Annotated in this window: 67 protein-coding genes; 52 read left to right on the forward strand and 15 right to left on the reverse strand. The window is 44.9% G+C overall.

The features are described 5' to 3' along the window. Positions 1 to 217: 217 nt before the first annotated feature. The 7 genes from BM021_RS04065 (at position 218) to BM021_RS04095 (ending at position 8,752) form a co-directional block, all read left to right on the forward strand. Entirely contained in the window at positions 218 to 982 is a 765-nt protein-coding gene (locus BM021_RS04065) for a DUF3450 domain-containing protein (RefSeq protein WP_090719150.1), read from the forward strand. Beyond that, entirely contained in the window at positions 979 to 2,469 is a 1,491-nt protein-coding gene (locus BM021_RS04070) for a MotA/TolQ/ExbB proton channel family protein (RefSeq protein WP_090719152.1), read from the forward strand. The genes BM021_RS04065 and BM021_RS04070 overlap by 4 nt, the downstream gene beginning before the upstream one ends. 1 nt (position 2,470) lies before the next feature. Beyond that, the gene (locus BM021_RS04075) at positions 2,471 to 3,094 is read left to right on the forward strand and encodes a MotA/TolQ/ExbB proton channel family protein (protein ID WP_090719154.1); all 624 of its coding nucleotides are present in this window, start codon (positions 2,471 to 2,473) and stop codon (positions 3,092 to 3,094) included. Next, on the forward strand, positions 3,091 to 3,498 hold the full coding sequence (locus BM021_RS04080; protein WP_256207761.1) for an ExbD/TolR family protein: 408 nt from the start codon (positions 3,091 to 3,093) through the stop codon (positions 3,496 to 3,498). The genes BM021_RS04075 and BM021_RS04080 overlap by 4 nt, the downstream gene beginning before the upstream one ends. A gap of 15 nt (positions 3,499 to 3,513) precedes the next feature. After that, on the forward strand, positions 3,514 to 4,143 hold the full coding sequence (locus BM021_RS04085; protein WP_256207762.1) for an energy transducer TonB: 630 nt from the start codon (positions 3,514 to 3,516) through the stop codon (positions 4,141 to 4,143). A gap of 29 nt (positions 4,144 to 4,172) precedes the next feature. Further along, complete coding sequence (locus BM021_RS04090; protein WP_090719157.1) at positions 4,173 to 5,342, forward strand: tetratricopeptide repeat protein; 1,170 nt, start codon at positions 4,173 to 4,175, stop codon at positions 5,340 to 5,342. Between the two features lie 176 nt (positions 5,343 to 5,518). Continuing rightward, positions 5,519 to 8,752: a TonB-dependent receptor gene (locus BM021_RS04095; protein ID WP_090719159.1), complete on the forward strand. Its 3,234-nt coding sequence runs from the start codon at positions 5,519 to 5,521 to the stop codon at positions 8,750 to 8,752. Positions 8,753 to 8,822: 70 nt separating this feature from the next. On the opposite strand, the gene BM021_RS04100 is transcribed toward BM021_RS04095, so the two are convergent. Continuing rightward, a complete protein-coding gene (locus tag BM021_RS04100; RefSeq protein WP_090719160.1) occupies positions 8,823 to 9,395 on the reverse strand; it encodes an acyloxyacyl hydrolase in 573 nt (190 codons plus the stop codon). Between the two features lie 329 nt (positions 9,396 to 9,724). Between BM021_RS04100 and BM021_RS04105 the strand changes: the two genes are divergently transcribed. Continuing rightward, complete coding sequence (locus tag BM021_RS04105) at positions 9,725 to 11,323, forward strand: hypothetical protein (RefSeq protein WP_090719162.1); 1,599 nt, start codon at positions 9,725 to 9,727, stop codon at positions 11,321 to 11,323. A gap of 217 nt (positions 11,324 to 11,540) precedes the next feature. Here the strand turns inward: BM021_RS04105 and BM021_RS04110 are convergent, their stop codons facing one another. Both BM021_RS04110 and BM021_RS04115 read right to left on the reverse strand, forming a co-directional pair. Further along, complete coding sequence (locus BM021_RS04110) at positions 11,541 to 13,088, reverse strand: galactose oxidase early set domain-containing protein (protein ID WP_090719163.1); 1,548 nt, start codon at positions 13,086 to 13,088, stop codon at positions 11,541 to 11,543. Between the two features lie 183 nt (positions 13,089 to 13,271). Further along, entirely contained in the window at positions 13,272 to 14,804 is a 1,533-nt protein-coding gene (locus BM021_RS04115; protein WP_090719164.1) for a galactose oxidase early set domain-containing protein, read from the reverse strand. Positions 14,805 to 15,202: 398 nt separating this feature from the next. Between BM021_RS04115 and BM021_RS04120 the strand changes: the two genes are divergently transcribed. The 3 genes from BM021_RS04120 to BM021_RS04130 all read left to right on the forward strand — a co-directional run bounded on the left by BM021_RS04120 (position 15,203) and on the right by BM021_RS04130 (position 19,478). Continuing rightward, on the forward strand, positions 15,203 to 16,519 hold the full coding sequence (locus BM021_RS04120; RefSeq protein WP_090719166.1) for an alkaline phosphatase PhoX: 1,317 nt from the start codon (positions 15,203 to 15,205) through the stop codon (positions 16,517 to 16,519). 41 nt (positions 16,520 to 16,560) lie between these two features. Then, the gene (locus tag BM021_RS04125) at positions 16,561 to 16,827 is read left to right on the forward strand and encodes a hypothetical protein (RefSeq protein WP_090719168.1); all 267 of its coding nucleotides are present in this window, start codon (positions 16,561 to 16,563) and stop codon (positions 16,825 to 16,827) included. A gap of 773 nt (positions 16,828 to 17,600) precedes the next feature. Beyond that, a complete protein-coding gene (locus tag BM021_RS04130) occupies positions 17,601 to 19,478 on the forward strand; it encodes a pyruvate kinase (RefSeq protein WP_090719170.1) in 1,878 nt (625 codons plus the stop codon). A gap of 178 nt (positions 19,479 to 19,656) precedes the next feature. Here BM021_RS04130 and BM021_RS04135 read toward each other — a convergent pair whose 3' ends face one another. After that, positions 19,657 to 20,172 carry a hypothetical protein gene (locus tag BM021_RS04135; RefSeq protein ID WP_090719173.1) on the reverse strand — a complete coding sequence of 172 codons (516 nt, stop codon included), beginning with the start codon at positions 20,170 to 20,172 and terminating at the stop codon, positions 19,657 to 19,659. A 555-nt stretch (positions 20,173 to 20,727) separates the two neighbouring features. Here BM021_RS04135 and BM021_RS04140 point away from each other — a divergent pair. Together BM021_RS04140 and BM021_RS04145 are read left to right on the forward strand one after the other, a co-directional pair. Then, positions 20,728 to 25,398, forward strand: coding sequence for a DUF4347 domain-containing protein (locus BM021_RS04140; RefSeq protein WP_090719175.1), 4,671 nt, complete (start codon positions 20,728 to 20,730; stop codon positions 25,396 to 25,398). 10 nt (positions 25,399 to 25,408) lie between these two features. Further along, positions 25,409 to 26,146 (forward strand): phosphoadenylyl-sulfate reductase, encoded by a 738-nt coding sequence (locus BM021_RS04145; protein WP_256207763.1) that lies wholly within the window; start codon positions 25,409 to 25,411, stop codon positions 26,144 to 26,146. On the opposite strand, the gene pip is transcribed toward BM021_RS04145, so the two are convergent. Then, positions 26,143 to 27,102, reverse strand: a complete 960-nt coding sequence (gene pip, locus BM021_RS04150) for a prolyl aminopeptidase (RefSeq protein ID WP_090719179.1) — start codon at positions 27,100 to 27,102, stop codon at positions 26,143 to 26,145. The two genes, BM021_RS04145 and pip, sit on opposite strands and share 4 nt — an antisense overlap. 151 nt (positions 27,103 to 27,253) lie before the next feature. Between pip and BM021_RS04155 the strand changes: the two genes are divergently transcribed. From BM021_RS04155 to BM021_RS04190, 7 genes are all read left to right on the forward strand, one after another. Beyond that, on the forward strand, positions 27,254 to 27,511 hold the full coding sequence (locus tag BM021_RS04155; RefSeq protein ID WP_090719181.1) for a hypothetical protein: 258 nt from the start codon (positions 27,254 to 27,256) through the stop codon (positions 27,509 to 27,511). Then, entirely contained in the window at positions 27,504 to 28,664 is a 1,161-nt protein-coding gene (locus BM021_RS04160; RefSeq protein ID WP_090719183.1) for a patatin-like phospholipase family protein, read from the forward strand. Before BM021_RS04155 ends, BM021_RS04160 begins: the two co-directional genes overlap by 8 nt. Positions 28,665 to 28,730: 66 nt before the next feature. Next, the gene (locus BM021_RS04165; protein ID WP_090719185.1) at positions 28,731 to 29,453 is read left to right on the forward strand and encodes a TerC family protein; all 723 of its coding nucleotides are present in this window, start codon (positions 28,731 to 28,733) and stop codon (positions 29,451 to 29,453) included. A 43-nt stretch (positions 29,454 to 29,496) separates the two neighbouring features. Continuing rightward, entirely contained in the window at positions 29,497 to 29,922 is a 426-nt protein-coding gene (locus BM021_RS04170) for a universal stress protein (RefSeq protein ID WP_090719187.1), read from the forward strand. Between the two features lie 94 nt (positions 29,923 to 30,016). Beyond that, positions 30,017 to 32,404, forward strand: coding sequence for a GspE/PulE family protein (locus tag BM021_RS04175; RefSeq protein ID WP_090719189.1), 2,388 nt, complete (start codon positions 30,017 to 30,019; stop codon positions 32,402 to 32,404). Positions 32,405 to 32,482: 78 nt separating this feature from the next. Further along, positions 32,483 to 32,713 carry an addiction module protein gene (locus tag BM021_RS04180; protein WP_090719191.1) on the forward strand — a complete coding sequence of 77 codons (231 nt, stop codon included), beginning with the start codon at positions 32,483 to 32,485 and terminating at the stop codon, positions 32,711 to 32,713. 484 nt (positions 32,714 to 33,197) lie between these two features. Continuing rightward, entirely contained in the window at positions 33,198 to 33,728 is a 531-nt protein-coding gene (locus tag BM021_RS04190; protein ID WP_090719193.1) for an REP-associated tyrosine transposase, read from the forward strand. Positions 33,729 to 34,036: 308 nt separating this feature from the next. Here the strand turns inward: BM021_RS04190 and BM021_RS04195 are convergent, their stop codons facing one another. Next, positions 34,037 to 34,483 carry a pilin gene (locus tag BM021_RS04195; RefSeq protein ID WP_090719195.1) on the reverse strand — a complete coding sequence of 149 codons (447 nt, stop codon included), beginning with the start codon at positions 34,481 to 34,483 and terminating at the stop codon, positions 34,037 to 34,039. 203 nt (positions 34,484 to 34,686) lie between these two features. Next, positions 34,687 to 37,473, reverse strand: coding sequence for a bifunctional [glutamate--ammonia ligase]-adenylyl-L-tyrosine phosphorylase/[glutamate--ammonia-ligase] adenylyltransferase (gene glnE / locus BM021_RS04200; protein ID WP_090719196.1), 2,787 nt, complete (start codon positions 37,471 to 37,473; stop codon positions 34,687 to 34,689). Positions 37,474 to 37,686: 213 nt separating this feature from the next. On the opposite strand from glnE, the gene BM021_RS04205 reads away from it, so the two are divergent. The 9 genes from BM021_RS04205 to BM021_RS04245 all read left to right on the forward strand — a co-directional run bounded on the left by BM021_RS04205 (position 37,687) and on the right by BM021_RS04245 (position 47,604). Further along, a complete protein-coding gene (locus BM021_RS04205) occupies positions 37,687 to 38,550 on the forward strand; it encodes a carbon-nitrogen hydrolase family protein (RefSeq protein WP_090719198.1) in 864 nt (287 codons plus the stop codon). A gap of 227 nt (positions 38,551 to 38,777) precedes the next feature. Continuing rightward, positions 38,778 to 40,250 (forward strand): metalloprotease TldD, encoded by a 1,473-nt coding sequence (gene tldD, locus BM021_RS04210; RefSeq protein WP_090719200.1) that lies wholly within the window; start codon positions 38,778 to 38,780, stop codon positions 40,248 to 40,250. Positions 40,251 to 40,322: 72 nt separating this feature from the next. After that, positions 40,323 to 42,026 (forward strand): acetolactate synthase 3 catalytic subunit, encoded by a 1,704-nt coding sequence (locus BM021_RS04215; RefSeq protein ID WP_090719202.1) that lies wholly within the window; start codon positions 40,323 to 40,325, stop codon positions 42,024 to 42,026. Between the two features lie 6 nt (positions 42,027 to 42,032). Next, positions 42,033 to 42,524, forward strand: a complete 492-nt coding sequence (gene ilvN / locus BM021_RS04220) for an acetolactate synthase small subunit (RefSeq protein ID WP_090719204.1) — start codon at positions 42,033 to 42,035, stop codon at positions 42,522 to 42,524. A 133-nt stretch (positions 42,525 to 42,657) separates the two neighbouring features. Continuing rightward, positions 42,658 to 43,674 carry a ketol-acid reductoisomerase gene (gene ilvC, locus BM021_RS04225; protein ID WP_090719206.1) on the forward strand — a complete coding sequence of 339 codons (1,017 nt, stop codon included), beginning with the start codon at positions 42,658 to 42,660 and terminating at the stop codon, positions 43,672 to 43,674. A gap of 65 nt (positions 43,675 to 43,739) precedes the next feature. Further along, entirely contained in the window at positions 43,740 to 44,384 is a 645-nt protein-coding gene (locus BM021_RS04230; RefSeq protein WP_090719207.1) for a phosphatidylserine decarboxylase, read from the forward strand. A gap of 147 nt (positions 44,385 to 44,531) precedes the next feature. Next, positions 44,532 to 45,305, forward strand: coding sequence for a CDP-diacylglycerol--serine O-phosphatidyltransferase (gene pssA, locus BM021_RS04235; RefSeq protein WP_090719208.1), 774 nt, complete (start codon positions 44,532 to 44,534; stop codon positions 45,303 to 45,305). 236 nt (positions 45,306 to 45,541) lie between these two features. Further along, positions 45,542 to 47,074, forward strand: a complete 1,533-nt coding sequence (locus BM021_RS04240) for a 2-isopropylmalate synthase (protein ID WP_090719210.1) — start codon at positions 45,542 to 45,544, stop codon at positions 47,072 to 47,074. A 47-nt stretch (positions 47,075 to 47,121) separates the two neighbouring features. Then, positions 47,122 to 47,604: a TlpA family protein disulfide reductase gene (locus BM021_RS04245; RefSeq protein WP_090719213.1), complete on the forward strand. Its 483-nt coding sequence runs from the start codon at positions 47,122 to 47,124 to the stop codon at positions 47,602 to 47,604. Between the two features lie 25 nt (positions 47,605 to 47,629). Here BM021_RS04245 and BM021_RS04250 read toward each other — a convergent pair whose 3' ends face one another. After that, complete coding sequence (locus tag BM021_RS04250; RefSeq protein ID WP_090719215.1) at positions 47,630 to 48,232, reverse strand: lytic transglycosylase domain-containing protein; 603 nt, start codon at positions 48,230 to 48,232, stop codon at positions 47,630 to 47,632. Then, on the reverse strand, positions 48,220 to 49,929 hold the full coding sequence (locus BM021_RS04255; protein WP_090719217.1) for a proline--tRNA ligase: 1,710 nt from the start codon (positions 49,927 to 49,929) through the stop codon (positions 48,220 to 48,222). The genes BM021_RS04250 and BM021_RS04255 overlap by 13 nt, the downstream gene beginning before the upstream one ends. Positions 49,930 to 50,125: 196 nt before the next feature. On the opposite strand from BM021_RS04255, the gene BM021_RS04260 reads away from it, so the two are divergent. From BM021_RS04260 to BM021_RS04305, 10 genes are all read left to right on the forward strand, one after another. Next, positions 50,126 to 50,692 carry an RNA pyrophosphohydrolase gene (locus BM021_RS04260; protein WP_090719219.1) on the forward strand — a complete coding sequence of 189 codons (567 nt, stop codon included), beginning with the start codon at positions 50,126 to 50,128 and terminating at the stop codon, positions 50,690 to 50,692. Positions 50,693 to 50,831: 139 nt separating this feature from the next. Beyond that, positions 50,832 to 51,824: a cytochrome-c peroxidase gene (locus BM021_RS04265; RefSeq protein ID WP_090719221.1), complete on the forward strand. Its 993-nt coding sequence runs from the start codon at positions 50,832 to 50,834 to the stop codon at positions 51,822 to 51,824. Positions 51,825 to 52,060: 236 nt separating this feature from the next. Further along, on the forward strand, positions 52,061 to 52,306 hold the full coding sequence (gene hfq, locus BM021_RS04270) for an RNA chaperone Hfq (protein ID WP_090719223.1): 246 nt from the start codon (positions 52,061 to 52,063) through the stop codon (positions 52,304 to 52,306). A gap of 22 nt (positions 52,307 to 52,328) precedes the next feature. Continuing rightward, positions 52,329 to 53,501, forward strand: coding sequence for a GTPase HflX (gene hflX / locus BM021_RS04275; protein WP_090719225.1), 1,173 nt, complete (start codon positions 52,329 to 52,331; stop codon positions 53,499 to 53,501). Between the two features lie 22 nt (positions 53,502 to 53,523). Further along, the gene (hflK, locus tag BM021_RS04280; RefSeq protein WP_090719227.1) at positions 53,524 to 54,702 is read left to right on the forward strand and encodes an FtsH protease activity modulator HflK; all 1,179 of its coding nucleotides are present in this window, start codon (positions 53,524 to 53,526) and stop codon (positions 54,700 to 54,702) included. After that, positions 54,703 to 55,587, forward strand: coding sequence for a protease modulator HflC (gene hflC / locus BM021_RS04285; protein ID WP_090719229.1), 885 nt, complete (start codon positions 54,703 to 54,705; stop codon positions 55,585 to 55,587). Positions 55,588 to 55,847: 260 nt separating this feature from the next. After that, positions 55,848 to 56,033, forward strand: coding sequence for a DUF2065 domain-containing protein (locus tag BM021_RS04290; RefSeq protein WP_090719231.1), 186 nt, complete (start codon positions 55,848 to 55,850; stop codon positions 56,031 to 56,033). Between the two features lie 43 nt (positions 56,034 to 56,076). Then, positions 56,077 to 57,228: an ATP phosphoribosyltransferase regulatory subunit gene (locus tag BM021_RS04295; RefSeq protein WP_090719233.1), complete on the forward strand. Its 1,152-nt coding sequence runs from the start codon at positions 56,077 to 56,079 to the stop codon at positions 57,226 to 57,228. Positions 57,229 to 57,263: 35 nt separating this feature from the next. Further along, positions 57,264 to 58,559, forward strand: a complete 1,296-nt coding sequence (locus BM021_RS04300; RefSeq protein ID WP_090719235.1) for an adenylosuccinate synthase — start codon at positions 57,264 to 57,266, stop codon at positions 58,557 to 58,559. Between the two features lie 43 nt (positions 58,560 to 58,602). Then, a complete protein-coding gene (locus BM021_RS04305) occupies positions 58,603 to 59,034 on the forward strand; it encodes a GNAT family N-acetyltransferase (RefSeq protein WP_090719237.1) in 432 nt (143 codons plus the stop codon). 10 nt (positions 59,035 to 59,044) lie between these two features. On the opposite strand, the gene BM021_RS15160 is transcribed toward BM021_RS04305, so the two are convergent. Continuing rightward, positions 59,045 to 59,269 (reverse strand): hypothetical protein, encoded by a 225-nt coding sequence (locus BM021_RS15160; protein ID WP_143074289.1) that lies wholly within the window; start codon positions 59,267 to 59,269, stop codon positions 59,045 to 59,047. Between the two features lie 511 nt (positions 59,270 to 59,780). Between BM021_RS15160 and BM021_RS04315 the strand changes: the two genes are divergently transcribed. The 11 genes from BM021_RS04315 to odhB all read left to right on the forward strand — a co-directional run bounded on the left by BM021_RS04315 (position 59,781) and on the right by odhB (position 74,088). Further along, a complete protein-coding gene (locus BM021_RS04315; RefSeq protein ID WP_090719241.1) occupies positions 59,781 to 60,149 on the forward strand; it encodes a hypothetical protein in 369 nt (122 codons plus the stop codon). A gap of 197 nt (positions 60,150 to 60,346) precedes the next feature. After that, the gene (locus BM021_RS04320) at positions 60,347 to 60,568 is read left to right on the forward strand and encodes a DUF7220 family protein (protein ID WP_090719243.1); all 222 of its coding nucleotides are present in this window, start codon (positions 60,347 to 60,349) and stop codon (positions 60,566 to 60,568) included. A gap of 249 nt (positions 60,569 to 60,817) precedes the next feature. After that, positions 60,818 to 63,256 carry a Lon protease family protein gene (locus BM021_RS04325; protein ID WP_090719245.1) on the forward strand — a complete coding sequence of 813 codons (2,439 nt, stop codon included), beginning with the start codon at positions 60,818 to 60,820 and terminating at the stop codon, positions 63,254 to 63,256. Between the two features lie 153 nt (positions 63,257 to 63,409). Continuing rightward, positions 63,410 to 64,636, forward strand: coding sequence for a pyridoxal phosphate-dependent aminotransferase (locus tag BM021_RS04330; protein ID WP_090719247.1), 1,227 nt, complete (start codon positions 63,410 to 63,412; stop codon positions 64,634 to 64,636). An 87-nt stretch (positions 64,637 to 64,723) separates the two neighbouring features. Continuing rightward, positions 64,724 to 66,034, forward strand: coding sequence for a homoserine dehydrogenase (locus tag BM021_RS04335; protein WP_090719249.1), 1,311 nt, complete (start codon positions 64,724 to 64,726; stop codon positions 66,032 to 66,034). A gap of 74 nt (positions 66,035 to 66,108) precedes the next feature. Next, positions 66,109 to 67,527, forward strand: coding sequence for a threonine synthase (gene thrC, locus BM021_RS04340; protein WP_090719251.1), 1,419 nt, complete (start codon positions 66,109 to 66,111; stop codon positions 67,525 to 67,527). Between the two features lie 135 nt (positions 67,528 to 67,662). After that, positions 67,663 to 68,358, forward strand: coding sequence for a succinate dehydrogenase iron-sulfur subunit (locus BM021_RS04345; protein ID WP_090719253.1), 696 nt, complete (start codon positions 67,663 to 67,665; stop codon positions 68,356 to 68,358). Then, the gene (locus BM021_RS04350) at positions 68,355 to 68,588 is read left to right on the forward strand and encodes an FAD assembly factor SdhE (RefSeq protein ID WP_090719254.1); all 234 of its coding nucleotides are present in this window, start codon (positions 68,355 to 68,357) and stop codon (positions 68,586 to 68,588) included. Before BM021_RS04345 ends, BM021_RS04350 begins: the two co-directional genes overlap by 4 nt. 82 nt (positions 68,589 to 68,670) lie before the next feature. Then, on the forward strand, positions 68,671 to 69,972 hold the full coding sequence (gene gltA / locus BM021_RS04355; protein WP_090719256.1) for a citrate synthase: 1,302 nt from the start codon (positions 68,671 to 68,673) through the stop codon (positions 69,970 to 69,972). Between the two features lie 21 nt (positions 69,973 to 69,993). Further along, complete coding sequence (locus tag BM021_RS04360; protein ID WP_090719258.1) at positions 69,994 to 72,831, forward strand: 2-oxoglutarate dehydrogenase E1 component; 2,838 nt, start codon at positions 69,994 to 69,996, stop codon at positions 72,829 to 72,831. A 15-nt stretch (positions 72,832 to 72,846) separates the two neighbouring features. Continuing rightward, on the forward strand, positions 72,847 to 74,088 hold the full coding sequence (gene odhB / locus BM021_RS04365; RefSeq protein ID WP_177186295.1) for a 2-oxoglutarate dehydrogenase complex dihydrolipoyllysine-residue succinyltransferase: 1,242 nt from the start codon (positions 72,847 to 72,849) through the stop codon (positions 74,086 to 74,088). A gap of 35 nt (positions 74,089 to 74,123) precedes the next feature. Here odhB and BM021_RS04370 read toward each other — a convergent pair whose 3' ends face one another. The 3 genes from BM021_RS04370 to dnaE form a co-directional block, all read right to left on the reverse strand. Continuing rightward, the gene (locus BM021_RS04370; protein WP_143074290.1) at positions 74,124 to 75,194 is read right to left on the reverse strand and encodes a hypothetical protein; all 1,071 of its coding nucleotides are present in this window, start codon (positions 75,192 to 75,194) and stop codon (positions 74,124 to 74,126) included. 272 nt (positions 75,195 to 75,466) lie between these two features. Further along, the gene (locus BM021_RS04375) at positions 75,467 to 75,766 is read right to left on the reverse strand and encodes a winged helix-turn-helix domain-containing protein (protein WP_218147810.1); all 300 of its coding nucleotides are present in this window, start codon (positions 75,764 to 75,766) and stop codon (positions 75,467 to 75,469) included. Next, positions 75,763 to 79,251 (reverse strand): DNA polymerase III subunit alpha, encoded by a 3,489-nt coding sequence (gene dnaE / locus BM021_RS04380; RefSeq protein WP_090719263.1) that lies wholly within the window; start codon positions 79,249 to 79,251, stop codon positions 75,763 to 75,765. Before dnaE ends, BM021_RS04375 begins: the two co-directional genes overlap by 4 nt. Before the next feature lie 60 nt (positions 79,252 to 79,311). Between dnaE and yegQ the strand changes: the two genes are divergently transcribed. Further along, on the forward strand, positions 79,312 to 80,673 hold the full coding sequence (gene yegQ / locus BM021_RS04385; protein ID WP_090719265.1) for a prephenate-dependent tRNA uridine(34) hydroxylase TrhP: 1,362 nt from the start codon (positions 79,312 to 79,314) through the stop codon (positions 80,671 to 80,673). Positions 80,674 to 80,676: 3 nt separating this feature from the next. Here yegQ and BM021_RS04390 read toward each other — a convergent pair whose 3' ends face one another. Both BM021_RS04390 and BM021_RS04395 read right to left on the reverse strand, forming a co-directional pair. Beyond that, positions 80,677 to 81,690, reverse strand: coding sequence for a YheT family hydrolase (locus BM021_RS04390; protein ID WP_090719267.1), 1,014 nt, complete (start codon positions 81,688 to 81,690; stop codon positions 80,677 to 80,679). A 290-nt stretch (positions 81,691 to 81,980) separates the two neighbouring features. Continuing rightward, positions 81,981 to 83,630: a peroxidase family protein gene (locus BM021_RS04395; RefSeq protein WP_090719269.1), complete on the reverse strand. Its 1,650-nt coding sequence runs from the start codon at positions 83,628 to 83,630 to the stop codon at positions 81,981 to 81,983. A 96-nt stretch (positions 83,631 to 83,726) separates the two neighbouring features. Between BM021_RS04395 and BM021_RS04400 the strand changes: the two genes are divergently transcribed. Next, complete coding sequence (locus BM021_RS04400) at positions 83,727 to 84,407, forward strand: hypothetical protein (RefSeq protein WP_090719271.1); 681 nt, start codon at positions 83,727 to 83,729, stop codon at positions 84,405 to 84,407. The last annotated feature ends 159 nt before the right edge of the window (positions 84,408 to 84,566 follow it).

The following is an 84,566-nucleotide window of genomic DNA, read 5'->3' on the forward strand; positions in this document are numbered from 1 at the left end:
AACAATAAATTCTGAATAGAAACTCGATTTATCCCCCTTGAAAAATGAATCTCTGGCAAATTCGCTCTTATTTTTGATGCTCGTGCAATATCCAGGCTAGGTTAGCGCGTCACATGACGGTTCTGATCAATCAGCAATCCTTTATTAAATGACATCGAACTGTCATGAAAGTGAAATATTCAGCTTGTAGTATGCACGCATTGCTGATGAGGGATTTATGCAACAAGTGTTTAAAAAAATAATTTCATTAATTGGGTCGGTGTGGCTGCTTTCTGCTTCTATGGCGATGGGAAGCAGCATAGAGAATCTGGCGAAATCGCTGGCCAGGATCCGGGGTGAAGTCGAGACGTTACAGACCCAACTGGATACTGAAAAAGAAAAGCACGGGAGCCGAATGTCTGCGCTTACTTCGCAATTGGCGGATTTGAGTGTCGAAGAAAGAAGGCAGAAGCTGAGTATCGAGAAGCTGCAGCATTCCATAGAGAAACTGGGAGTGGCTGCAAAGCAGGCGGAGCAATCCGGCGAAAGCTTGAAACCTGTTTTGTTAACAGCCTTGGGTGAGTATAAGCGCCATATTCAAAACGGATTTCCATTCAAAATGGAGGACCGCATCAAAGCAATCAATGACCTGGAGAATAATATTTCCAATCAACAGATTGATCCCAATAAAGCGGTTAATCAAGCCTGGTCATTGATCGAGGATGAGATTCGCTTGAGCAAGGAAAATGGGGTTTACCAGCAAACAATTCCGCTGAATGGCGAAAAGGTGCTGGTGGATATCGCCAAGTTGGGTACGGTATTCCTGTTTTTCCAAACTCGGGACAATCAAAGCGGAATGGCTAAGCGAACAGCGGACGGCGGCTGGAGATACGAGACCATCGATAACACGGCTGACATGGAGCGAATCAGGAACTTATTTGATTCATTGAAGAAACAGATCCGTCAGGGTTATTTTGAATTACCGAATCCGTTGAGAAAATGAAGAAAATTTTATTGATCATCGTTCTACTGGCGATAACCGGTTCAGCCTACGCCAAAGAAAATAAAACTACTGCTACACCAGAGGATGTGCCAGCCTTAGCGTCGGAAGCAAAGCCCGAAGCTGCTGCCCCTAAAAAGCAGAACTCAGCCAAACAGGAAGCGGTTAATCTGGAAACTGCCTACAAACGTGAATTTGCCTTCCTGGAAGCACAGAAGCGGGAATTGACCGAACGGTTGAAAAATTATCAAGCCACTGCAAATCGCGAGGAGCAGGCACTTAACAGCAAGATCAACGCGCTTGAGCGCAGTTCTGTGGAACGCTCAGCCAAAATTGATCAGTTGACTGCGCAGTTGACAGAATCTGAGCGCAAAGAGGCTGCTGTCACCGAGCGCAGTGATGCTTTGGAAACCACTTATCTGCAAGCGGATGCAACCTTGAAGAATCATGGCATTGAAATGCCTTCTGCCATGAAAGAGGAAAAAGGCAACGATCCGGTTAAAGTTGACTTTTTGTTTAAGCAAGCCTTGTCGTTACTTCAGAACCTTGGGGCAATCCAGACAAAACCGGGCAATTTTTTCCTGGAAGATGGTAAACAAACACAAGGAAATATCATTCATTTAGGCAATATCGCGGCTTTTGGCGCGAGCACTGAAGGCGGTGGCAGCCTGGTACCCGCGGGGGGCGGTGATTTCAAGGTATGGAAAGGGGTCGGTTTCGATACCGCTGCAGCTTTGAGCAAAAGCCAGCAGCCTGACTTGTTGCAGTTGTATTTATTTGAATCACGGACCAGCGCTATTGAAGAAACACCGGAAAAGACCATTACCGGCATTATCGACTCGGGCGGCCCGATTGGTTGGGTCATCGTGATATTGGGTGGTGTTGCAGCGTTTCTTATCCTGATCCGGGCTTATTTGCTGCGCTCAAACAGCGCTGACACGCAACAGCTGACCGATCAGATTATCCAGCAATTGGCCTCCGGTGATCTGGAAGTGGCTAAAAAAAGCTGTGAAGATAATTCATCCGCCATTGGACGGGTTTTGCACTATACCTTGCGGCATTTGAAAGATGACCGGGATCACATGGAAGGCATTGTGTACGAGGCAATCCTCCAAGAATCCGGCCCACTGGACCGGTTTGGGCCAGCTATTCTGGTAATTGCCTCGATAGCGCCATTACTGGGTTTGCTGGGAACGGTAACCGGGATGATCGAAACTTTCGACATGATTACCGAGTTTGGCACCGGCGATCCGAAATTGCTTTCTGAAGGCATTGCCATCGCACTGGTGACCACAGAGTTAGGCTTGATTGTAGCCATTCCGGCGTTATTGCTGGGTTCTTTATTATCTTCCTGGGCAAGGAACATTAAGCGCGATATGGAGCATTCAGCACTCAGAATCATTAATGTTTTTTTAGGTGGCGGGCTTGATCTGGAGGAAGTGAATGTGCCTGCTGTCGACGCAAACAATTTGGCGTTGAGTAACGCGTGATATGAATCTTTCCGAGCAGATTCTGTTAATCAAGGAATTGTTTGCTGCCGGTGGGATTGTCATGCCGCCGCTGGTGCTGTGCATCTTGTTGCTGTGGTATGGGCTGGGCTATCGATTCTGGGTCATGAAAGAGCCCAAATTGATGGGCGTGCGCGACATGCTGAAATATTATCAGGCGCATGGTGACAAACCAGCCAGAAATATCGTGGCACGGGCGGTCAAGCAAGGGCTGGAGCTAAAAAGAAGAGGTGTCAAAAACTTGCGGCGCCATCTGGATGCGGCTTTTTATGATTATGAAAGGGAGATCGGAAAATTCTCTGTTCTGGTGCGCGTGGTGATTCTGATTTCTCCTTTGCTGGGATTATTGGGTACCGTGATGGGCATGATTGAAACATTCGATTCTTTGGCAACCATGACATTGTTTTCGCAATCCGGCGGCATTGCCGGCGGTATCTCGCAAGCCTTGTTTACCACTCAGATGGGCCTGACTGTTGCGATTCCAGGTTTATTGGCGCATAGCATCCTGAACCGGAAACAGAATCAGATTGTGCAAGATCTTGCTCAGGTTAAAGACCTGCTGTGTCATCAAACCGATTCCCATTATTTAACGAAAAGTAATTCATGATGAGAAATAACGAGCCTGCTGAAGCTGAAGCTACCATCGATATGGCGCCATTGATCGATATCGTTTTCATCTTGCTGATTTTCTTCATGGTAACGACGACCTTCGTGAAAGACATGAAACTGGAACTGGAGCGACCGAAGGCCAGCAGCTCAATCGCAGCGTCGAGTAAGGCGATCCGGTTGTTCATTGACCGCAACGGCGATACCTACATGGACGGTGAGCCGGTGCGTTTGTGGCTGATACAAAGCAAGTTACGTGATTTGTTAAGTACTTCCTCCAGCAAGGTGGTGCTGGTGGTGACCGATGAAGGTGTTCCGGCGGGAAGACTGGTTGAGGTAGTTGATCAGGCGCGTTTGGCAGGCGCCGAGAGTGTGGGTGTAGCAACTAAAAAAGAAGCGGGGTAAAACAAAATGGAAACGATGAAATGGAAACAACACATGGCAGGGGTGGTGTCGATGCTGTTCGGATTGATACTGGTTTTTGGTCTGATCGTATTGATGAATCACTATATGGGCAAGATCGAGCGGACACCTCCCCAGGAAGTGACAGAAATCAGCATGACCAAAGAGATCAAGCAGGAGCCCAAGAAAGAAATCAAGAAAGTAGAACCCAAAAAGCAAGTGGCCCGGCCGCAAGCACCAGCACCTTTCAAAGGGCTGGATACTGCGCTGTCCGGTATCGATCTGGGGTTGCTGGGACTGGATGATGGTCAGGGAAGGGATTTGGATGACAGCTTGCTGGGTAAAACGGGTAACGCTGTCATGACAGCCGATCTGGTCGATGTACCGCCAAAACCGGTTACCAGAGGAACCTTTAAATATCCGCCTACAGCCAAAAAGAATGGCATAAAGGGGTATGTCGTCTTGTCCGTGCTGGTAGAAAAGGATGGCTCTGTCAATCAAGTGCAAGTGCTGGAATCGAGTCCCTCAGGAATGTTTGATTCGGCTGCCTTGCAAGGGATCCGCGCATGGCATTTCGAGCCGGCCAAATATAAGGGTGATACGGTCCGGGTATGGGCTAAACAAAAGATCCGCTTTGACCTGTCCTGATTTTCCATGCTGACGCTGGAATGCAAAAAATGACAAACCCGATTGATAGGCTGATTCAGTGCAGCATTGCTGCGATCGTGCTTGGCTTTTACAGCCATCATTTGCCGGCAGCCGAGAACAAAGCACAGCCAACAGACTTTATCGAACTGGCGGCGGTGATGCTCAAAGATGGTCACCACGACCGCGCGTTATTGGCATTGCAGAGTGTTGATCTGGAAAACAAGAAAACCGACCTGGCCAGATTTTATACCCTGCAGGGCTTGGCTTACATGGGCCTGAACGACCTGGAAGCGGCCAAAGGCAGTCTGCAGCAAGCGGTCAAAAATGGACAGAAAGATCCGGCGATTTTTATCTATCTGGCACAAACCTATTTCGGGCTTAAAGATTACAAGCAGACAATTGATGCGATTGGCAAGGCAGGCAGCCTGGTCAATAAAGATGCGGCATTGATCAGTTTAAAAGCCGAATCTTATTGGCATCTGAAACAAACCGAAGCAGCGATTAATGCTTTGAATGATGGACAGAGAGCTTTTCCGGCGGATCTTCGTTTTCTGAAGAGAAAAGTTTTTTATTTCGTCGAATTGGGGCTCTATCAGGAAGCCGTCAGGCTGGGCAGGGAATATCTGCAGCGATCAAAAGCCAGCGCCGCCGATTATGTGGCATTTGGCAATGCGCTGCGGCTCAGCAAGGAATATCAGGAAGCATTAAATATTCTGGAAATCGCGCGTCTGCAATTTCCGCAGGATGAAATGGTTGCGAAGCTGCTCGCGCATACCTATCTGGATCAGGGAAAACTCAATTCGGCGGCGTTTATTCTGGAGCAGGCGGCGTTGCTGAATCCAAGCTTGCAAGCCGAAGCCGCGGAAATCTACCGGCGCGCGGGGCGGCTGCATAAGGCATTGACGCTGAACGAGAGCATCAGTGATCAAAAAATAAAACTTAAGCAACGCTTATCCATCTTGCTGGCGTTAAAGCAGTTTGAACGCGCCGCCAATATGGAATCCGGTTTGTACCGTAACGGGTTGCTGGAAGATCAGGACGTGCGCTATGCGTTGGCCTATGCCTTATTCTCAAACCGTCGCTTTGCCGAAGCGAATAAGCATCTGGATCATTTAAAGAATGCCGAGCTTTTTAGAAAAGGCACCGAGCTTCGCCGCCTGATGGAAGTTTGTAAAGCCGAGCCATGGCAATGTACCTGACGCGATCATTACGGTCGATGATGAATTCTGAGCGGAAAACAGTACCCGTTGTATTTTTGTCTGCATTGTTGTTGATGCCGCCTTAACGCCTACTCAAGATATTTCCTTAATTTAACAACTGAAACTTATCTTCACCAACCAATCGGATTGTACGTGGAGAGGTACTGATACGCCGAATGAACACTGAATCTCACCAATTTTTCTGGTCATATGTCATTGCTGCACTGGTTCTTGTGGTTGCCATTGCAGTAAGTCCTGCTGCCCGGGGAGAGACTGAAAAAGCCGAGTTTTCCGTTCATCTGTTTCAGAATGGATTGCCCATTGCGGATGCTGAACTGCTGATCAGTAGTGAAACCTATGACAAGTCCACTGCAAAATTGATTTTTGAAGCGACGCCATCGACGTATAGCTGGCAACCTGACGAGGATTCTCCACTGAAGACGAATGCGAACGGTGCTGTGGCCGGAAAATTACCCCCCGGGTTTTATCACATGACGATTAAAACCAGAGATCAAACTTTTGAGTTTGATTTACCGTTACGTCCGGCAGAAAATGCACAGATTCTGGTAACTTTTTATTCAAGTAAAAAGAAGCCCCTGTTGAATATTGAAAGCTCGGTGACTGGTACGGTGGCGGGATCTGATGTCGCTACTGAAGTAATGCGTGATCAGGGAGAAGGAACTGTCACTGTACAAGTAGTATCCAGAGAAACCGGCAAACCGATCAAGGATGTGCAGGTTTTTCTCAGTGGCACAAAACAAAAATTGCGAACAGACGAGCAGGGGCGGGTAATGACGACTGTGCCAGCAGGCAGTTACAGTGTTTCACTGTTGCACAGCGCCTATAGCAGTCAAACGCAAGATGAAGTGAAAATTGAAAACGAAAAAAATACTGACTTAAGTTTCAAATTAACACCTGCAGGTGTTGAATTGGCAGAGTATGTGGTTCTGGAACCTCATCTGGCGGGTACGCTTGCATCGGTCATGGAAGAACAGAGAACCTCAACAGCCGTGGCGACTGTTTTAGGTGCTGAACAATTCAGCCGGGCAGGGGATGGTGACGCGGCCAGCGCACTGCGAAGGGCTTCCGGGTTAACATTGGTGGGCGGTCAATTCGTTTTTATTCGTGGCTTGGGCGAACGGTTTTCTTCAACGTTAGTTAACGGCGCTGCAGTGCCCAGTCCGGATGCGACACGCCGTGTTGTGCCACTGGATCTTTTTCCGACCACTATTCTTGAGAGCGTGATGGTGCAAAAAAGTTATTCACCCGATCGTCCCGCTGAATTTGCGGGTGGTACGATAGAAATGCGCACGCGCGGGATTCCGGATGACTTTTTCTTTAACCTGAATTTGCAAGCCGGCATCAATGACAGAACGACTTTTCAGGATGGATTGAATTATAAGGGCGGTGGCATTGATTTTACGAGTTATGACGATGGTTCGCGTGCGCTGCCTGATTCGCTCGCGGATGCCACCCGAGATGGCAGACCCATACAGCCGTCATCTGTTTTTAATCCGAATGGATTCTCTCTCGCCCAGATTGAGAAGTTTGGCGAAGATTTATCGAAGGTATGGGATTTGACAAGGCAAAAAAAGGGACCGGATACTGGAATCCAGGCTTCGATGGGAGATAGCTTTACATTCGGTGATTTCAGGGTAGGTTATATTGGAGCGGTTGGCTGGAAGCAGGAATTTCGGCAACTGAATGAAATTAATCGAGAATTTATTCCCAGAAATACGGGAGATGATAGCTTAAGGGCGATTCGGGATTTTGACGTGCAGCGATCGCTGCGGGAAATACAGTTGACCGGCTATGTGGGAGCGGAAGTTCACTATAAGGATACTCACAAGCTGTCTGTCAAGAACACATTCCTGCGCCAGGCATTTGATGAAGCCCGGTTTGACGAAGGTTTTACCGATGCTGAAACAGCACCCATCCGCAGGTCAAAACTCAAGTTTTTCTCCAATCAGCTGCTCATGCAACAAGTGAGCGGTGAACACCGTTTTGACTGGCTGAAAGATCTTTCGATTAATTGGTTGTTTACCAATGCCACGGCCAACCGGGACGAACCGAATACACGGGATTACCGTTATGATTTTATTGCAGCGCCGGGAGTAAACGCTTTTACTTTTTCTCGCAGAGCGGACAGCAATCAATTGATGTTCTCGGATCTGGTTGATAAAGACCAAAGCTGGCGTGTAGATGGAAGACTACCGTTACAATTAACCCCTGCTCACAAACTGACACTCAGCAGCGGTTTTATCACCCAAGACAAAACCAGGGATTCCGCTATCCAGCGCTTCAGTTATTTTCCGCTTGGTAGTGATGCGAAGAATCAGGCGGTTTTACAGCAATCATCCCTGGAGAGCATTCTGTCTCCTGTTTATATTGGTCCGAATGGGTTCCAACTGCGCGATGTCACTCGTCCTACTGATCGATATAACGCCTCACAGAATCTTCTTTCCTATTATGGGAAAGTCGATTTGCTATCCTATGACAGGATTAATCTAACCGGGGGATTACGCTGGGAAGATAATGATCAACGGGTTGAAACTTTCAGAAATGTCGGTAATGTGGCTACTCCGTTTACAGCCAGACTTAACAAGGTAGATATGCTGCCATCTGCGACAGCGACCTTATTTCTAACCGATAAGCAGCAATTGCGCGCAAGCTTTAGTCAAACACTTTCCCGACCCGATTTCAGGGAACTGTCAGCAGCGCCCTTCACCGATATCAATACCAATCAGGAAACCATCGGTAATCCTGACCTGAAACAAACCAGCATCACCAACTGGGATGCGCGATGGGAATATTATTTGTCTCCCAGCGAAAATATTTTCGCTGGCTTCTTTTGGAAAGATCTTACCAAACCGATCGAACTGGTGGCTACGCCCAATGCCACTGTGAATACTTATCAGAATACCGATAAAGCCAACATTTACGGCTTTGAATTTGAAGTATTGAAGCGGCTGGATTTTATCAATCCGCTGTTGCAAAATTTTTATGTGGGGGGTAATTACACCTGGTCGACATCCAATGTGCAGTTAACTCCCCAGAATCTTACCGCGCAGACCACCAATAACAGGCCATTGCAAGGGCATTCCGAGCATATTGTCAATTTCCAGCTAGGTTATGACAATCCAGCCTGGAAAACACAAGCTACCTTGCTGTATAACATTGCCAGCAAACGTATTATGGCGGCGGGGGTGCTGGGAGCACCGGATAAATATGAGCAGCCTTTGCATCAATTGGATTTTGTCCTGAACCAGAATTTATATAAGGGACTATCGATGCAGGCCTCTGCGCAAAATCTGCTGGATGATGATCTGTTGATTACGCAAGGTGATGAAATCGCTCGCCAATTCCGGCGCGGTCGCGCTTTTAATCTGAGTGTGCGTTTGGCGTATTGATAGAGAATACTCGCAAAGTAATTGCACATTATCGCGGTGGTATTATTTTGATAAGCGATAAATTTTCGAACTAAAACCGGTAACCAAAACGTCCACCCAATGTATCCATCCCCTCATTCGCATCGGCGAAGTAAGCGTTGGAGACGTGATCAAAGTATGCCGATAATGAGCTTTTGGCGTTCAGGCGGTATCCGATTTCAATAGGAATATGAAACAGAACCCGTGATCCAAGTGCTTTGCGGTCATGCTGATGAAGATGCAGCCTGCCATCGTGAATGGTCCCGCCCAAGCCGATACCCATGAACAAGCCACTTATGTGCTCGTACTGCCAGCGAATACCGGTGTAGAGCTTGGAGGTGTCACCGACGGTATTTACCGATCCGCCGAAAGCGGGGCGAATGATTCCACCAAGAAATTGCATATGGGGTGAGAAGATGGCTTCCAGATTGAAATCGACACCGTTCTCGCGGCGGAAACCACTCCACAAGCCACCGGTATCATGATGAAGTACGCCGAACTTGACCTCATGCAGCCAGGCAGCCATCCTTCGCTCATCTGCATGGACAGCAGAAGAGATGATACAGCTTAAGCTAAAGAGCAATACTGCAATAATTGATGTGCGTGCTGTAAAATTTAATCCCATTCAGTGTAATGCTGCTTTGTCAGGATTAGCCCCAAGATATTATTACATTATATTGTATTGAATAGCATTTTCTTAATTAAGTTCAGCCATCAGGTCATTAGAGTGAAACTTGTTTAAGTAAATGCACCTGCTGGCTTTATTGCTAACAAATACGGCTTTAGCTGATAAACAACCATTAGCCGATCGATCTAAACATTTCTCCCGGGGAAATATACCCAATTGCTGCAGATTTCATCTCATTATGTATTTACATGTGAGTGTAATATTCCTGTCATGCTGACCTGTTAGATTTGCTTACCCTAAAATAAATACTTGGAGGTGGGTGAATCATGTTTAAGGTAAGAACTATAAAAGAGAAATTGATAACTGCATCAGCAGTGCTATTGAGCAGCGTCGCAGTGAATGGGTATGCAGCAACTGCAACCTTCGATCCGGCGACAGGCATTGCAGATCTTCCTGTCGTTGAAGTTTTGAACGGTGGATCATCTGCATTTTATAGCGCCAGATTGCAACTCACAGGAAATGAATTGCAACTGATCGCTGCCGATCCTGTTTCGGCAGTCAGCGGGCAACGGAATGTCTATGATTCTGCTACTAGTGCGGTGCATGTGCCATCGATCGTGGTGGGGGGCGATGATTTTTACGTAAAACTTAAGCTAGTGCCCGGATCTGATCCTTTGCGTTTTACAGTGGAGCAGCTTGCCAATAATGCGTTTCAAGGTTGTCCTAACTTTGCAACACCAGGCGCTGCTCCAGGTTCTTGCGTTTTGAGCGGTGAAATTAAAACCGATATTACGCTGACAAAAAATATCAACTGGATTTTATCCGGTGGTGTCTTTATCGGTGGCGACAAGGTCGACAACGCTACCATCACGATTAATCCTGGCACCAAAATTTTTGGTCAACAAGGGCCAGATTTTCTGTGGATAAGACGCGGTTCAAAAATCATGGCGGAAGGAACGCCGGATAATCCGATCGTTATGTCCGGTTCGCTGCAACAAGGCCCTGGTGAATGGGGTGGCTTGGTGATTTCCGGCAGTGCCCCTGTGAATGGATGTAATGTCGATGTACCTGTTTGTGAAATTCCGAATGAAGCCATTACTTCTGAATTTTTTGGCGGTGATAACCCGACGGACAACAGCGGGTTGCTCAAATATGTGCAAATACTTTTTGCCGGTTTTGCTGTGCGCCCGGATGAGGAGTTGAATGGATTAACGCTAAATGGCGTTGGTTCGGGAACGATCATCGATTTTGTGCAAGTTCACGCAGGACTGGATGATGGCGTTGAAATGTTTGGCGGTACCGCGCAAATGAAACACCTGGTACTGACTAACAATGGTGACGATAGTCTGGACTGGGCAAACGGTTGGAAAGGACGTGCACAGTTTGTTTTGGTTAAACAACCTGCTGATTTTGGTGATCGGGGTATTGAAGCGGACAATAATGAAAAAAATAATGATGTCCTTCCGCGCGCTCAACCCATTTTATCCAATATGACTTTAATAGGCCGTGGCGACACGACACAAGGTGTGTTGTTGCGTCGTGGAACCGGTGCGAACATCTGGAATTCAGTGGTCACAGGGTTTCCTGTCTGTTTGATGATCGATGGCCCATCAACTTTCGCAAATGCCGGTTTCCCAGGAAGTTTAACCGGCGGCTTGACGATAGAAAATTCTTTTGTTCATTGCGCCAGCAACTTCGCTGATGGTGAGGGTGCTACCTTTACGACATCCGACTGGTTCTTATCTCAGTCCGGCAACAGAGCTGAAGATCCTTTGCTAAGTGGATATTTGCCTGTAACCGGATCACCCTTGACCCTAGGTGGTGGCGCTGTCAACGATTCCTTCTTTGATCCCGTGGATTATGCTGGGGCATTCAAAGATGCGAATGATGACTGGACACAGGAATGGACTTATAACTTCAATTAAACTGTTAGAGCTTCTTTGCAATTTGCTGTAAAGAAGCTCTGATTGGCTTAATGGATTCGATTATTCATTAAATCAAAACAATCGCTGGATTGCCTTTATCGGATCCAGCGATTTTCTTTTGAAGCTACCTGTATGACCCGATGCCGAGCATACATATATAAGTCGTTTGTGCACTTCTACTTGGCTACAACTGTTTTTCACAATAACGAACAGCTTCTTAGCCGATTTGTATGATCTTAGCTACGGAAGGTACTCCCTCCGCATTCCAAACAAAGAGCAGATAGAAGCCTGGAGGAGCTACTTTGGCTGTTCTTGGAGATTTCACGGTTACAATCTTGCCTGTTTGCGAAATAGGTAGATTGAAGAAACGTGTTTCGTGATCAAATGTATGTGTAGCTGCACCGACACGCACCAGCGTGACTCTGGTAATGCTTTCGTCTGATTCGATTGAAAAGCTCTGATTCCAGCCGATCACTGTTGTTGGGGCATCAATGATTTCTGGACGAAATGCAAGTTGGCCGCTTTCATCAGTTTTGAATAAATAAGGTGGATAGTAAATTTCACCATTCAATTGCTTCAATGGCCCTGGTGCACCTCCCCCGCCAGTAAACACCGTTCCATCTGGAAGCAAGAGTGAGGTTGAGTGATATAGTCGTGCTGTAGTTGCACTGGCTGCTACTGTCCAACGATTAGTTTTAGGATTCCAAAGCTCGGATTCTAATACCCTGCCATCAAGTGTGTTACCCGTCGATGAACCACCGTTGACCCAGACCTGGCCATCAGCAAGTACTGTGGCACTTCCGTGTTGATGATCCTTTGCCAGAAGACCGGCCGAGGATAAGACTGGCTCACCGGTTCCATTAATATTGACGATAACTGCCGACCGATCCCTGCGAATAGAGAGAATGCGGCCAGGGGCATACATTACACTTGGTAGAATAGTCCGGCTACTCGAAGTTTTTGTCGCGTACTTGGTGAGCGTGCCAGTACCTCTTGTATCAAGCTTGAACATTGCGCCATTATGGGCAAGAATAAATAGATTACCTTGTGGATTCACCCAGGCTCTTGGATAGTACCATGAAGCTCCACCAAGCTCTCCGTAAGCGATACTGCTGGTTGCTGAACTTAGCACACGCCAGCTGCCATTGATTGACCGTACCTCCGGTGTAGAGGAGTAGGTATCCTCGGTAACCCCTTCAAGAAATTTGTCGTCACGACCTCCCAGCACGGCATGTTCGCCATTTGGCAGTGTTACTGCAGTGGCATACCAGCGCTTGAAAGCCATGCTTTTTGTCTGGCGTATGAGCGTGTCTGTCGTCGGATCAAAGATATTGACATCATTGTTTGCATAATTGCGTTTGTTATTTACCACAGCATCCCCACCCACGATAAGCGCATGGCCTGTGTTTGGAATTAACGCCTGACCTGCACAGAAAGTGTCTGTGTTGGTGGTATTGGGAAGTACTTTAAATGCCTCGGCACCGGTACCTGCCGGGGGATTCCAAATGACATAATGCAATTTGGCGCCCTGATTGCCATCTGTGTCCGTTCCATAAGCAAAAACTCGTCCGTCGGGCATAAGCATCATGGAGAGCGGTATGATTGGCCAATCGTGCAAAGGACCGAATTTCCCTTTCAAATGTGCTTCTGATGCGGCGGCCAATGCAAGGTTACTAACCGCATGAATAGATAAAAATAAAACTAAAACGGATATGAAATATTTCAAGCACCAAGTTCTTGGTGCGGAAAGAAAAAGCTTGAACATGATATATGCTCCTATATTGAAGAGAAAACATCGCTTCTTTATTGTCTGAAAGTCAGCAAAAAGTCGTTTTTATCAAGCATCGTGAAGAACTCGTCTAAAAAATACTCTTTACAGCTTGGTTGGCATAAAATCTGAGTAAAAAATTGATTTCCAAAGAATTACTTTCTAAGTAATGCGCCCATTTTAGCCGATTTGTATGGTCTTAGCTACAGAAGGTACTCCCTCCGCATTCCAAACAAAGAGCAGATAAAAGCCTGGAGGAGCAATATTGGCTGTTGCGGGAGATTTCACAGTTACAATCTTACCCGTTTGCGGAATAGGCAGATTAAAAAAACGTGTCTCATTGTTAAAAGAATGTGTAGCTGCACCGACACGCACCAGCGTGACTCTGACAATATTTTCGTCTGATTCGATTGCAAGGTTTTGGTTCCACCCGATCACTGCTGGGGCATCAACAATTTCTGGACGAAATGCAAATTGGCCGCTTCCATCTTTTTTAAACAAGTAAGGTGGATAGTAGATTTCACCATTCAGCTGTTTTCGGCCTGGCGAACCTCCTCCTCCTGTGAGTACGGTTCCATCTGGAAGCAGAATGGCAGACGAATGATACAGTCGCGCCGTAGTTGCACTGGCTGTTGTTGTCCATTTGCCCGTATTGGAGTCCCAAAGCTCGGATTCCAGCACTGCACCTGTCAAATTATTGCCAGTTGATGAGCCGCCATTGACCCAGACCCGGCCATCGGCAAGTAATGTCGCATTACCGTGCTGGCGATCCTTTGCCAGAAGACCAGCCGAGGATACAACGGGTTCACCGGTACCGTTAATATTAACGACGACTGCTACACGATCCCTGCGGATGGAGAGAATGCGGCCGGGAGCAAACATGATACTCGGCATAGTATAACGACCTTTCGCAGCCCTGGTCGTATACCTGGTGAGCGTGCCGGTACCTGTGGTATCGAGCTTGTACATTGAACCATTATGGCCAAGAATAAATAGCTTACCCTGCCGATTCACCCAGGCACGGGGATACAACCATGAGTATCCAAGCTCTCCATAGGCAATACCACTGATTGCCGACGTCAATGTACGCCAGCTACCATTGATTGACCGTACCTCCGGTGTAGGCGAATAGGTATCATCAGTAACCCCATCAAGAAATTTGTTGTCACGACCTCCCAGCACGGCATGTTCGCCATTTGGCAGTGTTACCGCAGTGGCATACCAGCGTTTGAAAGCCATGCTTGGCGTCTGGCGTATGAGCGTATCTGTTGTTGGATCAAAAATGTTGACGTTTTTATTGGCATAATTGCGCTCCGTATTCACCACCGCATCTCCGCCCACAATAAGCGCGTGACCTGTTTCGGGAATCAGTGCCTGGCCTGCGCAGAAGATGTCTGTGTTGGTGGTATTGGGAAGCACTTTAAATGCATCGGCACCGGTACCTGCTGGAGGATTCCAAATGACATAATGCAATTTAGCGCCCTGGTCGCCATCTGTGTCCGTTCCATAAGCAAATACCCGTCCGTCGGGCATAAGCATCATGGCGAGCGGTATGATTGGCCAATCGTGCAGAGGACCGAATTTTCCTTTCAAATGTGCCTCTGATACTGCCAGGGCGGGAGTGATAAGCCCGTTAGATAAAAATAAAACTAAAACGGGTATGAGATATTTCAAACACCAAGTTCTTGGTGCGAAAAGAGAAAGCTTGAACATGATACATGCTCCTGATGGGGAATAGGAAACATCATTTTTTCATCCGAAAGCAGTGAAAGTTGATTTCTTATCGAGCAACAGTAAGTGAAGAATAAGTAGAGAAAATACAATTTAATTGCTACAAAAATCTGTAGGACAAACCTTAATTTTTCATAAGGAAAAGCTTAATTTTTGAGTATTGTTTCTATTTTATTGGTGAGACAGAGCTTTTGGTTTGCAATCTCGATTCTCGAGATGAATCTGGCAGTGCCATAAAGCTTTCATAAAAAATTCATTCTATCGACATCAGCCTTTAACGCTTGGACTATAGAGTTGCAGCGACGAATACCACATCGTGTGTATCGTCGTATCGTCTTTAAGTTATTGAGTGTATTTTCTAATTTTAATGGAGAGAATTCATGAAAAAATCGATTCTGGCAGTACCCATTTGCGCTGCCTTAACGACAATTGTTTACGCTGATGCGATAGTTGTTAGTGGCCCCATGAAGTTTAAGCCAATTGCCGCTTCGGCTTATGAGCAAACCACGACAGATCCGCTCATCCTGAATAGCGAGCCCTGGGTGATTCCAAAAGGTTTTACGCAGTACCTTATCTCTGATGAGAATAACTTGGATATTTATCCTGATGCGAACGACTTGAATGACATGAATACGGTCAATGAAACCGGAAAGCATGCAGGAAGATATCTCTACCGCACGCACGAAGTACGTCCAGGTACAGGTTCTTATTTAGGCGGTGCAGTTTCGGTAGTAGATCTACAAACTGGCAAGGCAGAAATTCTGGTGCAACGTGCCGATTGGGAAGCTTTGGACGGTCTGGTGTGGACACCTTGGCAGACTCTTCTTTTTGCTGAGGAAACAATTACCGCTCAATTGCCTGATCCTGATGCACCGAATGCGCAGAGTGGCATGGTGTACGAATTGAAATTTGAAAAAGATAATCCAACGGCTGTAGAGGAAATTAAGGTGCGACCGATGCTTGGATCTTTGTCTCATGAAGGTATTGAGACTGATGAAGAAGGCAATGTGTATGTCATCGATGAAGACAGAAAAGGTTCTATTTATAAATTTGTTCCCAATGCGTACGGTGATTTGAGCAGTGGTCAGCTACATGCTTTGCGGGTGAAAAATGGCAAAAAGACAGGTGAAGCCGAATGGGTGGCGCTGGATATGAATCAGGTTCAGATTAGTGCCAGAATTGCTGCTCAGACGGTCAATGCGACACCTTTCTGTCGTCCAGAGGATTTGGAGCGTATTGGGGATACGCTGTACGCAGCCCTAACCTGCGAAGATGCTACCGATCCAACCAATACTAACGGTCCTGGGGCAATATTGGCAGTCAGCCTGAAGTCAGTGCCTAAAGTAAATTATTTTGTACAACCTGGGATGAATGTACCTTTTGAAGTTAAACCTACTGACACCACCGCTGGAGTGACCGGCTTCAGGAATCCAGATAATCTGGCAAAAGGGCATGATGGCAAATTGTGGATTGTTGAGGACAACGATAACAGCGATATCTGGGTTGCACTGCCTGACGAAGATGGCGATGGCTACAGTGATGGCGTGTATCTGTTTGCTTCGCTGAAAGACAAGTCAGCGGAAGGCACAGGTATTTATTTCGGCAAGGATCCATCCACTTTGTTCGTAAATATTCAGCATTCTGGAACGGGTAATGACAAAACCATGGCGATTACCAGAGTCATTAAGCCTAAATAATAATTTCAACCTATAAAGTTTACATTCGAAGGAGGAAAGTTATGAAAAACGATCATATCTTTATCATTGCATCAGTATGTTTTTGTCTGGTTTTATTAAGCGCAATCTACTATGGTGTTGCATTTTATGAAGTCATCATCGATTGGGACAGTATTTCAGGCATTATTCTCGGAGCTTATTTTTATTTTGTCTATCTCATTATCGGTATCTTCTACGGTAGGCCAACAAATCGAATGCGATATTTTCAAGAGAGAAAATCACAGCAGAGAAAACAAAGAATATATACCCGTGATGCTTACGAATATTAATCAGCAAGCCATTGTTGTAACGCAATATTGGTATATTAATTAAAACCATACTTAATATTCATGGAATTTTTCGAGATTCCAGTTGTCTGCATAATTATCTACTTTCCCTTTGTTTATGTAGATTAACCGCTTAACCCAAGCATTTCTGCGATAAGAAATGTCACAACGATCCAAGAGGTCGGGGGCGTGTTGAATTGGGTTTTTATTTTTTATATCTCCTAACTGTACCTCCCAGCTTGCTAATGACTGCAATTACTGGGAGGGTTCTTTCTCTTTTAAGGTGATTACTTGTCATCATCTTGTCATATCATCAAATTAAGATTTGCCTGATCAAGTTTCATCTGTCAACAGATGAATTTTAGATGAAGCTGCATAACCGTTCTGCATTGTTTGCAACTGCTACGCATTGTTTTTAACTCTGTATTTTTTGCCGCCAATATCACAAGCACTGGTGCAATCTTTCCTTGCGGATTCGTACCCAATGGATTGATACGTATAAAAGCAATGGATTGATACGTATAAAAGCAGTGGGTGTCTGTTTGAACAATCCATTGGCTCAGGAAGTAGTATTCAGTAAACAGCCGAGACGGCTGATTTCAATGCATTCATAAGCTTTTTTCAGGAGAAGAACTGAACAAATATAATGAAATATTAAACACATGAGTGTTATACCTGCCATTCAGCTAATTATGTAAGGCTAGTTATCAGTTATGCAATCTGAATGTTTACCATTAAGATAAAACTATTCCAAGTAGCTGAGAGTCATTAGATCCATGATCAAACAGCCATCAGATTCACGCAATTCCAAGGAGTCGCATCCGTATGCCCGTTTGTTGTATGAGTTGGAGGAGTTGAAGAATGAATTAAAAGAACTTGAGCAGTTGTTTGCACCAACGCTGCAACAGGTCAATCCACTCCACCTGGCTGATGCTATTAACCTGGTTCATTATCTTGGTTTAAGGCGCCGAGATATGCGATCGTTACAAAAAAGATTAGCGGTGATAGGGCTCTCATCGCTAGGTCGCATGGAATCGCATGTCTTCGCTCACCTTAATGCAATCACTGATCTTTTGCGCTGCGTGCTAGGCGAGAGTGCAATCAACCAAATCATTCTGCCAACCCCAGAGACAACGGGTGTAACACAGCTAGAATGTAATACCGATAATTTGTTTGGCAAGCCTCCTTCTCATCGCCGAGTCCGCATCATGGTGACGCTACCCAGCCAAGCGGCAGATGATTATTCATTGGTCAAGGATATGCTCATCCATGGTATGGATTGTGCTCGTATCAATTGTGCATATGACACGCCTGAAATATGGCTGCGCATGATTAAGCAAATTAATCGTGCACGCCGTGAAACAGGGAGGCATTGCCGTATTCTGATGGATTTAGGTGGTCCCAAGTTACGCACTGGAAAAATAGCTCAAGGGCCTGCTGTACTCAAATGGAAACCACGGCGGAATATATACGGCAAAGTAATGGCTCCAGCACGGATATGGTTATATCCCGAGGCTGATGTTTCTTCCATTCCGGTTGCCGCAGATGCCAGTTTACCTGTACAGGGAGATTGGCTTGCAAAAGTGAAACCGCGCGATGTTATAGAATTAATCGATGCGAGAGGATCTATCCGTACCCTGTTAATCATTGACCGAGCCGGGACAGGCTGTTGGGCTGAATCAAACCAAACTACTTATCTTACGCCTGGCATGGAACTCAAGCTTTCGCGCGTATCGGCATCTGGGCATATGCGCCGAACAGCTTACACGGGTATGGTAGGGACGTTATCACTATTACCTGAATTAATTCGTCTTCACACTGGAGACAATCTGACTATCACGCGCGAACCCTTGCCAGGTATGGCGGCGCAATTTGATGCCACGGGGCATTTATTACATCCAGCCAGTATTGCCTGTACCCTGCCGGAAGTATTTCAGACTGTCCGGCCAGGTGAACGTATCCTGATCGATGATGGCAAAATCGGCGGAATAATCCGCAGTGTTGACAATGACAAAATGGTGGTCGAAATTACACAAGCTCGCGAAGGTGGAGAAAAACTGCTGGCGAATAAAGGTATCAATCTGCCGGACAGTCGACTTAAGTTGAGCGGATTGACGATACTGGATATCGAACATCTGGAATTTATCGTGCAACATGCCGATATGGTTGGACTCTCATTCGTTAGAAATCCTGAGGACATTAAGCTATTGCAAGAGCATTTGAAACGGCTGAAAGCAGAAGAGCTTGGCATCATACTGAAAATCGAAACACGTGCTGCATTCGAGAATTTACCGGAACTGCTATTTACCTTGCTGCGATCAGCCAATGGCGGCATCATGATTGCACGCGGTGATCTTGCAGTGGAGTGTGGTTACGAAAGATTGGCGGAACTGCAGGAAGAAATTCTCTGGTTAGCCGAAGGAGCACATCTACCTGTTATATGGGCAACTCAAGTGCTGGAAGGACTATCCAAGAGCGGTAAACCCAGCCGCGCTGAAATATCCGACGCGGCAATGGGTGTACGTGCTGAATGCGTCATGCTAAACAAGGGCCCCCACATTATCAAAGCCATCCAATCATTGGATGATATTCTGCAGCGCATGCAATCTCACCAGCAGAAAAAGAGCTCTTTATTGCGACGTCTTCATTGGTAATCGGCAGTGGCTTCTAGGAAGCTTTTCACGCCAGAGTGATGAGTTACATTTGAGGGTGTGTTTACTAGAACAATGCTGTGTTACGCGGATGGCTAGCGCAAATAAAATGGATTACCCCGGTTTGCCTGGAGTAATCCAAGAATGTACAACTAAATAATCAGGTAATTATAGTAAGCATCTATTTGTGTGAAAGTCTGACTGTTCCAGCGCTATCGAGATAAGCACCGAGGCGTTTGGCCAAGTAAACTTCCTTAGCACCTGTTGTCGAGCTGGTTTTGCTTTCCAGGCCGATACCACAGTCATAGATTTGAGCAGCCAAGATAGAGACGCGCGTGTTGTGATTTTCATTGATGATTTTAGCATCGAATTTATCGTAGGTATTAGCTGTGCCCTTAGCAGTATCCACAACTACGGTGCCATCGGGCAATGTGACGACTATCCGACCATTTGCAATGGTAGTAGCAGTTGCTTTGGCTTCGTTAAGCAATACATGATAAGTCGATTGATCCTTAACTGCGCTAAGTTTATTTTTGAAGCTGGTTACCTTAGCGGGAGTAAGGACAGCGTTCAGCATATCATAAGGTGGTGCGGTAAGTTTAGTTTGAACTTGTGGTGCGCATGCTGCCATTGCATTGAAACTAATAATAAATAATACAAAAAGGACGGGCAGTAATGATATTTTTCTCATTTTCATACGTGGTCTCCAGTTTATTTTGAGTATTGAGTATTATGAAACGCATCCAACCACGCTAAGTGGTCAAATGTATCAGTAAGCATAAATCGCATCGATATGACGTTCGGCTTATGCTGCTGAAATGCTGACAGCCACTGATGACATGCTGATGTCAGTGTTGTTTCAGTACCATTAAGGTTTCAAGAATGAGTGGAAAAGTGATATGAAGTCTTTGCATTTCTCTTGCAGGTTTTACCTGAGCCTCATAAATAAAATTCATGAGTTACGAATTCCGTAGTACAAATATCTTGTATTTTGCCCAGTAATAATAGTATGCATGTACTAGAAAAAAGGAGAAACATACTGTTTTTTTAGAGGAATCATAAGTATAAAATACATAAAAGAATGGAATTTAAAATTGCGCTTCGTTCTTGAACCCATATGGTTTTATGGAGCGTATTTTGAAGTTCCGCACTTTACTGATTGGCTTAGTTTATGCGAAGGGGCTAAGACTTTGTCTGATCGCATCAATACAATAACAATTAAAGCTGCATTTCTCTTTTAAAGGGGGTACTCATGTTGTCTCGCATCATATTTATTGATTCAAACGTAGCCGATTATCAAAATTTGATTCCACAGCTGCCTGACTCAGAGGTTGTTGTGCTGAATGCAGATCAAGATGGCGTCATGCAGATTCTTTCCGTGTTGCAGGGCAGGGTGGAACTGGATGCGATAGATATTATTTCGCATGGTACGCCAGGGGTATTGATGCTGGGACGGGGTGAATTAAATAGCACCAATCTGACGGATTATGCTGAGCTATTAGCTCGGATCGGCACGCACCTGAAACCCGATGGTGATATTTTGCTGTATGGTTGTGAAGTGGCGCAAGGAAAAGCAGGGCAAGCATTTATCGAACAACTGGGGCAGCTTACCGGAGCAAGTGTTGCAGCATCGATCAATCTGACTGGTGCGGCTCATCTGGGCGGGGACTGGGTATTGGCAGCACAGGCAGGATTCGTCAAGTCACCTGCATTGCAGCTATCCTATCACGGTATTCTCGCAATTTTTACCGGCACAACAGGTAATGATGTGCTGACTGGAAGCATGGGTAGTGACACATTCACCGGTGATTTAGGCGATGACACGCTGATAGGAAACACGGGCAATGATATTGCAATTTTCTCGGGTAATCAGGCTGATTATGAGTTTTCGCTCAATTCGGCGGGTCAGGTCACTGTGCGAGACAAAAATGCCGCCAATGGCGACGAAGGCACAGATATTCTTACCAGTATTGAAATTGCCCGATTTGCGGATGGCGATATTGGCGTTTCTCAGAAAAGCGACGAATTCAGGGTCAATACTTTCATAACTGGTGAACAATTTGATTCATCGATTACTGCCCTGGTCAATGGCGGTTTCGTGGTGAGCTGGGCATCTTATGCTCAGGATGGCAGCAGCTATGGTATTTATGCGCAGCGTTATAATGCGAATGGCGTGGCGCAGGGTAGCGAATTCCAGGTCAATACGCATATAACCAATTCTCAACAAAATCCTGCAATCACCGCCTTAAGCAATGGCGGTTTTGTGGTGAGCTGGATGTCGAATGGCCAGGATGGCAGTGGCTATGGCATTTATGCGCAGCGCTATGATGCGAATGGCGTAGCCCAGGGCAGTGAATTCCAGGTCAATACCTATACAACCAATTCTCAACAAAATCCTGCAATCACCGCCTTAAACAATGGCGGTTTCGTGGTGAGCTGGCATTCTAATAGTCAGGATGGCAGTGGCCTGGGTATTTATGCTCAGCGCTATGATGCCAATGGCATAACCCAAGGCAGTGAGTTCAGAGTCAATACGCATACAGCCAACTCACAACAAAACCCTACGATCACTGCCTTAAGCAACGGCGGTTTCGTGGTGAGCTGGGAGTCAAGTGGTCAGGATGGCAGCAGCCTGGGCATTTATGCGCAGCGCTATGATACGAATGGAGTAGCCCAGGGCAGTGAATTCCAGGTCAATACGCATACAGCCAATACGCAAGGTGATCCTGCGATTGCTGCATTGGCGAATGGCGGTTTTGTGGTGAGCTGGGAGTCAAGTGGTCAGGATGGCAGCAGCCTGGGCATTTATGCGCAGCGTTATGATGCAAATGGGGTAGCCCAGGGCAGTGAATTCCAGATCAATACCCATACAGCCAATACGCAAAGTGATCCTGCGATTGCTGCATTGATGAATGGTGGTTTCGTGGTGAGTTGGGCATCGAATGGTCAGGATGGCAGTGGTTATGGCATTTATGCGCAGCGCTATGATGCCAATGGGGTAGCCCAAGGTAATGAATTTCGGGTCAATACACAGACCACCGATGTCCAGGGTAATTCTTCAGTCACTGCTCTGGTTAATGGTGGATTTGTGGTGACCTGGGAGTCTTTGAATCAGGATGGTAGTGGCAAGGGTATTTATGCCCAGCACTATGATGACGAAGGAAGAACGGCTGGAAATCTTGTGCTAACGGGAAGTGCTGGTGACGATCACTTGAACATTGCAGCGGCAGCGATGACTCAGCAAGCCAATCTGCTAGGGATGGCAGGTAATGATTACCTGCAAGGTGGGTCTGGCAACGATATTCTGGATGGCGGTGCTGACGATGACTTGCTTTCTGGAGGTTCCGGCAACGATACGTTAATAGGCGGTGACGGTGATGATGTCGCAGTGTATGAGGGTAATCGATCTGATTACATACTCTCGCTCGACTCAATCGGTCAGATTACAGTGCATGATACCAATCCATCTAACGGAGATGAAGGTATAGATACACTTTCTGATTCAATAATATTGCGTTTTGCTGATGGCGATTTCACAGCAAATATTTTGTCCAGAGGTAATGAACTGAGGGTCAATACTTATACTTCCAATGACCAAGTTAATTCTTCGATTACTGCGCTGAGCAATGGTGGTTTCGTGGTGACCTGGGAATCTTCGAGGCAAGATGGCAGTGGCAAAGGTATTTATGCGCAGCGCTATGGTGCGAATGGTGTGGCCCAGGGCAGTGAATTCCAGATCAATACGCATACAACCTTTGATCAAATTAATTCTTCAATCACTGCCCTGAACAATGGTAGTTTCGTGGTGAGCTGGGCCTCTCTTCAGGATGGCGAAGGCTTAGGTATTTATGCGCAGCGCTATGATGCCAATGGGGTAGCCCAGGGCAATGAATTTCGGGTCAATACATATACTGATTTCGATCAAACTCATCCTTCAATTTCTGCTCTGAGCAATGGCGATTTTGTGGTGAGCTGGGCATCGAGTGGTCAGGATGGTAGCGGCTGGGGTATTTATGCGCAGCGCTATGATGAAAATGGTGTAGCGCAGGGTAATGAATTCAGAGTTAACACTTTTACGGATCTCACTCAAAGTGATCCATCCATGACTGCACTAGCTAATGGCGGTTTCGTGGTGAGTTGGGAATCTTCGGGTCAGGATGGCAGTGGCAAAGGTATTTATGCGCAGCGTTATGATGCAAATGGAGTAGCTCAAGGCAGTGAATTCCAGATCAACACGCATACGGCGGATGATCAAGCTAATTCTTCAATTACCGCACTGACTAATGGCGGTTTCGTGGTGAGTTGGGAATCTTCAGGTCAGGATGGCAGTGGCAAAGGTATTTATGCGCAGCGTTATGATGCGAATGGCGTAGCTCAGGGCAGTGAATTCCAGACCAACACGCATACGGCGGATGATCAAGCTAATTCTTCAATTACCGCACTGACTAATGGCGGTTTCGTGGTGAGTTGGGAATCTTCAGGTCAGGATGGCAGTGGCAAAGGTATTTATGCGCAGCGTTATGATGCGAATGGCGTAGCCCAGGGTAATGAATTCAGAGTTAATACCTTTACGGCCAATGCCCAAAGTGATCCCTCGATCACCGCGTTGTCCAATGGCGGTTTCATGGTGACATGGTCATCTTTAACCCAGGATGGCAGCGGCTGGGGTATTTTTGCGCAACGCTATGATGCAAATGGAGTGGCCGTTGAAACGATTGTTGAATTAACATCAGTATCTGGTGGAGTCAATCATGCTCCGGCTCTGATAGCTCCTTTGATTGATCAAGCGGTACAATATGATACGCTTGGCTGGAATTACGATATCAGTACCTCGTTTAGTGATACTGATCTTTCCGATTCCCTGAGCTTTAGTGCCTTGCTCGCTAACGGCGATCCTTTGCCAGCCTGGCTACAGATTGACGAAATCACTGGCTTGATGAGTGGTGCGCCTGGCTTTGTTGATCGTGGCACTTATGCCTTAGACATAACTGCTACTGATTCGCACGGATTAAGTGTCAGTGCACCTTTAACGATCGCTGTGACGGTGTTTAACGCGGGCGAACTGTTGGTCAGTACGGATGGCAACGATACGTTAGCCGGTACACAATCCAATGATACAGCCAGCTATGCGTATGCTACTGCTCCAATTACAGTTTCCCTGGCTACTAGCAATCAGCAAAACACGGGAGGTGCTGGATTAGATACGCTGACCAATATCGACAATCTGATAGGTAGCAATCATAACGATAATTTGAAAGGCAACGCACAGAATAATGTGCTTGATGGGGGGGCTGGTAATGACAAGCTTGCTGGAGGTGCTGGAGCAGATACGCTGGCTGGCGGATCCGGTAATGATGTTTTTACTGTTAACAGTGTGGGTGATGTCGTCATAGAGTTCCTCAATGAGGGGATAGATAAAATCAATAGCAATGTAACTTACACCTTGCCAGAGCATGTGGAAAATCTGACATTGACAGGATCGCTGGCGATTAACGGCACGGGCAATGATCTGGCCAACAGGATTAACGGGAATGCAGCGGATAATCAACTGAATGGAGGGGTCGGCAACGATACTCTCAATGGTGGTGCTGGCACCAATACGCTAACGGGTGGAGCAGGGAAAGATAACTTCCGATTTACTACCACCGGTCACACCGATATGATTACCGATTTCAATGTAATTGATGATACGATTCAGCTTGAAAATGCCGTATTTACGTCATTAACAACGACTGGTAAATTAGCGGCAGATCAATTTCGGGTAAATACTCAAGCGTTGGATGCGAATGATTTCATCATCTATAACGATGCGACAGGTGCGTTGTGGTACGATGCGGACGGGAATGGTGCTGGTGCGGCGGCACAGATTGCAACGATGGGAACTGGTTTAAATATGACTAATGCAGATATTGTGGTGATCTAGATGATTTTCGATGAGTACATGTTTAAAGGTGAGCAGCCCGATGTCTGAATCAGCAGCAAGTCAAAGTGTCAGTAACAGTGCGGGCTTAAGCGTGCAGGCCATCCGTGAATTGAATGACCGCTATCGCCCGCTTGATTTTGAAGCACGATTGCGCAGGCTTTATACCGATTTCCAGCCTGAAAAAATCATGGTGACGTCTTCCTTTGCGGCGACCTCTGCTTATTTTCTGCATATCATCTCTCGCATTCGCCCGGAACAGGTCATTTTTTTCATTAATACGGGATTTCATTTTCCGGAAACTCTGTTATACCGTGATTATTTGATTGGCCTCTTTCATCTGAAAGTCGAAGATTTGAAAGCGGATGATTATCAGCATCAATATAGCGAAAAAGAAAAGCTGTACGAAACCGACCCGGATTTTTGCTGTACCATTAACAAAATCAATCCGCTGGAAGCGATCAGATGCAATTACGATATTTGGGTATCGAGTCTGATGAGCTGGCAGACAGACCACCGTGCAGGGCTGGATATTTTTGAAGAGCGCCGCGGAATTATCAAGTTTAACCCCATGATTGACGTGTCGCGCGAAGAACGTGATGCGTATATTCTCGAGCATAAGCTACCCTTTCACCCGCTAGTGGCTGATGGTTATTCTTCTATCGGTTGCAAGCACTGTACTGTAAAAGGCGAAGGCCGCAGCGGTCGCTGGGTGGGGAAACCCAAAACCGAGTGCGGCTTGCATCTTTAATTGTTGCGTATTTTGAAATGATCGGTGGCTCTGATCAGTGCCGCCTGTATGCCGGGCTCCCATACGGAGTGGCCGGCATCGTCAATGATGATGTATTCAGCCTGCGGCCATGCGCGATGCAGGTCGTCAGCACTGATGATTGGGCAGACGGCATCGTAGCGGCCCTGCACAATAGTGGTGGGGATGTTGTGCAGTTTATGCACGTTATCCAGTAATGAATTTTCCGGCAAGAAGATATTGTGACTGAAGTAATGGGCTTCCATGCGTGCAAGCCCCAGTGCGACACTGTCACTGGCAAAGTAACTGACTGTTGTCGGATTGGGTAATAATGTGGAGCAAGAGCCTTCATAAGTGCTCCAGGTGCGTGCGGCTGGCATGTGAATGGCCGGATCTGGATTCATTAAGCGCTGGTAATAAGCAGAAAGAATGTCATTGCGTTCTGCTGCGGAAAGTGGTGCAACAAATTCACGCCAGGCCTCCGGGAAGAAATTTCGTAAGCCATACAGAAACCAATCAATTTCTTCTTTACGGCAAAGAAAAATCCCACGCAGAATAAAACCACGACAGCGTTCAGGATGAGCCTCACCATACGCAAGAGCCAGTGTGCTGCCCCATGAGCCGCCAAATACGAGCCATTGATCGATGTTCAAGTGTCGCCGCAGTAGCTCCAGGTCATTAATTAAATGCGGCGTTGTATTGTCGCGTATCTCGCCGAGTGGCGTTGAACGTCCAGCACCTCTTTGATCATAGATGACAATACGATAATATGCTGGATCAAAAAAACGCCTATGTGCTGGTGTTGCGCCAGCTCCGGGTCCGCCATGAAGGAATACGACAGGTATGCCTGACGGATTACCTGATTCTTCCCAGTACATCGTATGTAATTTGTCAAGGGATAATGTTCCTTGGCGATAGGGCTCGATTTCTGGGTATACAGTAGGTAAATGAGTGCTCATGATATTAGTCGATAATTGAACGATTGATTTTAGAAATGATAGAAAAAGTGGCAAACTGTACAGAGTTCAAAAATTAAATGAATTATAGTTCTGATATAGTGATATTGCTTGACAGCTTGCTTACTGTTTCAATGTGATAAGGAATCAGCGTATGCCTAATACGACAATGGGAGAACAAGAGATTTCTATGTTAAGGGAAGAAATGGAAATATTAATGGATGAACGTCAATGCCTGCTGGATGCGACAGGTGCTGCTGCAGTTTTTATCGCTAGCCTGGACAGTGCTTTATTACCGGATTCGGCCTGTCAAGCAGCGAAGATTTTATCAGACTCTCTAAATAATTTACCTGAAGAAACTTTACGGGATGCGCTGGAGAAAGTGAGAGCAGAGCATATCGTTCGTGTATAAAAAAAAGAAGGTTTTGGCCGGACCTAAGGTAGGGCTTGTTTTAACGGGAGGTGGCGCTCGTGCTGCTTATCAGGTAGGCGTATTACGGGCTATTGTTGAACTCTTACCTGACAAGAGACGTAACCCATTTCCGGTGATTTGTGGAACTTCTGCAGGCGCAATCAATGCAGCCAGCATTGCGGTTTCAGCCAATGATTTTGCAGAAGGTGTCAGTCAACTTGAAGCCGTCTGGTCAAACTTTCATGTAAACCAGGTTTATCGATCAGATTTTATAGGCGTAATGCATAATACCCTACGCTGTTTGTTGTCATTAGTATCAAATGAATATGGTCGATATAATGCAATTTCCTTACTGGATAACTCGCCATTAAAAGCACTCCTGAAAAGCCGTTTTCCGTTTCGTTCTATTAAATATTCCATCCGTACAGGTGCATTGTATGCTCTGGGGCTTACTGCATGGGGGTACACTTCCGGACAATCGGTTACATTTTATCAAGCAGCGAAAGAAGTGGTGCCTTGGAAGAGAGCGCAGAGATTGGGCATTCCAGTGGATATTGGAATTAGGCATTTAATGGCTTCTTCCTCGATTCCTTTTATTTTTCCTCCTGTTAGATTAAATCGTGAGTACTTTGGAGATGGCTCAATGCGTCAGTTGGCGCCCATCAGTCCGGCGCTACACTTGGGTGCGGACAAGGTACTGATTATCGGTCTACGCAGAATGGTAATTGATGAACCTAAGCGGGTCAGCGCCACCAGTTATCCTCCATTTGCGCAGATTGCAGGTCATGCGCTGAATAGTATCTTTGTCGATAGCCTGGATGTTGATCTGGAGCGTTTATTGCGCATCAACGAAACGCTTAAGCTAATTCCTCACGAAACATTTAAAGAAAAAAATATAGCGCTACGCCCCATCGAAGCGATGATGATAGCACCCAGCCAGAGCATTAACGAGATTGCACAAAAATATGCATATACCTTGCCATGGATCATGCGTTATTTATACCGGGCTATCGGTGCGATGGGACCTAATGGGGCAACTTTATTGAGCTATGTACTATTTGAGGCGCCTTTTTGTCGAGATTTAATAGCACTGGGCTATAACGATACCCTGCGGCAAAAAGATGAATTGCTGGAATTTATAGGAATCAAATAAAGTATAGAAATATTGAAATTAGAATGGTATTTCTCTTCGAAATAATAATTTTGTAGGAAAAATCAAATGGCTTTTGATAGTCCGCAATTCTGGATTGCAGTTGTGCAAATCATCGCGATTGATATCGTATTAGGCGGAGATAACGCGGTTGTAATCGCACTTGCCTGTCGACGCTTGCCCGAACAGCAACGTAAGCTTGGAATTTTCTGGGGCGTCTTTGGTGCGATTGCTTTACGGGTAGTAATGATTTTTTTTGCACTGAGTCTACTGACGATACCTTATTTGAAGATCGTTGGCGCGGCATTGCTGATATGGATCGGTATCAAGCTGTTGCAACCTGAATCAGAAGGGGACCATGAAATCAATGCCAGTACAACATTACTAGGTGCCATCAAAACTATTATCGTGGCTGATGCGGTAATGAGTCTGGATAATGTGATAGCGATTGCGGGTGCTGCCAAGGATGAGATCGGTTTAGTAATTTTTGGCTTGGTGATCAGTGTGCCCATCATCGTTTGGGGGAGTCAGCTGGTGATGAAAATTATGGATCGCTATCCCGTAACTATTGCAATTGGTGCAGGTTTACTGGGATGGATTGCCGGTGATATGGTGGTGAGTGATGTAGTTACCAAAGAATGGGTTAATACGCAGGCTAAATATCTGCACTGGGTTGCACCAGTCGCTACGGCGTCTATTGTAATTGTGGTGGGTAAAATGCTGGCGGCCCGCCAATTGGCCAAGGTCAAGCCAGTAGTCGATCTGGCTGAAAAAACTCCGCCTAAGCAGTAATTTTATCTATTTATCATATAAAAGCTAAGACTAGGGATAAATCATGCTAAAGATCTTATTACCAGTGGATGGTTCAGATAATTCCAATAAAGCAGTCACTGATTTCATCCATTTACTGGATTGGTATAAGGAAAAGCCAGAGATTCACTTGCTGAATGTTCAGCATTCGCTAGATGGAAATGTTTCATTATTCATTAATCAGGCAGATATTAAGCAATACCATCAGGAAGAAGGCTTGAAAAGCCTGCAAAAAGCCCGTGATTTACTCGACCAGGCAGGTATCGCGTATCAGTATCATATTACTGTCGGTGATCCGGCTGAAATGATTGTTCGTTTTTCTGCGGAGAAGCACTATGATCAGATCGTAATGGGGCCGCGTGGAAAAGGAAGCATACAAGGTTTATTACTGGGATCTGTGACTAGCAAGGTGATGCAATTATCAAACATTCCTGTGTTATTGGTTAAATAACATTGCTGAGGTAGGCTTATGGATGCGCCCTCTTATGTAAAATTTTTATAATCAATCAATTATTTGAGTTTGAAAAATTCTTGAGGACTGATTCATGAGTACAGCTGCCATTACCCCATTGATTCAGAAAAATGTTTCGGATGTTAATAGTGAACTCAATTTCTCCAAGAGTCTGCAATCGGCCATCAGTAAAATCCATGCAGCCAGTGATATTGATGAGATTATACTGGAGGTCAGTAAAGATCTCTGTGCTGTGTTTAATGCAGAGCGATTGATTATTTATACCCTGAGTGAGGATCATGCATTCCTAGTTACTCGAGTCAAGGCCGGATTTGACTCCATGCAGAATTTGAAAGTACCGGTGGATAAAAGCACCATTACTGGCTACGTGAGTTTAAACAAGGTGATAGTAAATATCGAAGATGTTTACAATAAAAACGAATTAAGAAAAATTGATTTATCGCTCACCTTTTCTCAAAAGGTGGATAAGCGTACCGGTTATCGAACTAAGCAGATGCTCGTTGCACCGATTCTGCATGCGGATACCCAAGAATTAATGGGTGTGGTTCAGGTTATTAATCATAAAAATGATCAACCATTCCCAGCAATCGCCGTTAAGGGAATGGTTGAAATCTGCCAGATGCTTGCGATTGCCTTTAAGCATCGTTATCAGAAACCTGCCCAACTGCTGAAGTCAAAATATAACTACCTGATTTTTGATTCGGTGATTTCCGCCGCGGAGTTTGAATTAGCCACGCGCTCGGCGCGGGAAAGAGGGTGCGATCTGGAGGATGTGCTGACTGACGAGTTTCAGATTGGCTTGCCACTTATCGGCAAAGCGCTTTCTTCGTTTTTTGATATCCGCTATGAGCCTTTTAAGAAAGATCGCATCAAGCCGATGGATCTGCTCAAAAATTTAAAAAAAGATTATGTAGAAAGTAGTGCCTGGCTGCCAATTGATGAAACCAAAGAGGGATTAGTGATTTTAACGCTCGATCCTGAGCAAATTAAATCTCAGCGCATTGCTAACACGATTTTTCCCAAGCATAAGATTATCTATACCGTTACTACCAAGCATGAGTTTGCAGCAACAATTGAGCAATTTTATGGCAGTAGCCAGGATGAGATCGCTGCGGGTGATATCAATGAAATGCTCTTCAATCTTGAGGGAGAAAACGTTGAAGAGGTATCCAGTAGTGGCATAGAAGAGTCTTCAACGGCTTCAGATAATGAACTGGTTAAGCTGGTCAATAAAATCATTATTGACGCCCATAAAATGGGCGTGTCTGATATTCATGTGGAGCCTTACTCAGGAAAAGAGAAAACCAAAATTCGTTTTCGCAAGGATGGCTCATTAATGCCTTATATCGAGATTCCGGCCAGTTATCGCAATCCGTTAGTAACACGAATCAAGATTATGTGCGATATGGATATCTCCGAAAAGCGCAAACCACAGGATGGCAAGATTAAATTCAGGAAATTTTTTCCACTGGACATTGAGTTGCGGGTGGCCACCATTCCTTCGGCAGGCGGCCTGGAAGATGTCGTCATGCGTATTCTGTCGGCTGGTGAGCCGATTTCGCTGGAGAAAATGGGGTTCACCCTGCACAACCTGGAGGCGTTGAAAAAAATAATCAGCAAGCCGTACGGATTATTTTTTGTGTGCGGTCCGACGGGTTCGGGTAAAACCACTACCCTGCATTCCATCCTGAAATATCTTAATCGCCCAGACACCAAAATATGGACTGCGGAAGACCCGGTTGAAATTACGCAAAAAGGGCTGCGGCAGGTGCAGATCAATGTCAAGGCCGGTTTGACCTTTCCGGTCATCATGCGCTCTTTTTTGCGCGCAGATCCGGATATCATCATGGTTGGCGAGATGCGTGACAAGGAAACCACCAGTATCGGCATCGAAGCTTCGCTAACGGGACATCTGGTTTTGGCTACGCTGCACACCAACAGTGCGCCGGAATCCGTGATCCGTCTGCTGGATATGGGCATGGATCCTTTTAATTTTTCGGATGCATTATTAGGAATTCTGGCGCAGCGGCTGGCTAAACGCCTGTGCAAATGTAAGCAAGGGTATGTGGCCAGTAAGCATGAAATCAAAGCGCTATTGACGGAGTACTGTGAAGAGTTGAAAAATATTGAGCGGTTTAAGGCCAATCCGGAGGCTGCCTATCAAGAAATTCATGACCAGTGGATCAAACAATACGGCGATGACAAGGGCCAGATCACACTGTATAAACCGATTGGTTGCGACGACTGCGCAGGCAGCGGATTTTCCGGCCGTGTGGCATTGCATGAACTGATGACTGCCAGTAATGCATTGAAAAAGAACATCCAGGAGCACGCCCGAGTGGCGGAAATGCTGGTGACGGCACTGAACGATGGTATGCGAACATTAAAGCAGGACGGCATCGAGAAGGTATTGCAGGGGATTACGGATATTCATCAGGTGCGGGTGGTGTGTATCAAGTAAGCGGGTTGGGTTTGTATTCGATGCGAGTAGGGTATACTGGTACTTTGAAAATTTAATATCCTAGAGTGAGAGTTCTATATGTCAACCGCATTTAAGCAAGTTATTGAGAGTATCAGAGCGCTCACTGCTGATGAAAAAGCTTTGCTGGCACCTTGCCTTATTGCTTCCTTGGAATCAGGACAGGATGTTGGTGTGGATGAGGCATGGGCGGAACTGGCTGAGAAGCGCTATCTGGAGCTTGAATCCGGCATGGTGAATGGTTTGTCGTGGGAGGAAATCAAAAAGGAAGTAAAAAGCCGGAATGCCTGAAGTTATTTTTCACCCGGCTGTTGCCATTGAGATCAAACCTCATATGAATGCTATCAAAATCAAGCAGAAGGATTGGGCGATGACTTTCTGGATGAATTGGGGTTGACATACCAAACGATAACTGAGCTTCCAGATACCTGGCCAAAATTTAAAAAAGACTACCGCAGGTTTCTACTGGGAAAATTTCCTTTCTCGATAATATATCGCCTGAATAAAAACACCATCTTTGTGGTAGCAGTGATGCACAACAGCAGAAAGCCGGGCTATTGGAAAACACGTACTTAACAAGAAATTAATGCAGACAATTTACCCCAGTGGTTCCTTTTGTCTTATTTGCGTTGATGTGACCAAAATTGTCACTTTTTGACGTAATGCGCTCTGAAGTGTAGCCCGCGTGGTCCGATTAGCGCAGCGTTAACTGGACGCCTGTTATTTGAACTAATAGCTAACATCGATACTGTCTCGAGACAGGGGAAGAGATGAGATGTCCAACTATCGGCGCGTTTTCATACCGGGAGGTACCTGGTTCTTCACGGTGAACCTGCTGCAACGGCATAATAATGATTTACTCGTGCGCGAAATTAACTTGTTGCGCGAAGCGGTGAAACGGGTGCGTAAAAGCTATCCTTTTCGAATCGATGCCTGGGTGGTTTTGCCGGAGCATTTGCATTGTGTGTGGACTTTGCCGCCGGGTGATGCCGATTTCAGTACGCGATGGCGTTTGATCAAAAGCGGATTTTCGCGTGCATTGCCCAGAACCGAATATCGGTCGAATATACGCAAAGCGGCGGGAGAGCGTGGGATATGGCAACGGCGTTATTGGAAGCATTTGATACGTGACGATACCGATTATCAACGCCATGTCGATTATGTGCATGTGAACCTTTTCAAGCATGGTCACGTCAGGCGTGTAGCCGATTGGCCATATTCCACGTTCCATCAATATGTTGCGAGAGGCATTTATTCAATGGATTGGTGCGGTGATGCCAATTCCACGGTTGGCGGTGATGTGTGATGGGAAAGCGGTGAATGGTGGTGATGTCATGGCCGGGATTGGTGGAAATGGCGGGAAGGCGGAGAGACGGAAATAGCAAGAATGGCAGAATGGGTAGGAATGGTAGGCCCGATTAGCATCGCGTAATCGGGCGGAGGTGTTGCCGGAATGTGGATAAGCCGGCCGTAAATAAAAGAGTATTGCGGGGATGTGAATAAATCGGATTGTAAGTAAAAGCCGGAGATTGTAATAAAAAAGCCCGATTACGCGATGCTAATCGGGCCTACGCCGGCTACGCGGGCTAGATTCAGCTGTTGTAGGGGAATTTTTTAGCAGATCGAACCTGCTGCGCGTGTAGAGCATCCACCAGTCCGTCCCCAGGTTACTCCTCCTGTGCCGGTAATAGTTGGAGTGAGTATATAGGTATCAGCTGCAGCTATACCATTTTGAGCAACCGGTGTTGCAGTTATTACACCAGCAGCGTCAACCGTTACTGAGGTTACTCCTCCTGAAGCACCAGCATTATTTGGAACCTCAACTGTATTACGGGAACCTGTTGCAGGAACCGCGATAGCATTATTAGCAATACAACTACCGGTTTGTATACATAATTCAACCCCTGTCTTAAATGGAGCCGCTGCATTAACAATTTCAGTATATCGAGATTTAACGGTGTAGTTCTGATAAGCAGGCACAGCCACAGCAGCCAAAATACCAATAATCGCCACAACGATCATTAATTCAATGAGTGTAAAACCTTTTTGTGCTTGTTGCATTTGTTATTCTCCTTTAGGTTAAATAAGACACACCAAGTGTGTAATATATCTTAAGCAGGAATCATGCCCAAATTTGTTGAGATAGAGCTTTCATAGTGGAATTAGAATTTATCCGTTCATTGGGATTGATAAACATGAGAATTGAGTGAGAAATCGATTGTTCAGCCTAGCCTGAATTGTACAGTAATCAAACCCTATTTTTCTCAATTACCAAATACTTCCTCCCACAGCGCCAGTACAGCCATGCGATCATCCTTTAAATGATTGCCTTCTATACGGGTAGGTTTCTGTGCTTGCCCATCGATGGGCGCGCTGCTGGTCATATCTGTATCGCCACTTAATCGCTTACGGTGCTGGATGCGCCGGAATTCCCGGTAGGCGGAACGCACTTTTTCAGCCGTGCTGATGGAGATAAGTCCCAGTTCACCCGCCAGTTTCAGTAGAGCGATGTTGCCGATATTGCCAGTTAATTGGGAGTATTGGCAGGCATAGCCCAGTACCAGATATTGCACGATGAATTCGACATCGATAATGCCGCCACGGTCGTGTTTGATGTCGAACAGTGCGGTTGGATTGGGGTGAACGTCGAGCATCTTTTCACGCATTTTTAAAATATCCTGTTTAAGCGCGATGAGATTGCGCGATTGGCACAGGATTTCTTTGCGCGTGTTCTCGAAAGCCTCTCCCACTTGCTTGTCACCTGCGACAAAACGCGCCCGGGTTAATGCTTGGTGCTCCCATACCCAGGCTTGTTCCCGTTGGTATTGTGCAAAAGCTTCCATCGAATTCACGAGTAAACCGCTGGCACCATTGGGGCGCAGGCGCAGATCCGTTTCATATAGCAAACCTGCCGAGGTATGACGGGTCAGCCAGGCATTGATGCTCTGGCCAAGCTTGGTATAAATTTCCGCTGCATCAGGGTGATCGTCTTCATACAGAAAAACCATGTCGAGATCCGAAGCATAGCCGAGTTCTTTTCCCCCCAGTTTGCCATAGCCGATAATGGCAAAGGCAGGTTTTTCCCGATGGCGTTTTTTCAAACCGGACCAGGCCAGGTTCAGTACGGTGTCCAGAACCAGATCGGCTAAGGCGGTCAAATGGTCGCTGAGTGTTTCGAGCAGTAACGAACCTTCCAGATCGGTCACCAATAACCGGAATACTTGAGCATGCTGAAAGTGCCGCAAGACGTCCATTTGCCACTCGATGACATCATTTTTGGGGCTATTGGCATGGTTCAGCAGATAGATGAGCTCATTGTTGAGCGTATGCCAGTCAGGAACAAGATGCGGCGCATCATGGCGTAACAGTTCGTCCAGTAAAATAGGATGCCGTCCTAGATAGTCAGTGGCCCATTGGCTGATACTGACAAGTTTTGCGACCCGTTGCAGTGTGTAGGGATGTTCCAGCAGAAGCGCCAGGTAGGAAGTTTGCGAACTGATTTTTTCCAGCAACTGCAGCATACGTTCCAGTGTGATTTCAACCGGCGGAAGCTCGGCTACGGCTTCGATCAACATTGGGATCAGCGTATTGATTTGCTGTTGACTGGATTTCGGCAATTGATGATAAAAAGTACTGTGATAGAACAAGCGTAACCGTTCGGAAATCTTTGCAGGCTCGGTGAATCCCATGGTGCTCAGTTGAGTGGCGGCGGCTTCAGTTTGCGAAATGTCCTGTGTTTCAGCCTGCCACAGATAAGCCAGCATGTCATGGGTAGGTGATTTTCTGGGAGTGGCAAAAATGAGCTCAAATTGACGCGTAACATTCTTGCGATGAATATCCAGCTGTTGCATGAAACTGGCGTAATCGGAGAATCCCATGGCGGTGGCGATGAGGGTCTGATCGGCAGGATTTAACGGTAGTGTTTGTGTCTGCTGATCATCGAGATACTGAAGACGGTGTTCCAGTTTGCGCAGAAAGTGATAAGCCTGCGTGAGTTCCGTGACGGCTTGCTCCGGAAGCTGCTGTTTCTTCTGTAAACGTTGTAAGACACTCAAAGTGGGACGAATGCATAGATCAACATCGCGGCCGCCGCGGATCAACTGAAAAACTTGCGTGATAAATTCTATTTCACGAATGCCGCCGGGACCTAGTTTAATGTTATCGTGCATTTCGCGGCGTTCGACTTCCTTGCGTAATTGCGCATGTAAGCGACGCATCGCTTCATAAGCGCAGAAATCCAGATACTTGCGGAATACAAAAGGCCTGACAATTTGTTCCATGAGAATGGATTCAGCTTCAGTATCAGAGCCTCCTGCGATTACCCGGCCTTTGATCCAGGCATGACGTTCCCATTCCCGTCCTTGCTTGACGAAGTATTCTTCCAGCATGGGAAAACTGATTGCCAAAGGACTATTTTCTCCATGTGGACGCAGCCGCATATCGACCCGGAACACATAACCCTCGGCCGTATAGTCATTGAGGCTGGCAATCAGTTTACGTCCAAGGCGGGCAAAGAATTCATGATTTGAAATGGATTTGGTACCATCAGTTTCGCCCTCTTCCGGATAGACGAAAATCAGATCGACATCCGATGACACATTGAGTTCGCCGCCACCCAGCTTACCCATGGCGACAACCAGCATGCGCTGTGTAGTATTGCTGTGCTCGCCTTTGGGTAACCCAAACCGATTGGATTGAGTTAACCAATGTTCATGGTATTGGAGTGCAAAATTGATGGTAACTTCAGCAAGTTCGGTCATACTGGACATTACTTCGTATAAATCAGCCTGATGACTGAGGTCACGAATGGCTAATCGCAGCATGACCTGCTTGCGCAAATCACGCAGTACGCTATGCAGAATCTCTTCATGAGTGATGTGTTTGGATTGAGAATCCAGGAACGCCTGCATTTCAACTCTTCTGAAGGGAAGGTGGAGTGTTTTCAGCAGGGCTGTTTTTCGCGCCGGTTCGCTGTCCAGTATGCGCTGGACATAGCGGCTAAAAGGCAGTGCGCTGCTAACAATCGCATCAGGTGAAGGATCACTATGCATAATTGAGCATTGAGTAGTAAATTCTAGTTCGCTTACACCAGAGCAATCGTAAATCAAAATAGAACGTTATGAGCGTAAATGTTAGAATTTGGCTTGGTATTGAGCGTGCTTCTGTTTTATTGAGTATACTCATCATAGGTAAATGATAATACTGATGAATTCTATGAATAGGAACAGTTCTTTATCAGGATTCTGAAATTAAAGTATAAAAAAATGATAAACGATATTACTAAACATAATCGATCAACGATTGAAAATGTAAAATCGGCAGCTTTTCATGTCGCTGCCATTCAGATGGCTTCGGGTCCAAGTGTATCTGCAAATCTGGAAGAAGCAGCGCGCTTGATAGAAGAGGCAGTTTCCCAGCAAGCCAAGCTTGTGGTATTGCCTGAGTATTTTTGCATTATGGGGATAAAAGACACGGATAAATTGGCGGTTCGGGAGCAACCCGGCGATGGGCAGATACAGAAATTTCTCAGTGATACGGCAAAACGTTTGGGAATATGGCTGGTAGGTGGGTCAGTGCCATTAGCTTCGCCGGAGCCGGATAAAGTTTATAATAGTTGTTTGGTGTACGCAGATAATGGGGAGCAGGTTGCGCGTTACGATAAAATTCATTTGTTTGGCTTGCAACTGGGTCATGAGTATTATGCCGAGGAGAAAACCATTACAGCAGGGAATAAAGTAGTAACTGTGGATTCCCCATTTGGCCGTATTGGATTATCGATATGCTACGATCTGCGGTTTCCGGAGTTATTCCGTATGATGAATAAAGTTGATATTATTCTGGCCCCAGCCGCGTTCACTGCCATTACTGGTAAAGCACACTGGGAAGTCTTGGTGCGCGCGCGGGCGGTTGAAAATATGGCCTATGTGATAGCGCCAGGACAGGGCGGCTATCATGTGAGTGGACGGGAAACGAATGGCGATAGCATGATCGTAGACCCTTGGGGTGTAGTGATAGAGCGTTTGCCTCGGGGTCCTGGTGCCGTGGTTGCTACTCTTGATCCGGGATATCAGGCCAGCTTGCGAACAAATTTGCCAGCACTGGATCATCGAATCTTACTAGCTTGTTGAGCTGCATAAAATCAATAACTAAGAATTCCAACCTACTGCATAATTTATTGAACTACTTACCAAGATTTATGACAAATCTGGTTAGTGCAAACTACCGGTCACATGTTGTACCGGAGAATATCTTTGTGGATCGCGGAATCTGGATCGCGGAATCGATAATTAGCCAATAAGTAACTATGATATATACAGTTTCCTGCCCTGGCAGAGCATAGATTAAATCAAATATTATGACGATTGAATGCATGATAGAAAGTAAAGATTTTTATACGATTGCCGATCGCTGCTTGTTAGCGCCCTATAACATTGATGCGACCGGATTGCAACGTGTCTTGGATCAAATACTCACCCACAAAATTGACTACGCAGATCTTTATTTTCAGTATAGTCGGTCTGAAGGCTGGATGCTGGAAGAAGGCATTGTCAAATCAGGAAGCTTCAATATTGAGCAGGGAGTTGGCGTTCGTGCCATAAGCGGGGAAAAGACAGGTTTTGCTTATTCTGATGATATCAGCATGCCAGCGCTTGTATCAGCGGCCCAAGCAACACGGGCAATCGCCCATCAAGGCAGTACGCAAGCAATACAGGCAATAAAAAGTAATGTGGTTGGTCAACCTACGCAACTATATTTGCCGGAAGATCCCATTGCCAGTCTTAAGGATGCAGACAAAGTAGCTTTATTAGAAAAACTTGAGCGTTATACCCGGCAGCTTGATCAGCGGGTGACCCAGGTAGTGGCATCGCTCGCTGGTGAATATGAAGTGATACTGGTAACGCGCAGTGACGGATTGCTTGCGGCTGATGTAAGGCCGTTGGTTCGATTGTCTTTACAAGTAATCGTTGAAGAAAATGGCCGACGTGAGCAAGGTGTTGCCGGAGGTGGCGGACGCTTCAGCTATGCTTATTTTACCGATGAGATTTTGCAAGATTACGCAGAAAAAGCTGTCCATCAGGCAGTAGTGAATCTGAATGCGCGGCCAGCGCCGGCTGGTACTATGACGGTCGTTCTGGGAAGTGGTTGGCCTGGCATATTGTTGCATGAGGCGATCGGTCATGGATTGGAAGGGGATTTTAACCGTAAAGGCAGTTCTGCTTTTTCAGGGCGTGTCGGTGAGCGTGTTGCAGCGCCCGGTGTTACGGTGGTTGATGATGGAACAATTCCGCAAAGGCGCGGATCGCTGAACATCGATGACGAAGGTAACCCGACGCAATGTACGATATTGATAGAAGATGGCATACTTAAAGGTTATCTGCAGGATAGCCTGAATGCTCGGCTAATGAATTCTCCGATTACTGGTAATGCTCGGCGTGAATCTTTTGCGCATATACCCATGCCACGCATGACAAACACGTATATGCTGAATGGTGATAAGAGTCCAGCAGAAATTATCGCGTCAGTTAAGCATGGTTTATATGCTGCAAATTTTGGTGGCGGACAGGTAGATATTACCAGTGGAAAATTTGTTTTCTCAGCTGCAGAAGCTTATATGATTGAAGATGGGAAAATCACCTACCCTGTTAAAGGCGCTACTTTGATTGGTAATGGTCCGGATGTGCTGACGCGGGTTTCTATGATTGGAAATGACATGGCACTTGACCCCGGAGTTGGAACATGCGGCAAGGAAGGTCAGAGTGTACCGGTTGGGGTGGGGCAGCCTACATTGCGCATTGATGGATTGACAGTAGGTGGAACAGGAAGTTGACGGCCGGCTAGTGAAACGTTACCGTTAGAATATTTTATAACTTGTTGAAATTGATATTGGGATGCAAAAAGCATGAGTGTGGAATTAACCGGCGCTGAGATTACAATACGCTGTTTGCAGGAAGAAGGGGTGCAGTGTATTTTCGGCTATCCCGGTGGTGCAGTACTGTTTATTTATGATGAATTATTTAAGCAAGACAAAGTTCGGCATATTTTAGTGCGCCATGAACAAGCAGCAATCCATGCGGCCGATGGTTATGCTCGTTCCAGCAATAAAGTAGGGGTGGCCCTGGTGACTTCAGGGCCTGGTGTGACTAATGCGGTCACAGGTATTGCTACTGCTTATATGGATTCCATTCCTCTGGTTATTATTAGTGGACAGGTACCGACCAGCGCCATTGGTTTAGATGCATTCCAGGAAGTTGATACAGTGGGTATCACACGACCTTGTGTTAAACATAATTTCTTGGTGAAAGATGTTACCGAATTGGCGTTAACCATTAAGAAAGCCTTCTATATTGCTTCGACGGGACGCCCTGGTCCCGTGCTGGTGGATATCCCCAAAGACGTTACCCAACAAAAAACTAAGTTTGCTTACCCAGACAAGGTAACGATGCGTTCCTATAATCCGGTGATCAAAGGCCATACGAGGCAAATTAAAAAAGCCGCCGAACTGATACTCGGCGCCAAACGCCCGGTAGTCTATGCGGGCGGCGGAGTGATACTGAGCGATGCTGCACCACAATTAACCGAATTGACGCAAATGCTGAATTTTCCCTGTACCAACACTTTGATGGGGTTGGGAGGATATCCTGCAACGGATAAGCAATCCCTGGGTATGTTGGGTATGCATGGCACTTATGAAGCTAACATGGCGATGCAATATTGTGATGTTCTGGTTGCGGTAGGTGCTCGTTTTGATGATCGTGTGATCGGGAATCCCAAACATTTTTTTAATGAGAATAGAAAGATTATTCACATAGATATTGATCCGTCATCCATTTCAAAACGCGTGAAGGTAGATGTGCCCATCGTAGGCGATGTTCTGGATGTGCTGAAGGAACTCATCAAGTTGCTGAAAGCTGAAAAGGAAAAACCGGATCAAGCTGCATTGAAAGAGTGGTGGAAGCAGATTGACTTATGGCGCGAGCGGGACTGCCTAAAATTTGATCGTGAAAGCCAGATTATTAAACCACAGATGGTTATTGAGAAGCTGTTCAATATCACTAAAGGCGATGCGTTTATTACCTCGGATGTAGGGCAACATCAAATGTGGGCTGCTCAGTTTTATAAATTTGATAAGCCACGACGCTGGATTAATTCGGGTGGGTTGGGCACGATGGGATTTGGCATGCCTGCTGCGATGGGGGTGCAACTAGCTAATCCAAAAGGCAAAGTGGCCTGCATTACTGGTGAAGCAAGTATCCAGATGTGTATCCAGGAATTATCAACCTGTAAACAGTATAAGTTACCATTGAAGATTGTTAATTTGAATAATCGCTACATGGGTATGGTTAGACAATGGCAGGAATTTTTTCACGGTAATCGCTATGCCGAATCTTACATGAATGCACTTCCGGATTTTGTTAAGCTGGCCGAAAGCTATGGACATGTTGGAATAAAAATTGAACGGCCTGAGGATGTTGAAGATGCTTTAAAGGAAGCGTTTAAGCTGAAGGATCAGTTGGTATTCATGGACTTTATCACAGATCAGACTGAAAATGTATTCCCCATGGTGCCAGGTGGTAAAGGGCTTTCTGAAATGATTCTGGTGTAAAAATAAATGCGACATATTATTTCTGTATTAATGGAGAATGAGGCAGGTGCTTTGTCACGCGTAGCGGGCCTGTTTTCGGCACGTGGTTATAACATTGAATCACTTTCAGTAGCACCCACTGAGGACCCTACTTTGTCACGAATGACGCTGGTCACCATTGGATCTGATGAAATAGTCGAGCAAGTGACCAAGCAACTAAATAAGTTGATTGAAGTAGTAAAAATTGTCGATTTGAGTGATGGCAACCACATAGAGCGTGAATTGATGCTGGTCAAAGTCCGCGCAGTGGGTTCAGACCGGGAAGAGATCAAACGGCTGGCTGAAATTTTTCGTGGCTGTATTATTGATGTAACAGATAAATCTTACACGATCGAGTTAACGGGTCCCAGCTCGAAGCTGGATGCATTTCTTGAGACAGTTGAGCGTAGTACTGTTCTGGAAACGGTGCGCACCGGTGCATCGGGTATAGGGCGCGGTGAATGGACTTTAAAGGTATAATCCGTGTTTGCTGATTAATTCTAATTAATTCTAATCTTTGAGGTAAGTAACCGGAGCAATCGGTTTTTTCTAAGCAAGATATTTTCTCTATTGCCTGCCTGTTTCTGTCTTAATTTTGTTGAAAAGGAAAATAATGAAAGTTTTTTACGATAAAGATGCAGATCTATCTCTTATTAAAGGAAAGAAAGTAACGATACTGGGCTATGGCTCGCAGGGACATGCACATGCTAATAATTTAAGCGAGTCGGGGGTGAAAGTTACTGTTGGTTTGCGCAAAAGCGGAGCATCTTGGAGTAAAGCAGAGAAGGCTGGTTTAACGGTTATGGAAGTATCCGAAGCTGTTAAAGACGCAGATGTTGTAATGGTATTGTTGCCTGATGAACAGATTGGATCAGTATATAAAAAAGAAATTGAATCAGGGTTGAAGAGAAATGCTACATTGGCGTTTGCCCATGGTTTCAGCGTTCATTACGGACAGGTAACACCACGTGAGGATCTGGATGTTATCATGATTGCCCCTAAGGGGCCTGGCCATCTGGTACGTTCCACTTATTTACAGGGGGGCGGTGTCCCCTCGCTGATAGCCGTCCATCAAGATAAAACAGGCAAAGCACGGAATTTAGCGCTCTCTTATGCGGCTGCTAATGGAGGTACTCGAGGTGGTGTGATCGAAACCAGTTTTCGGGAAGAAACTGAAACAGACTTGTTTGGTGAACAGGTTGTGTTATGTGGAGGTCTAACTGCATTGATTCAAGCTGGTTTTGAAACGCTGGTGGACGCAGGTTATGCACCTGAAATGGCTTATTTCGAGTGTTTGCATGAAGTTAAGTTAATAGTGGACTTGATTTACGAGGGCGGGATTGCGAATATGCGCTATTCTATTTCCAATAATGCAGAATATGGCGATGTGTCACGTGGTCCACGTATCATTACTGACGAAACACGTGCTGAAATGCGTAGAATTTTACGCCAGATTCAGACAGGCGAATATGCTCGGGAATTTATTCTAGAAAATCAATCTGGAGCGCCAATGCTTAAATCCAGTCGTCGTATCGCGTCTGAACATCCGATTGAACAGGTGGGTGCAAAGTTGCGAGATATGATGCCATGGATCAAGAAGAATAAACTTGTTGACCAAGTGAAAAACTGAAAAATTATTTTTCTATACTTAAACTCTGGTTCTCTCATTTTTAAGTTTTTTGTTGTAATTTGTTTATGGCCCATTATCCTCATCCTATTATTGCTCGCGAAGGTTGGCTCCATATCGGGATAGCATTTGCTATTGCATCTGGTGCAACATTATTAGTGGATTGGCTCTGGGCAATCCCATTTTGGGTGATTGCCTTGCTCGTTTTGCAGTTTTTTCGTGATCCGCCGAGAGAAGTTCCCTCCAACCGTAATGCGATATTGGCACCTGCTGACGGTAGAATTGTTGCGGTGGAGACGGTTCAGGATCCTTATCTGGAGCGAGAAGCTATTAAGATCAGTGTATTCATGAATGTGTTTAATGTCCATTCTAATCGCAGCCCAGTCGATGGTATAGTGCGTGACAAATGGTATTTTCCCGGAAAATTCATCAATGCAGATTTACCTAAGGCTTCTCTGGAAAATGAGCGAAATGCCCTGTGGATTAAGGCAGATAACGGTGCTGATGTAACTTGCGTGCAAGTGGCAGGCTTTGTTGCCAAGCGTATTATCTGCCATGTATCTCCAGGTGATCGTTTGGAACGAGGACAACGTTTTGGTTTTATTCGATTTGGTTCGAGAGTAGATGTCTATCTGCCGTTAAGTGCCCAAATTAACGTCAATATTGGGGATAAGGTATCAGCGACTCTGACCGTCTTAGCAGAGTTTCGGTGATAAGGTTAATTAAAAAGAACCATATTTTTCTATCTAAAGCGTCGGAATTTCTTCAATAACGGCTCTGTATTATGATTATCATAAAACCTTATATGATCTATTAGCTTATAAAGATTATTATCAGCTCTTTCTTTTTAGATACCTATAATGCCTGATCCTTTACCAGAACGTATCGTACTTAAGCCTCGACTGCGGCGTCGTGGTATCTATTTACTACCTAACTTATTTACTACTGCCGCGTTATTTGCTGGATTTTATGCAGTCGTGCAGGCGATGAATGGAAATTTCGAATACTCAGCGATAGCCATTTTTATTGCTATGGTGTTAGATGGATTGGATGGTCGTGTTGCGCGGCTTACTGGCACTCAAAGTGAGTTTGGAGCAGAGTACGATAGCATGTCGGATATGGTTTCTTTTGGAATTGCACCCGCATTGATTGTCTATGAATGGGCTTTGAAAGAAATGAATCAATGGGGTTGGATAATCGCATTTATTTATTGTGCATGCGCAGCTCTACGGCTGGCCCGATTCAATACCAATATAAAAGTAATTGATAAGCGTTTCTTTCAAGGTTTACCAAGTCCCGCTGCAGCTGCCTTGATTGCTGGTCTTGTTTGGGTGACGCTTAACTTTCAGATACAAGGAACCGATATCAAGTGGTTAGTTTGCATCATAACTTTATTTGCTGCTTTGACTATGGTCAGTAATATTCCTTATTACAGTGGTAAAGAAATCAATTTGCGCCGACGAGTACCTTTTTTTACTATCATATTGTTAGTATTGTTCTTTTTTGTTTTGATCCCCAGTCATCCGCCAGTAGTATTATTTTGTTTATTTGCAGCTTATGCGCTTTCTGGCATTTTTATTAAGTTATGGCGATTCGGCAGAAATAAAAGAAATAGTGAAGTATCTGGTTCTTGACCATTTTCTATTGCACAAAAAGAGAAAACTATTTATATTTCGCCACTATGTTAGCAAGAAACCATATAAATTCACTATATCTTCTGCTTTTGGCACCAATGGTTTTATTGGCGCTGCTATTGCGCCTCGCGCGCTAAACTAAAAATTAATTCTTCCTTTTATTTCTTTCAAACCTATAAAATTCGATAAACGAGTTTTATCATACTTTAAGTTTTCTTCCTAATGTGGAGAACATAATGCAAGAGCATTTAATTATTTTTGATACCACCTTGCGTGATGGTGAACAGAGTCCTGGAGCATCCATGACTAAAGAAGAAAAAGTACGCATTGCGTGGCAGCTGGAACGTATGGGTGTGGATGTGATTGAGGCAGGTTTCCCAGCAGCTTCGAATGGAGATTTTGAAGCTGTCAAGGCTGTTGCTGACTCGGTTAAAGAAAGTGTAGTATGTGGTTTGGCGCGCGCAATTGAGGCTGATATTCAACGTACAGGTGAAGCATTAAAAGGAGCGCAATCAGCACGCATCCATACATTTATTGCGACATCACCGATTCATATGAAGAAGAAGCTGAGAATGTCGCCTGAGCAAGTAATCGCGCAAGCTGTGAAAGCTGTGAAATGGGCGCGTCAATACACCGATAATGTTGAGTTTTCTCCGGAGGATGCCGGTCGTTCGGAACTGGATTTTTTATGCCAGATACTTGAAGCTGTGATTGATGTCGGTGCAACCACGCTGAATATCCCAGATACGGTCGGCTATACCATGCCAGAGCAATTCGGTAAGCTAATCCGTGACTTGCGTGAACGTATCCCTAATTCTGACAAAGCAATCTTTTCAGTTCATTGTCATAACGATTTAGGGCTGGCTGTAGCCAATTCACTGACTGCAGTTATGAATGGTGCACGGCAGGTAGAATGTACTATCAATGGTCTCGGAGAAAGAGCAGGCAATGCTTCGCTGGAGGAAGTCGTGATGGCTGTCCGCACGCGTCAGGATTATTTTCCTTGTGACACAAGAATCGATACAACGCATATCGTATCAGCAAGTAAGCTGGTTTCCGGTATTACTGGTTTTCCTGTACAGCCCAATAAAGCAATTGTGGGAGCTAATGCCTTTGCGCATGAATCAGGCATTCATCAAGATGGGGTGTTAAAACATCGTGAAACCTATGAAATCATGCGTGCGGAAGATGTGGGCTGGAATGCAAACAAATTATTGCTGGGAAAACACTCAGGGCGTAATGCTTTTCGCAACCGCCTTATGGAACTGGGCATTGAATTAGAATCCGAGAAAATGCTCAATAGTGCTTTTATGCGTTTCAAGGAATTAGCGGATAAAAAACATGAAATATTCGATGAGGATTTGCACGCATTGGTTTCGGATGAGGTATTGGTATTGCAGGAATGTTACCGGTTAATATCGCTAACTATTCATTGTGAAACAGGTGAAATTCCCTACGCTCACATAGTAATTTCCGATAATGGTAACGAAATGCGCGCTGAGTCTCAGGGAAGTGGCCCGGTAGATGCGACTTTCCGGGCGATAGAAACACTGCTGACCAGTGGTGCCGAGTTACAGTTATTTTCAGTCAACAATATTACCAGTGGAACAGATGCACAAGGGGAAGTAACCGTTCGGTTGCGTAAATCTGACCGCATCGTTAATGGACATGGAGCGGATACGGATATTGTTGTAGCTTCCGCAAAAGCCTATTTGAGTGCATTAAATAAACTTTGTAGCAAACTGGAGCGTGCTCATCCACAAGTATAGGGAAAGCGGAAAAATTGATACGTTTTAAATAGAAGCGCTACGATAAGATGATGAAGCATACATTAGCAGTATTATTTTGTGTGGTAGCTTTATCGTTGAGTGCCCAGGTACAAGCATTTCAGTTCCAGGATGCAACGGGAAAAATTCATAAGCTTGCAGACTATAAAGGGCGATGGGTGCTGGTTAATTTCTGGGCAACGTGGTGCCCACCTTGCCTGAAAGAAATCCCTGATTTAATTGCCTTGTATGAGAACCGTAAGGATGTCATGGTGATTGGTGTGGCAATGGATTTTAGCGATCCACAGGTGGTTATGGATTTTGTACAATCGATGTCAATTACTTATCCCATCGTTTTAGGTAATCGAAAAATTGCTTCTCAACTGGATGAGATCTCGTTATTACCCAGCACTTATTTTTTTGATCCGGATGGGAAGCCAGCAGCGCGTCAACTAGGTATTATTTCGCGTGAAAGTATAGAAAAGTTTATTGAGTTAAACTCGACTAAGAAAAGCGTTACGAGTGCTCGATGACGATGGTGAGCTTGGATTAAATAGCCTAACTATTAGGAAAAGATGCATTATACCGCCAAGTGCTCAACCACTTATCGAACACAAGCTGTGGATAGGTAGCTTCGCCCAGACTGCCATTATATCGACCAAGGGCACGAAAATAGTCACCTTTTTCGATATCAAGATAATGGCGCAGAATGGTGCACCCGTAGCGTAAATTTACGCGCAGATGAAAAAGATTGTGATCCCGATGGCCTATGGTTTCAACCCAGAATGGCATCACTTGCATATAGCCACGAGCACCTGCATGTGAAACGGCGTATTTCTTAAAACCACTTTCAATTTGAATAACACTTAATACAAGCTGTGGATCCAGTCCTGCGCGGGTTGCTTCATAGTAGACTGTTCTGAGAAATTCTTCCCGTTCGATGATATCGGGCATGAATTTTTCCAACCGTCGGCTCATAACAACAAGCCAAGTAATGCTGTCAGATACTGCTGCATATTCTGCGTATGAAACTGGGTGATCACTGGTTTCATGCAATACGATGGTTTGAGTGCTGGCAGCCAGCTGTTCATAATACAGGTTATTGGCTTGCAGGAAACTGGAGAAGAATAACAAAAAGATCGTACAGATTAATTTTTGCATATCTTATTGGTGATAAATGAAAAAATTTCATCCACAGGTATGGCTTGCGAAGCTTGGTCCTTCCGCCCCTGATATTCAATTACCGATTGTTTAAGTCCGCGTTCACCAATCACAATCCGATGTGGAATACCTATTAGCTCCGTATCAGCAAACATTACCCCAGGCCGTTCATCTCGATCATCTAAAAGTACTTCGATTTGAGCATCAGTGAGTTGTTGGTAGAGTCTTTCCACAGTATCTTTTACAGGGGCGCTTTTCTGTAAGCCAATCGGTATGATAGCAAGCTGAAAAGGAGCCATTGCAGTCGGAAAAATGATGCCGCGCTCATCGTGGCTTTGTTCAATGGCAGCAGCTACAATGCGTGAGATGCCGATACCATAGCAACCCATTTCCATGTATTTCGTTTGACCAGATTCATCAAGATAACTGGCTTTCATGACTTCAGAATATTTTGTACGCAGCTGAAAAATATGGCCTACTTCAATTCCACGGCAAATTTCTAGTTTTCCTTTTCCATCTGGAGAAGGATCGCCTGGAATGACATTCCGGATATCGAAAATATGCTCTGGTATTTTCAGATCGCGATCAAAATTCACATGAGCCAGATGAAAACCTTCCTCATTCGCCCCACAAACAAAATTACTCATATTGATAACAGCTTGATCAGCAATTACACAAGCTTTTGAACCAACAGGGCCGATATACCCGGGCACAGTTCCCATTGCTTGCAGAATATCTGCTTCGCTTGCCATTTCAAATTCAGATAAAAAGGGTATTTTCCTGATTTTCAATTCATTAAGCTGATGATCACCGCGTAGCAATAATAAAAATAGTTTATTATTTGCTTTTACTGCTAGGGTTTTTATAGTTTTTTGTAATGGGACTCCGAGAAACTCGGCAACTTCCGCGCAGGTTTTTTTATTGGGTGTCGATATTTTTTGCATGGCACCTTCTGGTTGATCTCGTTCCTGCTGCGGTATTCGTGAACTAGCCAATTCAATATTGGCGGCATAGTCTGAATCCGGACAAAATGCAATCGCATCCTCACCGGATTCTGCCAATACGTGAAATTCATGCGATCCACTGCCTCCTATAGCACCGGTATCAGCGGCTACTCCACGAAATTTTAATCCAAGGCGTGTAAAGATCCGACTATAAGTTTCATACATGAGTTGATAAGTTTGTGCCAAGCTATCCGCATCAGTGTGAAATGAATAGGCATCTTTCATCAAAAACTCTCGTGCTCGCATGACACCAAAACGTGGTCGAATTTCATCCCGAAATTTAGTTTGTATTTGATAGAAATTGAGTGGTAATTGACGATAACTTTTAATTTCTTTGCGCGCTATATCGGTTATAATTTCTTCATGCGTTGGACCGAAACAGAAATCATGCTCATGGCGGTCTTTGATTTTTAGCATTTGCGGACCGAATACATTCCACCTGCCAGTTTCCTGCCATAACTCTGCTGGTTGTATAGCAGGCATCAGAACTTCTATAGCATCGCTATTATTCATTTCTTCGCGAACCACATTTTCTATTTTTCGTAACACTCTTAAACCCAGCGGCATCCAAGTATATAGGCCGCTGCCAAGGCGCTTGATTAGCCCGGCACGTAACATTAGTTTATGACTGATGAGTTCGGCTTCGGTAGGTGCCTCTTTGAGAGTGGAAATAAAAAATTGCGAGACGCGCATGAGTGAATCCATTATGATAATAAAAGTAGCAATTTTACCTTGAATAAATAGTAAAGTGCGGATACATAAGTGCAGATAGTCTGCCAATGATAGGCAGAAGCTATAACGAAAGTATGGATTTTGTTTTATAAGACCCTTTCAATCTATAGTAAAGTATGAAAAAATTCATGTTTGATGGGTCAAATGAGTAATTAACATGATTGACCGTAATGGGTATCGCCCCAATGTTGGTATTATATTGCTGAATTCAAAAAATGAGGTTTTCTGGGGCAAGCGTATTAAACAGAATTCTTGGCAATTTCCACAAGGGGGTATTAAATCAGGAGAGAGTCCTGAGCAAGCTATGTATCGGGAATTAACCGAGGAGATAGGATTACATCCAAATCATGTTGAAATTGTTGGGCGTACGCGAGATTGGTTGCGATATGAAGTACCGGAGCGGTGGATACGCCGTGAGTGGCGTGGGAATTACAAAGGACAGAAGCAGATCTGGTATTTGTTGCGCTTAATAGGACGCGATAGTGATGTTTCATTACGCAAAAGCGCACATCCAGAATTTGATGCGTGGCGCTGGAATCAATATTGGGTCGAGTTAGACTCAGTTGTTGAATTTAAACGTAAAGTTTATAAGCAAGCATTAACAGAGTTATCGTATTTATTGAAAACGAATCTATGTCGAGGTAATAGGTATTATGATAAAAAACATCCGATCAAAAAAGCAGAGAAAATTATTTTGACTAATCAATTGGAAGTTAATGAATAATTGAGTTAAAAGTTCTATATTGTATAAAATAGCTGAACGTGTGAATTACTCCGTAATTTTTTATAAGATTCCCTTTGTGGGTGTTTCATCAGGCGTAATCGGCTGCGCCATTACAGCCGTTTTTTTAGGGAGAATACCGATGAAAATACGCACACTAGTTGCGTCGCTGCTATCGATTGGTGCTTTTGTCACTTCGATGAATATTTCAGCCAATGAGCCTATCCAGCCTATTAAACCTCCAAAAATTGAAAATCCTGATATGGTTGAGCTGGGTAAAATGTTATTTTTTGATCCTCGCTTATCTAAATCTGGCTTTATTTCATGCAACTCTTGCCATAATCTGAGTATGGGAGGGTCGGACAATATTCCAAGTTCTATCGGGCATAAATGGTTTGAAGGACCTATTAATGCACCAACGGTATTAAATTCCAGCATGAGTTTATCGCAATTTTGGGATGGACGTGCTAAAGACTTAAAAGAACAGGCGGGTGGTCCGATTGCAAATCCAGGTGAAATGGGCTCTACTCACAAAATAGCTGTTGATGTAGTACAGTCTATTCCTCAGTACCGTGCCCACTTTAAAAAGGCATTTGGAACAGATCAAGTTGATATTGATCGAATAACCACCGCAATAGCTGCTTTTGAAGAAACGCTGGTTACACCAGGTTCACGCTTTGATAAGTGGTTGGAAGGTGATAAAGAAGCCTTAAATCAGCAGGAGCTTGAAGGATATGCATTATTCAAGAGTAGCGGCTGCGCTGGTTGCCATAATGGGAAAGCTGTGGGCGGTGCACTATACCAGAAGTTTGGCGTCTTTCATCCTTATGAAACAAAAAGTAAAATAGAAGGCAGAAAAGGGGTAACTGGAAAAGATACTGACTTAAATGTTTTCAAAGTTCCAACTTTGCGTAATATCGAATTAACTTACCCCTATTTTCATGATGGCGCGGTAGCAACACTAGAAGAGGCTGTTAAAATAATGGGTAAAGTGCAATTAGATCGTGATTTTAATAAGAAGGAGATTGATAGTATTGTCGCTTTCATGAAAACGCTGACAGGTGAGCAGCCTGATATCAAATTACCTATACTTCCACCTTCTAACAATAATACTCCAAGACCTGTACCGTTTTAACGAAAAATCTCGGGAGCTTGCTCCCGAGTTATAATAAGGTTATTGTTGTTACTAAGCAAATAAATTGTTTGATTGGAAGGAATATCGAATCAATTTAAGCTTGGTTGTCTGTAAATGCTCGAGGTAAAAAATAATACAGATGTTTTGCAGCATTATGCAATCTAGTGTAGATTTACGTTAAAAAATAAAGTAAAGTCACTATTCCGATAACTAATAATTAGAATAGGGAATTACCTATGGGTAACAAGGGACAGTTACTGCAAGATCCATTTCTCAATATATTACGGAAAGAACATATTCCCGTATCAATATATTTAGTAAATGGTATTAAATTACAAGGACAAATTGACTCGTTTGATCAATATGTGGTGCTGTTGAAAAACTCAGTTACGCAGATGGTATACAAACATGCAATTTCTACAGTGGTACCCGCAAGAGCGGTTACTATGCCGATTGAATCAGTGGAAGCACATGATACTTAATTCCTGAATATTTTATTCAGGCATGCATACATTCAAAGCGGTAAATACAGCAATTTTAGTTAGTCTCGATTTTGGCAATGGAGATCATTTTGATCGTTTGCAAGAGCTGCGGCAGTTGGCTAGCAGCGCTAGGCTTGAGGTTTTAGCAGTAATTGAAGGAAAGCGTTCTCGTCCTGACCCAACAACCTATATTGGAAGCGGCAAAGTTAGTGAGTTATTACAAGTAGTAACGCAAACCCAAGTTTCACTTATTATATTTAATCACGATTTATCACCAGCGCAGCAGCGTAATTTGTCTTTACGTTTGAATTGTAACGTTATTGATCGTACAAGTTTGATTTTGGATATCTTTGCTCAGCGCGCTAAGAGCTATGAAGGAAAGCTACAGGTAGAGCTAGCGCAGCTTGAGCATCTTGCGACTCGGCTTGTACATGGATGGACGCATCTTGAACGACAGAAAGGTGGGATTGGTTTACGAGGTCCTGGTGAAACCCAGCTAGAAACAGATCGTCGGCTAATCAAAAAACGAGTCAAATTACTAAAAGAAAAATTATTGGCTCTTCAACGTCATCGTAATATTCAAAGACGATCAAGACGACGCACACAAGTGCTGTCAGTATCCATTGTCGGATATACCAATGCAGGAAAATCAACCTTATTTAATAAACTAACGCGTGCACAATCATATGCCGCCGATCAGTTATTCGCTACATTGGATACGACGACACGGAAACTATACCTTGCTGAAGGCGAGTCAGCTGTGATTTCAGATACAGTAGGATTTATCCAAGAATTGCCGCATACACTAGTGGCAGCTTTTCGTGCGACACTTGAAGAGACTGTTCAGGCTGATCTGTTGCTTCACGTGATAGATGCTAGTAGTCCCAGTCGGGATGAGCAAATTGAAGAAGTAAATAAAATATTAAAAGAAATCGGTGCTGATACCATTCCTCAAATTCTAATCTTGAACAAGATTGACTTAACTGATTTGTCGTTAGGCGGCAAAGGTTGCGTGCGCGATGAATATGATAGAATATCACGTATTCGTTTAAGTGCAAAAACTGGTGAGGGAATAGAATTTGTAAGGCAAGCATTAGCAGAAGCAATTGTAGAAAACTCCAAGAAACTGCACGAGAAAACTAAAGATATTAAGAAAATAATTGGAGGTTGTGCTACGGTACAAGGACTTTTTTGAACGAACAAAAACAGGAATTATTATGGGATTAAATGATCCACAGTGGGGTAAAAACAAAGGGGATTCTGGTCCACCAGATTTGGACGATGTGTTACGTAATGTCAACAAAAAGATTAATAGCATTTTTGGACAAAAAAAAAGTGCCGGAGGCGATGAAAGCCCCCGTGATAAAGGACCTAAACAACAAAGTGGCAGTAATATTGCATTGATTCTGGGATTGCTACTGCTAGTATGGCTAGCGAGTGGGTTTTATATCGTGGATGAAGGGCATAGAGGAGTAGTGCTGCGCTTTGGCCAATATGTTGAAACTACACCGGCTGGTTTGCGGTGGCACTTACCTTACCCTGTTGAGAAAGTAGAAATAGTAAATGTCAGTCAAGTTCGTACCGTTGAGATTGGTTACCGTAATAATGTAAGGAGCAAGGTACTCAGAGAATCACTGATGTTAACCGATGATGAGAACATCATTGATATTCAGTTTGCTGTGCAATATATCTTAAATAATCCAGAGAACTTCCTTTTTAAAAACAGAAATCCTGATGATGCGGTTTTGCAGGCTGCGGAAACTGCGATTAGGCAGGTAATTGGTAAAAGTAAAATGGATTATGTTCTTTATGAAGGTCGTGAGCAGGTGGCTGCTAAAGCAACGCAGCTGATGCAAAAAATTTTAGATCGATATGAAATAGGGATCTTGATCAGCAAAGTGACGATGCAGAACGCACAACCGCCAGAACAGGTTCAGGCTGCATTTGATGATGCAGTGAAAGCTGGACAAGATAGAGAGCGGCAAAAAAATGAAGGTCAGGCTTATGCAAATGACGTGATTCCAAGGGCTGTGGGTAATGCTGCTCGACTGATTCAAGAATCTGAGGGGTATAAACAGCGCGTGATCGTGAGTGCAGAAGGTGATGCCAAGCGTTTTGAACAAATCCTCGTGGAATATAGCAAAGCACCTAAAGTAACTCGAGAACGGTTGTACTTGGATATGATGCAGCAAATTCTTGCTAATACCAGCAAAATTATGGTTGATCAGAAGAATGGCAATAATCTGTTGTACTTACCGTTAGATAAATTAATTCAAACGACTGGATCTACATCTGCTTCACCTGTAACGGTACAGCCGTCAGCACAGGAACCAATACCTGATAGCAGTGTACGGACACGGGAGTCGTTTCGTAGTCGTGAACGGGAGATTAGATAAATGAAGAATTTTATATCAGTTTTTGCGGGTATCATTATTGCCATATTTTTTCTAGGTAGCTCAGCTATTTATATTGTAGATGAGAGACAGCAGGCAATTCTGTTTCAATTAGGGGAAGTGATTGATGTTAAGACCAGCCCCGGCTTATATTTCAAAATTCCTTTGGCACAAAATGTACGTTATTTTGAGAAACGTATTCTGACAATGATGACGGAGGAGCCTGAACGTTTCATTACTTCAGAGAAAAAGAACGTTTTAGTGGATTTGTTCGTGAAGTGGCGTATTGTAGATGTCAAACAATACTATATCAGTGTACGCGGTGATGAAAGCTTAGCACAAACGCGTTTAGCGCAAACGATAAATGCTAGCTTACGCGACGAGTTTGGTAATCGTACTGTTCATGATGTTGTTTCAGGTGAAAGGGATGTCATTATGGAAATCATGCGTCAGAAAGCAGATGCTGATGCCCGTTCGATTGGAGTGGAAGTTGTGGATGTGCGCCTGAAACGTGTCGATTTGCCACAGGAAGTAAGTGAATCTGTTTACCGGCGTATGGAAGCAGAACGTAAAAGAGTAGCCAATGAGTTACGTTCTACTGGCGCAGCTGAATCAGAAAAGATTCGTGCAGATGCGGATAGGCAACGGGAAGTGATACTGGCAGAAGCGTATCGTGAAGCTCAGAAAACCATGGGTGATGGCGATAGTCAGGCGGCTGCAACTTATGCAGTAGCATTTCAGAAAGATCCGGAATTTTACGCTTTCTGGCGGAGTATGGACGCTTATAAGCAATCATTTAAAAACAAGGCTGATATGATGGTTCTCGAACCAACTTCTGATTTCTTTAAGTATTTGAAAGATCCTACTATTATTAATAATAAAAAATAACTAGGAGTTAGACTGAATAAGTAATAGGTATTACTCAAGGATTTTCGGAAAATTTTATAGCTTTAAAATATAAAATTATTCCTGAATCTAGATCTAGACCTATATTGCAGTAAGACTATGTAATTTTATTTTGTATTGATTCATGAAGGGGTTCTGGAAATCGCAGTTATTTTTATACTCGATTACAACAGAACCTCTAATTTTTTGTGCTTATTCTTCGAAGATAGAATGAGTAATTGATTAAGCAGGAGTTGTTGTTTATGTGGGAAACTTTTCTGATTGCGATTGCGTTGATGCTGATTTTAGAAGGAATGCTGCCATTCTTATCTCCCCAAACTTGGCGAGAAGCATTCAGAAAATTAATTGATGCTAATGATAATCAGATACGCTTTGTAGGACTGACTTCGATGCTAGTTGGGTTAATGCTGCTTCTTATCGTAAGCTAATGTATTTCCTCTATTTTTTCATTAATAGTTTTTAATCATGCACATGCGTAATTGGCTGCTTCCAGAATATGTCGAAGATATATTGCCTGTAGAAGCATTGCATATCGAGGCAATGCGTAGACAGATCATCGACCTGCTTCTGGTTCATGGCTATCAGCAAGTAATTCCGCCTTTATTGGAATATGTTGAATCGCTATTGTCCGGTAGTGGTAGTGATATGAATTTGCAGATGTTTAAAGTCGTAGATCAACTGAGTGGTCGCATGATGGGTTTACGCGCCGATATGACACCACAGGTTGCTCGAATTGATGCGCATTTATTGAATTGTGAAGGTATTACTCGCTTATGTTATGTCAATAGCGTATTACATACATTGCCATCTGGAATAGCACAAACACGAGAACCATTACAAATTGGCGCAGAACTATATGGCCACTCAGGTTTAGAAAGTGATGTGGAAGTTCAACGACTGATGCTGCGGTGTTTGTCTGTTTCAGGCGTGAATGGAATTCACCTGGATCTCGGGCATGTGGCAGTTTTCCGGAGTTTAATTAAAGGCGCAGGTATTTCACAACAACTTGAAACCGAATTATTCACGATTTTACAGGCCAAGGATATTTCAACTTTAAAAGAACTGTGTATAAAGTTGAAAAAACAAACTCGTGAAGCATTAATGCTGCTGCCCGAGCTTTATGGGGATAAGAAAATTCTGGCCGATGCCTGTAAACGATTGCCGGACTATCCAGAGATCAAAACTGCATTGAATGAGCTTAGTACAGTCGAAGAGGAGTTAAAGCCAGTTGTTGATAAAATTGCTTTCGATTTGGCTGACTTACGTGGATATCATTATCATACCGGAATTGTCTTTGCCGCCTATGCGAAGGGGTGTTCAAATGCCATCGCTTTAGGTGGGCGTTATGATGAGATTGGTAAAGCCTTTGGGCGAGCGCGGCCGGCAACTGGTTTTAGTATGGATCTCAGAGAAATCTCCAAGTTAGTAAAACCTCAACCATATCCCAAGGGAATACGCGCACCCTTTCAGAAAAAAAATGCAGCACTAGAAACTAAAATTGAGGAGTTACGGAAAGCAGGGCATATTGTTATTATGGAATTGCCAGGGCAGAACAATGAGCTTTTAGACTGTAACAGACAATTAGTATTGCATGACGGGCAGTGGATTATTGAAGAAATTTAATTTTTTAGAAATAGAGTTTTTTAGAGATTAGAGATATGACTAAAAACGTTGTAGTCATTGGTACTCAATGGGGCGATGAAGGGAAAGGAAAAATCGTCGATTGGCTAACCGATCACGCACAAGGCGTAGTACGCTTTCAAGGAGGGCATAACGCCGGTCACACATTGGTAATTGGTAATAAAAAAACGGTGTTGCATCTAATTCCGTCGGGTATTTTGCGCAATAACGTCATTTGCTATATTGGAAATGGGGTGGTGATTTCACCTACTGCATTGCTTGATGAAATTGACATGCTTGAGCAAAATGGTATTGATGTCAATGCAAGATTGCGGATTAGTGAGGCTTGTCCTTTGATTTTGCCATGTCATATTGCGCTCGATAACGCGCGCGAGACTGCTCGTGGCATTGGAAAAATCGGTACCACAGGGCGCGGCATTGGTCCAGCTTATGAAGATAAAGTCGCTCGGCGTGCAATTCGTTTGCAGGATTTGTTTCACCGGGACCGTTTCGCAGCCAAGCTGGGCGAAATGTTGGATTATCATAATTTTGTATTAAAAAACTATTTTAATGCCCCTATCATAGACTTCCAGAAAACGATGGATGAGGCACTGTCTCAATCCGAACGAATTAAGCCAATGATGGCAGATGTTTCGCAGCTCTTATTTGAGGCGCATCAATCAGGTAAAAATTTATTATTCGAAGGCGCTCAGGGTGCGTTATTGGATATTGATCATGGCACCTATCCGTTTGTTACTTCCAGTAACTGTGTGGCTGGAGCGGCAGGACCAGGCAGTGGTGTTGGGCCACAAATGCTGCATTATGTGCTGGGCATTACCAAGGCATATACCACCCGGGTTGGTTCTGGTCCATTTCCTACTGAGCTAGATGATGAAATTGGCAAACATTTGGCTACACGTGGGCATGAATTTGGATCGACCACAGGTCGCCCTCGACGTTGCGGCTGGTTTGATGCGGTTGCACTAAAGCGCTCCATTCAAATAAACGGTGTCACTGGCTTATGTATCACTAAACTTGATGTATTGGATGGCGTAGAAAGTCTCAATCTGGGGGTGGGTTACAAGCTGAACGATGGCAATAATAGTAATATATTACCCATCGGGGCAGATGATTTGGATTGCTGTGAACCCATCTATGAGAAAATCCCTGGCTGGTCTGAAAATACTGCCGGAATTAGAGAGTTTACTCAATTGCCAAAAGCAGCACAGGATTATCTGGAACGTTTGGAAGAAGTTTGTGGGATTCCGATTAATTTGATTTCTACCGGGCCTGATAGAGAAGATACTATTTTATTGCGACATCCATTTGAATAGTAAGTATTTTATAAGTAACTGGTAATCATCGTTGAAGTGATCTATGCAGTGTTCTCATTCAATACGAATTGTAAGTTGGCAAGACGAAGCGCTTATTTTGCGTAGTATTCGAACAGCAGTTTTTATTCATGAACAGCAAGTTCCAGCCGATCTGGAGTGGGATGAGTTTGACGCAATCAGTATGCATGTGCTTGCACTAAATTCTGATGGGCAGCCTATAGGAACTGCAAGATTATTACCGGATGGGCATATTGGACGTATGGCGGTATTAAAAGAGTGGCGTGGAAAGGGAGTTGGCAGTGCCATGATGCGAAGAATATTGGAAGAAATAAACCATCGGGGAATACCGATAGCCAGGTTAAATGCACAAACGACAGCTATTCGATTCTACGAAAAATTTGGATTCCAGATGTCGGGAAAAGAATTTATGGAAGCTGGTATCCCCCATGTCAAAATGATCTTCAACTATAGTTAGATAGATTCAATTACTTAATTTCCGTTTTTCCCCATTCATTAGCTAAGGCATCAGTAGCTTGTTTCCATCGGTTAGTTGCTTGTTCCATGGATATTTTAGCCTGCTCGGCTTTTCTTCGAGTAACTTCTACTTCTTGCTCGGCTGCTGATAGCTTTTGTTTAAGGGAAGCCAGCTTCTTTTCTGCAAACGCTGCATCCTTGGCTAGAGTTTCAGCTGATCGCTTGGCTTGTATCATCTGCTCATAAGTGATACTGGCATTCTTCTGAAGGCTCTCAATCCTCTCTGCATTTGCAGACGATAGAGACAGAGTGATCAGAAAAAGAGCAAAGCAAATTCTAGTCAATGATTGGAAAGTAATTTTTTTAAAAATGGAGGCAGTCTTCATAATTGTCTTCTAATTGTTTAGTGTCATTCGGATTCATTTCGGGATGGTTTTTGCAAGAAAGAACCAGTTCTTGCTTTTGCGATATAAAATTAAGTACTGCGTATCTGAATACAGTATTAGTATGGGTCATTGATGAATTCAAATGAAAGCGATACTTAAATTTCATGTGATCAATGAATTTATTGATCAATACGAATACTTAGTTTACTAAAAAACACATGCTAAATGTTTTTCCGGATGAGGGATAGGTTATCAGGTAAACGAACAGTTGTAATGAAATTATAATAGCCTGAAGAGCTTATTTAGCTTGAGATTATGCAATGAAATAGAAATAAATGTTCACGAAGGGAATGATAATGTTATGCAGTTCATAATTAAAGTAAGCTTGTTTGTTTTTTGCAGTCTGGGGTTGACCTTATTATCTTTATCCGCACATGCAAGTTGTAAAGGGTGTTTATGTCCCGGGGATCCTTGCAATCTTTGCCCATTACCGGCTATGGAGAATGTTCCACCAAAAACTAATGAACCTGAGTTGTGCGCCAGAATAAGAGAAAAAGTACCCCCGACTACAGCAGAACCTGGATCCAATGAGTATTTCCCAAGTCTGGATAAATCTGTAATGGTTTGTGTAAACGAAGGAGGGGATGTGATTAGAAACAAACAACGCAATGCAGAGTTTCCATCACGATTCTACTGCAAACCACCCCAACAGCAACTTAAACAGCACTGATTGCCGTGGGGTAGCCAATTGCTTTTTTAGTCCGAGCAGGAATGACTCCTTTGAGGCTTGTTTTTAAGGCACAGCGCAGGAGTCAGGTCTGTCGAGTTAATCATCAGGAAGTCATGCAAACATCATTAATGAAGTGTACGAGTAGTTCGGAATAGATATCCTTTAGGAATATTTATAAAAAATTCGAAAGGGCAATAATGCAAACAAAAATTCAATCACTCATAGAAGCCTGGGCAAATGTACTCATAGGTTATTTCATCGCACTCGCCGCACAGATGATCGTGTTTCCACTGTATGACATTAAAGTCACCATGACACAGAATATACAGATCGGATTAATCTTTACGATTGTATCGATTGCCAGAAGCTATGCACTGAGGCGGCTATTTAATAAGCTACACTATGTCAGAACGCCATGAATAATGCCCATCATGGGGCTGATCATAAACCCGAAGAATCATATATCATGAAAAATCATACTGCTGCTGGATAGAAGCCGGTCGCTTCGATTTTTTCCTGCCAATCCCATCTCTTTTGATAAGTCCACGGTTTTGCTGCATTTTTTAGAGAAGCTTTATCCATGGGTTGTTACATTACGTAGTTGCTGCTAACTCGGTACAATGCGAATCCTTGTGTAATCTTATCGTCCTATCATTACTGGTTCAAACATGTCGGTTCTATCATTAAATTCCCATGATTTACGCATTCAAATAGACTCAGATTCCTTAGGATTTTCTGATACTTCAGAATTAGTGCAACTTTCATTGTCATGGATTGGACAGGAGCGGGCGAAGGTGGCAACCTGCTTCGGTTTAAGTATGACACAACCGGATTATCACTTGTTTGTGCTGGGAGAAATCGGATCGGGTCGGTCTTCATTATTGCAGCAGGCAATAATCACCACAGCGGCTGGCCAATCAACACCGCCCGATTTGTGCTATTTATACAATTTTGTTGCACCTGAAAAGCCGCTGGCTTTGCATTTGCCCGCTGGACAAGGGCGCCTGCTGCGGCAGTCTTTGATGCAATTGGCAAAAGCGCTACCAACAGAAATAACCCAATACCTGAGTGGCCAGGATTTCAAGATTAAAAGTGACCACATTGAGAAAAAATTTAGAACTGAAGCGATCAAGATTTATACCAAGCTGGATCAAGTTGCAGAATCACTTCATTTCACCATTCATCGTGAAGACGAGCAGATTGTTTTTTCCTTATTGGATGAGAAAGGCGAGATTCTGACTGAAGAGAGTTTATGGAAACTGCCTCGGACACGCAGAACTGAAATAGAACAGGCTGAGCTTCAATTGCATGAAGCCATAATTCTCTATTTTGAAGAGATCAATAAAATTAGCAAAGAAAAGAATGTGGCACTGGCGGCATTGCGGCGTCGTGTCGTGCAACCTCTATTGAATCGTGCGTTGAAGAAAATTCAGGATGGATTACAAAAGCAGTTAAGGCACAATGTACGATTGAAGACTTATTTTCAGCAAGTAGAATCAGATATTCTGGATAATCTGATATTGTTTGGCACTATCGCCGATGAAGAAAAACAACCAGCAGAATTAAATCAGATTTTTTCCCGTTATCAGATCAATCTGGTGGTGGACAATGCCGAGTTGTATGGAGCACCTGTCATTGTCGAGGATAATCCTTCGTCTTATGCCTTGTTTGGCAATATTAATTATCAGTTTGAGAATGGAAAGCTGAAAACCGATTTCATGCATATTCGAGCAGGCAGTTTGCTTAAAGCGCATGGCGGGTTTCTCATGTTACATCTGAGTGACTTGCTGACGGATATGCAATTATGGGTAAAATTGCGGCGATTTTTACGCAGTAAACGGCTTCAAATTGAAGAACCTGGCTCAGCATTAACTTCCAATATACCAATATCGCTGGAGCCCGAAGCAGTAGAAGTAAATGTCAAAATCATTCTGGTCGGTTCACGTGAACAATATTACGCATTACAGGAAGCTGATCCTGAGTTTATGCGGCGTTTTCGTGTGAAAGTGGATTTTGCTGAGAGTTTCATTGCCAGTGCGGAAACTTACCACGCATCGGCTATTTTTGTGGCGCATGCCTGCGATCATTTAAAATTACCGCATTTTTCTGCGGCTGCAGTCGCGCGTTTACTGGAAGAATCCCATCGTGAAGTCGATGATCAGAAACGCCAGAGCGCCATTTTTGCGCGTACCGAGATGCTGGTGCTGGAGAGCACCGCCTTATGCAATGCCCGTCATGGGCGTATCGTGGAAGTGATGGATATCGACACAGCACTGCAAGCGCGCACCCTGCGTCACAACTATCCGGATGTAAGCTTGCAGGAATCCATTCTTGAGGGCGAAATCTCTATTACATTACAGGGCGCCAGAGTAGGGCAGCTCAATGCGTTGATGCAGGTGGATTTGGGCGACCATCGCTTTGGCACGCCAGTGCGAGTTACTGCACGTACTTTCGCCGGAGAAGACGGGGTATTGAATATTGCCCGTGAAGTTGAAATGTCCGGTCCGATTCATGATAAAGGCGTGCTGATATTGCAAAATTATTTAGCTGCCTTGTTTGCCCATATTGCACCGTTGGCGCTTAATGCATCGATTGTTTTTGAGCAGGAATATAGCAGCATTGAAGGAGATTCGGCTTCATGTGCCGAGTTATATGCACTGCTGTCATCGCTGGCGGGGTTACCGTTGAATCAAAGTATCGCGGTGACAGGTGCATTGAATCAATATGGCGAGGTATTACCGATTGGTGGGATCAATGACAAGATTGAGGGTCACTTCAATCTGTGTGAAAAAATCGGACTGACGGGTTACCAGGGCGTTCTGATCCCGCATCATAACCGGCGACATTTAATGCTGAATTACAAAGTCATCGAAGCTGTGGAAAAAGGCTTATTTACGATTTATACGATGGAGCATGTCACACAAGGACTGGCGTTGCTCACCGGGTTGTCAGCGGGAACCATCGAGCCTGGCCGCACGGCTGGTTATCCCCACGATACCGTTCTGGGCAATGCGCAGCGAACGTTACTGATTTTCCGTCGCGCCTGTCAAATGACGCAACATCCACGAACCGAGCATAGAAGGCTTCCATCACGTACGGAAAAATGATCGTAAATCAGCTTGCAGGCTATATTTTATCCATAATATATGAATCAGGTCCTTGTTACCTTATTATCGGAATCACCGTGATTGCGTATATAATGCACCCTCTGACGAATTACCTGAAATTAGCATATTGCAATTTCCTATAGCTCTCTGATCATGCGTCCAATTTTAAAATCCAGCAAGCTCGCCAATGTGTGTTATGACATTCGTGGTCCGGTCATGGAGCGCGCAAAGCAAATGGAAGAAGAAGGCCATCACATTATCAAGCTCAACATTGGCAATCCGGCGACGTTTGGTTTTGATGTGCCGGAGGAAATCTTGCAGGATGTCATTCGCAATTTATCGGATGCTTCAGGCTATTGCGATTCCAAAGGCCTGTTTGCCGCGCGCAAGGCGATTATGCATTACACGCAGGAAAAACAGATCAAGAATGTACAACTGGATGATATCTTTATTGGAAATGGTGTATCCGAGTTGGTAGTTTTAACAATGCAGGCGCTACTGGATAATGGCGATGAAGTCTTGATTCCGATGCCGGATTATCCGTTATGGACGGCTGCGGTTGTGCTTTCCGGGGGCGTGGCAAAGCATTATCTGTGTGACGAAGCCTCGGGATGGCTACCCGATCTGGATGATATTCGCGCCAAAATTACACCCAGAACACGCGCCATCGTCATCATTAATCCGAATAACCCTACCGGTGCGTTGTATCCCAAGGAATTGCTGCTGGAGATCATCGAAATTGCGCGCCAGCGTCAATTGATTATTTATGCGGATGAGATTTATGACAAGATTTTGTACGAACAGGCAGTACATACGTCGATCGCTTCATTGGCCGATGATGTGTTGTTTGTGACCTTCAATGGCTTGTCGAAAAACTACCGTGCGGCTGGTTTTCGCTCCGGCTGGGCCGTGGTTTCCGGAGAAAAGAACCATGCGCGTGATTACATTGCCGGGTTGAATATGCTTGCTTCCATGCGGTTATGCGCCAATGTGCCGTCGCAATTTGGCATTCAGACGGCGCTGGGCGGTTATCAAAGTATTTATGATCTGACACTGCCAACCGGTCGACTGATGCGTCAGCGCGACACGGCATGGAATTTATTGACGGATATTCCAGGCGTGAGCTGTTTTAAGCCACAGGCCGCCCTGTATTTGTTTCCACGTCTGGATCCTGAAATTTATCCGATTGAGGACGATCAGCAATTTGTGCTGGACCTGTTGCTGGAAGAAAAGGTTCTGTTGGTGCAGGGCACCGGTTTTAACTGGCAGCACCCCGATCACTTCCGTGTGGTGTTTTTACCCAATGCCGATGATCTGACGGAAGCCATAGGGCGTATCGCGAATTTTTTGCAGCGCTATCGGAAACGCCATAAGACATAATCAAAGCATGTTTTACTATTTATTTCTTGCCTTCCGGCTCATATAATCCGGCAGGCGATACAATCCGTTTTTTAACTTTTGAATTTTATGAAACCCATTCATATTGGCATACTAGGCGCTGGTACTGTTGGCGGTGGCACGTATACGGTTCTCAAACGCAATCAGGAAGAAATAACTCGTCGCGCAGGGCGCGCAATTGCCGTCAAAATGATCGCCGATAAGGACCTGGCCAAAGCGCGCAAACTGGCAGATCAAGGTGTCATTGTCACCGATAATGCGCATGAAATCACCACGCACCCCGATATCGATATTGTGGTTGAGCTTATTGGCGGGCAAACGATTGCCAAGGACCTGATACTGGAGGCGATTGCGCAAGGCAAGCATGTCGTAACTGCCAATAAGGCGCTGTTGGCCAATCACGGCACCGAAATATTTGCCGCAGCGCGTGCGAAGGGTGTGATCGTCGCTTTTGAAGCTGCTGTAGCAGGCGGCGTACCGATTATCAAAGCGCTACGCGAAGGGTTAACTGCCAACCGCATCATCTGGATTGCCGGCATCATCAATGGCACCGCGAATTTTATTCTTTCTGAGATGCGCGAGAAGGGGCTATCCTTCACTCAAGTTCTTGAGCAGGCGCAAAAGCTGGGTTATGCCGAAGCTGATCCTACCTATGACGTTGAAGGTATCGATGCTGCCCATAAAATCACTTTGATGGCAGCAATTGCATTTGGCATACCGGTACAATTCAGTAAAGTATATACCGAAGGCATTACCAAACTGACCGGTGAAGACATTCGTTATGCTGAAGAACTCGGTTATCGCATCAAGCTGCTGGGGATTACCAAGCGAGTGGAAAAGGGTATCGAACTGCGTGTGCATCCCACCTTAATTCCGGTGCGACGTTTAATTGCCAATGTCGAGGGTGTGATGAATGCCGTAGTGGTCAAAGGTGATGCGGTCGGCGCAACGCTCTACTATGGTGCCGGGGCAGGCGCTGAGCCGACTGCCAGTTCAGTGATTGCTGATCTGGTGGATGTCACGCGACTGCAAACCGCCGATCCGATGCATCGTGTTCCGGCCCTGTCATTTCAACCGGATTTATTGTCAGATACGCCGGTCATACCGATGGAAGAGGTAGAAACTTCGTATTACCTGAGAATGCAGGTGATTGATAAACCTGGCGTGATGGCTGAGATTACCCGTATCGTGGCAGATTATAATATTTCCATCAGCGCTATGATTCAAAAGGAAGCTCATGATTCAGACAGGGTCAGCATCATTATGCTTACGCACCTGACCGTGGAGAAAAATATCAACGCGGCCATTGTCCGCATTGAATCGTTGCCGGTGGTCACCGATAAGGTGATCCGGATTCGTATTGAAGAATTGAATAATTAGGGCAGTGCTGCCAATTTCTCGCGGATATTGATTGCATACAATCAATGACCGCTATTTGATCATTAAAGTTAAACATGCGTTATATTTCAACCCGTGGCGGGATGCCACCCAAATCTTTTTCTGAAATACTGTTGAGTGGTTTATCTCCTGACGGCGGGCTGGCGATACCGGAAACCTATCCGCAAATCACTGCAGCAGAATTAGATGCGTGGCGCGGATTGAACTATCAGTCGCTTGCCTTTGAAATACTTTCTCGTTTTGTCGATGATATCCCCGCAGAAGATTTACGCAGAATCATCGACCGAACCTATACCTCTGAAATATTCGGCAACACCGATATCACACCGCTGAAAACCCTGGAACCCGGCCTGCATATCCTGGGGTTATCCAACGGGCCAACATTGGCGTTCAAGGATATTGCCATGCAGTTACTGGGTAATCTTTTCCAATATCAGCTTGAGAAAATAGGCAATGAATTAAACATACTCGGTGCGACATCGGGTGATACCGGTTCCAGCGCGGAATACGCCATGCGCGGCAAGCGTGGGATCCGTGTGTTCATGCTTTCTCCGCTGGGAAAAATGAGTCGCTTCCAGACGGCGCAGATGTTCTCATTGCAGGATAAAAATATTTTTAATATTGCGATTCGCGGGGTATTCGATGATTGCCAGGATATCGTGAAGGCAGTCAGTAATGATCGTGCCTTCAAACAAGCGCATCGGATCGGCACCGTCAATTCGATCAATTGGGCGCGGATTGTGGCGCAGGTGGTTTATTACTTTAAGGGTTATTTTGCTGCAACTAAAAATAACGATGAGCAAGTGTCATTTGCCGTGCCATCCGGAAATTTTGGTAATATCTGTGCGGGTCATGTGGCACGCATGATGGGATTGCCGATTAAGCATCTGATTCTGGCAACCAATGAAAATGACGTCTTGGACGAGTTCTTCAAAACCGGCATTTACCGGCCACGCACAACAACAGAAACAAAGCATACCAGCAGCCCGTCGATGGATATTTCCAAAGCCTCTAACTTCGAGCGCTTTATTTCTGATCTGACGAGCAGAAATGCGAATCAAGTTGCTGAATTATGGGCAGAAGTAGATAATGGTAAGGCATTTGATCTGTCAGCTACACCATTTTTTGAAAAAATAAAAGACTATGGTTTTGTATCAGGCAATAGTAATCATGCTGCACGCATTGCAACGATTCGTGAAATTTATCAGAAATATCATGTGTTAGTGGATACGCATACTGCGGATGGCTTAAAAGTTGGACAAGCGCATCGTGAAGCGGATATTCCATTGATTTGCCTAGAAACGGCACAAGCAGCAAAATTCGCTGAAAGTATCATCGAAGCCATTGGTCAAGAACCCAAGCGTCCGGCTGGTTTTGAGAATTTGGAGGATCTGCCGCAACGTTATGTGGTTAAGGACGCTGATGTGCAAGCCATCAAGGCCTATATTGATGAACAATGTAATGCATCTGTATAGCCTATTCATTTAGTATATTTTTTGCAGTGTTTCCAGATATACTAATTCAGTAACAAGTAAGTCGGTATATACTTGGTGCGCTGTTGGATTATGGCGCTACAGTTTGAACCGTATTCAAATCATCCGGAGCCAGTAATGAAATTTTCTATTTACCGCTACGATCCCGATAAAGATGAAAAACCTTATATGCGCGATTACGATGTGCAGTTGGCGACTACTGACAAAATGTTGCTGGATGCGCTGCTACGCATTAAAACGACCGATGATAGTCTGAGTCTGCGTCGTTCCTGCCGTGAAGGGGTATGCGGTTCAGATGCAATGAATATTAATGGCCGTAATGGGCTGGCATGTATTACACCGGTCAGTAGCTTAAAAGAGCCGGTAGAAATACGTCCATTGCCTGGTTTGCCGGTTATTCGAGATTTGATTGTTGATATGACGCAATTCTTTCAGCAGTACCATTCCGTCAAACCCTATCTCATCAATAATGATCCACCTCCTGAAACAGAGCGGTTACAATCCCCTGAAGAGAGAGCAGCTTTAGATGGGTTTTATGAATGCATTTTATGTGCTTGTTGTTCAACGGCTTGTCCTTCTTTCTGGTGGAATCCAGATAAATTTGTAGGGCCTGCAGGATTGCTGCAGGCCTATCGCTTCCTGGCCGATAGTCGGGATCAAGCGACTGCTGAGAGACTGGATAATCTGGAGGACCCCTATCGACTGTTTCGCTGCCATTCCATCATGAATTGTGTCGATGTTTGTCCTAAAGGATTAAATCCGACCGAGGCAATCGGCAAGATCAAGGATATGATGGTTAAAAGAATGGTATGAAGGAATTCGAGCGTGCACGCTGGCGATGCCGGCGTGGTTTGCTTGAGTTGGATATCGTTTTGCTGCGTTTTATGGATCGGTATTACATGCAGTTGGATGAGCAGGGATTGGAGCAATTTGAACAGCTGCTCGCCTTACCGGACAATGATTTGTGGGATTTGATTACGAGCAAACAAGTCACTACAAATGATAACTTGCGGCAGGTATTGGAATTACTGCAAAAAAGCTAGATTTCAGGTGTATATTGCGGTTCTGAACCTTTTAATCGTGCATATCATATAGTTAATTGTACGCAACAAGTGGAGAAGTAAAATGGCACAAAAGGGCGTGGCAACTTTAAATCTTAACAATGGCAGCGAACCCATCGAATTGCCCGTTTTATCTGGAACGATGGGACCTGATGTGGTTGATATTCGCACACTGCATGCAAAAAGCGGGATGTTTACTTTTGATCCCGGATATCTGTCCACAGCCAGCAACAGCTCTAACATCACCTTTATTGATGGTGACAAGGGTATTTTGTTATACCGTGGCTACCCGATCGAGCAGCTTGCGACACAGTGTGATTTTATCGATGTCTGTTATCTGCTGCTGAATGGTGAGTTACCTACCCAGGAGCAGAAATCAGAATTTGATCGTGCGATTAAAAATCATTCGATGCTGCACGAACAATTGGTCAGGTTTTATAGCGGATTCAGGCGAGATGCGCATCCCATGGCAGTCATGGTGGGTGTGGTCGGTGCATTATCTGCGTTTTATCATGAAGCGTTGAATATTTCAGATCCGTCGCATCGAGAGCAATCTGCATTCCGGCTCATCGCAAAATTACCTACGATTACGGCGATGGCTTATAAATACAATATTGGTCAACCGTTTATCTATCCGCAGAATCGCTTGAGTTATGCAGAGAATTTTCTGCATATGATGTTTGCGGTACCTACCGAAGAATACGAAGCGAATCCAGTGATTGTCCGGGCACTGGATCGGATTTTAATTTTGCATGCGGACCATGAACAGAACGCTTCCACTTCAACAGTCCGCTTGGCTGGCTCCAGCGGTGCCAATCCTTTTGCCTGTATTTCTGCAGGCATCTCCTGTTTATGGGGACCTGCGCACGGTGGTGCCAATGAAGCCTGTCTGCATATGCTGGAAGAAATTGGCGATGTTTCACGCATTGATGAATATATAAAACGTGCCAAAGATAAAAATGATAACTATCGATTAATGGGTTTTGGCCACCGGGTCTACAAGAATTTCGATCCCCGGGCAAAGCTGATGCGAGAAACTTGCCATGAGGTTTTAAATGAACTGGGCCTGCAAAATGACCGCTTATTTAAACTGGCCTTGCAACTCGAGAAGATCGCGCTGGAAGATGACTATTTCATTTCCCGCAAACTCTACCCGAATGTTGACTTCTATTCCGGTATTGTGCAGCGTGCGCTAGGGATACCTACCAGCATGTTTACCGCTATTTTTGCAATGGCAAGAACCGTGGGATGGGTTGCACAGTGGAATGAAATGGTTTCTGATCCAGCTTACAAGATCGGGCGCCCACGTCAACTGTATACCGGTACCACTATGCGGGATGTTCCTAGTTCGTATTCAAGAAAATAGCTTCTATTTAAGGCTGCCATTATGAACAAGCAGTTGTTTGATGATTCTCTGTTATCCGGTGCAAATGCTTCGTTTATTGAAGCAGTCTATGAAGAATATCTGCATAATCCGCATGCCGTTGCATTAGCTTGGCGGGAATACTTTGATCAGCTGACTAAGCAGTCGGATACGGCTGTAACCAGACAGCTCCCAATCCCCGACAATACGCCTGTGGTGGCGGCCGCAAGGACTTCCGGTATTGAAATTCAGACAGCGTTACCCGATGTAGTTATTGCAGATACTGATGCCCGCAAGCAGGTGGCTGTACTGCAGCTCATCAACATGTATCGGTATCTGGGTTTAAATCAAGCCAAGCTGGATCCCCTTGGACTCAATCCACAGCCTGATGTGCCTGAACTGAGTCCTGCTCACTTCGGATTTACTGAAGCGGACATGGATAAGGTATTTAATACCGGCTCTTTAGTTGGTCCTGAGCGCGCCAGGCTTCGCGAAATTCTGCAGATTCTGCGCGAAACCTACTGTGGCTCTGTCGGTGCTGAGTATATGTATATCTCTTCAGTTGAACAGAAGCGCTGGATACAGGCACGGCTGGAAGGCCAGCGATCCCACCCCGATTATTCCGATGATTATAAACGCCATATTCTTGAGCGACTTACTGCGGCGGAGGGACTCGAGAAATATCTTCATGCTCGTTATGTCGGACAGAAGCGCTTTTCCGGGGAGGGTAACGAGAGTCTTATCCCATTGCTCGATTGCTTGATCCATAAAGCCGGCAAAGCGCGTGTTCATCAGATTGTGATGGGCATGGCGCATCGTGCCAGACTGAATGTTCTGGTGAATACGCTGGGGAAAATGCCGGCTGATCTTTTTCGTGAGTTTGAGGAAAAACAACTGCAGAACTTACCATCAGGTGATGTTAAGTACCACCAAGGTTTTTCTTCGGCGATAAAAACACCGGATGGCATTGTTCGGTTAGCGCTGGCTTTTAATCCTTCCCATCTGGAAATTGTGGATCCAGTGGTCGAGGGTTCCGTGCGGGCTCGGCAGCATCTTTTAAACGATAAGCAGGGCGATCGAGTGATACCGGTATTGATACACGGTGACGCAGCTTTTTCCGGGCAGGGCGTTGTGATGGAAACACTCAACTTGTCGCAGACCCGCGGCTATAGCACCGGCGGCACGATACATATCATCATCAACAATCAGATCGGATTCACTACTTCAGATCCGCGCGACAGTCGCTCTACCTTATATTGCACTGATGTTGCCAAAATGATCGAAGCGCCTATTTTTCATGTCAACGGCGATGATCCGGAAGCAGTCATGATGGTGGCTGAACTGGCGTTTGATTTTCGCATGCGGTTTCATAAAGATATCGTTATTGATCTGGTTTGTTTTCGCCGCCTTGGTCACAATGAGCAGGACGAGCCGATGGTGACGCAACCCAAGATGTATCAGATCATCAGTCAGCATCCGGGTAATCGAAAAAACTACGCTGATAAACTCGTGACCGAAGGTGTGATTCAATCGAAAGATGCAGATGATCTGGTGCAAGCATATCGTGACGCCATGGATGAGGGCGTCAATTCCAACAAGAACGTTTGCTATGACTGCAAATCTCCCTATACCATCAATTGGGAGCCTTTCTTTAAGCCATTCAAATGGAATAAGAAAGTTAAGACAGGTGTTTCAATTCAAACCCTGAAACAGCTTGCCGAACGATTGATCGACATTCCCGAAGGCTTCAGACTGCATCCAAGAGTAGAAAAGATCATTGCAGACCGGCGCTTGATGGGAAATGGAGAGTTACCGTTGGATTGGGGTATGGCGGAGAGCCTGGCTTATGCTACTTTACTGAAAGATGGTTATCCGGTGAGATTGTCAGGCCAGGATTCAGGGCGTGGCACTTTTTTTCATCGGCATGCCGTATTACACGACCAAGTGGCAGCGGATCAGAGTGAGCGTATTTATGTGCCGTTGCGTCATATTTATCCCGAACAACCCGACTTTGTCGTCATTGACTCGATGTTATCGGAAGAAGCAGTATTGGGCTTTGAGTATGGTTATGCAACCACGCAACCGAATGAACTGGTGATCTGGGAAGCGCAATTTGGCGATTTTGCCAATGGTGCCCAAGTGGTAATTGACCAGTTCATTGCGTCTGGTGAAGCCAAATGGGGGCGTTTGTGCGGGCTAGCAATGATGTTGCCGCACGGTTATGAGGGGCAGGGCCCGGAGCACTCTTCGGCGCGACTGGAACGTTTTTTACAGTTATGTGCGGATTACAATATCCAGGTCTGCGTGCCTTCCACACCGGCGCAGATGTTTCATATGCTGCGCAGGCAAATGATCCGCCCATTGCGCAAGCCGCTGATCATTATGAGTCCCAAAAGCCTGCTACGGCATAAAGAATCCGTGTCGAGCCTGGAAGATTTGGCACAGGGTCATTTTTATCCGGTTATTTCCGAAGTGGAGCATCTGGATCCTGAAAAAGTGAAACGAATCATTGCCTGTAGCGGAAAGGTTTATTATGAGCTGATGGCTTATCGAAAAGAACATCAGATCAGCGACATGGCGATCATTCGCCTGGAACAGCTTTATCCGTTTCCTCATGAGGAGTTTCAAGCTGAAATCGATCGCTTCAATCATGTCAAGGAGGTGATCTGGTGTCAGGAAGAGCCGGGTAACCAGGGAGCGTGGCATCGCATTCAACACTATTTGCTTCGTCATATGAAACCTGATCAGGTGTTGGGATATGCACTGCGGGCCTCTTCAGCCTCCCCGGCAGTGGGTTATACTGCTAGGCATCGGTTTACGCAGAATGAGTTAATCGTGGCAGCATTCAGAGATAAAATTTGAAAGAGGGCGCCTATCATGCGAATTGAAGTCAAAGTACCTATGCTATCTGAATCAGTAGCGGAAGCTACTTTAGTATCCTGGCATAAAAAAAAAGGAGATTATGTTAATCGGTCGGAGAATCTGATCGATATCGAAACCGACAAGGTGGTGCTTGAACTACCTGCGCCGAGTGCCGGTGTATTGACCGAAATTTTGAAAAAGGATGGAGCAACCGTTGCCAGTGGTGAAGTCATCGCCACCATTGAGACGGAAGCAGCTGCTAAGCCGGATGATCAACCCGAATCAAAACCCACTGCTGATAAACAGGCTGAGGCGCCTGCCATCAAAAGCGCCGATAAGACCCACACTGAAGAAGTCGACACAGCGATACCGATGCTGATGCCTGCCGCGCGTAAGCTGGCGGAAGAAAACAACCTGAAGGCGATGGAAACTTCTGCAATCAAAGGCACAGGGCTTGGCGGGCGCATCACTAAAGAGGATGTGCAGGCGTATATTGCCGCTAAAGCCGGGAAGGATAAGATCAAGCCTGGCCCGGATGTCACGCCAACAACAGGCGATCGTGTTGATCGCAGGGTTGCCATGTCTCGGCTGCGGCAGCGCATTGCTGAGCGTCTGGTGCAGTCGCAATCCACCGCGGCAATTCTGACGACATTCAATGAAGTCAATATGCAAGCGGTTATTGACCTGCGCACGCGCTACAAAGCCGAATTTGAGAAGGAATATGGTGTGAAGCTGGGATTCATGTCTTTTTTTGTCAAAGCAGTGATTGCCGCTTTAAAGAAGTACCCAATCATCAATGCTTCCGTGGAGGGTAACGACATTGTTTATCATGATTACTACGACATTGGTATTGCAATCGGCAGTCCACGCGGATTGGTAGTGCCGATTATCCGCGATGCAGACCGTTTATCGATGGCCGAGATTGAAATGCAGATCGCTGACTTTGCCAAGCGTGCGCAAGATGGCAAACTGACCATTGAAGAATTGAGTGGTGGCACCTTTTCTATCACCAATGGCGGCGTATTCGGCTCCATGCTGTCTACTCCCATTATTAATCCGCCGCAAAGCGCCATTCTGGGCATCCATGCAACCAAAGAACGGCCGGTGGTCGAAAACGGACAAATCGTGATCCGTCCGATGAATTATTTGGCTTTGTCGTATGATCATCGAATCATTGATGGCCGAGAGGCGGTGCTATCACTTGTAGCAATGAAGGAAGCGCTGGAGTATCCAATGAGTCCACTGTTTGAAGCTTGAAGATTATTGAATTGCCGCGGTGAATCTATGCCAACTTATTTTTTCAAATTAGAAGATTGAACCGCTGAGCGTAGGCCGTTCAGATTGATCATCATTTGCTTCTTCATCTGTTCACGACCTATGTTGTGTTTTAATTTTTTACCCAGTCCGGCAACCTGATCAGTAGATGTTCGATGTGTGTAAATGACGATGGAGCCATCTCGGTAGGGCAAGCAGCCGACGATCAGGTGGCTGGAATTGTAAGAATGTCCAACAAAGAACTGGCGAGTAATAATGACTGTAGCCGTATCGGAAGAATGCAGGATGCGGTGGCTTAGAATCGCTGTTGGACGGTCATCCACTCTCCGGTTAAGCCAGAAAAACCGCTCCTCGGTGCCGGGTGGCAAAGGGGCCGGGTAATCTAACCAGAATTTCTGCAAAACTGGAGAAAATTGAGCCAGCAATTTGCTGTTCTGAGCTGCGATATGCAGCTCCTCAGCAGGATTAGTCTCTTTTCTTTCACGAGCGTAAGGAGTAATTCCTGCTAAGCCGCGCTTGCGGTATTCCTGTAAGCGATTCAGCAAGATCTGTTGATAATGTCGGGATACAGCGGCAATCAGATCGGCTTCACGCCAATCCGTTGAATTCTTTTTAAGCGCTGCAAAGCTTCTGATTTCCTCAGTGGATAAATTAAACTCATCGCCCGCCGAAACTGAGAGCAGGTCACGGGCTTCATCAATCTGATCCGATGTAAATATAAATTCCTTGAATGGGTTTGAACTGGATTTTTGAGTGATTTCCTGATATGTCACGACATCCGGATCAACTGTTGCTAAATCGCCCTGCTTAAAGAATGCAGCCAGTTTCTCTGGTGGCGCAGCTACATAAACGCTCAAACCCACTGCCAATTCTTTTTTTGTTGCTTCAACAACCTCAAAGGCAACGATTTCACCTTTATGAAGTCTTCTCAATTGGTCTTGATTGAGTTCCAAGGCTGTTACAATCTCTTCAACAGAGGAGGCAGAAACTGTACCTGCTGCGACGCTCCATCCTAACAGCAATGTAGAGAGTAGCCATAGAAGTTTAGTACGTGATCTTTTCTTTAAAGCCTGCCTATTCATTTTCATTAGTTGTATTTGTTTATCACAAATTGGAACAGTAAATTATTTGGAACGTTCATTTGCAGGCAAATAAAGACAGCTTCTGCCTGTCTCAGGATATACCTCAAGATAGGCAGCCATCTCCTCGTGAAGTGCGAAGATGTTCAGCAACATCGTAACAAGTCGTGCAGGTTTTGATCATTTTTAGTTCCTCTGAATTGCGTGCTTAGCGAAAAGCAACCTTATGATCCTTCATTTAAAAATCTCATTCTTCAGTAAAGTAGTCTGTATCAATCCGCTTAACCTCTTTCTGGTGAAGTAAGAAGTCCTGCTTGCTCAAGGTAAACTTTTGGCCATGCTACTCGGTTGTCAAATCTTCGTTGTTTTCCAGAGGGTAAGAGTTCTTCGATTTCATCGCTGGTTAAGGCAAAGGTGGAAGCTAAGTGCTCGCGAGCATCACTGAGTGTTTGTATCTCTCCATCGCTTGCAGAGTCAAGAAGTGGCAGCATGAGAGATTGAAAATCGGGAATTGGCATATTGTTTCTAATTAAGTTTATATTTACATGATAATGCAAATACGTTGCGTTAAATATGTTCAATAAATAATCTCAACATTCCCGGTCTTGAAATACGCATTCAACGATTGCAATAAATCATCATGCAGATAAACCTGCCAGTTGTTTCCCAACTCAAGCTCGCTGTTGGCAAAGTCATTGTGATAGACGAGCGTTACAGGGCAGTAATTTTCACAGGATTTTTGCGTTTGTGGGGAGAACGGTGTCAGCAGTGTTTTGAGGCTGGGAATCTGGCCTAAGGTGGATGAGTTGCAGCGAATTCTGATTTGTTTGGCGAAGCGCGAGCGGATTCCGGCAAGGTCATAAAGTTGCTCGGCGGTGATTCTGAGTTCATCGTCTTCATTGCCGTTGTAGCCGCGCATGCCGATTTTTGCTTCTGCGATCAAGAGTTGATCTTCTTTTAGCCATACACGGTTGGCATCGAATAATTCGCTGAAAACGATGATTTCCACGCGCGCATTGCCGTCATCCAGATTGATGATGCCCATTCTGCCGCGGCGTGTCATTTGCACGCGGATCGAGTGGATGATGCCGGCGAGCAGTTGTGGTTCGCGTTGTGGATGCAATCGGTCGAGCCGGGTGTGGATGAATCGCTTGAGTTCCGGTGCATAGGTATCAAAAGGATGCCCGCTGAAATAATAACCCAGGCCGATTTTTTCCTGACGCAGTTTTTCCCGTTCGGGCCAGGGCTCTGCATGCACCAGTTGCTGCTGCAAGTGTGATTGACCGTCCATTTCACCGAATAAATTAGCTTGACTGGCCGCCTGGCTTATCTGTTCGGCGGATTCTATCGCCAGGCCGACAGAGGCCAGCAGGCTGGCGCGGTTTGAATGAATAATATCAAATGCACCGACGCGGATCAGAGATTCCATCACGCGACGGTTAGCGATGCGCCGATCGACGCGGTTACAGAAATCAAATAAATCAGTGAAGGGACCAGTCTGTTCTCGCACGGCAATGATCGAATTGACCGCGGATTCCCCGGTACCTTTGACCGCGCCAAGGCCGAAGCGGATGGTTTTGCTATCGACCGGTATAAAGCGGTAATCGGAGAGATTGATGTCGGGAGGAAGAATTTTTAATCCATTGGTGATGCTGTCCTCAACGAAAATCTGCACTTTATCGGTGTCGTCCATATCGGCGGACAAACACGCTGCCATGAATTCAGCTGGGTAATGTGCCTTCAGGTAAGCGGTCTGAAAAGCGATCAGCGCATAAGCAGCAGCGTGTGATTTATTGAAGCCGTAACCGGCGAATTTTTCCATCAGGCCAAACAGTTCGGTGGCCTTATCCTGGTCCAAGCCGTTATTAACTGCGCCGGTGACGAAGATATCGCGTTGTTGCGCCATTTCCTCGACTTTTTTCTTGCCCATCGCCCGACGCAGCAAATCGGCGCTGCCAAGGCTGTAGCCGCCAATGACCTGCGCGATCTGCATGACCTGCTCCTGATAAATCATGATGCCATAAGTCGGTCCCAGGATTGGTTCCAAGCGTGAATCAAGGTATTCGATCATTTTTTTGCCATGCTTGCGGTCAATAAATTCCGGGATCAGATCCATCGGGCCGGGGCGGTACAGCGCTACCAGCGCAACGATATCCTCAAAGCGATCCGGCTTGGCCTTCTGTAATAAATCGATCATGCCACGCGATTCAAACTGGAAAATGCCGACTGTATTGCCCTTGCGCATCAGTGCATAAGTTGCTTCATCTTCAAGCGACAGCGTTTCTAATGAAAAAGGCTGAGCAGCAAAAGATTCGGAAGTTTGTTGCGATTGACGGATATAGTCGATAGCGCGATCCAGAATTGTCAGCGTGCGTAAACCAAGGAAATCAAATTTGACCAGGCCGATTTTTTCAACATCGTCCTTATCCAGTTGACTGACGACCGAATCGGCTGATTCGGTGCAATAGATCGGGCAGAAATCGGTGATTTCGCTGGAAGCGATCAGTACACCACCCGCGTGCATGCCAATGTTGCGCGTGATGCCTTCGAGGCTTTCTGCCAGCTCCAGCAAATTGCGCACGTCCTCTTCTGCTTCAGCCCGCTGGTTGAGTTGAGGTTCGAGCTGACGGGCTTTTTTTAACGTCATGCCGAGTTCAAATGGCACCAATTTGGCGAGTTGGTCGACAAAGTTGTACGGCAAATCCATTACCCGGCCGATATCACGGATTACCGCCTTGGCTGCCATCGTACCGAAGGTGGCGATTTGCGAAACTTTGCCAGTACCGTAGCGCTGCTTGACGTACTCGATGACCAATTCGCGCCGGTCCTGGCAGAAGTCGATATCAAAGTCGGGCATCGATATACGCTCAGGGTTCAGAAAGCGCTCAAACAGTAAATCGTAGCGCAACGGATCGAGATCAGTGATTCCCAATGAGTACGCCACCAGTGAGCCCGCGCCGGAGCCGCGCCCGGGGCCCACCGGCACATTGTTGTGCTTAGCCCAATTGATAAAATCAGCGACGATCAGAAAATACCCGGCGAATCCCATCTGGATGATAGTATTCACTTCAAACTCAAGGCGTGCCTGATATTTCGGCATTTTGCCAGTGCGCACTTCGGTATCTGGAAACAGGCTGATCATACGCCTCTCCAGACCGGCTTCGGCCTGGGTGCGCAAGTAGTGATCAAGGCTTTCATTGTTGGGCGTGGGGAACAGCGGCAGCCGGTTTACACCCAGTTCCAGCACCAGATTGCACCGTTTGGCGATTTCTATCGTGTTTGCCAGTGCGCTGGGAATATCGGCAAACAGTTGCGTCATCTCGGTCTGTGTTTTGAAATACTGCTGTTCAGTGAAATTCTTCGGTCGGCGCTTGTCTTCCAGGATATAGCCTTCCGCGATACAAACACGCGCTTCATGCGCTCTGTAATCTTCGGCGTTTAGAAATTGCACGGCTTGTGTAGCTACGGCCGGCAGATCGAATTTTTGAGCCAATACCAGCGATTGTTGCACCAGCATGGTCTCATCGGCATGACCATCTTTCTGAATTTCAATATAAAAGCGATCGGGAAACAGATCAGCCCATTTTTGCGCCAGGACCTCGGCCTGTCGCACGTTATTTTGTAAAATGGCCAATCCGATATCGCCCAGGCGGGCACCCGACAGGGCGATGAGTCCTTGTGTGCCCCATTCTGTGGGGCTTAGCCAGGATGCTCTGATTTCAGCTCTGCCGTGATATTGGTTTTCACGGTAAGCGCGAGATAGCAGGCGCGATAACAACAAATAACCGGCATGGGATTGGCAAAGCAGCAAAAGCCGGATCGGTTTGTTGCGATCGGATTCATTGGTGATCCAGGCATCACATCCGAGGATCGGCTTGATGCCATTTTTATAGGCACTCTGATAAAATTTGACCAGACCGAAAAGATTGGCAAGATCTGTCAACGCCAAGGCGGGCATTTGGTCCGCCACTGCTTTTGCAATAACCTCAGGAATGCGGATGGTGCTATCCAGAATGGAATATTCGCTGTGCATCCGTAAATGAATAAAAGCAGGCTTAGTTGGCATGATGTTACAATTCGAAACTGCGATAACTCTGTAATTTATACTTGAGCGTTATTTTACCTTATGTTGAAATCACCAGAACTTTTACTTCCTGCCGGTTCCCTGGAAAAAATGCGTATTGCCTATGCATTTGGCGCTGACGCAGTGTATGCGGGACAGCCACGCTATTCGCTACGGGCAAGAAACAACGAATTTGCCCTGGAGCAACTTAAAACAGGTATTACGGAAGCACATGCGTTGGGGAAAAAATTTTTCGTTGCCAGCAACATCATGCCGCATAACGCCAAAGTCAAGACATATCTGGATGATATGGCACCGGTCATTGCCATGAAGCCCGATGCGCTGATTATGGCGGATCCAGGGTTGATTATGATGGTGCGCGAGAAATGGCCGGATGTACCGATCCATCTGTCGGTGCAGGCCAATACGGTCAATTATATGGGCGTCAAATTCTGGCAGAAAATCGGCTTGACGCGTGTCATTTTATCGCGTGAATTATCGCTGGATGAAGTGGCGCAAATCCGCGATTACTGCCCCGGCATGGAGCTGGAGGTTTTCGTGCATGGGGCGCTGTGCATCGCTTATTCCGGGCGCTGCCTGCTATCGGGATATTTCAATCACCGCGATCCGAACCAGGGCACTTGCACCAATTCATGTCGATGGGATTATAAAGTCAAAGCTGCTGCAGAAAATTCGAGTGGCGATATTCAGGCAATAGAAAAAATCGATTTTGATTTCAATCAGGAAATGATGCAATCATCTGAGATGACAGGCGGGTGTGAGTCGATCACTCGACATCCGGCGGCTGACCAGGTATATCTGATCGAAGAGAAAGAACGGCCGGGTCAGTTAATGCCGATCATGGAAGACGAGCACGGTACATACATCATGAATTCCAAGGATCTGCGTGCGGTCGAGCATGTCGAGCGTTTGGTCAGGATCGGCGTGGATTCATTGAAAATAGAAGGTCGTACCAAATCTTTGTATTACGTGGCACGCACCGCACAGGTTTATCGCAAGGCGATTGATGATGCCGTGTCAAACAAACCGTTTGATCCCACCCTGTTGGGTGAACTGGAAGGTCTTGCAAATCGTGGTTACACCAGCGGTTTTTATCAGCGGCACAGTACGCATGAAACACAAAACTATCTGCGCGGACATTCCGAGTCCAACCGCAGTCAGTATGTTGGCGATATCACCAGCTTCGATGCGGCCAGCGGCATGGCGGAAATATTGGTGAAAAACCGTTTTCAAGTTGGCGACCGACTTGAAATCATTCATCCGACCGGCAACCAGGTAGTTGAATTATCGAGCATGGTGGATGTCACGGGACAACCAGTGCAGGTTGCACCCGGCAGTGGCCACCGCGTCAAAATACCACTACCCAAAAATGTTGAGAATGCATTTGTCGCCAGATTTTTCTAACAGTTAATTTTGTCGGCAATTGTAACAAAAGAAACTGAGTATCTTTTGAGGTAGCCAATTCGAATTCCCGGGGAATCCACCTTGCATAAATCCGACGTGACCGCCTTCTTCCGGGAATTCCAGCGTGACAGCAGGCGATACCTCTTTCTGGGTAGGTAATACCGATGCCGGCATGAAAGGATCATTGCGCGCATTGATCATTAAAGTAGGTACTTTGATACGTCCGAGCCAGGGCTTGCTGCTTGATTGTTCCCAGTATTCGTCGGTATTGCGGAAACCATGCAGGGGAGCGGTGAACAGATTGTCAAAATCATAAATCGATGTACATCTTTTGATTGCTTTTGCATCAAACAGGTCGGGAAATTGTTCCAGTTTGTCCAATGCCTTATATTTGAGCGTACTAAGAAAATGGCGGGTATAGACTTGATTAAATCCAGCATTTAATGCTGAGCCAGTAGCGGCTAAATCGAATGGGACGGATACTGTTGCAACGCCTGTTACTAATTCTTTTGCCTGCTCCCCTTTTTCGCCCAACCATTTCAATAAAGCATTACCACCTAACGATACTCCGATGACATAAACTGGCTGCGCAGTATCGACCGCCTGAGTTTGATGTACGATACGCCGCAGCATCCAGTCAATCTCAGCGGAATCTCCAGCGTGATAAGCGCGAGACAGTCGATTCGGCACGCCGGAACATCCGCGGAAATGAATAACGACGCTACGCCAGTTATAATTTTTTAAGCGATTGGTGATACTGAGAATATAATGGCTGGACGATCCACCTTCCAGGCCATGAAAAAATACTACCAATGGTGAATCGGTAGATCCATCGGTCCAATCTACATCAACAAAGTCCCCGTCATCGAGTTCCCAACGTTCGCGCCGGTAATGAAAGAGTTGGTCGGGTTTGTAAAAATAGGGATAGAGTGTTTGCATGTTGCCGCCAGGCAGCCAGGATGGCGCTGCATAGGGCGTTGTATAGAATGGAATGGTTATATTTGATGAAGCTGACATATTCTCTCTTTCTTAAGCGATTAGTTAATATTTAAAATCGATTATCCATGAATTATCGCCAGAATCATTACATTACTGCTGATCCAAAAGCAGCCTATCATAAATTCTTTTCAAATCAAGATGTAGGATTAACGCTGATTCAGCGCCACTTCCATTGCCTGCCTGCACCAATATGAACCTCCGGTTTCCCATACTAAAGATATTTCGATTCTTGAAACCAAATGTTTATCATGCCATAGTAATTCTGATGCGATTTGCCAGTGCTTTATTCCCTGAATTCTAAATAATTTTCAAATACTAAATGAAACAATTAATTCCTGGTCAGAGGATATATTCCTTTTTGCTAGATCTCGCACTGAATTAGTTTCTGAAATTAACTTTAATCCATAAGCGGTAAACGTTTTTTCATTAAAAATGTTTTTAGATAAAAGAGGGTTTGTGTATATTTGTGTAAGGGCATCATAAGCAACCATTCTATTTAATAGCTCTCCAAATAAACTATTATTATCACGGTCCTCGGCAAATAAACCGACCAAAAACTCTACTTTCTCAATGTCTCCATAAAGTTTTCTTAATGTAGCTTGTAATTCTTTGTCTTTTGTTAAATCATTAAAACTATTGAATCTATTAAGACTAAATTGCTCCCGATAATCATTATATGAATGAAGCCTATAATCTCTCGACATCTTTATACTAAAATATTCAGCTTCCCATAGGAAATCAGGAGTGTTAAATAAGCCAATACGTCCAGCAGGTTGTTTTGATGCACTTGTTATAATTGATGTCAACCCTGCCTGCTCAAATAATGCGTTATTATTTCTATACTCCTCAGCTTGATAGTTTTTTTCGTTAACCTTAATCTCATCGGGTACAAGACCATGCCACCGATAAAGCAAATCAAATTCAAGAGTAATCCAATTAATTCGATACCAGTTTTGTTTTTCTGCAAAACCAACATCAAGATAAAAAAGCTTGCGTCCAGAAATATGATTTATGTAATCCTCAATAACTAGTTTTAAAAGAATTACAGTATTAATCATGCGAGCAGTTTGGAAAAGTCGCTCATCATCCCAAGTGGGGTTTTCTAATTTTAGCTGGTCGCATATTCTGTTGTGCTCGCGCATAAATAATGTACTTATTGCAACATACCCAACAGAAGAATTACCGCGTTCAAGGCCGGTAGCGTAAAGCTTCTCACGTCTAGATTTGTCAAAACCTTCAAGAATCTTATCAAGAAACTTATCAAGATCAATATCAATATCTCTGCTGTATAGTTTTTTATAACACTCCTTGACTTTCCATCCTCCTCTTCCATCAGATTCACACAAATAATCTAAATACTCTTCATTATTAATCATCTGGCTCTTTAGTTTTCCATCCTTCATGGTACGAAGTAATCGACCAGTTTCTTCGGTTAGCCCATAGATCTGGCATAGATCAATATCATGATTTGAAGTATTTTTTCGTCTATCGGAAGGATCAATTCGTAAAACACTATCAGTGAACCACTGAGCAAAAAACATGAACAAGAGACTGGATCTATCTGTGATCATCGAACCTTTACGTTCAAATAATACGGTTATTGCGCCACTTTTCTTTGCATTGCGATCATATGGAATATCGTTTGGCAAAGAGTTTGTATATGCCGGTTCGGCGGGTGGTAAGTGACGCCCAGAGAATCTCTTATTTGTTAAAGCTGGCCAGGATGTGTAGTCTGTAATTCCTTCTCCTGGATTTGGATCCGGTGACCAAAGGCTATATGGACGTGGTCTTGGTGTAGTACTTGAGGCAAGAAAATTTGTAGCAAGCCTATTTATTAGCATTCTTACATATGGAATTTTCCAAGCAAGATATAGCAATTTTGTTCCTAATATGATCAATAATTTTCCTAAAATTGGAATACGCTTGATAAAGTTTATTATTTTATAAAGTATCTTCATGATTTTTCTCCTGTTTAAGGATTAATAATAAGGATTATTATTGCTAGAAAAGCTATACTCCATACTTATAAATAATCACTTTTAATATTAGATACTATGCTTGCTTCAAGTCAGGTATTACTAGGTATTATATTAGGATATGTATTTTTCTCAATTTTTGAGTCTATTGCTCACAAATATCTATTGCATGCTAAGAGGCGTACGCGCATCTATTGGCACAAATTAGGATATCTTGGTAAATATATAAACAACTCATGGTTTTCACACCATGTTGTTCATCACCATAAAACTTTTAGAACTAATCACGTGACTTTGTTTGATTCCAAACAGCAGGAAAAGGAATTGAATCAGTTACTAATTGAAAATAATAAAAGAGAAATTATTCATAGTAGCTATGGTCTCAGAATTGGAAATATTTACGAAAAAATACGTTATCTTTACCCTCACTTTTTATGGCTTCTTATTGTTTGTTATGCTGGTGGAGGCTATTTCACTTTGGGCATTCTCGTTCCGCTCTTTTTTTACATTTGGATTGCGGAATATGTTCACCCTTATATTCATCTACCCTATAGGAAAGCAATCGATATAGCGTCTCCTATAATGCGATTAGTAATAAAAACCAAATACTTCAAATACCTCGCTCGGCATCATTATCTTCATCATAAGTACCTCAATTGCAATTTTAGTTTGATGCTTGGCGCAGATTGGTTCTTAGGATGCCATAGACTTCCAAATGAAATTGACCTCATTGAAATGAGTAATCTGGGTCTTGAATAAGCATTAAGCATACTGATTTGCGTGGTTAAACACCGATTAGTTTAAAATCTCTTGTTGTTTTAGCCTGGATATTGCACGAGCATCAAAAATAAGAGCGAATTTGCCAGAGATTCATTTTTCAAGGGGGATAAATCGAGTTTCTATTCAGAATTTATTGTT

This window comes from Nitrosomonas sp. Nm166 (assembly GCF_900112825.1).
Classification (GTDB): domain Bacteria; phylum Pseudomonadota; class Gammaproteobacteria; order Burkholderiales; family Nitrosomonadaceae; genus Nitrosomonas.

Excerpts from the sequence above, each read along its gene's own strand:
- BM021_RS04305 (WP_090719237.1), top strand. The coding sequence starts at position 58,603 with ATGCAGTGTTCTCATTCAATACGAATTGTAAGTTGGCAAGACGAAGCG.
- gltA (WP_090719256.1), top strand. The coding sequence starts at position 68,671 with ATGGCACAAAAGGGCGTGGCAACTTTAAATCTTAACAATGGCAGCGAA.
- BM021_RS04165 (WP_090719185.1), top strand. The coding sequence starts at position 28,731 with ATGGCTTTTGATAGTCCGCAATTCTGGATTGCAGTTGTGCAAATCATC.
- BM021_RS04265 (WP_090719221.1), top strand. The coding sequence starts at position 50,832 with ATGAAAATACGCACACTAGTTGCGTCGCTGCTATCGATTGGTGCTTTT.
- BM021_RS04350 (WP_090719254.1), top strand. The coding sequence starts at position 68,355 with ATGAAGGAATTCGAGCGTGCACGCTGGCGATGCCGGCGTGGTTTGCTT.
- BM021_RS04245 (WP_090719213.1), top strand. The coding sequence starts at position 47,122 with ATGATGAAGCATACATTAGCAGTATTATTTTGTGTGGTAGCTTTATCG.
- dnaE (WP_090719263.1), bottom strand. The coding sequence starts at position 79,251 with ATGCCAACTAAGCCTGCTTTTATTCATTTACGGATGCACAGCGAATAT.
- ilvN (WP_090719204.1), top strand. The coding sequence starts at position 42,033 with ATGCGACATATTATTTCTGTATTAATGGAGAATGAGGCAGGTGCTTTG.
- BM021_RS04320 (WP_090719243.1), top strand. The coding sequence starts at position 60,347 with ATGCAAACAAAAATTCAATCACTCATAGAAGCCTGGGCAAATGTACTC.
- hflX (WP_090719225.1), top strand. The coding sequence starts at position 52,329 with ATGCATACATTCAAAGCGGTAAATACAGCAATTTTAGTTAGTCTCGAT.
- BM021_RS04400 (WP_090719271.1), top strand. The coding sequence starts at position 83,727 with ATGCTTGCTTCAAGTCAGGTATTACTAGGTATTATATTAGGATATGTA.
- BM021_RS04230 (WP_090719207.1), top strand. The coding sequence starts at position 43,740 with ATGGCCCATTATCCTCATCCTATTATTGCTCGCGAAGGTTGGCTCCAT.
- BM021_RS04390 (WP_090719267.1), bottom strand. The coding sequence starts at position 81,690 with ATGTCAGCTTCATCAAATATAACCATTCCATTCTATACAACGCCCTAT.
- BM021_RS04155 (WP_090719181.1), top strand. The coding sequence starts at position 27,254 with ATGCCTAATACGACAATGGGAGAACAAGAGATTTCTATGTTAAGGGAA.
- BM021_RS04115 (WP_090719164.1), bottom strand. The coding sequence starts at position 14,804 with ATGTTCAAGCTTTCTCTTTTCGCACCAAGAACTTGGTGTTTGAAATAT.
- BM021_RS04370 (WP_143074290.1), bottom strand. The coding sequence starts at position 75,194 with ATGAAAATGAATAGGCAGGCTTTAAAGAAAAGATCACGTACTAAACTT.
- BM021_RS04335 (WP_090719249.1), top strand. The coding sequence starts at position 64,724 with ATGAAACCCATTCATATTGGCATACTAGGCGCTGGTACTGTTGGCGGT.
- BM021_RS04300 (WP_090719235.1), top strand. The coding sequence starts at position 57,264 with ATGACTAAAAACGTTGTAGTCATTGGTACTCAATGGGGCGATGAAGGG.
- hflC (WP_090719229.1), top strand. The coding sequence starts at position 54,703 with ATGAAGAATTTTATATCAGTTTTTGCGGGTATCATTATTGCCATATTT.
- yegQ (WP_090719265.1), top strand. The coding sequence starts at position 79,312 with ATGTTGAAATCACCAGAACTTTTACTTCCTGCCGGTTCCCTGGAAAAA.
- BM021_RS04190 (WP_090719193.1), top strand. The coding sequence starts at position 33,198 with ATGTCCAACTATCGGCGCGTTTTCATACCGGGAGGTACCTGGTTCTTC.
- BM021_RS04125 (WP_090719168.1), top strand. The coding sequence starts at position 16,561 with ATGAAAAACGATCATATCTTTATCATTGCATCAGTATGTTTTTGTCTG.
- BM021_RS04105 (WP_090719162.1), top strand. The coding sequence starts at position 9,725 with ATGTTTAAGGTAAGAACTATAAAAGAGAAATTGATAACTGCATCAGCA.
- hfq (WP_090719223.1), top strand. The coding sequence starts at position 52,061 with ATGGGTAACAAGGGACAGTTACTGCAAGATCCATTTCTCAATATATTA.
- BM021_RS04110 (WP_090719163.1), bottom strand. The coding sequence starts at position 13,088 with ATGTTCAAGCTTTTTCTTTCCGCACCAAGAACTTGGTGCTTGAAATAT.
- BM021_RS04080 (WP_256207761.1), top strand. The coding sequence starts at position 3,091 with ATGATGAGAAATAACGAGCCTGCTGAAGCTGAAGCTACCATCGATATG.
- odhB (WP_177186295.1), top strand. The coding sequence starts at position 72,847 with ATGCGAATTGAAGTCAAAGTACCTATGCTATCTGAATCAGTAGCGGAA.
- BM021_RS04295 (WP_090719233.1), top strand. The coding sequence starts at position 56,077 with ATGCGTAATTGGCTGCTTCCAGAATATGTCGAAGATATATTGCCTGTA.
- thrC (WP_090719251.1), top strand. The coding sequence starts at position 66,109 with ATGCGTTATATTTCAACCCGTGGCGGGATGCCACCCAAATCTTTTTCT.
- hflK (WP_090719227.1), top strand. The coding sequence starts at position 53,524 with ATGGGATTAAATGATCCACAGTGGGGTAAAAACAAAGGGGATTCTGGT.
- BM021_RS04170 (WP_090719187.1), top strand. The coding sequence starts at position 29,497 with ATGCTAAAGATCTTATTACCAGTGGATGGTTCAGATAATTCCAATAAA.
- BM021_RS04065 (WP_090719150.1), top strand. The coding sequence starts at position 218 with ATGCAACAAGTGTTTAAAAAAATAATTTCATTAATTGGGTCGGTGTGG.
- BM021_RS04180 (WP_090719191.1), top strand. The coding sequence starts at position 32,483 with ATGTCAACCGCATTTAAGCAAGTTATTGAGAGTATCAGAGCGCTCACT.
- pip (WP_090719179.1), bottom strand. The coding sequence starts at position 27,102 with ATGAGCACTCATTTACCTACTGTATACCCAGAAATCGAGCCCTATCGC.
- BM021_RS04240 (WP_090719210.1), top strand. The coding sequence starts at position 45,542 with ATGCAAGAGCATTTAATTATTTTTGATACCACCTTGCGTGATGGTGAA.
- BM021_RS04260 (WP_090719219.1), top strand. The coding sequence starts at position 50,126 with ATGATTGACCGTAATGGGTATCGCCCCAATGTTGGTATTATATTGCTG.
- tldD (WP_090719200.1), top strand. The coding sequence starts at position 38,778 with ATGACGATTGAATGCATGATAGAAAGTAAAGATTTTTATACGATTGCC.
- BM021_RS04070 (WP_090719152.1), top strand. The coding sequence starts at position 979 with ATGAAGAAAATTTTATTGATCATCGTTCTACTGGCGATAACCGGTTCA.
- BM021_RS04135 (WP_090719173.1), bottom strand. The coding sequence starts at position 20,172 with ATGAAAATGAGAAAAATATCATTACTGCCCGTCCTTTTTGTATTATTT.
- BM021_RS04095 (WP_090719159.1), top strand. The coding sequence starts at position 5,519 with ATGAACACTGAATCTCACCAATTTTTCTGGTCATATGTCATTGCTGCA.
- BM021_RS04255 (WP_090719217.1), bottom strand. The coding sequence starts at position 49,929 with ATGCGCGTCTCGCAATTTTTTATTTCCACTCTCAAAGAGGCACCTACC.
- BM021_RS04100 (WP_090719160.1), bottom strand. The coding sequence starts at position 9,395 with ATGGGATTAAATTTTACAGCACGCACATCAATTATTGCAGTATTGCTC.
- BM021_RS04120 (WP_090719166.1), top strand. The coding sequence starts at position 15,203 with ATGAAAAAATCGATTCTGGCAGTACCCATTTGCGCTGCCTTAACGACA.
- BM021_RS04315 (WP_090719241.1), top strand. The coding sequence starts at position 59,781 with ATGCAGTTCATAATTAAAGTAAGCTTGTTTGTTTTTTGCAGTCTGGGG.
- pssA (WP_090719208.1), top strand. The coding sequence starts at position 44,532 with ATGCCTGATCCTTTACCAGAACGTATCGTACTTAAGCCTCGACTGCGG.
- BM021_RS04395 (WP_090719269.1), bottom strand. The coding sequence starts at position 83,630 with ATGAAGATACTTTATAAAATAATAAACTTTATCAAGCGTATTCCAATT.
- BM021_RS04075 (WP_090719154.1), top strand. The coding sequence starts at position 2,471 with ATGAATCTTTCCGAGCAGATTCTGTTAATCAAGGAATTGTTTGCTGCC.
- BM021_RS04360 (WP_090719258.1), top strand. The coding sequence starts at position 69,994 with ATGAACAAGCAGTTGTTTGATGATTCTCTGTTATCCGGTGCAAATGCT.
- BM021_RS04205 (WP_090719198.1), top strand. The coding sequence starts at position 37,687 with ATGATAAACGATATTACTAAACATAATCGATCAACGATTGAAAATGTA.
- BM021_RS04330 (WP_090719247.1), top strand. The coding sequence starts at position 63,410 with ATGCGTCCAATTTTAAAATCCAGCAAGCTCGCCAATGTGTGTTATGAC.
- BM021_RS15160 (WP_143074289.1), bottom strand. The coding sequence starts at position 59,269 with ATGATACAAGCCAAGCGATCAGCTGAAACTCTAGCCAAGGATGCAGCG.
- BM021_RS04195 (WP_090719195.1), bottom strand. The coding sequence starts at position 34,483 with ATGCAACAAGCACAAAAAGGTTTTACACTCATTGAATTAATGATCGTT.
- BM021_RS04290 (WP_090719231.1), top strand. The coding sequence starts at position 55,848 with ATGTGGGAAACTTTTCTGATTGCGATTGCGTTGATGCTGATTTTAGAA.
- BM021_RS04345 (WP_090719253.1), top strand. The coding sequence starts at position 67,663 with ATGAAATTTTCTATTTACCGCTACGATCCCGATAAAGATGAAAAACCT.
- BM021_RS04145 (WP_256207763.1), top strand. The coding sequence starts at position 25,409 with ATGAGTACATGTTTAAAGGTGAGCAGCCCGATGTCTGAATCAGCAGCA.
- glnE (WP_090719196.1), bottom strand. The coding sequence starts at position 37,473 with ATGCATAGTGATCCTTCACCTGATGCGATTGTTAGCAGCGCACTGCCT.
- ilvC (WP_090719206.1), top strand. The coding sequence starts at position 42,658 with ATGAAAGTTTTTTACGATAAAGATGCAGATCTATCTCTTATTAAAGGA.
- BM021_RS04090 (WP_090719157.1), top strand. The coding sequence starts at position 4,173 with ATGACAAACCCGATTGATAGGCTGATTCAGTGCAGCATTGCTGCGATC.
- BM021_RS04175 (WP_090719189.1), top strand. The coding sequence starts at position 30,017 with ATGAGTACAGCTGCCATTACCCCATTGATTCAGAAAAATGTTTCGGAT.
- BM021_RS04325 (WP_090719245.1), top strand. The coding sequence starts at position 60,818 with ATGTCGGTTCTATCATTAAATTCCCATGATTTACGCATTCAAATAGAC.
- BM021_RS04130 (WP_090719170.1), top strand. The coding sequence starts at position 17,601 with ATGATCAAACAGCCATCAGATTCACGCAATTCCAAGGAGTCGCATCCG.
- BM021_RS04085 (WP_256207762.1), top strand. The coding sequence starts at position 3,514 with ATGAAATGGAAACAACACATGGCAGGGGTGGTGTCGATGCTGTTCGGA.
- BM021_RS04215 (WP_090719202.1), top strand. The coding sequence starts at position 40,323 with ATGAGTGTGGAATTAACCGGCGCTGAGATTACAATACGCTGTTTGCAG.
- BM021_RS04250 (WP_090719215.1), bottom strand. The coding sequence starts at position 48,232 with ATGCAAAAATTAATCTGTACGATCTTTTTGTTATTCTTCTCCAGTTTC.
- BM021_RS04140 (WP_090719175.1), top strand. The coding sequence starts at position 20,728 with ATGTTGTCTCGCATCATATTTATTGATTCAAACGTAGCCGATTATCAA.